The 115,343-nt window shown below is 67.1% G+C and carries 94 protein-coding genes, 3 tRNA genes and 3 pseudogenes (2 of these 100 running past the window's edge); 43 read left to right on the forward strand and 57 right to left on the reverse strand.

The window, feature by feature from the left end; translation table 11 throughout:
* The 5 genes from argE to DFLDMN_RS04665 all read left to right on the forward strand — a co-directional run.
* Positions 1-868: the 3' portion of an acetylornithine deacetylase gene (gene argE / locus DFLDMN_RS04645; RefSeq protein ID WP_423197320.1), read on the forward strand. Its footprint begins 332 nt before the window's first position; 868 of the gene's 1,200 nt are visible here — the last part of the coding sequence; its start codon lies beyond the left edge, outside the window; it ends in the stop codon at positions 866-868.
* An 86-nt stretch (positions 869-954) separates the two neighbouring features.
* The gene (gene serB / locus DFLDMN_RS04650; protein WP_423197321.1) at positions 955-1,809 is read left to right on the forward strand and encodes a phosphoserine phosphatase SerB; all 855 of its coding nucleotides are present in this window, start codon (positions 955-957) and stop codon (positions 1,807-1,809) included.
* 128 nt (positions 1,810-1,937) lie between these two features.
* Positions 1,938-2,369 carry a hypothetical protein gene (locus DFLDMN_RS04655; RefSeq protein ID WP_423197322.1) on the forward strand — a complete coding sequence of 144 codons (432 nt, stop codon included), beginning with the start codon at positions 1,938-1,940 and terminating at the stop codon, positions 2,367-2,369.
* Positions 2,366-2,662 carry a hypothetical protein gene (locus DFLDMN_RS04660; RefSeq protein WP_423197323.1) on the forward strand — a complete coding sequence of 99 codons (297 nt, stop codon included), beginning with the start codon at positions 2,366-2,368 and terminating at the stop codon, positions 2,660-2,662. The genes DFLDMN_RS04655 and DFLDMN_RS04660 overlap by 4 nt, the downstream gene beginning before the upstream one ends.
* A 10-nt stretch (positions 2,663-2,672) precedes the next feature.
* On the forward strand, positions 2,673-4,418 hold the full coding sequence (locus tag DFLDMN_RS04665) for a PepSY-associated TM helix domain-containing protein (RefSeq protein ID WP_423197324.1): 1,746 nt from the start codon (positions 2,673-2,675) through the stop codon (positions 4,416-4,418).
* A 165-nt stretch (positions 4,419-4,583) separates the two neighbouring features.
* On the opposite strand, the gene DFLDMN_RS04670 is transcribed toward DFLDMN_RS04665, so the two are convergent.
* From DFLDMN_RS04670 to phaC, 8 genes are all read right to left on the reverse strand, one after another.
* Positions 4,584-5,759, reverse strand: a complete 1,176-nt coding sequence (locus tag DFLDMN_RS04670) for a cystathionine beta-lyase (RefSeq protein ID WP_423198316.1) — start codon at positions 5,757-5,759, stop codon at positions 4,584-4,586.
* Between the two features lie 244 nt (positions 5,760-6,003).
* A complete protein-coding gene (locus DFLDMN_RS04675) occupies positions 6,004-6,765 on the reverse strand; it encodes a hypothetical protein (protein WP_423197325.1) in 762 nt (253 codons plus the stop codon).
* A gap of 40 nt (positions 6,766-6,805) precedes the next feature.
* The gene (bktB, locus tag DFLDMN_RS04680; protein ID WP_423197326.1) at positions 6,806-7,990 is read right to left on the reverse strand and encodes a beta-ketothiolase BktB; all 1,185 of its coding nucleotides are present in this window, start codon (positions 7,988-7,990) and stop codon (positions 6,806-6,808) included.
* A gap of 143 nt (positions 7,991-8,133) precedes the next feature.
* Entirely contained in the window at positions 8,134-9,504 is a 1,371-nt protein-coding gene (rimO, locus tag DFLDMN_RS04685) for a 30S ribosomal protein S12 methylthiotransferase RimO (RefSeq protein ID WP_423197327.1), read from the reverse strand.
* Positions 9,505-9,821: 317 nt separating this feature from the next.
* Positions 9,822-10,373 (reverse strand): polyhydroxyalkanoate synthesis repressor PhaR, encoded by a 552-nt coding sequence (gene phaR, locus DFLDMN_RS04690; RefSeq protein ID WP_423197328.1) that lies wholly within the window; start codon positions 10,371-10,373, stop codon positions 9,822-9,824.
* A gap of 501 nt (positions 10,374-10,874) precedes the next feature.
* Positions 10,875-11,615, reverse strand: a complete 741-nt coding sequence (locus tag DFLDMN_RS04695; protein WP_423197329.1) for a 3-ketoacyl-ACP reductase — start codon at positions 11,613-11,615, stop codon at positions 10,875-10,877.
* 102 nt (positions 11,616-11,717) lie between these two features.
* Complete coding sequence (locus DFLDMN_RS04700; RefSeq protein WP_423197330.1) at positions 11,718-12,896, reverse strand: acetyl-CoA C-acetyltransferase; 1,179 nt, start codon at positions 12,894-12,896, stop codon at positions 11,718-11,720.
* 82 nt (positions 12,897-12,978) lie between these two features.
* Positions 12,979-14,853 (reverse strand): class I poly(R)-hydroxyalkanoic acid synthase, encoded by a 1,875-nt coding sequence (gene phaC / locus DFLDMN_RS04705; RefSeq protein WP_423197331.1) that lies wholly within the window; start codon positions 14,851-14,853, stop codon positions 12,979-12,981.
* Positions 14,854-15,211: 358 nt separating this feature from the next.
* Between phaC and DFLDMN_RS04710 the strand changes: the two genes are divergently transcribed.
* A complete protein-coding gene (locus DFLDMN_RS04710; protein ID WP_423197332.1) occupies positions 15,212-15,439 on the forward strand; it encodes a hypothetical protein in 228 nt (75 codons plus the stop codon).
* 22 nt (positions 15,440-15,461) lie between these two features.
* On the opposite strand, the gene pgeF is transcribed toward DFLDMN_RS04710, so the two are convergent.
* Entirely contained in the window at positions 15,462-16,301 is an 840-nt protein-coding gene (gene pgeF, locus DFLDMN_RS04715; RefSeq protein WP_423198317.1) for a peptidoglycan editing factor PgeF, read from the reverse strand.
* A gap of 22 nt (positions 16,302-16,323) precedes the next feature.
* Complete coding sequence (locus DFLDMN_RS04720) at positions 16,324-17,529, reverse strand: RluA family pseudouridine synthase (RefSeq protein ID WP_423197333.1); 1,206 nt, start codon at positions 17,527-17,529, stop codon at positions 16,324-16,326.
* Positions 17,530-17,545: 16 nt separating this feature from the next.
* On the opposite strand from DFLDMN_RS04720, the gene DFLDMN_RS04725 reads away from it, so the two are divergent.
* Positions 17,546-18,400: an outer membrane protein assembly factor BamD gene (locus DFLDMN_RS04725; RefSeq protein WP_423197334.1), complete on the forward strand. Its 855-nt coding sequence runs from the start codon at positions 17,546-17,548 to the stop codon at positions 18,398-18,400.
* Between the two features lie 111 nt (positions 18,401-18,511).
* Here the strand turns inward: DFLDMN_RS04725 and DFLDMN_RS04730 are convergent, their stop codons facing one another.
* The 3 genes from DFLDMN_RS04730 to DFLDMN_RS04740 form a co-directional block, all read right to left on the reverse strand.
* Positions 18,512-20,623: an ATP-dependent DNA helicase gene (locus DFLDMN_RS04730; RefSeq protein ID WP_423198318.1), complete on the reverse strand. Its 2,112-nt coding sequence runs from the start codon at positions 20,621-20,623 to the stop codon at positions 18,512-18,514.
* A gap of 162 nt (positions 20,624-20,785) precedes the next feature.
* Entirely contained in the window at positions 20,786-20,989 is a 204-nt protein-coding gene (locus tag DFLDMN_RS04735) for a YdcH family protein (protein WP_423197335.1), read from the reverse strand.
* A gap of 65 nt (positions 20,990-21,054) precedes the next feature.
* On the reverse strand, positions 21,055-21,975 hold the full coding sequence (locus DFLDMN_RS04740) for a hypothetical protein (RefSeq protein ID WP_423197336.1): 921 nt from the start codon (positions 21,973-21,975) through the stop codon (positions 21,055-21,057).
* Positions 21,976-22,222: 247 nt separating this feature from the next.
* Here DFLDMN_RS04740 and DFLDMN_RS04745 point away from each other — a divergent pair, with 247 nt between their 5' ends.
* The gene (locus DFLDMN_RS04745; RefSeq protein ID WP_423197337.1) at positions 22,223-24,586 is read left to right on the forward strand and encodes a Tex family protein; all 2,364 of its coding nucleotides are present in this window, start codon (positions 22,223-22,225) and stop codon (positions 24,584-24,586) included.
* Positions 24,587-24,725: 139 nt separating this feature from the next.
* Here the strand turns inward: DFLDMN_RS04745 and DFLDMN_RS04750 are convergent, their stop codons facing one another.
* The 8 genes and pseudogenes from DFLDMN_RS04750 to DFLDMN_RS04785 all read right to left on the reverse strand — a co-directional run bounded on the left by DFLDMN_RS04750 (position 24,726) and on the right by DFLDMN_RS04785 (position 34,753).
* Positions 24,726-26,624, reverse strand: coding sequence for a potassium transporter Kup (locus DFLDMN_RS04750; protein WP_423197338.1), 1,899 nt, complete (start codon positions 26,622-26,624; stop codon positions 24,726-24,728).
* 439 nt (positions 26,625-27,063) lie between these two features.
* Positions 27,064-27,795, reverse strand: coding sequence for an ABC transporter ATP-binding protein (locus tag DFLDMN_RS04755; RefSeq protein ID WP_423197339.1), 732 nt, complete (start codon positions 27,793-27,795; stop codon positions 27,064-27,066).
* A gap of 167 nt (positions 27,796-27,962) precedes the next feature.
* Positions 27,963-28,748, reverse strand: a pseudogene (locus tag DFLDMN_RS04760) (ABC transporter ATP-binding protein); the annotation flags it as partial.
* Positions 28,745-29,956, reverse strand: coding sequence for a branched-chain amino acid ABC transporter permease (locus tag DFLDMN_RS04765; RefSeq protein ID WP_423198319.1), 1,212 nt, complete (start codon positions 29,954-29,956; stop codon positions 28,745-28,747). The pseudogene DFLDMN_RS04760 and the gene DFLDMN_RS04765, both read right to left, overlap by 4 nt.
* Before the next feature lie 31 nt (positions 29,957-29,987).
* Positions 29,988-30,854 carry a branched-chain amino acid ABC transporter permease gene (locus DFLDMN_RS04770; protein WP_423197340.1) on the reverse strand — a complete coding sequence of 289 codons (867 nt, stop codon included), beginning with the start codon at positions 30,852-30,854 and terminating at the stop codon, positions 29,988-29,990.
* A 17-nt stretch (positions 30,855-30,871) separates the two neighbouring features.
* Positions 30,872-32,098, reverse strand: a complete 1,227-nt coding sequence (locus tag DFLDMN_RS04775) for an ABC transporter substrate-binding protein (protein WP_423197341.1) — start codon at positions 32,096-32,098, stop codon at positions 30,872-30,874.
* A gap of 125 nt (positions 32,099-32,223) precedes the next feature.
* The gene (locus tag DFLDMN_RS04780) at positions 32,224-33,033 is read right to left on the reverse strand and encodes an alpha/beta fold hydrolase (protein WP_423197342.1); all 810 of its coding nucleotides are present in this window, start codon (positions 33,031-33,033) and stop codon (positions 32,224-32,226) included.
* Positions 33,034-33,049: 16 nt separating this feature from the next.
* Positions 33,050-34,753: a benzoate-CoA ligase family protein gene (locus tag DFLDMN_RS04785; protein ID WP_423197343.1), complete on the reverse strand. Its 1,704-nt coding sequence runs from the start codon at positions 34,751-34,753 to the stop codon at positions 33,050-33,052.
* Between the two features lie 298 nt (positions 34,754-35,051).
* Between DFLDMN_RS04785 and DFLDMN_RS04790 the strand changes: the two genes are divergently transcribed.
* From DFLDMN_RS04790 to DFLDMN_RS04850, 13 genes are all read left to right on the forward strand, one after another.
* Complete coding sequence (locus DFLDMN_RS04790) at positions 35,052-36,014, forward strand: helix-turn-helix transcriptional regulator (RefSeq protein ID WP_423197344.1); 963 nt, start codon at positions 35,052-35,054, stop codon at positions 36,012-36,014.
* A 248-nt stretch (positions 36,015-36,262) separates the two neighbouring features.
* Positions 36,263-36,652: an MbcA/ParS/Xre antitoxin family protein gene (locus DFLDMN_RS04795; protein WP_423197345.1), complete on the forward strand. Its 390-nt coding sequence runs from the start codon at positions 36,263-36,265 to the stop codon at positions 36,650-36,652.
* Complete coding sequence (locus DFLDMN_RS04800) at positions 36,612-37,349, forward strand: RES family NAD+ phosphorylase (RefSeq protein ID WP_423197346.1); 738 nt, start codon at positions 36,612-36,614, stop codon at positions 37,347-37,349. The genes DFLDMN_RS04795 and DFLDMN_RS04800 overlap by 41 nt, the downstream gene beginning before the upstream one ends.
* Positions 37,350-37,531: 182 nt before the next feature.
* Positions 37,532-37,608 (forward strand) — tRNA-Met (locus DFLDMN_RS04805).
* 326 nt (positions 37,609-37,934) lie between these two features.
* A complete protein-coding gene (locus DFLDMN_RS04810) occupies positions 37,935-38,375 on the forward strand; it encodes a hypothetical protein (RefSeq protein WP_423197347.1) in 441 nt (146 codons plus the stop codon).
* Positions 38,376-38,477: 102 nt separating this feature from the next.
* The gene (locus DFLDMN_RS04815; protein ID WP_423197348.1) at positions 38,478-39,062 is read left to right on the forward strand and encodes an NUDIX hydrolase; all 585 of its coding nucleotides are present in this window, start codon (positions 38,478-38,480) and stop codon (positions 39,060-39,062) included.
* Positions 39,063-39,066: 4 nt separating this feature from the next.
* Complete coding sequence (gene aat / locus DFLDMN_RS04820; protein WP_423197349.1) at positions 39,067-39,813, forward strand: leucyl/phenylalanyl-tRNA--protein transferase; 747 nt, start codon at positions 39,067-39,069, stop codon at positions 39,811-39,813.
* A 178-nt stretch (positions 39,814-39,991) separates the two neighbouring features.
* Entirely contained in the window at positions 39,992-40,819 is an 828-nt protein-coding gene (locus tag DFLDMN_RS04825) for an arginyltransferase (RefSeq protein WP_423197350.1), read from the forward strand.
* Between the two features lie 175 nt (positions 40,820-40,994).
* Positions 40,995-42,026 (forward strand): quinone-dependent dihydroorotate dehydrogenase, encoded by a 1,032-nt coding sequence (locus DFLDMN_RS04830; protein WP_423198320.1) that lies wholly within the window; start codon positions 40,995-40,997, stop codon positions 42,024-42,026.
* 266 nt (positions 42,027-42,292) lie between these two features.
* On the forward strand, positions 42,293-43,270 hold the full coding sequence (locus DFLDMN_RS04835; protein WP_423197351.1) for an ABC transporter substrate-binding protein: 978 nt from the start codon (positions 42,293-42,295) through the stop codon (positions 43,268-43,270).
* A gap of 178 nt (positions 43,271-43,448) precedes the next feature.
* Entirely contained in the window at positions 43,449-44,345 is an 897-nt protein-coding gene (locus DFLDMN_RS04840; RefSeq protein ID WP_423197352.1) for an ABC transporter permease, read from the forward strand.
* Between the two features lies 1 nt (position 44,346).
* Complete coding sequence (locus DFLDMN_RS04845; protein WP_423197353.1) at positions 44,347-45,141, forward strand: ABC transporter ATP-binding protein; 795 nt, start codon at positions 44,347-44,349, stop codon at positions 45,139-45,141.
* A 120-nt stretch (positions 45,142-45,261) separates the two neighbouring features.
* Positions 45,262-46,146, forward strand: coding sequence for an alpha/beta fold hydrolase (locus DFLDMN_RS04850; protein WP_423197354.1), 885 nt, complete (start codon positions 45,262-45,264; stop codon positions 46,144-46,146).
* 22 nt (positions 46,147-46,168) lie between these two features.
* Here DFLDMN_RS04850 and DFLDMN_RS04855 read toward each other — a convergent pair whose 3' ends face one another.
* From DFLDMN_RS04855 to DFLDMN_RS04865, 3 genes are read right to left on the reverse strand one after another with little or no spacing between them, the layout of a single operon-like run.
* Entirely contained in the window at positions 46,169-46,435 is a 267-nt protein-coding gene (locus tag DFLDMN_RS04855) for a hypothetical protein (protein ID WP_423198321.1), read from the reverse strand.
* An 8-nt stretch (positions 46,436-46,443) separates the two neighbouring features.
* Complete coding sequence (locus tag DFLDMN_RS04860) at positions 46,444-47,856, reverse strand: LutB/LldF family L-lactate oxidation iron-sulfur protein (RefSeq protein ID WP_423197355.1); 1,413 nt, start codon at positions 47,854-47,856, stop codon at positions 46,444-46,446.
* Positions 47,857-47,871: 15 nt separating this feature from the next.
* Positions 47,872-48,597, reverse strand: a complete 726-nt coding sequence (locus tag DFLDMN_RS04865) for a (Fe-S)-binding protein (protein ID WP_423197356.1) — start codon at positions 48,595-48,597, stop codon at positions 47,872-47,874.
* A gap of 213 nt (positions 48,598-48,810) precedes the next feature.
* Here DFLDMN_RS04865 and DFLDMN_RS04870 point away from each other — a divergent pair, with 213 nt between their 5' ends.
* Both DFLDMN_RS04870 and DFLDMN_RS04875 read left to right on the forward strand, forming a co-directional pair.
* On the forward strand, positions 48,811-49,635 hold the full coding sequence (locus DFLDMN_RS04870; RefSeq protein WP_423197357.1) for an IclR family transcriptional regulator: 825 nt from the start codon (positions 48,811-48,813) through the stop codon (positions 49,633-49,635).
* Between the two features lie 123 nt (positions 49,636-49,758).
* Entirely contained in the window at positions 49,759-51,171 is a 1,413-nt protein-coding gene (locus DFLDMN_RS04875) for an FAD-binding oxidoreductase (RefSeq protein WP_423197358.1), read from the forward strand.
* A 91-nt stretch (positions 51,172-51,262) separates the two neighbouring features.
* On the opposite strand, the gene pbpG is transcribed toward DFLDMN_RS04875, so the two are convergent.
* The 5 genes and pseudogenes from pbpG to DFLDMN_RS04900 all read right to left on the reverse strand — a co-directional run.
* Positions 51,263-52,465 (reverse strand): D-alanyl-D-alanine endopeptidase, encoded by a 1,203-nt coding sequence (gene pbpG, locus DFLDMN_RS04880; RefSeq protein WP_423197359.1) that lies wholly within the window; start codon positions 52,463-52,465, stop codon positions 51,263-51,265.
* A 293-nt stretch (positions 52,466-52,758) separates the two neighbouring features.
* On the reverse strand, positions 52,759-53,478 hold the full coding sequence (locus tag DFLDMN_RS04885; protein WP_423197360.1) for a nitroreductase: 720 nt from the start codon (positions 53,476-53,478) through the stop codon (positions 52,759-52,761).
* Between the two features lies 1 nt (position 53,479).
* Positions 53,480-53,935, reverse strand: a complete 456-nt coding sequence (locus DFLDMN_RS04890; RefSeq protein WP_423197361.1) for an acyl-CoA thioesterase — start codon at positions 53,933-53,935, stop codon at positions 53,480-53,482.
* A 12-nt stretch (positions 53,936-53,947) separates the two neighbouring features.
* Complete coding sequence (locus DFLDMN_RS04895) at positions 53,948-54,805, reverse strand: DMT family transporter (RefSeq protein ID WP_423198322.1); 858 nt, start codon at positions 54,803-54,805, stop codon at positions 53,948-53,950.
* A gap of 157 nt (positions 54,806-54,962) precedes the next feature.
* A pseudogene (locus DFLDMN_RS04900) lies at positions 54,963-55,988 on the reverse strand (histone deacetylase); the annotation flags it as partial.
* A gap of 591 nt (positions 55,989-56,579) precedes the next feature.
* Here DFLDMN_RS04900 and phaP1 point away from each other — a divergent pair.
* Positions 56,580-57,161 (forward strand): TIGR01841 family phasin PhaP1, encoded by a 582-nt coding sequence (gene phaP1 / locus DFLDMN_RS04905; protein ID WP_423197362.1) that lies wholly within the window; start codon positions 56,580-56,582, stop codon positions 57,159-57,161.
* Between the two features lie 487 nt (positions 57,162-57,648).
* Here phaP1 and lpdA read toward each other — a convergent pair whose 3' ends face one another.
* The 4 genes from lpdA to aceE all read right to left on the reverse strand — a co-directional run bounded on the left by lpdA (position 57,649) and on the right by aceE (position 64,701).
* Positions 57,649-59,436, reverse strand: a complete 1,788-nt coding sequence (gene lpdA, locus DFLDMN_RS04910; RefSeq protein WP_423197363.1) for a dihydrolipoyl dehydrogenase — start codon at positions 59,434-59,436, stop codon at positions 57,649-57,651.
* 36 nt (positions 59,437-59,472) lie between these two features.
* Positions 59,473-60,072, reverse strand: coding sequence for an MFS transporter (locus DFLDMN_RS04915; protein WP_423197364.1), 600 nt, complete (start codon positions 60,070-60,072; stop codon positions 59,473-59,475).
* Between the two features lie 97 nt (positions 60,073-60,169).
* A complete protein-coding gene (gene aceF, locus DFLDMN_RS04920; protein ID WP_423197365.1) occupies positions 60,170-61,840 on the reverse strand; it encodes a dihydrolipoyllysine-residue acetyltransferase in 1,671 nt (556 codons plus the stop codon).
* Between the two features lie 173 nt (positions 61,841-62,013).
* A complete protein-coding gene (gene aceE / locus DFLDMN_RS04925; protein ID WP_423197366.1) occupies positions 62,014-64,701 on the reverse strand; it encodes a pyruvate dehydrogenase (acetyl-transferring), homodimeric type in 2,688 nt (895 codons plus the stop codon).
* 693 nt (positions 64,702-65,394) lie between these two features.
* Between aceE and DFLDMN_RS04930 the strand changes: the two genes are divergently transcribed.
* Both DFLDMN_RS04930 and DFLDMN_RS04935 read left to right on the forward strand, forming a co-directional pair.
* Entirely contained in the window at positions 65,395-67,968 is a 2,574-nt protein-coding gene (locus DFLDMN_RS04930) for a PAS domain S-box protein (RefSeq protein ID WP_423198323.1), read from the forward strand.
* Between the two features lie 91 nt (positions 67,969-68,059).
* Complete coding sequence (locus tag DFLDMN_RS04935) at positions 68,060-68,692, forward strand: response regulator transcription factor (RefSeq protein ID WP_423197367.1); 633 nt, start codon at positions 68,060-68,062, stop codon at positions 68,690-68,692.
* On the opposite strand, the gene DFLDMN_RS04940 is transcribed toward DFLDMN_RS04935, so the two are convergent.
* The 6 genes from DFLDMN_RS04940 to DFLDMN_RS04965 all read right to left on the reverse strand — a co-directional run bounded on the left by DFLDMN_RS04940 (position 68,693) and on the right by DFLDMN_RS04965 (position 76,889).
* Complete coding sequence (locus tag DFLDMN_RS04940) at positions 68,693-70,129, reverse strand: efflux transporter outer membrane subunit (RefSeq protein ID WP_423197368.1); 1,437 nt, start codon at positions 70,127-70,129, stop codon at positions 68,693-68,695.
* Positions 70,130-70,132: 3 nt separating this feature from the next.
* Positions 70,133-72,265 carry a MacB family efflux pump subunit gene (locus DFLDMN_RS04945; RefSeq protein ID WP_423197369.1) on the reverse strand — a complete coding sequence of 711 codons (2,133 nt, stop codon included), beginning with the start codon at positions 72,263-72,265 and terminating at the stop codon, positions 70,133-70,135.
* The gene (locus DFLDMN_RS04950) at positions 72,262-73,449 is read right to left on the reverse strand and encodes an efflux RND transporter periplasmic adaptor subunit (RefSeq protein ID WP_423197370.1); all 1,188 of its coding nucleotides are present in this window, start codon (positions 73,447-73,449) and stop codon (positions 72,262-72,264) included. Before DFLDMN_RS04950 ends, DFLDMN_RS04945 begins: the two co-directional genes overlap by 4 nt.
* Entirely contained in the window at positions 73,436-75,559 is a 2,124-nt protein-coding gene (locus DFLDMN_RS04955) for an ATP-binding cassette domain-containing protein (protein ID WP_423197371.1), read from the reverse strand. The genes DFLDMN_RS04950 and DFLDMN_RS04955 overlap by 14 nt, the downstream gene beginning before the upstream one ends.
* 2 nt (positions 75,560-75,561) lie before the next feature.
* Positions 75,562-76,554 (reverse strand): hypothetical protein, encoded by a 993-nt coding sequence (locus DFLDMN_RS04960; protein ID WP_423197372.1) that lies wholly within the window; start codon positions 76,552-76,554, stop codon positions 75,562-75,564.
* Between the two features lie 194 nt (positions 76,555-76,748).
* Positions 76,749-76,889: a hypothetical protein gene (locus tag DFLDMN_RS04965; RefSeq protein WP_423197373.1), complete on the reverse strand. Its 141-nt coding sequence runs from the start codon at positions 76,887-76,889 to the stop codon at positions 76,749-76,751.
* Positions 76,890-77,221: 332 nt separating this feature from the next.
* Here DFLDMN_RS04965 and folD point away from each other — a divergent pair, with 332 nt between their 5' ends.
* From folD to DFLDMN_RS04990, 5 genes are all read left to right on the forward strand, one after another.
* Positions 77,222-78,097, forward strand: a complete 876-nt coding sequence (folD, locus tag DFLDMN_RS04970; protein ID WP_423197374.1) for a bifunctional methylenetetrahydrofolate dehydrogenase/methenyltetrahydrofolate cyclohydrolase — start codon at positions 77,222-77,224, stop codon at positions 78,095-78,097.
* 136 nt (positions 78,098-78,233) lie between these two features.
* Positions 78,234-80,333, forward strand: coding sequence for a M3 family metallopeptidase (locus DFLDMN_RS04975; RefSeq protein ID WP_423197375.1), 2,100 nt, complete (start codon positions 78,234-78,236; stop codon positions 80,331-80,333).
* Between the two features lie 18 nt (positions 80,334-80,351).
* The gene (locus DFLDMN_RS04980; RefSeq protein ID WP_423197376.1) at positions 80,352-80,789 is read left to right on the forward strand and encodes a hypothetical protein; all 438 of its coding nucleotides are present in this window, start codon (positions 80,352-80,354) and stop codon (positions 80,787-80,789) included.
* A 75-nt stretch (positions 80,790-80,864) separates the two neighbouring features.
* Positions 80,865-81,662 (forward strand): exodeoxyribonuclease III, encoded by a 798-nt coding sequence (gene xth / locus DFLDMN_RS04985; RefSeq protein WP_423197377.1) that lies wholly within the window; start codon positions 80,865-80,867, stop codon positions 81,660-81,662.
* Positions 81,659-83,530: a SulP family inorganic anion transporter gene (locus DFLDMN_RS04990; protein ID WP_423197378.1), complete on the forward strand. Its 1,872-nt coding sequence runs from the start codon at positions 81,659-81,661 to the stop codon at positions 83,528-83,530. Before xth ends, DFLDMN_RS04990 begins: the two co-directional genes overlap by 4 nt.
* Before the next feature lie 159 nt (positions 83,531-83,689).
* Here the strand turns inward: DFLDMN_RS04990 and DFLDMN_RS04995 are convergent, their stop codons facing one another.
* On the reverse strand, positions 83,690-83,953 hold the full coding sequence (locus DFLDMN_RS04995) for a DUF1488 domain-containing protein (RefSeq protein WP_423198324.1): 264 nt from the start codon (positions 83,951-83,953) through the stop codon (positions 83,690-83,692).
* 268 nt (positions 83,954-84,221) lie between these two features.
* On the opposite strand from DFLDMN_RS04995, the gene DFLDMN_RS05000 reads away from it, so the two are divergent.
* A tRNA-Lys gene (locus DFLDMN_RS05000) sits at positions 84,222-84,297 on the forward strand.
* Positions 84,298-84,509: 212 nt separating this feature from the next.
* Here the strand turns inward: DFLDMN_RS05000 and DFLDMN_RS05005 are convergent.
* Together DFLDMN_RS05005 and DFLDMN_RS05010 are read right to left on the reverse strand one after the other, a co-directional pair.
* Entirely contained in the window at positions 84,510-85,907 is a 1,398-nt protein-coding gene (locus DFLDMN_RS05005; RefSeq protein WP_423197379.1) for an 8-oxoguanine deaminase, read from the reverse strand.
* Positions 85,908-86,092: 185 nt separating this feature from the next.
* On the reverse strand, positions 86,093-87,001 hold the full coding sequence (locus DFLDMN_RS05010; protein ID WP_423197380.1) for a LysR substrate-binding domain-containing protein: 909 nt from the start codon (positions 86,999-87,001) through the stop codon (positions 86,093-86,095).
* A gap of 174 nt (positions 87,002-87,175) precedes the next feature.
* On the opposite strand from DFLDMN_RS05010, the gene DFLDMN_RS05015 reads away from it, so the two are divergent.
* From DFLDMN_RS05015 to DFLDMN_RS05030, 4 genes are all read left to right on the forward strand, one after another.
* A tRNA-Lys gene (locus tag DFLDMN_RS05015) sits at positions 87,176-87,251 on the forward strand.
* Positions 87,252-87,468: 217 nt separating this feature from the next.
* The gene (locus DFLDMN_RS05020; RefSeq protein WP_423197381.1) at positions 87,469-87,840 is read left to right on the forward strand and encodes a hypothetical protein; all 372 of its coding nucleotides are present in this window, start codon (positions 87,469-87,471) and stop codon (positions 87,838-87,840) included.
* A gap of 349 nt (positions 87,841-88,189) precedes the next feature.
* A complete protein-coding gene (locus DFLDMN_RS05025) occupies positions 88,190-88,639 on the forward strand; it encodes a MarR family transcriptional regulator (RefSeq protein ID WP_423197382.1) in 450 nt (149 codons plus the stop codon).
* A gap of 199 nt (positions 88,640-88,838) precedes the next feature.
* Entirely contained in the window at positions 88,839-93,749 is a 4,911-nt protein-coding gene (locus DFLDMN_RS05030) for an NAD-glutamate dehydrogenase (protein ID WP_423197383.1), read from the forward strand.
* 151 nt (positions 93,750-93,900) lie between these two features.
* Here DFLDMN_RS05030 and DFLDMN_RS05035 read toward each other — a convergent pair whose 3' ends face one another.
* From DFLDMN_RS05035 to eno, 4 genes are all read right to left on the reverse strand, one after another.
* A complete protein-coding gene (locus tag DFLDMN_RS05035) occupies positions 93,901-94,284 on the reverse strand; it encodes a hypothetical protein (RefSeq protein WP_423198325.1) in 384 nt (127 codons plus the stop codon).
* Positions 94,285-94,716: 432 nt separating this feature from the next.
* Positions 94,717-94,935 (reverse strand): hypothetical protein, encoded by a 219-nt coding sequence (locus DFLDMN_RS05040; RefSeq protein ID WP_423197384.1) that lies wholly within the window; start codon positions 94,933-94,935, stop codon positions 94,717-94,719.
* A gap of 155 nt (positions 94,936-95,090) precedes the next feature.
* Positions 95,091-95,582 carry a hypothetical protein gene (locus DFLDMN_RS05045; protein WP_423197385.1) on the reverse strand — a complete coding sequence of 164 codons (492 nt, stop codon included), beginning with the start codon at positions 95,580-95,582 and terminating at the stop codon, positions 95,091-95,093.
* A gap of 139 nt (positions 95,583-95,721) precedes the next feature.
* Positions 95,722-97,011 (reverse strand): phosphopyruvate hydratase, encoded by a 1,290-nt coding sequence (gene eno / locus DFLDMN_RS05050; RefSeq protein WP_423197386.1) that lies wholly within the window; start codon positions 97,009-97,011, stop codon positions 95,722-95,724.
* Between the two features lie 108 nt (positions 97,012-97,119).
* Here eno and DFLDMN_RS05055 point away from each other — a divergent pair, with 108 nt between their 5' ends.
* Positions 97,120-97,974, forward strand: a complete 855-nt coding sequence (locus tag DFLDMN_RS05055) for a LysR substrate-binding domain-containing protein (protein WP_423197387.1) — start codon at positions 97,120-97,122, stop codon at positions 97,972-97,974.
* 28 nt (positions 97,975-98,002) lie between these two features.
* Here DFLDMN_RS05055 and DFLDMN_RS05060 read toward each other — a convergent pair whose 3' ends face one another.
* The 3 genes from DFLDMN_RS05060 to DFLDMN_RS05070 are packed head-to-tail and all read right to left on the reverse strand — an operon-like array spanning position 98,003 to position 100,847.
* Positions 98,003-98,431, reverse strand: coding sequence for a TOBE domain-containing protein (locus tag DFLDMN_RS05060; RefSeq protein ID WP_423197388.1), 429 nt, complete (start codon positions 98,429-98,431; stop codon positions 98,003-98,005).
* 26 nt (positions 98,432-98,457) lie between these two features.
* Positions 98,458-100,110 (reverse strand): sensor histidine kinase, encoded by a 1,653-nt coding sequence (locus DFLDMN_RS05065; protein ID WP_423197389.1) that lies wholly within the window; start codon positions 100,108-100,110, stop codon positions 98,458-98,460.
* Entirely contained in the window at positions 100,107-100,847 is a 741-nt protein-coding gene (locus DFLDMN_RS05070; protein WP_423197390.1) for a response regulator transcription factor, read from the reverse strand. Before DFLDMN_RS05070 ends, DFLDMN_RS05065 begins: the two co-directional genes overlap by 4 nt.
* 127 nt (positions 100,848-100,974) lie before the next feature.
* Between DFLDMN_RS05070 and DFLDMN_RS05075 the strand changes: the two are divergent.
* Both DFLDMN_RS05075 and msrA read left to right on the forward strand, forming a co-directional pair.
* Positions 100,975-102,357 (forward strand): annotated as a pseudogene (locus DFLDMN_RS05075) (cytochrome c biogenesis protein DipZ); the annotation flags it as partial.
* An 86-nt stretch (positions 102,358-102,443) separates the two neighbouring features.
* Positions 102,444-103,190 carry a peptide-methionine (S)-S-oxide reductase MsrA gene (gene msrA, locus DFLDMN_RS05080; RefSeq protein ID WP_423197391.1) on the forward strand — a complete coding sequence of 249 codons (747 nt, stop codon included), beginning with the start codon at positions 102,444-102,446 and terminating at the stop codon, positions 103,188-103,190.
* Between the two features lie 107 nt (positions 103,191-103,297).
* Here the strand turns inward: msrA and DFLDMN_RS05085 are convergent, their stop codons facing one another.
* Entirely contained in the window at positions 103,298-104,176 is an 879-nt protein-coding gene (locus DFLDMN_RS05085) for a LysR family transcriptional regulator (protein ID WP_423197392.1), read from the reverse strand.
* Between the two features lie 174 nt (positions 104,177-104,350).
* Between DFLDMN_RS05085 and DFLDMN_RS05090 the strand changes: the two genes are divergently transcribed.
* Together DFLDMN_RS05090 and DFLDMN_RS05095 are read left to right on the forward strand one after the other, a co-directional pair.
* Positions 104,351-105,961: an MFS transporter gene (locus tag DFLDMN_RS05090; protein ID WP_423197393.1), complete on the forward strand. Its 1,611-nt coding sequence runs from the start codon at positions 104,351-104,353 to the stop codon at positions 105,959-105,961.
* A 468-nt stretch (positions 105,962-106,429) separates the two neighbouring features.
* The gene (locus DFLDMN_RS05095; RefSeq protein ID WP_423197394.1) at positions 106,430-106,954 is read left to right on the forward strand and encodes a hypothetical protein; all 525 of its coding nucleotides are present in this window, start codon (positions 106,430-106,432) and stop codon (positions 106,952-106,954) included.
* 70 nt (positions 106,955-107,024) lie between these two features.
* Here the strand turns inward: DFLDMN_RS05095 and DFLDMN_RS05100 are convergent, their stop codons facing one another.
* The 3 genes from DFLDMN_RS05100 to DFLDMN_RS05110 all read right to left on the reverse strand — a co-directional run bounded on the left by DFLDMN_RS05100 (position 107,025) and on the right by DFLDMN_RS05110 (position 109,191).
* On the reverse strand, positions 107,025-107,807 hold the full coding sequence (locus DFLDMN_RS05100; protein ID WP_423197395.1) for a class II aldolase/adducin family protein: 783 nt from the start codon (positions 107,805-107,807) through the stop codon (positions 107,025-107,027).
* 62 nt (positions 107,808-107,869) lie between these two features.
* The gene (locus tag DFLDMN_RS05105) at positions 107,870-108,235 is read right to left on the reverse strand and encodes a RidA family protein (RefSeq protein ID WP_423197396.1); all 366 of its coding nucleotides are present in this window, start codon (positions 108,233-108,235) and stop codon (positions 107,870-107,872) included.
* 8 nt (positions 108,236-108,243) lie between these two features.
* On the reverse strand, positions 108,244-109,191 hold the full coding sequence (locus DFLDMN_RS05110; protein WP_423197397.1) for an NAD(P)-dependent oxidoreductase: 948 nt from the start codon (positions 109,189-109,191) through the stop codon (positions 108,244-108,246).
* 285 nt (positions 109,192-109,476) lie between these two features.
* On the opposite strand from DFLDMN_RS05110, the gene DFLDMN_RS05115 reads away from it, so the two are divergent.
* Together DFLDMN_RS05115 and DFLDMN_RS05120 are read left to right on the forward strand one after the other, a co-directional pair.
* Positions 109,477-110,529, forward strand: a complete 1,053-nt coding sequence (locus DFLDMN_RS05115) for a Bug family tripartite tricarboxylate transporter substrate binding protein (protein ID WP_423197398.1) — start codon at positions 109,477-109,479, stop codon at positions 110,527-110,529.
* 137 nt (positions 110,530-110,666) lie between these two features.
* Complete coding sequence (locus tag DFLDMN_RS05120; RefSeq protein WP_423197399.1) at positions 110,667-111,338, forward strand: GntR family transcriptional regulator; 672 nt, start codon at positions 110,667-110,669, stop codon at positions 111,336-111,338.
* On the opposite strand, the gene DFLDMN_RS05125 is transcribed toward DFLDMN_RS05120, so the two are convergent.
* The 4 genes in view from DFLDMN_RS05125 to DFLDMN_RS05140 are tightly spaced (at most 6 nt apart) and all read right to left on the reverse strand, a layout consistent with a single transcriptional unit that may run on beyond the window.
* On the reverse strand, positions 111,326-113,542 hold the full coding sequence (locus tag DFLDMN_RS05125; protein WP_423197400.1) for an FUSC family protein: 2,217 nt from the start codon (positions 113,540-113,542) through the stop codon (positions 111,326-111,328). The two genes, DFLDMN_RS05120 and DFLDMN_RS05125, sit on opposite strands and share 13 nt — an antisense overlap.
* 5 nt (positions 113,543-113,547) lie before the next feature.
* A complete protein-coding gene (locus DFLDMN_RS05130; protein ID WP_423197401.1) occupies positions 113,548-113,676 on the reverse strand; it encodes a DUF2474 family protein in 129 nt (42 codons plus the stop codon).
* The gene (gene cydB / locus DFLDMN_RS05135) at positions 113,676-114,683 is read right to left on the reverse strand and encodes a cytochrome d ubiquinol oxidase subunit II (protein WP_423197402.1); all 1,008 of its coding nucleotides are present in this window, start codon (positions 114,681-114,683) and stop codon (positions 113,676-113,678) included. The genes DFLDMN_RS05130 and cydB overlap by 1 nt, the downstream gene beginning before the upstream one ends.
* A gap of 6 nt (positions 114,684-114,689) precedes the next feature.
* On the reverse strand, positions 114,690-115,343 hold the final stretch of the coding sequence (locus DFLDMN_RS05140) for a cytochrome ubiquinol oxidase subunit I (RefSeq protein WP_423198326.1). It continues 828 nt past the right edge of the window; the window shows 654 of its 1,482 coding nt (coding positions 829-1,482); the start codon falls outside the window, past its right edge — the gene reads right to left on this strand; the stop codon is at positions 114,690-114,692.

A 115,343-nucleotide genomic window follows, 5' to 3' on the forward strand; every position in this document is an offset into this window, starting at 1 on the left:
CGGACGCGGCACCTGCGACATGAAAGGCTTTATCGGCACCAGCCTGGCGCTGCTGCCCACCGTGCTGGACGCGCGGCTGCGCGAGCCGGTGCACTACGCGCTGTCGTTCGACGAGGAGGTCGGCTGCATGGGCGCGCCCTATATGCTGGCCGAGTTGCGCGAGCGCGGCGTGCGTCCCGCCGGCTGCATCGTCGGCGAGCCGACCAGCATGCGCACCATCGTCGCGCACAAGGGCATCAACGCGTACCGCTGCTGCGTCAAGGGACACGCCGCGCATTCGTCGCTGACCCCGCGCGGCGTCAATGCCATCGAGTACGCGGCGCGGCTGATCTGCTTCATCCGCGATATCGCCGACGAGCTCAAGGCCAACGGCCCGTACGACCAGGCTTTCGACGTGCCGTTCACCACGGCCTCGACCGGCACCATCAACGGCGGCATCGCCATCAACACGATCCCTGCGTTGTGCGAGTTCATGTTCGAATTCCGCAATCTGCCGGGCGTCGATCCCAGGCCGATCATCGCGCGCATCCAGGCCTATGCCGGCGATGTGCTCCTGCCGCGCATGCGCGCCGAGCATGCCGACGCGGACCTCGTGATCACCGAGCTGGCCACCGCGCCCGCGCTCGATGCGGCCGAGCAGGAGGCCATCACGCAACTGGTGCGCGCGCTCACCGCCGACCGCAATATCAACAAGGTGGCCTACGCCACCGAGGCCGGCCTGTTCCAGCGCGCGGGCATTCCCACCGTGGTGTGCGGCCCGGGCGATATCGAGCACGCGCACAAGCCGGACGAGTTTGTCGCACTCGACCAGCTCGAAGCCTGCGAGCGCTTCCTGCACAAGGTGGTGGACAGCCTGCGGATGTCGTGAAGGGCCTGGGCGCCGCGACGATGCGGCGCCCCGCTGCCGCTACAATAGCGCCTTCGATTCGACGCCCCTCCCGCGAAGTCCCCGCCATGCCCCTGATTCTGCAGAGCCTCAGCCCGCTGTCCACCGCCGATCTCGACGCCATTCGCCCGCTTGCCGGCGCCTCCGCGCTGGTGCCGCGCTCGGCCACCGTGGCCGAGGCCGAGACCTGTGCGCCGCTGTCGCCGGCGCTGCACGAAGCACTCGATGCGTACTGCATGCCGCGCGCGATCGACTGGGCCGTGGTGCCGTCCGGACGTCGCCTGTCGGACTTCCGCCTGGTGGCCATGGATATGGACTCGACGCTGATCACGATCGAGTGCATCGACGAGATCGCCGATTTCTGCGGCCTCAAGGCCGAGGTTTCCGCCATTACCGAAGCCGCCATGCGCGGCGAGATCACCGATTTCAACGAAAGCCTGCGCCGGCGCGTGGCGCTGCTCAAGGGCCTCGACGCCTCCGTGCTGGACCGCGTCTATGCCGAGCGCCTGCGCCTCTCGCCGGGCGCCGAGCGCATGCTCGCGGGCGTGCAGGCGCTGGGCCTGCGCACGCTGCTGGTGTCGGGTGGGTTTATCCATTTCACCGAGCAGCTCAAGCCACGCCTGAAGCTCGATTTCACACGCGCCAATACGCTCGAGATCGTCGATGGCAAGCTGACCGGCAACGTGGTCGGCGAGATCGTCAACGCGGACGTCAAGGCACGGACCGTGCAGGAAGCCTGTGCGCGCATCGGCGCCGACCCGGCGCAGGCCATCGTGATGGGCGATGGCTCCAACGACCTCAAGATGATGGCCATCGCGGGCCTGTCGGTCGCGTTCCGCGCCAAGCCGATCGTGCGCGCTCAGGCGAGCGTGGCATTCAACCATGTGGGCCTCGATGGCCTGCTGGAGCTGTTTCCGCACTGAGCCCCGCAAGCGTCGCCCTCGGGGGCGCGCTTTATTACAAATGTGTCGTATTCCATTGATTTTCTTGTGAAATCAAATGCGAATCATTATTATTCGAACTTCCGTTACTGACGAATGACCGGATGTTCATGCAAGGCATTGCCGTCCTGCTTGGCCTCGTCGCTGCCGCCTGCCTGTATCTGGCGGCGCCAAACCAGGTACTGATTCCCCCCGCGCGCCTGCCGCTGGCGCCGCGCGTGCTCGGCTGGCTCGGGCTGGCGCTCACCGTCGCCTCCGCATGGATCATGAGCGTGGCCGAAAGCTGGGGCGTGGCCATTGCCGCCGCGCTCGTCACGCTGACCTGCAGCCTGTCGCTGTGGCCGTTTCTCGGCACCTGGGCGCACCAGCGCCGCGGCGCCCGCCACCCTCGCGGCAGCAGGGGGGCTAGCGACCACAAGAATGTCGCCGACAGCGACGAAGATAGTGCCGGCGATAGTGCCGACGACAGCGCCGAGGACAGCGCCGACAACAGCGCCGACAACCGCGCCGACAACTCCCTCACCCCCCGGAGCTGCACATGATCGGTACCAAATGGCTCGCCGGCGCGCTGCTGGGCCTGCCGCTCGCACTGGCGCTATGCACGCTCGCCATCCTGTGGTTACCGGGCGGCTGGGAACGCGGCCTCGTGGTCGCCATCCTGTTGTGCCTGCCGGTATGGGTGGCCATCATCAGCCTCAGCCTGCTGTTTGGCAGTAGTCGCGCCGCATGGCTCTGGCTGGCCGCCGCCAACCTGGCCTGCTTCGGCATCCTGTGGGCGCTGCGCGCATGGCAGGCAATGCCGCCCGCGCTGGCGCCCGCGTCGCTTGGATCGTGAGGACCGCGTCATGACACCCAATACCCTTCGCCGCTACCAGACGCTGCATACCTGGGTCGGCCTGATGGCCGGCTGGGCGCTGTTCATCGCCTTCTTTGCCGGCGCCATCACGGTGTTCCACCACGAGATCCACGTCTGGCAGAACCCCGATCGCCTCGTCGGCCGCCATGCCGCCGCAGTGGGGATGGCAGACCCCGAGGTGGCGGGCCCCGAGGTGGACGCCTTCGTGCAAAAGCTGGTGGCGGTGCATCCCGATGCCGCCAACAGCGTCTACGTCGGACTGCCGAGCAAGGAAGAGCCGGACTTCAATGCTTATTGGCAGGACGCCGCCGGAGCCTGGCACCATATCAACGGCGCACGTCTCGATGGCGATGCGGCCGCGCAGCAACAAATCTCGCTCGACGGTGTGACCGGCGAGCTATCGGCCTTCCTCAACGCCCTGCACTACTCGCTCGGACTCGATACCGGCGGCATGTACTTCATGGGCGCGATCTCGGTGCTCTACGGCCTGGCCCTGGTCTCGGGCGTGCTGCTGCATCTGCCGCGGCTGCGCAGGGACCTGTTCGCGGTGCGGCCGGGCCGCAACCTCAAGCGCTTCTGGATGGACGCGCACAACGTGATCGGCCTGTTCAGCCTGCCCTTCCATCTGATCTTCGCGGTCACCGGCGCGCTGTTCTGCCTGTCGATGCTGCTGGTAACGGTGCTCAACCTGCTGACCTTCGACGGCAAGCTGATGGAGCGCATTCCGGGCGTGATCGGCGCCGCGCCCGAGGTGATCGCCGCCAACCGGCCGGCACCCACGCTGCCTGCCGCGGAATTGCTGCGCATCGCCCGCGCCCACGGTGGCGCGCATTTCACGCCCGAGGCGATTCGCTACCAGCGCTATGGCGACGCCAACGCGGTGGTGGAAGTACGTGGCGACAGCGCGCGTGCGCTGGGCAACGCCGGCGCCATCGGCATCCATGCCGCCGCCGGCGAACCCGATGCAGGCCAGTTGATCGCCAATCAGACGCCGGGCGCACGCGATGGCAACCATGCGCTCTACAGCGCGCTGTACGCATTGCACTACGGCAGCTATGGCGATCTTGCGGTGCGCCTGGTCTATCTGCTCGCGGGCCTGGCCGGGGCCTTCCTGTTCTACTCGGGCAATCTGCTGTGGATCGAATCGCGCCGCAAGACGCGCCAGGCGGACCAGCCGCGTGTGCACCGCCTGCTGGCGCAGGCCACGGTTGGCGTATGCATCGGCTGCTGCATCGGCGTGGCGCTGTGCTTTCCGGCCGCGCTGTTGTGGCCCGAGCGCGCCGTCAGCCTTGTGTACTGGCCCGTGTTTTTTGCGGCCATCGGCTGGGCGCTGGTGCGGCCGCCGGTCCGCGCCGCGATCGAACTGCTCTATGCGGCCGCGCTTGCCTCGCTTACGGTGCCGCTCTCCAATGCCATCCTGACCGGCGACAACCTGTTTGCCGCCGCGCTCGGCGGCCACTGGGCCGTGGCCGGCTTCGATCTCGGCGCAATCGCGCTGGCGGTGGGATATGTGGCGCTGGCGCGCGCCACGCAACGGCGCGCCCGTGGCGGCCCTGCCGAATCGGTGTGGGCGCTGCGGACGGCGCAGCGCGCATCGGCTGCGGCCAGTGCCACCGCGAGTGCCACCGCCAGTCGCGCAGGCGGTGAGGCGGGCAGCGCCGCCGGCAGCAACGCCGAGGGCGCGTCGCCCGCGATGCACGGCAAAGCGTCCCAGGCGACGTTCGGGACGAACTAGGGACTCCACGGGACGAACCAGGGGCACCGCGGGACGAACTGGCACCCGGCGTTATCCCTGGCGTTACCCCTAGCGCTATCCCTAGCGCTATCCCTGGCGCTATCCCTGGCGCTATCCCTGGCGCTATCCCTGGCGTTATCCCCGGCGCCATTCAAGCCAGCCGTATCAGGCCAGCGTGGCTTCCAGCGCCTGCTTGAGATCGGCGATCAGGTCGCGCGTATCCTCAAGCCCGATATAGAGCCGCACCAGTTCGCCGGCATGCTCCCAGCCCGCGGGCGGCCAGGTGCCCGACGCGCGCATGGTCTGCACGTGATACGGCACGGCAAGGCTATGCGCACCGCCCCACGACCAGCCGATCGCAAACAGCCGCAGCGCCTCGACAAAGGCGTCGACCTGCGCGCGCGAGTAGCGGTCATGCAGGATGATCGAGAATAGTCCGCTCGCGCCGGTGAAGTCGCGCCGCCATTCGGTATGGCCAGGACATTCCGGCAAGGCGGGATGCAGCACGCGCGTGACCTCCGGCCGTTGCATCAGCCATTCGGCGATCTCGCGCGCGGCCCGGTCATGCGCGGCCAGCCGCACCGGCAGGCTCTGCAGCCCACGCAGCACCAGGAAGCAGTCGTCGGCCGATACGCCCCATCCCATCACCATGCGCGTGCGGCGCAGCCGGTCGTGCAGTTCGGCGTCGCGCGTGATGACGGCGCCCATCAGCACGTCGCTGCCGCCCGACTGGTATTTGGTCAAGGCCTGTACCGAAATATCGATGCCCTTGTCGAACGGCTGGAAATACACGCCCGCCGACCACGTATTGTCGATCGCGGTCACCACGCCGCGCGCGCGCGCGGCCGCGACGATGCCCTCCACATCGGGCACCTCCATCGTCACCGAGCCTGGCGCTTCCAGCCAGATCAGTCTGGTGTTGGACTGGATCATCGACGCGATGCCGGCGCCGATCATGGGATGGTAATAACGCACCGAAATGCCATAGTCGCGCGCCAGCCATTCGGCATGGTCGCGGTTGGGGCCGTAGACGTTATCGGGAATCAGCACATCGTCGCCGCTCTTGAGCAGCGCAAAGTCCACCAGTGAAATCGCGCCCATGCCCGACGGCAGCAGCAGCGTCTGCTTGCCGCCCTCGATCAGCGCAAGGTGCTGGCACAGCGCTTCGCTCGTCGGCGTGGCGTGCAGGCCGTAGCGCCAGTAGGTCTTGGTGGGATCGCCATAGGCGCGCAACTCCTCGAGGTTGCGGAACACCACGGTGGAACCCCGATAGGTGGCGTGCGAGAACGAGGCAAAGCCCGGCGCGATATCGAGCGCGGGCTGCACGGCGACGGTCTGCAGATAATGCGGGCGCTGCGCCGGCGCATCCTGCGGAAGCGCGGCCGCGGGCCTGGAAGTGCTATTGCTGTTGGCGTGATCGGACACGGTGATATTCCTTGCAATCGGGCGCAAGTGATCGAACCACTTGCACCGATGACGATAAACGGAAGATCGTCCGAGCTTACCAGCAAATGCCGGGCTGTCCACACTATCCGCGCCCACGCACCCATAGCAATGGGGCTCGCGCCGACGCCGGAACGTGGCTTCAATATCCCGAGATCGAGGACCTCGGCGGCGCCGGCGGCGCGTAGGTGACACCGCTCGAGGGCCGCATGTCGAAGGGAGGTATCACGAGGTAGCCGTAGCCGCCCGGACCGCCATGTCCGCCATGTCCGCCGTGGCCACCATGGCCGCCATGGCCAACGATCGCGGGTCCGCCGCCCACGACCGGCCCGCCACCCACGACGGGACCGCCCGGTCCACCCGGTCCAAACTGAGGCCGGATCATGAACGGGAGCACGATGGCGGGATCGAACGCGTCGGTCCAGGTGCCGCGCACCACCCCCTGGTTGTCGATCTGCCCTTCCCAGTTGCCCGATACGCGCGTGCCGTCGTCGGACTCCTCCATCAGGAAGCTGCCGTTGTCCCACTCGCCGGAAAGCAGGCGCACGCCCTTGGCATCGCCGCGCGTGTATTCGCCCTGCAGGCTGTCGCGCGTATCGGTCTTGCGGCCGATGCGGAGCCTGACCGGCTTGTCGCCGACCGTGCCCACATAGACCGGCAGTTGCGCGTACTCGGGCCGGGGCGCGAGCGGCCCCACCGGGCCGCTCGACAGCGCGCTGCCGCGCCTGGCCTCCCCGGCACGGATCGCTTCGTTGATGCCGAGCGCTCCGCCGTTGCCGGTCGAGAGCGTGGTGCCATCGGCTGCGTGGGCTTGCGGTAACCCGAACGCCCCCAGGGCGGCCAGGGTGGCCAGAGTGGCCATGGCGGCGGCAAGACGCGGCAGGGTCGGAGACAGGCGCAACACGATCAACCTCGCAGAAAAGGAATGCGCCGCCAGTGTACCGTCAGATCCGCTCGAAGATCGCGGCGATACCCTGGCCACCCCCGATGCACATCGTCACCAGCGCATGGCGGCCCTGGATCCGTTGCAGTTCGTGCACGGCCTTGACGGTAATCAGCGCGCCCGTGGCGCCAATCGGATGGCCCAGCGAGATCCCGGACCCGTTCGGATTGACCTTGGCCGGATCGAGGCCAAGCACCTTGGTCACGGCGCACGCCTGCGCGGCAAACGCCTCGTTGGCCTCGATCACGTCCAGATCCCGGACCGACAGGCCGGCCCGCTCGAGCGCCATGCGCGTGGCCGGCACCGGACCGATGCCCATGGTCCTGGGATCGACGCCGGCATGGCCATACGACACCAGGCGCGCCAGCGGCCTGAGCCCGCGGCGCTCCGCCTCGGCACGCTCCATCAGCACCACGGCGGCGGCGGCATCGTTGAGGCCCGACGCATTGCCGGCCGTGACGGTGCCGTTTTCGCGCACGAAGACCGGCTTGAGTCGGGTCATGTCCTCGATGGTCGCATCGTGACGCACGTGCTCGTCGGTATCGAACACCACCTCGCCCTTGCGCGTCTTGAGCGTGACCGGAACGATCTGGTCCTTGAAATAGCCGGCGCGAATGGCAGCCGATGCCCGGCGGTGCGACTCCAGCGCGGTTTCGTCCTGCTGGCCGCGCGAGATATCGTGCTCTTTGGCGACGTTCTCGGCGGTCACGCCCATATGGATATTGTGGAACGGGTCGTGCAGCGCGCCCAGCATCATGTCGAGCAGCTTGGCATCGCCCATGCGCGCCCCCCAGCGCGCCGCCGGCGCCAGGTACGGCGCGCGGCTCATGCTCTCCGCGCCGCCCCCGATGGCGACCTCGGCGTCGCCGAGCAGGATCGACTGCGCCGCGCTGACGATCGCCTGCAGGCCCGAGCCACACAGCCGGTTCAGCGTCAGCGCCGGGGTATGAATCGACACGCCCCCCTCCACCGCCGCCACGCGTGCCAGGTACATATCCTTGGGCTCGGTATGGATCACGTTGCCGAATACCACGTGGCCCACATCGTCGCCGCTTACCTGCGCGCGGGCCAGCGCCTCGCGCACCACCAGCGCGCCGAGCTCGGTCGGCGCCATGTCCTTGAGGCTGCCGCCAAAGGTCCCGATCGCGGTCCGAACGCCGCTTACCACCACCACTTCACGCGTCATGTCTGTCTCCATGATTGATGTTGCGGTGCACAGTATAGTCCCGGCGGGCGGCAGCGAACGACCGTACTTTTACCTAATCGTCCTACAAGTTCGTGGGATTCTTAAGATGGCCGTGCGTGGCGGACGGCCATTCGGGCCAGCGCTTATTGCACCTCGCCCCACAGGTCGTGACCATCGGCGCCGGTGATCTTCACCGACACGAAATCGCCCACGCGGTAGCGCTGGGCAGGCGTGGCGGCGGGGTCGACATAGACCAGCCCATCGATCTCGGGCGCGTCCGCCGACGAGCGGCCGATGCCGCCGTCCTGGTTGACGTCGTCGATCAGCACGCGCAGGGTCTGGCCGACCTTGCGTTGCAGCCGGCGCGCCGACACCTCCTCGGCCACTTCCATGAAGCGCGCGCGGCGCTCCTCGCGCACCTCGTCGGGCAGCGCGCCGGGCAGGTCGTTGGCGGTGGCGCCGTCCACCGGCGAATAGGCGAAGCAGCCCACACGGTCGAGTTCGGCCTCGGCGATAAAGTCGAGCAGCGTCTGGAACTCGGCCTCGGTCTCCCCCGGAAAGCCGGCGATAAACGTGCTGCGGATGGTCAGATCCGGGCACACCTCGCGCCAGGCGCGAATGCGGTCCATGGTCTTCTCTGCGTTGGCCGGCCGCTTCATGCGGCGCAGCACGTCGGGGTGCGCATGCTGCAGCGGCACGTCGAGGTACGGCAGCACATGGCCCTGGTTCATCAGCGGGATGATCTCGTCCACATGCGGGTACGGGTAGACGTAGTGCAGGCGCACCCACGCGCCGTATTGCGCGGCCAGCTCGCCGAGCGCGGCCACCAGCTCGGTCATGCGCGTCTTGAGCGGACGGCCGTTCCAGAACCCGGTGCGGTATTTCACGTCGACGCCATAGGCGCTCGTATCCTGCGAGATCACGAGCAGTTCCTTGACCCCGGCCTTGAACAGGTTCTCGGCCTCGAGCATGACCTCGGCCACCGGACGCGATACCAGGTCGCCGCGCATCGACGGAATGATGCAGAACGAGCAGCGGTGATTGCAGCCTTCGGAAATCTTCAGGTAGGCATAGTGCTTGGGCGTCAGCTTGATGCCCGCCGCCGGCACCAGATCGGTAAACGGGTCGTGCGGCTTGGGCAGGTGCGTGTGCACCGCCTGCATGACCTCGCCCAGCGCATGGGGGCCAGTCACGGCCAGCACCTTGGGATGGACCGACGAGACGATGTCGTGCCCGGCCGCATCCTTCTTGGCGCCCAGGCAGCCCGTCACGATCACCTTGCCGTTCTCGGTCAGCGCTTCGCCGATCGCGTCGAGGCTCTCCTGCACCGCCTCGTCGATAAAGCCGCAGGTATTGACGACCACGAGGTCCGCGCCGTCGTAGGTGCCGCTGATCGCGTAGCCCTCGGCGCGCAGCTGGGTAATGATCTGCTCGGAATCCACAAGGGCCTTGGGACAGCCAAGTGAGACGAAGCCGACTTTCGGCGTGGAGGACAGATTCGATTCAGACGACATGGGGCACCGCGCTATGCGTATTGGGGTATCGGGGGTATCGGGAAAGCGTGCGCGTGTCGGACCGTCCCCGGTGACGCCGCGCTGGGCTTATGGCCTGTCGGCGAGCCTGCCGGGCGCCGTTGCCATGAAAGTGCGCGATTTTACCCCGAAGTCGCGGGTGACTCCCGGCCGCGCAGCGATGTGCCCCGCCAAGGCCCCGCTGGCCCCGGTTCCTACCCATTGGCGCTGGCTGCGAGCCAGCTGCGCCGGTCAGCGCCGGCGGTTGCCCCGGACAGCGCGCGCCCGGCGCGGTCGTCGGCGCAACGCCGGGGCGCGCGTTACTTCTTGTCGGGCTGGTTGAACGGAAAGCTGCCGAACATGTTCTTGGCCTGATTCTGCATCTGCTCCTGCATCTGCACGAACAGGTTCTTGCTCTGCTCGATGTAGTTGCTCATCATGCCCTGCATCATCGGGCCCTGCATGTTCATGAACTGCGACCACATGTCCGGGCTGAACGCCTCGCCCGAATACAGGCCCTTGGAATTCTCGGCCAGCTTGTTCTGGATATCGATGAAGGCCTGGATGTTCTTCTCGAGATAGGTCCCCATCATGCCCTGCATGGCGTGACCGTAGAAACGGATGATCTGCGAGAGCATCGCGCTCGAGAACATCGGCACGCCGCCGGTTTCTTCTTCCAGGATGATCTGCAGCAGGATGCTGCGCGTAAGTTCCTCGCCGGACTTGGCGTCCACCACCTTGAAGTCCTCGGTATCCATGACCAGCTGCTTGACGTCGGCAAGCGTGATGTAGGTGCTGGTCTGCGTATCGTAGAGCCGGCGATTGGGGTACTTCTTGATCAGTCGCTCTGCGCCTTTCTTTGTCGTGGCCATCGGTGCTCTATCCTTTGTCGTCGCTGATGCCGGGTGGCCGGCCATCGCTGATTTCCGCTGCTGCACCGCACTGCATGCGGTGCGCAACGGCGTCCGCCTGGGCGGGCATGCGACCGGCATGACGCAGAGGCATTACGTTGGGATGGACCTTGGACCCGACTGGACTGCGCTCCGCCTTGTTTTGGTGCCGGTTGCGCCGCTGCTCTGATTCTATGCTCAAGAAAGCACTATGGAAAGCCGGCACAGTTAAGGAAAACCCGCAGCAAATCGTGCGAATCCGCACGTTGCGGACGGGCTTCCGGGGCGGCCCGCCCGGAAGACGGGCAAGCGAATGCGTGCCATGCGGTGCTTGTGCACCGCGCTGGCTGCGCCGCCGCAAACGCGGTCGGCCTGTCGGTATCAACCCAGGCATCGACGCAGGCATCAACCCAGGAGGTAACCCCGGGTATCAGCCCGGGGTAGCGCCCGTGGGTATCAGCCGCCCGGGTGTCGGCACGGGCCTCAACCCATGTGCAAACCGCCGTTGAGCGAGAAGTCGGCGCCGGTCGAGAAGCCCGATTCCTCGGACGACAGCCACGCGCAGATCGAGGCGATTTCCTCCGGCAGGCCCAGACGCTTGACCGGAATCGTCGCCACGATCTTGTCGAGCACGTCCTGGCGAATCGCCTTGACCATGTCGGTGGCGATATAGCCCGGCGACACGGTGTTGACGGTCACGCCCTTGGTGGCCATCTCCTGCGCGAGCGCCATGGTAAAGCCATGCAGGCCGGCCTTGGCGGTCGAGTAGTTGGTCTGGCCGAACTGGCCCTTCTGCCCGTTCACCGACGAGATATTGACGATGCGGCCCCAGCCGCGGTCGGCCATGCCGTCGATGACCTGCTTGGTGACGTTGAACAGCGACGTCAGATTGGTGTCGATCACCGCATCCCAGTCGGCGCGCGTCATCTTGCGGAACACCACGTCGCGCGTAATGCCCGCGTTGTTGATCAGCACGTCGACGTCGCCCACCTCGGCCTTTACCTTGTCGAACGCGGCCTTGGTCGAGTCCCAGTCCGCCACGTTGCCCTCCGACGCGATGAACTCGAAGCCGAGCGCGCGTTGCTGTTCGAGCCACTTCTCGCGGCGCGGCGAGTTGGGGCCGCAGCCGGCCACCACCTTGAAGCCATCCCGGGCCAGGCGCTGGCAGATCGCGGTTCCGATGCCGCCCATACCGCCGGTCACATATGCAATGCGCTGAGTCATAGTCGCTCCTAGTTGGCTCTCTTATTGATCGTTATCTGCTTGTTATCGCTGCCCGCGGGCGGCATGCCGCCCGGCCGACGCGGCCATCGCGGGCATTACCCCTCACCGCTCCACTGCGAGCGCAACGCCCATGCCGCCGCCGATGCACAGCGACGCCAGTCCCTTCTTTGCGTCGCGGCGCTTCATTTCATGCAGCAGCGTCACCAGGATGCGGCAGCCCGAGGCCCCGATCGGATGGCCGATCGCGATCGCGCCGCCGTTGACGTTGACCTTCGACTGGTCCCAGCCCATCTGCTGGTGCACGGCCAGCGCCTGCGCGGCAAAGGCCTCGTTGATTTCCATCAGGTCGAGGTCCTCGACGGTCCAGCCCGCACGGGACAGGCAGCGGCGCGAAGCCGGCACCGGGCCCATGCCCATCACGGCCGGATCGACACCCGCATTGGCATACGCCTTGATCGTGGCCAGCGGCGTCAGGCCCAGCTCCCGGGCCTTGGCGGCCGACATCACGACGACCGCGGCCGCGCCGTCGTTGATGCCCGACGCATTGGCGGCCGTGACCGTGCCCGACTTGTCGAAGGCCGGCTTGAGGCCCGCGATGCTGTCGAGCGTGGCGCCCTGGCGCACGAATTCGTCGGTCTTGAACGCGACCGGGTCACCCTTGCGCTGCGGAATCATGACCGGCACGATTTCCTCGTCGAAGCGGCCGGCTTTCTGGGCCGCTTCGGCCTTGTTCTGCGAGCCCACCGCGAACTCGTCCTGCGCCTCACGCGTGATGCCATATTCCTTGGCCACGTTCTCGGCGGTAATCCCCATGTGGTACTGGTTATAGACGTCCCACAGGCCGTCCACGATCATCGAATCGATCAGCTTGGTGTCGCCCATGCGGAAGCCGTCGCGCGAGCCGGGCAGCACGTGCGGCGCGGCGCTCATGTTCTCCTGGCCGCCGGCCACCACGATCTCGGCCTCGCCGGCGATGATGGCGTTGGCGGCCAGCATCACGGCCTTGAGTCCGGAGCCGCACACCTTGTTGATGGTCATGGCCGGCACCATGTCGGGCAGGCCGGCCTTGCGCGAGGCCTGGCGCGCGGGGTTCTGGCCCGAACCCGCCGTCAGCACCTGGCCCATGATCACTTCGCTGACCTGGTCCGGCTTGACGCCGGCGCGTTCCAGCGCGGCCTTGATCACAATGGCGCCGAGTTCCGGTGCGGGAATCCTGGCCAGCGAGCCGCCGAACTTGCCCACGCCGGTACGGGCGGCGGAAACGATGACGATGTCGGTCATTTGAAATCCTCTCGATGAAATATGCAGATCGGTAAGATCGGTTCGAAAAGCGGGCCCGGCCAGCGCCGGGATCCCGCGCAAGTCATGCCTTCGTCTTGACGTAGCGGCCCGGCGCGGGCTCGATCGCCTTGTAATGCGCGTTGCCGTAGGCGGTGGGCGCCGCGCGCTTGGGCCCGGCCTGCTTGCCGAGCCAGTTGTCCCAGTCCGGCCACCAGCTGCCGGCATGTTCCTGCGCGCCCGCCAGCCACTCCTGTGCGGAGCCCGGCAGCGCGTCGTTGGTCCAGTGGCTGCGTTTCTTCTTTGCCGGCGGATTGATCACGCCGGCGATATGGCCCGACGCGCCGAGCACGAAACGCAGCTTGTTGCCGAGCAGCGCGGTGGACGCATACGCCGAAGTCCACGGCACGATATGGTCGTCGCGCGAGCCGTAGATATACGTGGGCACGTCGATCGCGCCGAGATCCACCGGCGCGTTGCAGACGATCAGCTTGCCGGGCGTCTTCAGCTCGTTCTGCAGGTACGTATGGCGCAGGTACCAGCAGTACCACGGTCCCGGCAGGTTGGTCGCGTCGCCGTTCCAGAACAGCAGGTCGAACGGCACCGGCGTCTTGCCCTTGAGGTAGTTGTCGACCACGTAGTTCCACACGAGGTCGTTGGGCCGCAGGAACGAGAACGTATTGGCCAGTTCCACGCCGCGCAGCAGCGCGCACGGTGCGCCAGCCGCGCCGCCGATGGTGGCCTCGCGCAACTGCACATGCGCTTCGTCGACGAACACGTCGAGAATGCCGGTATCGGAAAAATCGAGCAGCGTGGTCAGCAGCGTCAGGCTGGCCGCCGGGCGTTCGCCGCGCGCGGCCAGCACGGCGAGCGCGGTGGCGATGATGGTGCCGCCCACGCAGAAGCCGAGCACGTTGATGCGGTCCTGGCCGCTGATATCGCGTGCCACCTCGATCGCGCGGATGGCCGCATGCTCGATGTAGTCGTCCCAGGTGCGTTCGGCCATGCTCGCATCGGGGTTGCGCCACGACACCAGGAACACCGTATGGCCCTGCTCCACCGCGTGCCGCACCAGCGAGCTCTCGGGCTGCAGGTCGAGGATGTAGTACTTGTTGATGCACGGCGGCACCAGCAGCAGCGGCCGCGCGTAGACCTTGTCGGTCAACGGCTTGAACTGGAGCAGTTGGAAGAATTCGTTCTCGTAGACCACCGCGCCTTCACTGACGGCGACGTTGCGGCCGACTTCGAAAGCGGCCTCGTCGGTCTGCGAGATCTTGCCGCGCGTCAGGTCCTCGAGCATATTGCGCACGCCCACACGCAGCGATTCGCCGCCCGATTCGATCAGGCGCTGCTGGGCATCGGGATTGGTCGCGAGGAAGTTGGCCGGCGACATCGCATCGACCCATTGCGACACCGCGAAGCGGATGCGCTGGCGCGTCTTGGCATCGGCCTCGACCGCATCGGCCAGTTCGGTCATGGCACGCGCGGTCAGCAGGTAGAACGCGGCGGCGTAGCGGTATGGCGCGTTGTTACGCCAGGCGTCGCTGGCAAAACGACGGTCGTTGAGTGGCGTCCCCTCGCCATTGGCGCCCGGTGCGGCGGCCTGCTGGCCCATTTCACGCCAGAGTTCGCTGAAATCCTGCAGGTAGCGTTGCTGGATCTGCGCCAGCTGGGACGGGGCGATCTTGACGCCGCCGGCTGGCGTGCCGTTGCCGAAGGCGCCCTGGAACATCCTGGCGAATGCCTCGCCGCCGGGGAAGGTGCCCGGGAACGAGCCAGGGAACGAACCGGGGAAGGCCGCGCCCGCCTGCATGCCGGGCGGCATCTTGCCGTTCATCTCGGGAGCCCACTGACGGGACCATTCCAGCCAGGCTGCTGGATCGAATGGCCCCGGCATGAATTGAAACGGTTGGGACTTGCCTTCCTGGGTGGAAGCTGCCGCACCTTTGCCGGTCGCCATGATGTATTCGTCTCTCTGCCGTCGCGTTAGAGTTGCTTTACGTCTTGTCTACGGTCGGCGGATACGGGTAACTGTCTCCCGACCCGCCACCCTGATCCGGGTGCGCTGCCTCGTTGCGATGACGATTTCATCGTGTCATCGCGCCACGGGCGCGTGCGCTAAGCTTGCCGGCAACACTGCAGGAAAATCGCCTTGCTGCGCGCGCTTTTCCCGAGAACCTGGACGGTTCCGATACATTGAAGGCATTGTTGCCTTGCAATGGAGACGCTGTCAATGCGGAATTCTGCAGAACGGCGTTACCTGTAAGAGGCGTACCTGACGGAAGCACCACCGTCTATCACATAGAGATTAAATACCAATGTATATCGTTGCGGTCGCCTGGCTGTACGTCGCCTTGATGATGGCGATTACCGAGACGACAGTGGTCGCCGGTGTGCTGACTTTTTTCGCCTATGGGGTGGGACCGGTGGCACTCGTGCTGTATATCCTCGGCACCCGGGGCCGGCGACGCCGGCGCCAGGCGCTGGAAGCCATGGCAGCGCGGGAGAACGATCAGGCGCCGGGCAATGGGCCGCCTGCGCCATGAGCGCAGGCCCCGCCCGCGCCGTTCAGTCCGCCAGCCAGACCAGCGTAGCCATGCGCCCGGTCACGCCGTCCCGGCGATAAGAATAAAACCGTTCGCGATCGGCAACCGTGCAGGCATCGCCGCCATAGACCTGCGTGCAGCCTGCGCGGGCCAGTCGGGTACGCGCAAGCGCATATAGATCGGCCAGATATTTGCCCGGTGCACCCGCGCGAAAGGCGGCCGCGACGGCCTCGCGTTCGCCGGGCCGGGCCGCATCGAGGAAGGCCTCGCGCACCTCCGCGCCGACCTCGAAGGCGTCGGGGCCGATGGCCGGCCCGAGCCAGGCCAGCCACTGTGGCGTGGCACGCGGGTGCCCTGCCACGGGTGCCGCCATGCGTGCCGCCATGCGCGCCAGCGTGGCCTCGATCACACCCGCGCACAGGCCCCGCCAGCCAGCATGGGCAGCGCCCACCACGGTGCCATCCGTATCGCATAGCAGCACGGGCAGGCAGTCGGCGGTCATGATCGCGCAGACGTGTCCCGCGGTAGTGGCAATGCTGGCGTCGGCCCGCGGCGTCGCGGCACCCGGGCCATTCCCGTCGCGATCGCTATCGCCGCCATCGTCGGCGGTGGCCACCGCGCAGCCATGGACCTGATCGAGCCAGCGCGGCATGGCCGGCAACCGCGCCGCCAGCCGGGCGCGGTTGGTCGCCACGGCGGCGGCGTCGTCGCCCACATGCGTGCCGAGGTTGAGGCCGCCCGCGCTGCCGTCGGCGAGCCCATACGGTGCCGCGCTGACGCCGCCATGGCGCGTGGTGGACAGCGCGCGCACGCGCGCCGGCGCCGGCCAGTCGGGCACGATCCAGGCGTCCACGGTGGTCATCGCCGCGCTGGTCCCCATCGCCTCACTCGTCGTCATCGTCATCGCCCTGCCATGGCTTGCTTTCATCCCATGGTTCGTCGTCTTCCCACTCGTCGTCCGCCTGCGCGCCCTCGAAGTCGAGCGCATCGATCAACGCCTGCAGGTCCTCTGGCGGCGGCGCCTGCCAGGACACCGCCTTGCCCGTGACCGGATGCACCAGGCCGAGCTTGTAGGCATGCAGCGCCTGGCGCGCCAGCGGCACCGGCAGCGGCACCCGGATGGCCGGGCGCTGGCCGCGCTGCGTGGCGCGAAAATAGACCGGGTCGCCCACCAGCGGATGTCCGATCGATTCGAAGTGCACGCGGATCTGGTGGGTGCGCCCGGTCTCCAGCTTGCACTCGACCAGCGACACCTTGCCGCGCCCGAGCGGCACCGTACCGAGCGTGCGGAAATGCGTGCGCGACGGCTTGCCGCTGCTGGTATGGACGATCGCCATGCGCGTGCGCTCGCGCGGATCGCGGCCGATCGGTGCGTCGATGGTGCCTTCGTCGGGGGTCTCGCCCCACACCAGCGCGATATAGGTTCGCTTGACGGTACGCGCCTGCAACTGCCGCACCAGATCGGTCTGCGCGGTCAGCGTGCGGGCCACCACCATCAGCCCCGAGGTTTCCTTGTCGAGTCGGTGCACGATGCCCGCGCGCGGCAGCGTGGCCGCCGCCGGATAGCGATGCAGCAGCCCGTTGAGCACGGTCCCGCTCCAGTTGCCGGCGGCCGGATGCACCACCAGCCCGGCGGGCTTGTCGATCACCAGCAGCGTGGCATCCTCGAACACGACGGACAACGGCACGTCCTCCGCGGTGAAGGCCAGCGTCTCGGGCGCGGCGCGCGGCTGCACCTCGATGCGCTGCCCCATCTGCACGGCGTCCTTGGCACGCCGCGGCTCGCCGTCGACGCGCACGGCGCCCTCCTCGATCCATTGCTGGATACGACTGCGGGAAAACTCGCTGAAGTGACGCGCGAGCAATTTATCGAGCCGCTCACCGTGGGCGGCGCTGTCAACTTCGAGGGAAAGTGGAACCAGGTCGTCCTGGGGTGCCGCCGGCGTGGCCGCGTCGGCAAAATCCTCGCCGTCATCGAGGTCTGTCTGCGACAATGCGGCCGGTGCCAGGCGCTCACGTTCACGGGGAACCCCCGCAATGCCGGTTTCGGCCTGGGGGGTTCGGCTATAATGCTTGGCGCTATTTTTCATCCGGGATAGGTTGCCCATGCATTTGCAGAGCACAAGATTGCAGAGCACAAAAAGCACGAAACGCGCCGACTGGCGCGCGAGGGTTGGAGCCATGTTGCTCGCCGGCGGCTGCATGATGCTGTCCGCGTGCGGCCTGCTGGGGGACCAGCCTGACGAGACCGCCGGCTGGTCGGCGAACAAATTATATGCGGAAGCCAAGGACGCCATGGATGGCGGCGACTACACACGCGCCGTCAAGCTCTATGAAAAGCTGGAAGGCCGCTATCCGTTTGGCCGCTATGCCCAGCAGGCACAGATCGACACGGCCTACGCCAACTACCGCGATGGCGAGACCGCCGCGGCGCTGGCGGCCATCGATCGCTTCATCCAGCTGCATCCGAGCCATCCGAACATCGATTACGCCTACTACCTGAAGGGCCTGATCAACTTCAACGACAACCTCGGCTGGCTGGGCCGCTTCTCGGGCCAGGACCTGAGCGAGCGCGACCCGAAGGCGGCCAAGGCGGCCTATGATGCCTTCAACACGCTGATCACGCGTTTCCCGGACAGCAAGTACGCCGAGGACTCGCGCCAGCGCATGCAGTACATCGTGAACTCGCTGGCCTCGCACGAAGTGCACGCCGCGCGCTACTACTACCGTCGCGGGGCCTACCTCGCCGCGGTGAACCGCGCGCAGCAGGCGCTCAAGGACTACGATGGCGCGCCCGCCAACGAGGAAGCGCTGTACATCATGATCCGCTCGTACGATTCGCTCGGCATGAAGGATCTGCGCGACGACGCCGCCCGCGTGATGGAACGCAACTATCCCAACAGCGACTTCATCAAGTACGGCGAGCGCCGCAAGGACAAGCCCTGGTGGGATGTGTTCTGAGGTCTCGCCAGCGACGGCCGACAAAAAAAGCCCGACCTCATCGTGTCGGGCTTTTTGTTGCCTGCGCCCCGGCCTGCCGCCAGCCGGGTTGCGGCACGGCAGGCCCGACGGCTACGCCGCTGCCTCCGGTGGCGCGCGCAGCCCCTCCAGGAAGCGGATGACCGTCTCCTCCTCGCGCGTGCGCGTGAACGGCGGCAGGCTCTGCCAGATCTGCCGCCCATACGGCTTTTCCACCAGTCGCATGTCGCAGATCGCCAGCACGCCGCGGTCGGATTCGGAACGGATCAGGCGCCCGGCGCCCTGCTTGAGCGTGATGACCGCGTGCGGCAGCTGGTGTACCGCAAACGGGCTCAGGCCCTTCTTCTGCAGCACCTCCATGCGCGCGGCCAGCACCGGATCGTCGGGCGGGGCAAACGGCAGCTTGTCGATGATGACGAGCGAGAGCGCCTCGCCGCGAACGTCGACGCCTTCCCAGAAGCTCTGGCTGCCTACCAGCACCGCATTGCCGAGTTCGCGGAAGCGGTCCAGCAATTCGGTGCGGCTGGCCTGCCCCTGCACCAGCAGCGGCAACTGCAGGCCGCGCTCGGCAAACGCGTCGTAGAGCATATCGGAGGCCTTCTGCACCGCGCGCAACGTGGTGCAGAGCAGGAAGGTGCGGCCGCCGGCCGCTTCGATCAGCGGCAACGCGCGCTCGACCACCGCCTCGGTGAACTGTGGCGACTGCGGCTGCGGCATGTCGCGCGGCACGTAGAGCAGACCTTGCGACGCGTAGTCGAACGGACTCGGCAAGGTCAGCGAGCGGTCCTTGTCCAGGCCCAGCTGCGCCGCGTAGTGGGCAAAGTTGCCCTTGACCGACAGCGTGGCCGAGGTAAACACCCACGCGCGCGGCTGGCCCTCGCGCTGGCGCGTGAAAATCGGCGCGATCGACAGCGGCGTACGGTGCAGCTGCACCGATTGCGAGAAGACTTCGACCCAGCGCACGGTATCGGGGCCGAACGAGGCGGCAGCCGGGGCGTCGCCGGCGTCGCCCTCGGCACCGGCGCCTGCCGCACCCGCGCCGCCTGCGCCGCTACCCGTACCGCTGCTGGTAGCGGTGGCCGCGGCCGGCGCCTCGCTGCGCCACGCCGCCAGCCGCTGCGATAGCTCCACGGCGCGGCGGTGGCATTGCTCCAGCGACTCGGCCCGCTCGGCCTGGCTTGCCAGCGCGGTGACAAAATCGTTCAACGCGGTGTCCACCGCATCGAGGGTCTCGAAGAACGGCTCGCGCATGCGCGGATCGGCCTCGATCTGGCCGAGCGCGAGGCGCACGTTGTCCTTGCCAAATGCCAGGCGCAGGTCACGCGCGGCGCGCTCCAGGGGCGCGCCAAGCCGCACCCAGTCCACCGCATCGCGTGCATGGGACAGGCCCTCGGCGACCGTATCGCGCGCGATTTCCAGCAACTGGCTGGTCGAGAGCGTTTCGCCAAAGAACAACGTGGCGGTCTCCGGCAACTGGTGCGCCTCGTCGAAGATGATGGTGTTGGCGGCCGGCAGCAGTTCGGCCATGCCGGTATCGCGCAGCACCACATCGGCAAAGAACAGATGGTGGTTGACCACCACGAGGTCCGCCTGCTGCGCCTCCTTGCGCGCGCGCATGACAAAGCATTCCTTGTAGCTCGGGCATTCGCTGCCCAGGCAGTTGTCACGCGTGGAGGTAACCAGCTGCCACACCGGCGCGTTCTCCGGCACGGCGGCAAGCTCGGCCTTGTCGCCCGACGCGGACGTCTTGGCGAAGTTGCCGATATCGCGCAGCCATACCGCGTCCTGCTTCGAGGCGAGCCGGCCATTTGCCTGCGCGCGTTCGAGGTGGTAGTGGCACACGTAGTTGGCGCGCCCCTTGAGCAGCGCAACCGAGATCGGTACGTTGAGCGCATGCCGCACGGTGGGGATGTCGCGCAGGAACAGCTGGTCCTGCAGGTTCTTGGTGCCCGTGGACAGGATGACCTTGCCGCCCCAGAGCATGGCCGGGACCAGATACGCAAAGGTCTTGCCGGTGCCGGTGCCGGCTTCGACGATGACGGTGTCGTGGCTGGCGATGGCGCCCGCGACCGCTTCGGCCATCTTCTTTTGCGAGGCGCGCGGGCGATAGCCCGGAATGGCGCTGGCCAGCGTACCGGTATCGGCGAAGATCGTGCCGAGCTGCGTGGCCTGGCTGGCGGCCTGACTGGCCGACGCGGGCAACAGCGCCTGCGCGCCGTCGAGCGTCACATCGTCGGCGGCGCCGGCATCGTTGGCGTCGCCCACCTCGACGGCGTGGCGAGAGGCCCTGGCGTCGTTGGCGTCGTTGGGCTCGGAGAGAGTTTCGTTGGAAGTCGCTGACACAATCGGGGTTCGGGGCACCGCCGCTCAGGCGGGCACATCGGGTTCCAGCTGAAGCTGCAGCAGCGTGATCGCATCCTTGAGCTTCAGCCGTCGTTTTTTCAGGCGGCGCAGTTGCAGTTCGTCGTGCGTGGCATCGGCGGACAGGCGGTCGATCAGATAGTCGAGATCGCGGTGCTCGATCTGCAGCTCGATGATCTGCCGCGCGAGCGTATTGAGGTTATCGTCCATATGCGTCCCTTGCTCTCACCGGATGTCCGCGCGCGCCGGTCTTGCCGGCATCGGCACCGTCGCCATCAGAATCCGAACGGGCTCGGGGTGCTCTGCGAATTCTGCTTGTCCTTGGCACGCTGGCGACGCTCGTCCAGGTCCTTCTGGCGCTCCGCCGCCTGGCGTTGCTTCTCCTGGAAGGCCTTGACATTCTCCTGGCGCTGGCGCGCCGCCTCGGCGCCCTTGCGCTGTGCTTCCTGCACGCGCGCGTCGAAGTCGGCCTGCTTCTGCTGGTACGCCTGCGCATTGGCGGCTCGACCGGGCGCGTCGGCGGCACGCTGGGCATCGCGTAACTGCTGCTCCTGCTGCTTGCGCTCGTACGACGCGCGGCTGGCGGCTTCATTGGCCGCGCGGCCGGGCTGGCCGGCCTCGTATTCGGCCTGGCGCAGCGCCTGCTCGCGGTCGCGCACGGCGGCCTTGTAAGCGCGCTCGGCATCGCCGACCTCCAGTTCGCGCTTGCGCAACACCTGCAGTTCTCCGCGCTGGATGTCCTTGGCCTGCTCGATACAGTGGTTGGTGAGGAACTTGCTGTAGCACTCGCGCTCGGCCACGCCGAAACGGTAGTTGGTCCACGCGCGCGAATCGCCGATGGCCCTGCGCTCGCCCTCGAAGTCGCGCGGTGCCGGCGGTTCCGGCGGGATGGCCAGCGCACCCGCGGCGCTCCCGCCAGCGGGCGTGGCTGCAGACGTTGCGGCCGGTGCCGATGCCTGCGCGCGAGCGGCCGCGACCGGCAGCAGCAGCGTGAGCGCGGCGGCGGTCAGCACGGTCGCGAGCACCGTCGCCACGGCGGCACCGCGCACGGCACGTGGCGACGCCGCGGCGGCGGCCGAAGCCGGCGAGCGGAACACAGCGGCCGAAAAATCGAGGGAACCCGAGGAACGAGGTGCCGGCATGATGGACGAGAAGACGGAGGCGACCATGGCGGCCGGGCGGGACAGGACGATCATGCCCGCGATTCTAGCATTTGCCCTGCCCCCGGCCCCGCCGCGCCCCCTCCTTTCGCCCATCCTTTCGCCCATCCTTCGGCCCCTCCTTCGGCCCCTCCTTCGGCCCCTCCTTCCGCCCTTCCTTCGGGTCACCCGGCACGCCCGCGCGTGCGTCGATCGAACAGCATGGCAAAAGGTCGCTTCCCGTCACTGGACCACGCGCCCGCTTGTGGCAAAATGCCCCGCTTTCGACTGACTGTTTTCCCCGATGTCCAACCTGCCTGCTTCCGTCACGCAAAAGATTGTCTCGCTCATCGCGGCCGAACTGTCCGTGCAACCCCGCCAGGTGGCCGCCGCCGTGGAACTGCTCGACGAAGGCGCCACCGTGCCGTTCATCGCGCGCTACCGCAAGGAAGTGACCGGCAATCTCGACGACACCCAGCTGCGTACGCTCGAAGAGCGCCTGCTGTACCTGCGCGACATGGAAGAGCGCCGCGCGACCATCCTGGCGTCCATCGAGGAACAGGGCAAGCTGACCGACGAGCTGCGCACGGCCATCGAGGCCGCCGAGACCAAGCAGGCGCTCGAGGATCTGTACCTGCCCTACAAGCCCAAGCGCCGCACGCGCGCCCAGATCGCGCGCGAATGCGGGCTGGAGCCGCTGGCGCAGGCGCTGCTGGCCGATCCCACGCTCGATCCGCAGGCCGAGGCCAGCAAGTACGTCAACGGCCAGCCCACTGCCGAGGGCGGCGTGCCTGACGTCAAGGCCGCGCTGGACGGCGCGCGCGACATCCTGTCGGAGCAGTTCGGCGAAACCGCGGAACTGCTCGGCAAGCTGCGCGAGCACCTGTGGCAGAACGGCGTGGTCAGCGCCTCCGTGATGGAGGGCAAAGAGACCGCCGAGGAAGAGAAGTTCCGCGACTACTACAACTACAGCGAAACCATTCGCACGGTGCCGTCGCACCGCGCGCTGGCATTGTTCCGCGGCCGCAATGCCGGCGTGCTGATGGTCAAGCTGGGCCTGGGCGAAGAACAGGACGCCATGGTGCCGCATCCGTGCGAAGGCATGATCGCGCGCCATGTGGGCATCCAGAACCTGAACCGCCCGGCCGACAAGTGGCTGGCCGACGTGTGCCGCTGGTGCTGGCGCGTCAAGGTGCAGCCGCACCTGGAAACCGAGCTGCTGACCCAGCTGCGCGAAACCGCCGAAGGCGAGGCCATCAAGGTGTTCGGCCGCAACCTGCATGAACTGCTGCTGGCGGCACCGGCCGGCCCCAAGGCCGTGATGGGCGTCGACCCCGGTATCCGCACGGGTTGCAAGGTGGCGGTGGTGGATGCCACGGGCAAGCTGCTGGAAACCGCGACCATCTATCCGCATGAGCCGCGCCGCGACTGGAACGGCTCGCTCGCGACGCTGGCGCGCATGGCAAAGCAGCATGGCGTGGCACTGGTCTCGATCGGCAACGGGACCGCCAGCCGCGAAACCGACAAGCTGGTGCAGGACCTGATGCGCAACATGCCCGAGCTCAAGCTGACCAAGATCGTGGTGAGCGAAGCCGGTGCCTCGGTGTACTCGGCCTCGGAACTCGCGGCAAAAGAGTTCCCCGATCTGGACGTCTCGCTGCGCGGCGCCGTATCGATCGCGCGACGCCTGCAGGATCCGCTGGCCGAGCTGGTCAAGATCGATCCCAAGTCGATCGGCGTGGGCCAGTACCAGCACGACGTCAATCAGCGCGAACTGGCCCGTACGCTCGATGCCGTGGTGGAAGACTGCGTGAATGCAGTCGGCGTGGACGTCAACACCGCCTCGGCGCCGCTGCTCGCGCGCGTGTCGGGTCTCAATTCGGTGCTGGCGCGCAATATCGTCGAGTTCCGCGATGCCAACGGCGCGTTCCCCAACCGCGATGCCCTGAAGCAGGTGCCGCGGCTGGGCGACAAGACGTTCGAGCAGGCGGCGGGCTTCCTGCGCATCAACAATGGCGACAATCCGCTCGACCGTTCGTCGGTGCACCCGGAAGCCTATCCGGTGGTGCAGCGCATTCTCGACCATATCAAGAAGGGCCTGCCCGATGTGATGGGCAACCGCGACGCGCTGCGCGGCCTGTCCGCACAGCAGTTCACCGACGAAACCTTCGGCCTGCCGACGGTGCGCGACATCCTGTCGGAACTGGAAAAGCCGGGCCGCGACCCGCGTCCCGAGTTCAAGACCGCGACCTTCCAGGACGGCGTGGAGGATATCAAGCACCTGCAGCCGGGCATGGTGCTCGAAGGCGTGGTGACCAACGTGGCGGCATTTGGCGCGTTCGTCGACATCGGCGTGCACCAGGACGGCCTGGTTCACATCTCGGCGCTGTCGAACAAGTTCGTCAAGGACGCGCACGAGGTGGTCAAAGCCGGCCAGATCGTCAAGGTCAAGGTGATGGAAGTCGACGTCAAGCGCAACCGCATCGGCCTGACCATGCGGCTCGACGACGAGCCCGGCCAGGCGGCGCCGCGCGGCGCTGGCGGCAATGACCGTGGGCATGACCGCGGCGGTCAGCGTGCCGGTGGCGGCAAGGGCTTGGGCGGTGGTCGCCGCGAACCGGAACCGGTGGGCGCGATGGCGGCGGCGTTTGCCAAGCTGAAGCGATAAGCGGTAAGCGCGGTAAGCAGTATCCATGCGGTGCGGGGTCAGGCTCACGTGGCCTGACCCCGCACCGCTCTCGCGCCCGTTAGCGGGTCGTCCTCTGCGAGCTCAGCCCGCCTGGGCTCAGCTCACCCCCCACCCCAGCTCAGATCTCTACCTTCGTTCCCAACTCCACCACGCGGTTGGCGGGAATCGAGAAGAAGTCGGACGGCTTGGCGCCGTTCTGATGCATCCAGGCAAACAGGCTCTCGCGCCACATCGACATGCCCGGCAGCTTCGACGGGATTACCGATTCGCGCGCGATGAAGAAAGACGTCTCCATCAGCTCGAAATCCATGTTCAGCTTGCGGTGCGCCAGATCGAGCACGCGCTGCACATCCGGGGTTTCCTTGAAGCCGTATTCCGACTTGAGGATAAACACGCCGCCGCCCAGGTCCTTGCAGGTCAGGCGCTGGTCGTCGTCGACGTACGGCGTATCGCGCGTGACAAAGCTCAGGAACACCACGCGTTCATGCAGCACGCGGTTGTGCTTGAGGTTGTGCAGCAGCGAGACCGGGACCGACTCGGTATTGCCGGTCAGGAACACCGCCGTGCCTTCCACGCGATGCGGCGGGTGCGCCAGCAGGCCGGCGATAAACGGCTCGAGCGGAATACCGTCTTCCAGGCTGCGCGCGCGCAGCAGCTTGCGGCCGCTGTGCCACGTCATCAGCAGGAAAAACGCCGCGCTGCCCATCAGCAGCGGGAACCAGCCGCCTTCGGCCACCTTGAGCAGGTTGGCCGAAAAGAACGTGAGGTCCACCAGCAGAAAGCCCACGCCAAGGATCGTGACGAACACCGGATTCCATTTCCAGACGCTGCGCATGACCACGGCGGCGAGGAAGGTCGTGATCAGCATGGTCGTGGTTACCGCGATACCGTACGCGGCGGCGAGGTTCTCTGACTTCTTGAACGAGATCACCACGGCCACCACCAGCAGCAGCAGGATCCAGTTGATCACCGGCAGGTAGATCTGACCGATCTCGGCCGCCGAGGTATAGCGGATGCGCATGCGCGGCACAAAGCCGAGCTGGATGGCCTGACTGGTCAGCGAGAACGCGCCCGAGATCACCGCCTGCGACGCGATCACCGTGGCACACGTGGCCAGCAGCACCATCGGCAGGATCAGCGGTGCCGGCACCATCAGGTAGAACGGGTTGCTGACCGCTTCCGGGTGCTGCAGCAGCATCGCGCCCTGGCCGAAGTAGTTGAGCATCAGACTCGGCATGACGAGGATAAACCAGCCGATGCGGATGGGACGGGCACCGAAGTGACCCATGTCGATATAGAGTGCCTCGGCACCGGTCAGCACCAGGAACACCGCGCCCAGCACGATAAACGCCTGCAGCGAGTGTTCGATCAGAAAGTGGATGCCGTACCAGGGGTTGATCGCCTTGAAGATTTCCGGCGACTGCATGACGTTGTACACGCCCAGCGCGCCCAGCGTCAGGAACCAGACCACCATGATCGGGCCGAACAGCTTGCCGACGGCGGCCGTGCCATGGCGCTGGATCAGGAACAGCGCGACCAGGATCACCAGCGTGATCGGTATGACGAAGTGCGACAGCTGCGGCGCGGCCACCTCCAGGCCTTCCACGGCGGAGAGCACGGAAATGGCCGGCGTGATCACCGCATCGCCGTAGAACATGCATGCCCCGAAGATGCCGAGCATCATCAGCAGGCGCGCCTTGCGCGAGCGCGGGGTGGCGGTGCGCAGCACCAGCGCCATCAGCGCCAGCACCCCGCCCTCGCCATCGTTGTCGGCGCGCATGACGAACACCACGTACTTGAGCGAGACCACGATGATCATCGCCCAGAACAGCATGGAGATCACACCGAGCACGGCATCCGCGCTGAACGGGATGCCGTGGTCCTGGCTGAAGCACTCCTTGAGCGCGTAAAGGGGGCTGGTGCCGATATCGCCGAACACCACGCCGATCGCCCCCATGACTAGCGCACGTGTGCTGGGGCTTTCGACAAAGTAATGACTGGTTGCGGATTGGGTCATGGTCTGGGTCTGGTGGACCGGCTTGCGCCCTCGGCCAGGCTTGGCGGCCGGCCAGTCGGGCCGGCACCGCAGCGCGCCATCGGGGGTGATACCTGGGTTGATACCTGAGTTGATACCTGAGGTGATATCGCGGTGGATATCGCAGTTTCTCTCACGCAAGCGGTTCCGGTCCGCGTTGGGCTTGTCGCCTTCTCATCTTGCACGGTATTGCGTTGCACAAACGCGCGCCATTCTAGTTGAACTGCCGTCTGGCGACCACTGTGGAAATCGCCCGTGCCCGGCCCCATTGACCTGCAGCGACCCGCCAGGCATGGGGGGCGGGCGCAGCGAGGTCAAGGCCCGCACGCGATGCGCGGGTGCTCTGCCGCACCCATGTGGCGTTGCGATGGCACGACACAGCGTGCTGCATTTATCACATTGCGGAAGCGCAAGCGGGCGTTCAAACACCGAGGTAGCGATCCAGCAAGGCCGGCCGCGCGCGCAGTTCCGCGGCGCCGCCGGCCATCACGACCTGGCCCTTTTCCAGCACCACCACGCGGTCGGCGTGGTCGAGCACGGCCCGGTAGTTGCGGTCGACCACGATCGCGGCAATACCGGACGCGCGCACGGTGGCGATGACCTGCCAGATCTCGTGCACGATCTTCGGCGCCAGGCCCTCGGTCGCTTCGTCGAGCACCAGGCAGTCGGGGTTGGTCATCAGCGCGCGGCCGATCGACAGCATCTGCTGCTCGCCGCCCGAGAGCTGTTGGCCGCCATGCGCGAGCCGCTCGCGCAGGCGCGGAAACAGGTCGAGCACGCGCGCCTCGTCCCAGTCGCGGCGGCCGCCCGCGCCCGGGCGCGCGGCCATGATCAGGTTCTCGCGCACCGACAGGTTGGGAAAGATCCCACGCCCTTCCGGTACATACGCCACGCCGAGCCGCGCCACCTCGTGCGGCTGGCCGTGCGAGAGATCGCGCCCGGCCACACGGATCTGGCCCTCGCGCTGGCGCACATGCCCCAGCAGGGTGCGCAGCAGCGTGCTTTTGCCCATGCCGTTGCGGCCCAGCAGGCCGACGGTCTCGCCCACGCCCACGCGAAAATCGATGCCGCGCAGGACATGGCTCGAGCCGTACCAGGCGTGGATGCCGGTAGCGGCGATGAGGTCGTGCGCGCCGGGGTTCGTCCGCGTCATGGCTGCACTCCCGGCGCCACGCCGGTTGGCGTGGCCCCTGGGGCATGGCTGGCCTGGACGCCGGCCGCCCATGCGGCGCCGGCGGCCCGGCGTGCCGAACCTGGTGTCAAACGTGGTGCCGATCCCGGGTCCGTGCCCCCGCCCTCGGCCTCCCCGTCGCCGCGGCCATCGTCCTCCCCAAGGTACGCCAGCTGTACCTCGCGATTGGACCGGATATCGGCCGGCGTCCCGGTCGCGATCACGCTGCCGTTGACCATGACCGTGATGCGATCGGCCACCGCGAACACGGCTTCCATATCGTGCTCGACCAGCAGGATCGCGTGGCCATCGCGCAGCCCGCGCAGCAGCTCGAGCATGCGCCCCGACTCTTCGGCGCCCATCCCGGCCAGCGGTTCGTCCAGCAACAGCGCCACCGGTTGCGTGGCCAGGCACATCGCCACTTCGAGCTGGCGCTTCTGACCATGCGCCAACTCGCTGGCGAGGCGGTGCGCATGCGCCGACAGGCCGGCGCGCTCCAGCGCCTCGTCCGCCAGCGCGCGGCTGGTGCGGCACGACAGCGCGGGCTCCCACAATCGCCAGGCACGCTGCGCGCGCGATTGCGCCGCCAGCCGGCAGTTCTCGCGCACGGTGAGCGGCAGGAAGATATTGTTGCGCTGGTAGCTGCGGCCCACGCCATGGCGCGCCAGGCGCGGCTGGTCCCAGCCCGTGACGTCCTGGCCCTGCAGGTGCAAGCGCCCCGCCGACGGCGGCAGCTCGCCCGACAGCAGATTGATCAGCGTCGATTTGCCGGCGCCGTTGGTACCGATCACCGCGTGGACCTCGTGCAGCTCGAGCGTGAGGTCCACGTCGTTGACGGCCAGCAGCCCGCCGAACCGGCGCGTCAGCCCGTGTGCCGCCAGCACGGGCGCGGCGGCGTCGGCCGCCGCGAGGGCATCGGCGAGCGTGTCGATCATATGGCCTCCCTGCCCCGGGCCTCGTGTGAACCTGCATGCGGGACGGCATGTACGCCGGTATTGGCGCCGGTATTGGCGCCGGTATTGGCGCCGTCATGTGAGCCTGCCTGCGGGTGGACATGTGGGCCGGCATGGCCGACCGTCCCGCTCTCGCCGCCCTCCGCCGGCGGCACGGCCTGCTGGCGTTCGCGCACGCGGCGCCGGCCGCGCATACCACTGCGCAGCACCGAGGGCAGGCTGACCAGTCCACGCGGCAACAGCGCCACCGCGACGATGATGAAGGTGCCCATCAGCAACTGCCAGTGCTTGGTCAGCGTACTGAACCATTCGGCCAGCAGCACGAACGAAAACGCGCCCAGCACCGCGCCGGCGAGGCTGCCGACGCCGCCGAGAATCACCATCAGCATGGCGTTGCCCGACTGGTGCCACGAGGCGATTTCCGGATTCACAAAGCCGAACTGGATGGCGTACAGATAGCCGGCCAGTCCGGCCAGCATGCCGCCGGCGACAAACGCGCCGAGCTGGTAGCGATAGGTCCCGTAGCCGGCCGCCCGCATGCGCTGCTCGTTGTGGCGAATGCCGACCAGTGCATGGCCAAAGCGCGAGCGCAGCAGCATCGCCAACCCGGCCAGCGAAACCACCAGCGCGCCCAGCACGAACCAGTAGAACGCCACCGGCTCGGCAATCGAAACCGGCCGCTCGCTCAGCAGGCCGAACTCCGGTCGGAAGTAGATATACGTGCCATCGCTGCCGCCCGCGATGCCGGTGTCGTGGAACACGAAGTACACCATCTGCGCAAAGGCGAGCGTGACCATGATGAAGTACACCCCACGGGTGCGCAGCACCAGCGCGCCAACTGCAAGCGCCAGCAGCGCAGACGCCCCCAGCGCGCCGAGCAGCAGCAGCCAGCCGTTGCCGGCCTCGCCCTGCGGCGCCAGCATCGCGGTGGCATAGGCGGCAATGGCGAAGTATGCGGCATGGCCGAGACTTACCAGGCCGGTATAGCCGATCAGCAACTGCAGCGAGAGCGCGAAGATCGCCATGATCATCACCTTGCTGAGCAGCTCGATATAGAACTTGTGGCTGTCGGCGGTCAGCACGAACGGCGCCGCCACCAGCAGCGCCAGCGCGGCCACCCAGCCCAGCGCGGCAAGCCACGCGGGGCGGCGCGGCGGTGCGGCCGGGTCGGACGAGGGAATCGAAGGCATCGATGACATATGTGTCTTCAGGTTCCCGCGCTCAGCCGGCGCGGAACAGCCCCTGGGGCTTCCAGAGCAGGATCACGGCCATGAACAGGTAGATCAGCACGCCCGCGGCGTCCTGCCAGAACACCTTGCCGAAGGTATCGACAAAGCCGAGCAGCAACGAGGCCACGAGCGCTCCCTTTACCGAGCCGATGCCGCCGATCACCACCACCACGAAGCAGACGATCAGCACCTGGCCGCCCATGCCCGGATAGACCGACGATACCGGCGCCGCGATCATCCCGGCCAGCACGGCCAGCGCCACGCCCAGCGCGAATACAAAGCGATAGAGCAGCGTGATGTTGATGCCGAGCGACTGCACCATCTCGCGGTTGGCGGCGCCCGCGCGGATCATCATGCCGAGCCGCGTGCGGCGGATCACGTAATACATCGCGCCCGCCACCAGCAGGCAGACCGCGGAGATAAACAGCCGGTAGACCGGATAGGTCATGTCGTTGCCGATCGGCAGCGCGCCGTCGAGCAGCGCCGGTACCGGCACGCCGTGCACGTCGTCGCCAACCAGAATGCTGCGCAACTCCTCGAACACCAGGATCAGGCCGTAGGTCATGAGTACCTGCTGCAGATGGTCGCGCTGGTAGAGATAGCTGAAGAACAGCCATTCGAGCAGGTAGCCGAACACGATCGCCAGCGCGATGCCGAGCGGCAGCGCCACGAACAGGCTGCCGGTCAGGCCGGCCAGCGTGAAGGCCAGGTAGGCGCCCAGCATGTAGAAGCTGCCATGGGCGAGATTGATCACGCCCATGATGCCGAAGATCAGCGTGAGCCCGCTCGCCACCAGGAACAGCAGCAGTCCGTACTGCACGCTGTTCAGGCACTGGATCAGGAAGGAAACGACGTCCATGCCACCCCTGGGCTCGATTACAGGCGGCAGCCGCGCGCGGGATCCGCGAGCGCGCGCACCGCCACGGCGCTGACCTTGTTTTCGCGGCCCTCGACCTTGCGGAGGTAGAAATCCTGCACCGGGTTATGCGCCTTCGACAACGTAAACGCGCCGCGCGGGCTGTCGACGCGCGCCGCCCCCATCGCCTTGAACAGGTCGGCCTTGCGCGTCATGTCGCCCTTGACCGCGTTGGCGCCGGCGGCCAGCAGTTGCGCGGCATCGTAGCCCTGCACCGCGTACACGTCCGGCTGCAGCTTGTAGGTCCTGGCATAGTCGAGGCGGAACGCCTTGTCGCGCGCGTTGGTGAGGCCGTCGGCATAGTGCAGCGTGGTTTCCAGGCCTTGCGCCGCGCCGCCCTGCGCTTCGAGCGTGCCGTCGGTCAGGAAGCCCGATGCATACAGCGGAATCTTGTCCTTGAGCCCGGCCGCGGCCCAGTCCTTGACGAACTTGACCGCGCCGCCGCCGGCAAAGAACACGAAGACCGCATCCGGCTTGAGCGAGGCGATCTCCGTGATCTGCGCCTGGAATTCGACGTTCGGGAAGGGCAGGCTCAACTCCTTGACGACCTTGCCGCCCTTGGCCTCGAGCGCTTCCTTGAAGCCCTTGACCGACTGCTCGCCGGCCGCGTACTTCCACGTCAGGGTCACCACGCGCTTGAGGCCGCGCTCCGCCACCACCTGGCCCATCGCATAGCCCGGCTGCCAGTTAGAGAACGAGGTGCGGAAGATATTGGCGCCGCACAGCGGGCCGGTGGCCTCGTCGGCACCGGCATTCGGAATGATCAGCAACGTGTTGTTTTCCTTGGCCACCTTGACGATGCCCATCTGTACCCCGGAATGCACCGTGCCCACCACCACATCGACCTGGTCGCGGCGGATCAGCTTGGTGGCGTTCTCGGGTGCCTTGGCCGGATCCGATTCGTCGTCGACCTTGAAGTACTCGACCTCGCGCCCGCCGAGCTTGCCGCCCTGCTCCTGGACATACATGCGAAAGCCGTTCTCGATGGCGGTGCCGAGCGCGGCATAGGTACCCGTGTACGGCAGCATGAAACCCACCTTGATGCGGCTGGCCGGCGTCTGCGCCTGCGCGGCGGGTGCGGCCGGTCCGGCGCCCAGTCCGACGGTCAGCGCGGTAGCGGCCACCACGGCCGGCAGACGCGCGCGCCAATGGCAACGCGACATGAAGCACGACGTGAAACGATGCATGGGTTCTCCTCCTGTTGGTCTGTGGCCGGTGGACCGGCGCGCACCGGCCGGGGTCTTGCCCCGGACCGGTGCGGCGGCCGCATTGTTCTAAGCTCGAAGGTTGTCGTCGGTGCCGTGATACGCGCTCATCTGCCGTGGTGCCGCGCCATGAAGGCGGTGGCCGCCGCGATCAGCGCCTCCGGCTGGTCGCGCTGCGGCGAATGCCCACAGCGCGCGAGTTTAAGCAGCGCCGTCTGCGGGGCATATCGATGGATACCCTCGATCTGCGCCATGGTGCCGTACTCGTCGTCCTCGCCCTGCACCGCCAGCACCGGGCAGCGGATCTGCGGCAGCAACGGCCGCAGGTCCCACGCGCGGAAGGCCGGGTCGAGCCAGATGTCGTTCCAGCCCCAGAACGCGGAGTCGACGTCGGCGTGATGGCGCGCCAGGCGTGCGCGCAGGTCGGTATGCAGATAGGCCTCGCGCGTGGCGGCAATGCTGCGCACCGACAGGTCCTCCACCACGATATGCGGCGCCAGCACGACCAGCCCGGCCACGGCGCGCGGAAAGCTGGCGGCATGGATCAGCGCGATCGAGCCGCCGTCGCTATGGCCGAGCAGCCAGGGTGCGCCATGGCGGCGGCCGGGGCCGATCTGCAGCGCCTCGAATAGCGCCGGCAGCGCCTCGCGCGCCTGCCGGTGCATGAAATCGACGCCCCACTTCTCCGCCGCCGGGCGCGGCGTGGAGGCGCCATAGCCATAGCGCGACAGCACCAGGCCGCGCAGGTCGGCCGCCTCGCACAGGCGCCGCGGAAAATCGCGCCACATGCTGACCGAGCCCAGGCCCTCATGGAGAAATACCACGAGCGGTCGCTCCACGTCCGCCGTGCCCAGCCACTGGATCTCGAGGTCGATCTGCCGGCCGTCGAACGGAATGGTTACCTGGTTGTCCGGCATGCGGGCTCCCGGCTGCTCACGCACGTCCGGCGGCTTCCTCGCGCTGACGCAGGCGGAAGCGCTGGATCTTGCCGGTGGCCGTCTTCGGTAATTCGTCCACGCATTCGATCAGGCGCGGATACTTGTACGGCGCCAGCCGCGCCTTGACGAACGCCTGCAGCTCGGCGGCCATGCCGTCGTGCCATGGCTGGCCGGGCCGCAGCACCACGAATGCCTTGGGCTTGACCAGCCCCTCGGCGTCGCTCACGCCGATCACGGCGGCCTCCAGCACGGCGGGATGCTGCGCCAGCGCTGCCTCCACCTCGAACGGCGAGACATAGATGCCGCCGACCTTGAGCATGTCGTCGCTGCGGCCGGCATAGACGTAGTAGCCGTCCTCGTCGCGAAAGTACTTGTCGCCGCTGCGCGTCCATGCGCCCACGAAGGTATCGCGGCTCTTGTCGCGATTGCACCAGTACATCAGCGCCGCCGACGGCCCCTTGATATAGAGATCGCCGATCTCGCCCGGCGCGCACGGCTCGCCGCGTTCGTCGAGCAGCTTGAGCTCGTAGCCAGGCACGGGTTTGCCCGTCGTGCCGTAGCGGACCTCGCCCGGGCGGTTCGACAGGAAGATATGGAGCATTTCGGTGGAGCCGATGCCGTCGAGGATGTCGCAGCCGAAATGCGCGTGGAAGCGGTCGCCGATATCGCGCGGCAGCGCTTCACCGGCCGAAGTGCAGACGCGCATGGCCACCTCGCGGCGTGGCGGCAGATCGGGCGCCGCCAGCATGCCGGCGAACAGCGTCGGCACACCGCAGAAGACCGTGGGCCGATGCGCGGTCAGGCGGCGGAACACCGCCTGCGGCGTGGGCCGCTCCGCCATCAGCAACGTGGTGGCGCCCACCGCGAGCGGAAAGGTCAGCGCATTGCCGAGGCCATACGCGAAGAACAGCTTGGCGGCCGAGAACACCACGTCGTCGGTACGCAGGCCCAGTACCTGGCGCGCGTATAGATCGGCGGTATGGAACAGGTTGGCGTGCGTGTGGACCGTGCCCTTGGGACGCCCCGTCGAGCCCGACGAGTAGAGCCAGAACGCCATGTCGTCGGGGCCGGTGCTGGCGACTTCGGCGGTGGCCTGGTGCGCGGCCACCATGGCGGCAACGGTGGTGGTGCGGGCTCCCGCATCGCCCTCGCTGCCCTCGCTGCCCTCATCATGCCCGGGCGCAGCCACGATCAGCTGGGCTGCCGCCCCGGCGCGCGCGCGTGCCGCCGTCATGACGGGACGCAGCGGCGCCGAGACTACCACCGCGCGCGCGCCGCTGTGATCGAGCATGTACGCGTAGTCCTCGGCGGTCAGCAGCGTGTTGACCGCGACCGGCACCACGCCGGCAAGCAGGCAGCCGAGGAACGCGGTCGGGAAATCGATGGTATCCAGCGCGCACAGCAGGACGCGCTCCTCGCGCCGAAAACCGGCGTGCCGCAGCGCCGCGGCAAAGCGGCGGCAGCGTTGGTCCAGCGCCGCAAACGTGATCGCACCGGCATCGTCGATATAGGCCACCTTGGCGCCGCGCCCCGCGGCAAGATTGCGCGACAGCAGGTCGTGCGCGGCGTTATAGCGCGGCGGCAGTTCGGTCACCACCGGGGCGGGGGCCATGCCACTGCCATCCGGCGCCGCAGCCGCCGGGTGCATGGCGGCGTGGGCGGCGCCGGCGGGCGCGGTGACGGAAATGGGGGGCATCATGTCTCCACTCCTCTGGGCCGGTCGGTCCATCGGGATGCCGGGCCGGACGTCGGCAGGTTGTCTGATTGTCTCGACAGCCGAGGCGTCACAACCCCATGGCCGCCGCGGTTGATGCATTTTATTTCATATCATCTATTATGCAAGCAAGGGTATGCACTATATGGCACCTTTTGGCCGCGCCCTGGGGCGGGAGGGTCCCGTAGTGGGGGTCCCATGGCAGGATTCATCGCGACGGTAACCGCTCCGTATAATGCGACCCAGCCGGTCACGAGCCGCCGCCCATTTCCACTCAACACGCATGCGCCGCGATCCCGATCCGCAGTCCCATCCCGCATCGATCCCGGAAGAGCGCGCCAGCGCGGCCACCGCCGCCGCGCGCGACCCCTACCTGACCCAACTGGGCGAGCGCATCCGCTCGCTGCGCGCCGCGCGCGGCATGTCGCGCAAGGACCTGGCGCGCGGCGCCGGAGTCTCGGAGCGCTATCTGGCCAACCTCGAAACCGGTACCGGCAACGCCTCGGTACTGCTGCTGCGACAGGTCGCGGGGGCGCTCGATGTGCCGCTGCCCGTCGTGCTCGCCGAAGTCGACGGGCAGGCCGAGAGCGGGGCCGCCACCGGCCAGCGCGCCACCGACTTTTCGCAGCTCGTGCAGTGGCTCGCGCAATTGCCCGCCGCCGACCTCGCGCGCGTACGCGATGCCGCCCGGCAGTCACTGGCGCCCGCCGCCGCACCGTCCGCGCGGCATCGCCGCATCGCGCTGATCGGCTTGCGCGGCGCCGGCAAGTCCACCCTGGGACGGGCCCTGGCGGCGGCGGAAGACCTGCCCTTCGTCGAGCTGAACGCCGCCATCGAGCGCGAGGCCGGCGCCAGCCTGTCCGAGATCCATTCGCTGTATGGCCAGGCCGCTTATCGCCGCTACGAGCTGCGCGCACTGGAACGCGTGCTGCGCGAGCACGACGCCATGGTACTGGCCACCCCGGGCAGTCTCGTGTCCGAGCCAGCCACCTTCAATCTGCTGCTGTCGCACTGCTACACGGTCTGGGTGCGCACCACGCCCGAGGAGCATATGGCGCGCGTGGTGGCGCAGGGCGATATGCGCCCCATGGAGGGCAACCGCGAGGCCATGACCGACCTGCGACGCATCCTGCAGGCGCGCTCCCCGCTCTACGCACGCGCCGACCTCGCCATCGACACCAGCGGGCAGGACGCCAGCACCTCGCTGGCCGCGCTGCGCGCGCAATTGCGCCAGGCTGGCGCCTGAGCGGACGACCGCGCGAGTGGTACCACGCTCCAGTGCCCCCGCCGGGCCTGCAATGGCGCCGACACATCTAATGCACTATATTTCACAACATTAAACGGCGCACTATATTGCACTGCACATCGGACACGGTGGACACGGGCTCATAGGCGGCGCCGACCTCAGAAGCTCCTTCCCTTCTGAAACGGGCTGCCTATAATGTTTCTGAAGAAACAAACGCACAGGCAGGCGCGGAGGCAGGAGCAGAGGCGATGCAACCGAGGCAGATTCCGGAGTCAGATCCCACCGCCGGGCCCGATCCCGGCACCACGTTGACTAAGGCCGTGATGCGCGCGGCCGGCTTTCTCGGCATCAGCCAGGCCGTAGTGGCCAGCGTGCTCGGCATCAGCACCGCCTCGGTGTCGCGCATGGCTTCCGGCGGCTACATCCTCGACGCCCATCGCAAGGAATGGGAGTTCGGCGTGCTGTTCGTGCGCCTGTTCCGCTCGCTCGATGCCATCCTTGGCCATGACGAACAGGCCCGCCTGTGGCTGACTCACGATAACCTCGCGCTGGGCGGCAAGCCGCTCGAACTGATCCGCACCACCGAAGGTCTCGTACGTGTCGTTCACTACCTGGACGCCACCCGCGGTCGCATCTGAGCGCCAGCCGTTCGCGCTCACGCTGTGGCGGGCGGTAGAGGCCCAGCATGTGGTCTCGACCATGCCGCTGGTCGACAGCCTCGACGAGCAGGCCGTGCTCGAGCGCGTGCTCGATGCCGGCAAGCCGCAGGTTCCCGCCGATGCGCGCACCCTGCACTACCTGATCTTTACGCCGTTCCGTTATCCCCCCTCGCCATGGGGCTCGCGCTTTCGCGCCGCGCAGGACCCCGGCGTGTTCTACGGCACCGCCGAGATTCGCACCGCTTGCGCCGAGCTTGGCTACTGGCGCTGGCGCTTTCTGCTCGACAGCCCCGCCCTGCCGCGCATCGATGCCCGCGCGCAGACCCTGTTCCAGGTGAGCGTCCGCACCGAGGGCATCGCACTCGATGCGTCACCATTCGCGCAAGACGCCGCGCAGTGGACCGATCCCGATAACCACGCGCCGTGCCAGGCCTTTGCTCGCGTGGCCCGCGAGGCAGGCCTCGGCATGATCCGCTATACCTCCGTGCGCGACCCCGCGCATGGTCCGGCCGCCGCAGTGCTGACGCCGCGCGCCTTCGATCAGCCCAACCCGCTCGCCACCACCACATGGATGCTGACCGTGCGGCGCGATCGCGTGATCTGGCAACGCGACGATCTGCAGCAGCGCGACAGCTTCGAATTCGAAGCCGCACAGTGGCAACGCACGGCCGCATGAACCTCGCGCGCGCAATGCGATCCAAGCAGAGGTTGAGCAGTGGAACATTGCGTGCGCAGGTCACGCATGGAGCGCCCACCGAGCGCCCACGCACCACCCCGATCTACGCGAGTCTGGCGCGCGCATGGAAAGTCGGTGTTGCAATGCGCAATCGATTGTCATATACTCTCAGCTTCGACGGACGCGGGGTGGAGCAGTCTGGCAGCTCGTCGGGCTCATAACCCGAAGGTCGCAGGTTCAAATCCTGCCCCCGCAACCAATCGCCAACATCGTCGTCGAACCATCAAACCCGCTGCTTCAGCGGGTTTTTTGTTTTGCGCCTTTTTTTGCGATGCCTTTTTTGCGACGCCCTCCTCTCCCTCGGTTTCGCGCGGCGTATTCGCTCCCCCGCTCATTTCTTTTCTCCCGCCTGCTCGCTTCTCCGCGGTCACCCGCTGACTCCCTCCCGCCGCGCAATATCTGCACCCATGCCGGTGCGAGTTGCAACCCCGCTCCGTAAAGTGGCGCACCGCACGTCCCACGCGCGGGAATGAGTCTTGCGCAAGTCATGGCTCCATCACTCACTTGGCAAACGGAGAGACGATCATGACGACACGCAAGACGATGGCAATCTGGATGACCTGCGCCATGCTGGCGAGCGGCACGGCCTGGGCCCAAGGCGGCGGGGGCGGTGGCGGCGCGGGGGGCGCGGGCGGCGGCAGCGCCGGCACGGGCACCGGCATGGGCGGCGCGCCGGGCACCAGCTCCGGCTCGGCCACCGGCACCACGGGCCCCGGCGATACTCCCGCAACCGCCGCCCCTGGCACCCGCTCCGGCAAGCAACCGGGCATGACACGCGACTCGTCGCGCGACATGCGCCGCAACGGCACGCACGACGGGCGCACTAGCGGCAGCAGCGGCACCCGCAGCGGCAGCGGGCAGATGGGCACGGCGCCGGGCACCACCCCCGGCACGACCCCTGGCAGCACCATGCCGGGTACCACACCGGGCGGCACCATGCCGGCCCCAGGCAGCAGCGGCCGCTGATGGCGGCGCCAGCCGATACCGGCGCCTGACGCCGGCTATCGGCACGCGGGGCAACGGTCGGCGCGGTGATACACTTGGCGCCATTCCTCCCGGACGCCCCTCATGAAATTCTGCTCGAACTGTGGTCATGCGGTCGTGTTGCGCGTGCCTGATGGTGATAACCGCCCGCGCAGCGTGTGCGACAACTGCGGCACCATCCATTACGTCAATCCGCGCAATGTCGTAGGCACCATTCCGGTCTGGGAAGACAAGATCCTGATCTGCAAGCGCGCGATCGAGCCGCGCTATGGCTTCTGGACGCTGCCCGCGGGCTTCATGGAAATCGGCGAGACCACCGCCCAGGCCGCGGCGCGCGAAACGCTCGAGGAAGCCGGCGCGCGCGTGCGGATCGGCGAGCTGTTCTCGATGCTCAATGTGCCGCACGTCCACCAGGTCCACCTGTTCTATCTCGCGCAGCTCGAGGACCTCGACATCGCGCCCGGCGAGGAAAGCCTGGAGGTCAAGCTGGTCGAGGAAGCCGATGTGCCGTGGGACGAGCTGGCCTTTCCGACCGTGATCCATACCCTGCGCAGCTTCTTTGCCGACCGCGCCGCCGGCCGGCTGGCCGATGGCAGCTTCCGGCTGCACAGCCTCGACATCGACAAGCCGATGCGGCCGCTGACGAGCCGCGCCACCGTCACCCCCTGACGGCATGATCACCTGGCTGGACCCGCAGGACCCGTTTCCGCCGGTCGAGCGGGCGCTGGGTCCGGACTCGGACGCTCCCGGCCTGCTCGCGGCCAGCCGCGAGCTCACGCCGCAGCGGCTGCTGCTGGCGTACCGCCAGGGCATCTTTCCGTGGTACTCCGAAGGCCAGCCCGTGCTGTGGTGGAGCACCGATCCGCGCATGGTGCTGCCACCCGAGGCGCTGCGCGTGTCCACCACCCTGCGCAAGACCCTGCGGCGCGTGCTGCGCGATCCCGATTGGGAAGTGCGCGTCGACGACGACTTCCTGGCGGTGATGCGCGCCTGCGCGATGACGCCGCGCGACGGCCAGTTCGGCACCTGGATCACCGACGAGATCGTCGCGTCCTATGGCGCGCTGCACCGCAACGGCCTCGCGCACTCGGTCGAGACCTGGTACCGCGGCGAGCGCGTGGGCGGTCTCTATGGCGTGGCGCTGGGGCGCATGTTCTATGGCGAGTCGATGTTCGCGCACCGCACCGACGCCTCGAAGATTGCGCTCGCCGCGCTATGCGCGTTCCTGGTCCGGCACGGCGTGCGCATGATCGATTGCCAGCAGGAAACCGAGCATCTCGCCTCGCTGGGCGCGCGCCCCATCGCGCGCGCCGAGTTTCTTGCGCATGTGCGCGTGGCCACCGCGCAGCAGGACATCGCGCCGTGGAACTTCGACAAGGGCGTGCTCGCGCACTGGGCCTGGGCCACCGCGCCAACCTGACTCCCCCCGGCGCGCGCCGCGCGCCCGAACTGCGCACGTCCGCCCGCGAAAGCCCTCGACCTGAGCCCGGAAGGCTCTGATAGACTCCATCCAGGCACACTTTCCGACCGGGATCTCCCGGTCCATTTCCGGTGGTCCTTTTCTGGCGGTCTTCCCCCGGGGGGCCGCGCCCGATGCCATGAGCAAGCTCAAGGAACTTCCGCTTTCCGCGCTGCAGTTTTATGCAACGGCGCCGTATGCCTGCAGTTACCTCGACGGCCGCATGGCCCGGTCCCAGGTGGCCACTCCCGCGCATCTGATCAACGCCGATGTCTACTCGCGCCTGGTGCGCGCCGGCTTCCGCCGCAGCGGCATCTTCACCTACCGCCCCTATTGCGACGAATGCCATGCCTGCACGCCGTGCCGTGTGCTGGTCGACCAGTTCCGCCCCGACCGCAGCCAGCGCCGCGCCTGGCGGCAGCACGGGCACCTGCAGGCGCTGGTGGCTCCCCTCACCTACGTGGAAGAGCATTACGCGCTCTATCTGCTGTACCAGTCGATGCGTCACGCCGGCGGCGGCATGGACCAGGACAGCCGCGACCAGTACGAGCAGTTCCTGCTGCAGAGCCGCGTGAACTCGCGTCTGGTCGAGTTCCGCGAGCCGCCGGGGTCGCCCGAAGCGGGACGGCTGCGCATGGTCAGCATGATCGATGTGCTCGACGACGGCCTGTCGTCGGTCTACACGTTCTACGACCCGCTCGAGACCGGCGCCAGCTACGGCACCTACAACATCCTCTGGCAGATCAACCAGACGCGCGAGTTGGGCCTGCCGCACCTGTACCTCGGCTACTGGATCGCCGACAGCCGCAAGATGGCCTACAAGGCGCGCTTCCGTCCGCTGCAGGTGCTGACAGGTAACCAGTGGCAGGCATTCGAGCCGCCCGCCGCGGTGCGCGAGACGCCTACCGCGACGGACACGGCCGAGGACCCGCCCGCCCCCCGCGGGATTAGCGCGCACGGGAGCTGAGCGCCCCCCACGCCCGGCCACGGCCCAGCCATGGCCCACACCCATGGCCCACCCATGCGCCGGGCCTCAAGGCCAACGGCGCGGGCCCCATGTCGCGCACGGTGCGCGCATGCCGCCACGTTACAATGCCGCCCTGATTCCGACTCCCAGGCGGCCACGGCCGCGCCCCCCTCACGTGCTCAACGCGCTCTATCCCCTGTTCCGCCCCGCCCTGTTCTCGATGGACGCGGAGGATGCCCACCATTTCACGCTGAACAACCTGCTGCGCGCGCAGCGCATGGGGCTGGCCGGCTGCCTCGGCAACCGCATCGCCGACAACCCGCGCACCGTGATGGGCGTGCGCTTTCCGAACCCGGTCGGCCTGGCCGCCGGCCTCGACAAGGATGGTGCCTATATCGACGGCCTGGCCGCGTTCGGCTTCGGTTTTATCGAAGTAGGCACGGTCACGCCGCGCGCGCAGCCGGGCAATCCGCGCCCGCGCATGTTCCGCCTGCCGCAGGCCGAGGCGCTGATCAACCGCATGGGCTTCAACAACGGCGGCGTCGATGCCTTCGTGGCCAACGTGCGCGCCTCGCGCTGGAAGGCCGAGGGCGGCGTGCTGGGGCTCAATATCGGCAAGAACGCCGATACGCCGATCGAGCGGGCCGCCGACGACTATCTGTACTGCCTGGAGCGCGTCTACCCGCACGCGAGCTACGTCACCGTCAATATCTCGTCGCCCAACACCAAGAACCTGCGCCAGCTGCAAGGTGCCAGCGAGCTCGATGGCCTGCTGTCGACGCTCAAGAGCGCGCAGCAGCGCCTGGCCGACCAGCATCGGCGCTACGTGCCGCTCGCCTTGAAGATCGCCCCGGATCTCGACGACGACCAGGTGCGCAATATCGGTGACGCACTGGTACGCCACGGCATCGACGGCGTGATCGCCACCAACACCACGATCTCGCGCACCGCGGTGCAGGGCCTGCCCCATGCCGACGAAGCCGGCGGCCTGTCGGGACGCCCGGTGTTCGAGGCCTCGACGCGTGTGGTGCGCGCGCTGCGCGCCGTGGTGGGCGAGGCGGTGCCGATCATCGGCGTGGGCGGCGTCTTCAGCGGCGCCGACGCACGCGCCAAGATCGAAGCCGGCGCGCAGCTGGTGCAGGTCTACAGCGGATTGATCTATCGCGGCCCGGCCCTGGTACGCGATTGCGCAAACGCACTGCGCTGAGCAGCGGGCGCCACGGCGCCGTGCCGGATCGATGCCGAAATCGGCAATCCGGCGCAATATACTGCGCCTGGCGCCTCACCCGAGGGCAAGATTCAGCACGATATGCCGCGCCGCCGCATTAAAACGGGGCCCGGCGTGCGCCGAAAATGGTATCCTCGCAGGCTTCCCGTCGTGGCATCCGCCACGGCCGTGCCGCGCCTGTCAGGCTGGTTCACGGCACCCTTCCTGCAATCCTGAGATCCCATCCTTCGGGGGAGAACAATTACATGCTGCGTCTCAAGGCATCTGCCCATTCCCAAACCCTCCTCGGCGGCGCGCTGGCGCTGGCGCTGCTCTACGGCGGCGCCGTGCAGGCCCAGACCGTCAAGGTCCTGTCGATCGTCGACCACCCGGCCCTCGACGCCATCCGTGACGGCGTGCGCGACGAGCTGAAGACCGCCGGCTACGACGCCGACAAGAACCTGAAGTGGGAATACCAGAGCGCGCAGGGCAATACCGGCACCGCCGCGCAGATCGCGCGCAAGTTTGTCGGCGACCAGCCCAACGTGATCGTCGCCATCGCCACGCCCTCGGCCCAGGCCGTGGTGGCCGCCACCAAGAGCGTGCCGGTGGTCTACTCCGGCGTGACCGACCCGGTGGCCGCGCAACTGGTCAAGGGTTGGGGCCCGTCGGGCACCAACGTGACCGGTGTCTCGGACAAGCTGCCGCTGGACAAGCAGGTGGCGCTGATCCGCCGCGTGGTGCCCAAGGCCAAGACCGTGGGCATGGTCTACAACCCGGGTGAAGCCAACTCGGTGGTGGTGGTCAAGGAACTGAAGGACCTGCTGGCCAGGCAGGGCCTGACGCTCAAGGAAGCCGCCGCGCCGCGTACCGTGGATATCGGCCCGGCCGCCAAGAGCCTGGCCGGCAAGGTGGACGTGATCTACACCAACACCGACAACAACGTGGTGTCGGCGTACGAGGCCCTGGTCAAGGTGGCCAACGAATCGAAGATTCCGCTGGTGGCGGCCGATACCGACAGCGTCAAGCGTGGCGCCGTGGCTGCGCTGGGCATCAACTACGGCGACCTCGGCCACCAGACCGGCAAGGTCGTGGTGCGCATCCTGAAGGGCGAAAAGCCGGGCGCGATCGCCTCGCAGACGTCCGATAAGCTGGAACTGTTCGTCAACACCAGCGCGGCCGAGAAGCAGGGCGTGACGCTGGCGCCGGAACTGGTCAAGGAAGCCAAGACCGTCATCAAGTAAGGCTCCGGCCGCCGCCGTCGCGGCCCGGGACCCCGGGAAGCGGCGCCACGGATACGACGGCGGCCACCCGCCTCGCGCGGCCCGCGCCGACACGATCGGCGGGCCGCGTGGACACGGTTCCGGCGTCGCGCCCTACCCCGCGCGACGCGCGTGCCGGACCCCGCAACAGGATTTCCTCATGTCCCTCTTCTCGCTTCTGGGTGCCCTGGAGATCGGCCTGATCTTCAGCCTCGTAGCCCTCGGGGTGCTGATCTCGTTCCGCATCCTCAATTTTCCGGACCTGACCGTCGATGGCAGCTTTCCGCTCGGCGGCGCCGTGGCGGCCACGCTGATCTCGGCCGGACAGGACCCGTTCCTGGCCACCGCCGCGGCCATCGTCGCGGGCGCGCTGGCCGGCTTTGTCACCGGCTGGCTCAATGTGCGGCTCAAGATCATGGATCTGCTCGCCAGTATCCTGATGATGATCGCGCTGTACTCGGTGAACCTGCGCATCATGGGACGTCCCAACGTGCCGCTGATCACCGAGCCGACGCTGTTCACGATCCTGCAGCCGGAATGGATGCCCGACTATGTCCTGCGTCCGCTGCTGCTGCTCGTGGTGGTAGTGGTGGCCAAGGTCGGCCTCGACTGGTTCTTCTCGTCGCAACTCGGCCTGGCCATGCGCGCCACCGGCGCCAACCCGCGCATGGCGCGCGCGCAGGGCATCGCCACCGGCCGTGCCACGCTGGCCGGCATGGCGCTGTCGAACGCGCTGGTCGCGCTCGCGGGCGCACTGTTCGCGCAGACCCAGGGCGGCAGCGATATCTCGATGGGTATCGGTACCATCGTGATCGGGCTGGCCGCGGTGATCATCGGCGAGACCATCCTGCCGGCACGCCGGCTGGTGTGGGTCACGCTCGCGGTGGTGCTCGGCGCCATCCTCTACCGCTTCTTTATCGCGCTGGCGCTGAACAGCGATTTCATTGGCCTCAAGGCCCAGGACCTGAACCTCGTCACGGCCGCGCTGGTGACGCTGGCGCTGGTGCTGCCGGCCACGCGCAAGAAGCTGTTTGCGCGCAAGAACGGAGGTGCCTGACATGCTGCGTGCACAAGACCTCAAGCTCACCTTCAATCCCGGCACGCCGATCGAGACGCGCGCGCTGCGCGGCCTGAGCCTGGAGATCCCGAGCGGCCAGTTCGTTGCCGTGATCGGCTCCAACGGCGCCGGCAAGTCGACCTTTCTCAATGCGATCAGCGGCGACCAGATGGTCGACGCGGGCCGCATCCTGATCGACGAGACCGATGTCACGCGCCAGCCGGCGTGGGACCGTGCGCACCTGGTGGCACGCGTGTTCCAGGACCCGATGGCCGGCACCTGCGAGGCGCTGACGATCGAGGAGAACATGGCGCTGGCGATGGCGCGCGGTTCGCGCCGCGGCTTTCGCGCGGCACTCAACAAGGCCTCGCGCGAACTGTTCCGCGACAAGCTGCGCCTGCTCAATCTCGGCCTGGAGAATCGCCTGACCGATCGCATCGGCCTGCTCTCCGGCGGCCAGCGCCAGGCCGTGAGCCTGCTGATGGCATCGCTGCAGCCATCGCGCATCCTGCTGCTCGACGAACATACCGCCGCGCTCGATCCCAAGACGGCCGCGTTCGTGCTGGAACTGACCGCGCGCATCGTCGAGGAAAGCCGGCTCACCACGATGATGGTCACGCACAGCATGCGCCAGGCGCTGGATTACGGCCAGCGTACCGTCATGCTGCACCAGGGCCAGGTGGTGCTCGATGTTTCGGGCGAGGCGCGCAAGGGGCTGGATGTGCCGGACCTGCTCAAGATGTTCGAGCAGACCCGGCACGAGCAGCTCGACGACGACGCCCTGCTGCTCGGCTGACCCGCGGGACGGGGCGGGCGCCAACGCCTGCCTGCCAACGCCTGCCTGCCAACGCCTGATGGTTCGCGTCGGGCGGTTTTCCTTTGGCAAAGAACCGTTGCGCGGCGAAAGGGGCGCGCCGTGAGTGCCGCTAGCATGGGCCGTGTCCGCTTTATTGGCGAGAAGGCCCGCATGCCCAACCCCTATACGCTCAATACGTCCCACGGCGCCATCGCGGTCGAGGAATCCGGTCGCGGCGACCTGCCCGTCCTGCTGATCCACGGCAACTCGTCGTGCCGAGGCGTGTTCCGGCACCAGATGCACGGCCTGCTGGCCGATCATTACCGCTTTATCGCCTTCGACCTGCCCGGCTGCGGGCAATCGGCCAATGCCATCGATCCCATCCGCACCTATACGCGTCCGGGCTTTGCCGATGCCGCGCTGGAAGTGCTGGCCCGGCTCGGGGTCGACGAGGTGGTGCTGTTCGGCTGGTCGCTCGGCGGGCATATCGCGCTGGAAATGGCCGCGCAGTTCCGCGGTGTGCGCGGCATCATGATCTGCGGCACGCCACCGGTCGGCCGCGACATGTCGGTCGGCTTCCAGCCCGCGCCGCATATGAGGCTGGGCAGCCAGCAACAGTTCACGCCCGAAGATATCGATACGTTCGGGCATGCCATCTTCGGCGACAAATTTGCGCCATTCCTGCGCGAGGCCCTTGCGCGGGCGGACGGGGTTGCGCGCAAGACCATGTTCGAGGCGGCGCGGGCCGGTGCCGGTGTCGATCAGCGCTGGGTGGTCGAGAACCTGCCGGTGCCAGTGGCCGTTGTGAATGGCGCCGACGATCCGTTCCTGCGGCTCGACTACCTCGACAGCCTGGCCTACGCCAATCTGTGGGAAGACCGCTGCATCCGTCTGCCCGGCGCGCGGCACGCGCCGTTCTGGGAAGCGCCGGAGGTTTTCAATCCGGTGCTCGCGCGGTTCCTGCGCGATATCAGCGAGGTGAGGCGCGCCGCCGCCCAGGCTTGATGGCGATGCGGCGGTGGGCATCTCACATCGTTGCCGCCTTGTCGAGCCAGCGCCGCAACTGATCGGTCACCGCGGTACTCGAGAACGAGCAGCTGTCCTGCGCAAACGCCGCCGACATCTCCAGGCGCCGCAACAGCTCCTCCATCGCCTGCCCGAACACGGGCGGCAGCGTCAGCGAGGGTGCCGCCCCCCGCCATGCCGCGATCAATGCCGTGACCGGCTGCGCGCCCGCCACGTGCTGGTCAAGCGCGGCGCGCATGGTCGCCAGCGTTTCCGCATTGCTCCCCATATCGCCGCTCATGCGCGTACCCTCCGCTCCTTGTACAGCTCGCGGAACGTCCGTCCGCTCGGCGCCGGCATATCGCGCGTCTCGGTCCAGCCCTTGCCCGCCATCGGCAGACTCGCGATCAGGCCGCTGCGGCCGCCCAGGCGCGACAGCAGGCGCGCGCCCACGCGCGTGGCGAATGCATAGAGTCCGGGGCGGCGCGCCATATAGCCCCATACCTGCAGCGCCATGCGCTCCTGCCATGGCCGCAGGCCGCGCTCCATCTGCTTCTCGCGCAGCTTGCGCAGCAGGTCGGAGAGCGGGATCGAGGCCGGGCACACGCGGTTGCATTCGCCGCAGAGCGTGGCGGCCTGCGGCAGGTCGACGGCATTGGCCAGGCCGACGTAGCTCGGCGTGAGCACGCTGCCCATCGGGCCGGGGTAGACCCAGCCATAGGCATGGCCGCCGATCTTCTGGTAGACCGGGCAATGGTTCATGCACGCGCCGCAACGGATACAGCGCAGCATCTCCTGGAATTCGCCGCCGATAAGACCGCTGCGGCCGCCGTCGACCAGCACGAAGTACATATGCTCGGGACCATCGCGCTCGCCTTCGGCACGCGGACCGGTCAGCAGCGAGAAATAGTTGGAGATGGCCTGCCCCGTGGCCGAGCGTGGCAGCAGGCGGATCACGGTGGCCAGGTCTTCCAGCGTTGGCAGTACCTTCTCGATGCCGGTCACGGCCACATGCACGCGCGGCATGATGGTGCACATGCCTTCGTTGCCCTCGTTGGTGACCACCGCCACCGAGCCGGTTTCCGCGATCACGAAGTTGCCGCCCGTCACGCCCATGTCCGCCGACAGGAATTCGGGCCGCAGCACGCCACGCGCCTCGCGCGTCATCTCCGACACATCGGTCAGGCGCGGCTTGTTGTGGACGCGTGCAAACAGGTCGGCAATCTCTTCCTTGTCCTTGTGGATCACGGGGGCGATGATGTGCGACGGCGCCTCCGCATCGTTGATCTGCAGGATGTATTCGCCGAGGTCGGTCTCGACGCTCTGCACGCCCATCTCGCCCAGCACCTGGTTCAGGCGCATTTCCTCGGTCACCATCGACTTGCTCTTGATGACCTTGCGCACGCCGTGCTTCTGCGCGATCTCGGCCACCAGCCGGGCCGCGTCGGCGGTGGTTTCCGCATAGAGCACGGTGGCGCCACGCCGGGTGGCGGCCTCCTCGAAGGTGGTCAGCCAGACATCGAGGTTCTCCAGCGCGCGGTCGCGGCGCTCCTTGAGCGCGGCGCGCGTGGCATCGAAGTCGATCGCCTGGATCGCCTCGGCACGCGCCGTCACGAACTTGGTCGAGAGCTTCTTGAGGTTCTGCTGCAGGCGCTGGTCGGCCAGCTTCTGGCCGGCGCGCGCCTTGAATTCCATGCTGTGGACTTGCATCGTGGGCTCGTCTGGTTATGCGTCGCCGGCCAGGACCTGCGCGATATGCAGCACGCGCGTGCGGGTGTCGCCCGAGCGGCGCAGCCGTCCTTCGATATTGAGCATGCAGCCGAGGTCGCCGAGGACCACCGCGTCGGCGCCGCTGGCCTGGATATTGGCGCATTTCTCGTCGACGATGGCCGTCGAGATATTGCCGTACTTGACCGAGAAGGTGCCGCCAAACCCGCAGCACGCCTCGCAGTTGTTCATCTCGGTGAGCGTCACCCCGGGCAGCTTGCCGAGCAGCGCGCGCGGCTGCTGCTTGACGCCGAGCTCGCGCAGGCCGGAACAGGAGTCGTGATAGGTGACGTGGCCGGCAAAACTGGAATCCAGCGTCTCGATCCGGGCAACGTTGACGAGGAAGTCCGTCAGTTCGTATACGCGCTCGCGCAGGCGCTCGTAACGGCCATGCAGTTCGGGATCGTCGCGCAGCAGGTCCTGGTAGTGCTGGCGGATCATGCCGCCGCACGAGCCCGAGGGCACCACCACGTAGTCGAACATCTCGAACTCGCGCAGGAATTTCTCGGCCAGATCACGCGATACCGCGCGCTCGCCCGAGTTGTAGGCCGGCTGGCCGCAGCAGGTCTGCGCCTCCGGCACCATCACGTCGTAGCCGGCATTTTCCAGCAGCTTCAACACGGAGAAGCCGATCTCCGGTCGCATGAGGTCCACCAGGCAGGTGGCGAACAGGCCGACTCGCATCGTTTTCCTTTTCCAGACCCAAAACCTGGCAATTATGCCGCGCCGCCAGCCGCGCGCGGCTCAAGTTGTTCAGCCCGCGGCTCAATCCTGCTCATCCGGGTATCGCCCGCCATATGGACTTCGCACGGATTTGGTACGTTTCACCTATTGAAATTTTCACGATGCGAGATAGAATCGGTCAACCGCTTAATTTGCCGCATGGCAACATTTCCCATGGCAGAAGCAGACAAGTCTCCTGGCAAGACATCGATCCAGGTCATCGAACGCATGATGACACTGCTCGACGCGCTCGCCCAGCATGCCGATCCGGTCAGCCTGAAAGAGTTGTCGCTGGCCACCGGCCTGCACCCCTCCACCGCTCACCGCATTCTCAACGACATGGTGGCGTGCCGCTTCGTGGACCGCTCCGACCCGGGCAGCTATCGCCTCGGCATGCGGCTGCTGGAGCTCGGCAACCTGGTCAAGGCGCGCCTGTCGGTGCGCGATGCGGCGCTCGCGCCGATGCGTGCACTGCACCGCGTGACGGGCCAGACGGTAAACCTGTCGGTACGCCAGGGCGACGAGATCGTCTATATCGAACGCGCCTACAGCGAACGCTCGGGCATGCAGGTGGTGCGCGCCATCGGCGGCCGCGCGCCGCTGCACCTGACCTCGGTGGGCAAGCTGTTCCTCGCCGCCGATGAAGCCGTGCGCGTGCGCAGCTACGCTACCCGCACGGGCCTGGCCGGTCATACGCGGACCTCGATCACCGATCTGCCCAAGCTCGAACGCGAGCTGAACTGGGTGCGCACCAACGGCTATGCGCGCGACAACGAGGAGCTCGAACTCGGCGTGCGTTGTATTGCCGCAGGCATCTACGACGATTCGCGCCGCCTCGTGGCCGGACTGTCGCTGTCGGCACCGGCCGATCGCCTGCAGGACAGTTGGCTGCAGAACCTCAAGGACACCGCGCTGCAGATCTCGCGCGGCATGGGGTATGCGACCGATGGCCCTGGCGCGGGCAGTGGCAATGCCTCCGCGCACCACGCCGCTGGCTGAGCCTGCCCCCATCGCAGGGGCGTCCCTCACCCGGGCGCCCCGTTTGCGTTATCCGTCTTCCTTTCCTGGCGCCTTCCTTTCCTGGCGCCTTCCTTCCTAGCGCCCTCCTTCCCGCGTCCATCCATGTCCAGCTCCGCCTTTGCCACCCGACTGACTGAAGCGCTCGGTCCCGATACCGTCCTCACCGGCGCCGACGATATCGCCCCCTGGCTCGCCGACTGGCGCGGCATGTATCGCGGCCAGGCCCAGGCGGTGGTACGGCCGCGCACGGTGGAGGCGGTGTCGCGCTGTCTGGCGCTATGCCAGGAGGCGCACGTGCCCGTGGTGCCGCGCGGCGGCAATACCGGGCTGTGCGGCGGCGCCACCCCGGACGGCAGCGACGCCAATGTGGTACTGAGCCTTGATCGCATGAACGCGATCCGCTCGCTCGACACCATCGCCAATACCATGGTCGCAGAGGCCGGCTGCATTCTCGGCAACCTGCGCCGCGCCGCCGCGGACGCCAACCGCCTGCTGCCGCTGTCGCTGGCGGCCGAGGACTCGTGCCAGATCGGCGGCAACCTGTCGACCAACGCCGGTGGCGTCAATGTGGTGCGCTACGGCATGACGCGCGAGCTGGTACTCGGCGTGGAGGCGGTGCTGCCCGATGGCGAGGTGTTCCATGGCCTGCGCACCCTGCGCAAGGACAACACCGGCTACGACCTCAAGCAGTTGCTGATCGGTGCGGAAGGCACCCTCGGCGTGATCACCGCCGCGTCGCTGCGGCTGTTTCCGCGCACCGATACGCGCAGCGTGGTGCTCGCGGCAGTCGCGTCGCCGCGGCAGGCGCTGGAACTGTTCGCGTTGCTGTTCGAGCGGTGCGGCGCGCGCGTGCAGGCCTACGAGTTCTTTACGAGTGCCTGCGTGGATCTCGTGCTCGCGCATGCCGAGGGGGTGCAGGAGCCGTTTGCGCAACGCTACCCGGCCTATGTGCTGATGGAACTGGCCGACAGCACCGACGAAGCCGCGCTCAACGGGTTGCTCGAACAGGTCATCGGCGACGCGCTGGAACGCGAGCTCTGCCTCGATGCCGCGGTATCGGCCTCGCTCGCGCAACTGCAGGCGCTATGGAAGCTGCGCGAGGAAATTTCCGAAGCGCAACGTGCGGACGGCCCGCACCTCAAGCACGACATCTCGCTACCGATCGAACAGATCCCCGCCTTCATGACCACGATGGAAGCGCGCCTGCGCGCGCAGAACGCGGACATCCGCCCGTTCATCTTCGGCCATTTCGGCGACGGGAACCTGCACTACAACCTGTCGCGTCCGGCCGGCGCGGCGCGCGACTGGGCCACGCGCCACGGTGAGGCGCTGACCGCCGAGGTACTCGACGAAGTGGTGCGCTATGGCGGCAGCATCAGCGCCGAGCACGGCATCGGCCAGCTCAAGCGCCATGCCTTCCTGGAGACCAAGGACCCGCTCGAGCTGCGCCTGATGCGCGAGATCAAGCGCGCCTTCGACCCGGCCGGGATCATGAACCCGGGCAAGCTGCTGTAAGTCGCGCGCCGGCAAGCGCGCCTGGCTCGCCATAAAAAAACGCGCCGTGGGCATCCAGCCCCGGCGCGTTTCCAATCGGCTGCGGCGATCGTCAGATGCCGCGTGCCTGCTGCGAGACCAGGACTGCGTGCGGCACGCCAGGGCCCTGCGTAAGGTTTGGAGAGCTCGGGAACGCGTGCGGCGCCGGCACCGACGGCGAATGCTCCAGCCAGTCACGCACGCGCGTCGCATCGGCAAAGCGCGACAGCTTGCCCACCGAGTCCAGGAACACCATTACCACGTTGCGGCCATTCACGCGCGCCTGCATCACCAGACACTGACCCGCTTCCGAGATAAAACCGGTTTTCTGCAGGCCGATGTCCCAGTTGCCGCCCCGCACCAGCCGGTTGGTGCTGACGTAGTGCAAGGGACGGCCCAGCACGTTCACTTCATGTTCGGTCTGCGTCGAATACTCGCGGATGGTCGGATTGCGATAAGCCGCGTTGACCAGGCGCACCAGATCCATCGCGCTCGACACATTGCTGCTCGACAGGCCGCTCGAGTCGACGAAGTGGCTGTCGTTCATGCCAAGTTCGCGGGCCTTGCGGTTCATCGCCGACACAAAGGCGGGCAGCCCGCCAGGATAGCTGCGGCCCAGCACCGACGCCGCGCGGTTCTCCGACGACATCAGCGCCAGCAGCAGCAGTTCCTGCCGCGTGAGCTGGGTACCGAAGCGCAGGCGCGAGCTGCTGTGCTTCTCGGTGTCGCGGTCTTCCTCGGTGATCGTCAGCACCTCGTCCATCGGCAGATGCGAGTCCATCACCACCAGCGCGGTCATCAGCTTGGTGATCGACGCAATCGGCAGCACCGCGGTCGGATTCTTCTGGAACAGGACTTCGTTCGAGCTCTGGTCCATCACCAGCGCCACCGACGAGCGCAACGCCAGCGCGTCCTCGGTATCGCGCAGGCCCATCGCCTCGCCCAGTGACGGCTTGGCCGGCACGAACGCGGCACGGACCGGCGCCGCGCGTTGCGCGACCACGTGGCGCTTGCCATGGCGGAGCACGATCACCTTGCGCGTGGACGTGCCCGCCTCTTTCGCGGCAGCCACTTTTTTGGAGGATTTGGAGGCTTTTACGGTCTTCTTCGCGGATTTGCCGCTAACTTGCGAGGATTTCGACTTAGCGGCAGCATCCGCCACCGGCACGGCCAGCAGCGACACGCTCACCAGTGCGGCAGTCGCAAGGCGGGTCAGGGGCGAAGGGCCGAAAGCGGGTCCGAAAAATCGGGAAATAAGGAAATCGGTCCGGAACATGATTCTTCTGTGCAGCGCGGCATCAGGATGGCGCTAGTTTAGGAAAGAAAGAAATTGTTAGCAAGATTAAAGACTTACGGAGGCTCGTTAAAGTTCGATTCACAAACATTTCCGCAATGCGAGAAATGCGCCTGATACTCCATATCGACTTGCCGGCACCTGCGTTGTTGCACGTACCGACCACCCCGGCTGCCCTTCGATGACTATCGATGCACGTGACAGGATGGTTACGCCATGTCTTCATATCGGTTGGCGCGAGCTGAAATTGAATCTCCGGCGAGCGCCCGGAAACGTCAGGAAAGGAAACGCGCGAACCCGCTGACCGGTTCACGCTCCGTGATCAGCTGATTTTCAATCGCTTCCGGATTGGCATAGCCCAGCGCCATGCCGCATACCACCATCTCGTCCTCGGTCAGCCGCAAGTGGTTGCGGATGATGCTGTGGAATTGCGTGAAGGCCGCCTGCGGACAGGTATCGAGCCCCCGTCCGCGCGCAGCTACCATGATGCTCTGCAGGAACATGCCGTAGTCGAGCCAGCTGCCCTGCTCCATGATCCGGTCGATCGTGAAGATCATTCCCACCGGCGCGTCGAAAAACTGGAAGTTGCGCGCATGCTGTTCGTGCATGCGGGCCTTGTCCTCGCGGCTGATCTGCAGCAGGCCATACAGATCCCAGCCGATCTTGCGCCGGCGCGCGAGATAAGGATTGACCCACTCGCGCGGATAGTACGGATACTCCTCGCGATACTTGCTGTCACGCTCGGGGTCGTCGTAGGCCGCCAGCACATCCGCGCACAGCCTCGCCTTGGCATCGCCCGACAGCACATACACGCGCCACGGCTGGGCATTGGTGCCCGATGGCGCCCGGCTCGCCACCGTGAGGATTTCCTCGATGGTTTCGCGCGGCACCGGCGTATCGAGAAAGGCGCGGATCGAGCGGCGCGTGACAATGGCGCGGTCGACGATTCCGGCGTCCGTCTGGCTGTCCTGCGCGGTGGGCATGGCACTCGTCATGCTAGCGGGTCTCCTTGTTGGTGTTGGTCATGACCAGTCGCTCGAGCGCCGTCCGCAGCGCCGGCGGCAACGCCGTCGGACGACGCGTCTCACGGTCGACATAGACGTGCACGAAGTGCCCTTGCGCCGACGCGACGTCCTCGTCGTTGCGGAACAGGCCCACCTCGTAGCGCACGCTCGACGTGCCGATGCGCGCAACCCGCAGCCCCGCGACCACCGTGTCGGGAAAGCTTAGCGACGAAAAATAGTTGCACTGGGTCTCGATCACCAGCCCGATGACCTGGCCCGCGGCAAAATCGAGCACGCCTTCCTCGATCAGGTGCGCGTTGACGACGGTATCGAAATAACTGTAGTAGACAACGTTGTTGACGTGGCCATACACATCGTTATCCATCCAACGCGTGGTGATCGGATGGAAGTGCGCATACGCACCGCGGCGGTCCGGTTCGGCTTTCATCGAGGATGGCATTCAGCGTCGGATCACAAGGGCCACACCCACCGCAGCAAGCGCCATGCCTGCCGCCGCGAGCGGCGAGAAACGCTCGCCGAACAGCAGCCAGGCCATCACCGCGGTGGTAGGCGGGGTCAGATACATCAGGCTCGAAACCTTGGTGGCGGCGCCCTGCCGGATCAGCAGGAACAGCAGCGAGATCGCCCCGATCGACAGCGCGACCACCGACCATGCGAGCGCGCCGACCAGCTCCAGGTCCCAGTGCACCACGCGCGTCTCGAAGGCAAACATGAACGGCAGGCACGCGAGTGCCGCTGCACCGAACTGGATGACCGAGCCCATGCGCAGGTCGAACACCGGGCAGAAATGCTTCTGGTAGAGCGTGCCGATGGTGATGGAGAACAGCGCGGCGACGGACAGCGCGAGACTGGCCGGCGACAACCCGGTGGCATGGAGCTTGTTGGCCACGACCAGGCCCACGCCGACGATGCCCAGCATCAGCCCCGCCCACTGCACCGGATGCACGCGTTCGCCCATGCGCGTGACGATGAGCGCGGTCAGCACCGGCTGCATGCCCACGATCAGCGCGGACAGACCCGCCGGCATGCCGAGCTTGATGGCCGCCCAGACGCCGCCGAGATAACCGGCCTGCAGGAACAGGCCCGCCACCGCGAGATGGCCGACACGGCGCCAGTCGGTGCCGGCGCCATGCGCGCGTTGCGGCAACGGCACGCGCGCCACGATCACGAACGGCACCATCAGCACCAGCACGCCGACAAAACGCAGAAACAGCAGTGTCATCGGCTCGGCATGCGGCATGCCGTACTTGGCGACGATAAAACCGGTGCTCCAGATCAGCACGAACAGCCACGGCATGGCGGCCACCCACAGCCGCCCGCCGGCGGAGGCGCGCGTCTCCACGACCGTGGCACCCGGGGCGGTCACGACGCCGCCTCCGCGCACGCGGCGGGCACCCCCGCCGGGGTGCCGGCAGGTTGCGACGCGCGCCAGGGTGGCGCTGCCGATACAACTGGTGATAGCGGGCCGCCATCGTTACGGTCTGGAGGTGCACGGCCACGGTATTCTCGATCTCGTGGCCATAGCCGCCCGCCATGGCGACGGCGATCGGCAGGTCGCGCGCGAGCCCGGCCTCGAACACCAGCGCATCGCGCCGGGCCAGTCCCTGCATCGTCAGGCGCAACCGGCCCAGGCGATCGCCCTCATGCGGGTCGGCCCCGGCCAGATAGATCAGCAGGTCGGGGGTAAAGCGCGCGAACAGCGTAGCGAGCGCGCCGGAGAGCGCTTCCGCGTAGGTATCGTCGTCGCAACCGTCGGGCAGGCCGACGTCGAGATCGCTCGCTTCCTTGCGGAACGGATAATTCTTCTCGCCATGGAGCGAGAGCGTAAAAATGGTGGGATCGTCGCGCAGGATCGCCGCGGTGCCGTTGCCCTGATGGACATCGAGGTCGATCACCGCGACCCGGCGCACGCGCGCCCGCTCGGGCGCCCCGCCCCGCTCCCGGTCGCCAGCCCCGCCTGCCCCGCCTGCCCCGCCTGCCCGACAGTTGGCCCGATCCTCGGTCCCTGTGCCGGTCCCTGTGCCGGTCCCTGTGCCGGTCCCGTGACCGGCCCCGTCGCGCTGCAGCGTGCGTGCGGCGATGGCTGCGTCGTTGAACACGCAGAAGCCGGCGCCCTTGTCGGCGTAGGCATGATGGGTGCCGCCGGCCAGATTGACGGCGATGCCTTCGGCAAGCGCCACGCGACAGGCGGCGATGGTGGCACCGGCCGACCGGCGCGAACGCTCCACCATCTCCGGCGACCACGGAAACCCGATCTCGCGCTGGCGCGCGGGGTCCAGCGCGCCAGACGATACCGCCGCGATGTAGTCGGCGGTATGCGCAAGGCCGAGCGCCTCGTCATCGGCGCGCGGCGCCTCGCGCAAGGCAATGTCTTCGACTCCGGCCATCACGGCGTCACGCAGCATGCTGTACTTGCGCATCGGAAACCGATGGCCGGGCGGCAGCGGCAGGACAAAGTGATCGGCGTAGAAAGCGAGCATCGGCTGGAGACGGAGGGTAGCGCGTGGGCAGTGCATGCCGGCGCGGCACGGGCGCGGTCCGGCCACGCACAGTGGCCGCACCATGGGACCCCACCCTGGGATGACCGGGCCCCGCGCGGCGGCAGGATAACGTGCGATGGTAGCACCGTCGCCGTGCGCACGCGGAAAGGCATGGAAACACCTTTGCCTTCCCGCACCGCGGCATCACCGATCGGCCGATCTTGATAGGGAGATACCCTGAGGCGAACGCCCTCAGGTGGCGAGCCGTGCCTTTTCAGAGGAGATTTCCGCACGATTTATTGTGCGACGCACAAAAAGCGCTTGACTCCAATGAGACAACCCTTAGAATTGGAATTGTTGCGGCGCACCATGGTTATCCGGAGGTTACCCCGAAGGTCCGAAGGACCGAAGGCAGGCCCCCTTCCAAGGTGCCGACGCAAAGGTTAAATCAATACGCTCGGGCTGGCTGCGAAAAGCCGCAGGTGATACCGCGGACTTCACGGCTCTGACATCTGGGCGACTTAGTTTTCAATTTGCTTGACCTTGAAGTTTGCATCTTCGAGCTCACCACTTCACCACTGGAGACCAGCAATGATTCTCACCCCGGAACAAGTAGCAGCAGCGCAAAAAGCCAACCTGGAGACCCTGTTCGGTCTGACCACCAAGGCCTTCGAAGGCGTTGAAAAGCTTGTTGAACTGAACCTGCAGGTGGTCAAGGCCACGTTTGCCGAGAATGTCGATAACGCCAAGAAGGCGCTGTCGGCCAAGGACGCGCAGGAGCTGCTGGCCATCCAGGCCTCGCTGGTCCAGCCGGTTGCCGAGAAGACCCTGGCCTACACGCGCCACCTGTATGAAATCGCCTCGGAAACCCAGAGCGAGTTCACCAAGGTTGCGGAAGCCCAGCTGGCCGAAGGCTCGAAGAAGGTGCAAGCCCTCGTCGACAACTTCGCCAAGAACGCACCGGCCGGTTCGGAATCGACCGTGGCCATCGTGAAGTCGGCCATCTCGGCCGCCAACAACGCCTACGAGTCGGTCCAGAAGGCCACCAAGCAAGCTGTGGAAATCGCCGAAAGCAATTTCCAGGCTGCCGCGACCGCCGCGAGCAAGGCTGCCCAGCAAGCCAGCGCCACGGCCCGCAGCGCCGCCAAGAAGTCGGCCGGCGCCCCGGTCTGATCGCACGGCATCGCTAGCTGTACCCGCAACCGGCTCCGGCCGGTTGCCCCCAACGACCGGCCTGGCGCCGGTCCGTTGGCAAAGCCCACCGCGCATGACACATCATGCATGACGCATCGCCATGCGGCGCGCTTTGCCAACGGGATTCAAACCTGGGATTCAAACCTGGGATTCAAACCTGGGATTCAAACCTGGGATTCAAACCTGGGATTCAAACCCGGGATTCAAACCTGGGATTCAAACCTGGGATTCAACCCCTGGGAGTCGACACAGAGGCTCGACACAGAGGCTCGACACAGAGGTGTCGACACTGCGGCTGACACTGCGACCCCGTACCCCTGTCTCCTCGGTACCGAATCTGAAGGTATCGTTCAAACCCGGCGTCCCAACGGACCGCCGGGCTTTTTTTTGCTTCTTCGCAGCGTTCCGGCGCTGCTTTCCGCGCGTTCGTCGTCAGCCCCTCGCCACGCGGACGAGGGGTTGACGCTTAGCGCTTGCGCGGCGGGGGAACGTCCGTGCAGACGCCTTCGTAGATCTCGGCCGCCATGCCGATCGACTCGCCGAGCGTCGGGTGCGGATGGATGGTCTTGCCGATATCGACCGCATCTGCGCCCATCTCGATCGCCAGGCAGATCTCGCCGATCAGGTCGCCGGCATGGGTGCCGACGATGCCGCCACCGATGATGCGATGGGTTTCCTCATCGAAGATCAGCTTGGTAAAGCCCTCGTCGCGGCCATTGGCGATGGCGCGGCCGGACGCCACCCACGGGAACACGCCCTTGCCGTACTTGATGCCCTGCGCCTTGCACTGGTCTTCGGTCAGGCCGGCCCAGGCCACCTCCGGATCGGTATAGGCTACCGACGGAATCTGCCGGGCGTCGAAGTACGCCTTCTCGCCATGCGCAGCTTCGGCGGCCACGTGGCCCTCGTGCACGGCCTTGTGCGCCAGCATGGGCTGACCGACGATATCGCCGATCGCATAGATATGCGGCACGTTGGTGCGCATCTGCTTGTCGACCTCGATAAAGCCGCGCTCGGTCACGGCCACGCCAGCCTTCTCGGCGCCGATCTTCTTGCCGTTGGGCGTGCGGCCCACCGACACCAGCACGAGGTCGTAGCGCACCGGGTCCTTCGGCGCGGCGTCGCCCTCGAACTTCACGTAGATGCCATCCGGCTTTGCTTCCACGCCGACGGTCTTGGTCTTCAGCATCACGTTGTCGAAGCGATGCTTGTTCATCTTCTCCCACACCTTGACCAGGTCGCGGTCCGCACCCTGCATCAGGCCGTCGAGCATTTCCACCACGTCGAGACGCGCGCCGAGCGTGCTGTAGACGGTCGCCATTTCCAGCCCGATGATGCCGCCGCCGATGACGAGCATCTTCTTGGGAATCTCGGGCAGGTCCAGCGCACCCGTCGAGTCGAAGATGCGCGGGTCTTCCGGAATGAACGGCAGCTTCACGGCCTGGCTGCCGGCCGCGATGATGGCCTTCTCGAAACGGATGACGGTCTTCTTGCCCGTGGTCGCCGCGCCGTCGCCGTCGGTCTCCTGCACCTCGAGGTGGTGCGGGTCGAGGAAGGTGCCGATGCCGCGCACGACCTGCACCTTGCGCGCCTTGGCCATGCCGGCCAGGCCGCCGGTCAGCTTGCCGACCACGCTGTCCTTGTACTGGCGCAGCTTGGGCAGGTCGATCTGCGCCTCGCCAAACACCACGCCATGCGCCGCCAGCGCCTTGGCTTCGTCGATCACGGCCGCGTTATGAAGCAGCGCCTTCGACGGAATGCAGCCCACGTTCAGGCACACGCCGCCGAGCGTGGCATAGCGCTCCACCAGCACGGTGTTCATGCCCAGGTCGGCCGAGCGGAAGGCCGCCGAATAGCCGCCGGGGCCCGAGCCCAGCACGAGCATCTCGCACTGGATATCGGCGCCACCCGCATGCGTGGCGGCAGCGGGAGCCGCGGTCGGGGCCGGCGCTGCCGCCGCGGGGGCCGGCGCAGGCGCGGGCGCAGCGGCCGGAGCCGGTGCCGCAGCCGCGCCGGCAGCGGCTTCCAGCGTGCAGATCACGGCGCCCTTGGCCACCTTGTCGCCGACTTTGACGCGCACCTCGACCACCTTGCCGGCGGCCGACGACGGCACGTCCATGCTGGCCTTGTCCGACTCGAGGACGATGAGCGACTGCTCTTCTTCCACCGTGTCGCCGGGCTTGACCAGCACCTCGATTACCTCCACCGCGTCGAAATCGCCGATATCCGGCACCTTGACTTCGGTCACACTCATGCTTAGCTCCTCAATGCGCGCCGCCCCGCCACGGGGTCAGGCCGCGCCTTCGTTGTGGGTTGCCGCGTCCTGCAGGCGGACGACATGGACATCGATCGGTCCCGCCGAACTCTTGTCGAACTCCACGCCCGCATCGACGCCGATACGCGCGATCTCGCCGGCGCCAAGGTCGGCACGGTCGTACACCGCGTGCATCGCGCCGAGCGCGTAGTTGCGTCCCGAGCCGATGCCCCAGAAGCGGTCGAACGAAAACACCTCGCGGTACGAGTACACGCCGTAAATGCCGTACGGATTGGCGATCAGGCAGACGATCTGCGACGACTCGTAGGGATCGTCCTCGTCTTCCTTGGTATTGATGAAGTATTCCGACTTGAGCCGCTCATGCACCTTGAGGAAGGTGCGGAACACATCGTCGCGCGAACCGAGCCGGCATTCCTCGCCCATGCCCGCCAGCAGGCTGCGCATGACGGGAAAATGCGCGGTGGTACCCGCCAGCGCGACAAAGCTGTCGCCAATCGGAAATACTTTCTGGTTGCGCTCGTAGGCGCGCGACAGACGGGTATCGCCGAAGGTGACCAGCGCGTCGGCCGCGATCGCCACCTCGGCGCCTTTCCTGACGACAACGCAGGTAGTCATGGCTGGCCTCCGGAATCGGGTATCTGCGCGAATGCGGCGGGCATCGGAACAGGTGGTCCGGCATCAGGCCGGCCCACCCGTCGCGCTGACGTCGCGTTCAGAGAATGATGCGGCGGAAATCCGCCAGCAACTGGCCGAGGAACGCGTTGAAGCGGGCCGCCTCGGCACCGTCGATGACGCGATGGTCATACGACAGCGACAGCGGCAGCATCAGGCGCGGCACGAACTGCTTGCCGTCCCACACCGGCTTCATGTACGACTTGCTGGCGCCCATGATGGCCACTTCCGGCGCATTGATGATCGGCGTGAAGTGCGTGCCGCCAATGCCGCCCAGCGACGAGATCGAGAAGCAGCCGCCCTGCATCTGGTCCGGCTTGAGCTTGCCTTCGCGCGCGGCCTTGGCCAGCTCGCCCATTTCCTGGCTGATTTCGAGCACGCCCTTCTTGTCGGCGTCCTTCAGCACCGGAACGACCAGACCATTCGGGGTATCGGCGGCAAAGCCAATATTGAAGTACTTCTTGAAGACCAGGTTGTCGCCGTCGAGCGAGGTATTGAAGTTCGGGAACTTCCTGAGCGCCGCCACCGTAGCCTTGATCAGGAACGCGAGCATGGTCACCTTGACGCCGGACTTCTCGTTTTCCTTGTTCAACTGCACGCGGAACGCTTCCAGGTCGGTGATATCGGCCTCGTCATTGTTGGTGACGTGCGGAATCATGACCCAGTTGCGATGCAGGTTTGCGCCCGAGATCTTCTTGATGCGCGACAGCGGCTTGCTTTCGAATTCGCCGAAGCGGCTGAAATCGACCTTCGGCCACGGCAGCAGGTTCAGTTCGCCGCCACCGCCGGCGCCAGCGGCAGCCGCCTGCGCGGGCGCCGCGGCCTGGCCGGTCATCACGCCCTTGACGAAGCCCTGCACGTCTTCCTGCGTGATACGGCCCTTGGGACCGGTACCTGGCACGCGCGATACGTCCACGCCGAGCTCGCGCGCGAACTTGCGCACCGACGGGCTCGCATGGGCGGCCTTGCCGGTGGCACCTTGCACCGGTGCGGCAGCAGGCGCCGCCGCGGGTGTGGGAGCGGGTGCCGGTGCCGGTGCGGCCGCCGCGGGAGCGGGAGCGGATGCCGCCGCAGCCGGGGCCGGCGCGGCCGCGGGGGCCGGGGCAGCCGCGCCGCCGGCGCCTTCCAGCACCAGGATCAGCGTGCCTTCGGACACGTTGTCGCCGACCTTGACCTTCACTTCCTTGACCTTGCCGGCCTGCGGCGACGGCACGTCCATGGTCGCCTTGTCCGACTCGAGCGTGACGAGGGCGTCCTCGGCATTGATCGTATCGCCGGCCTTCACATGGACCTCGATCACCGGCACGGCGTCGTAGTCGCCGATATCGGGCACCTTCACTTCGATGGTGCCGCCGCCTGCGGCGGGTGCCGGGGATGGCGCGGGAGCGGGCGCGGCCGGGGCCGGAGCAGCCGCGGCGGGAGCCGGAGCCGGCGCGGCGGCAGGTGCGGCGGCCGGGGCAGCGGCCTGGCCAGCCGGCTCCAGCATCACCAGCACGGAGCCTTCCGCCACGTTGTCGCCCACCTTGATGCGGACTTCCTTGACGGTGCCCGCCTGCGGCGACGGCACGTCCATCGTGGCCTTGTCGGACTCCAGCGTCACCAGCGCATCCTCGGCGTTGATGGTATCGCCGGGCTTGACATGCACTTCGATGACGGGAACGGCGTCATAGTCGCCGATATCCGGCACCTTGATTTCAATCGCTTGACTCATTCAGTGTCTCTCCTGGGCAGCCAGCATGTGCGACAGACGTAGCGCGCGAGATTACTCTCACCGCAAGGATCTGTCATGTCGCCACGCCGCATGGCGCCCGCCGGGGCAGCCGGGGGCGCCCGCGGCACGGCGGGTGCCGCGCTGCGGGGGTTTCTTGCGTCTTGTGCGGGGAATCAGACCGACATCGGGTTCGGCTTGGACGGGTCGAGGTTGTACTTCTTGATGGCCTCGGCCACCTTCTCGCGCGGGATCGCGCCTTCATCGGCCAGCGCCTTCAGCGCGGCCAGCGTGACCCAGTAGCGATCCACCTCGAAGAAGTGGCGCAGCTTCTCGCGCGTATCCGAGCGGCCGAAGCCGTCGGTGCCGAGCACCACGTAGCGGCGCGGCACGAACGGGCGGATCTGCTCGGCGAAGGCACGCACATAGTCGGTCGAGGCGATGACGGGACCGCGCGCACCCTTGAGCTTCTGGGTGACGAACGACTCGCGCGGCGTCTCGGTCGGGTGCAGCAGGTTGTAGCGGTCCACGGCCTGGCCTTCGCGGGCCAGTTCGGTAAAGCCCGGGCAACCCCACAGGTCGGACTCCACGCCCCAGTCCTGCTTGAGCAGGTCGGCGGCGGCGATCACTTCGCGGAAGATCGTGCCCGAGCCCAGCAGTTGCACGCGCGGTGCATTGCTGTTCTCCACGCCCTTGCGGAACTGATACATGCCCTTGATGATGTCCGCTTCCACGCCAGCCGGCATTTCCGGATGCTCGTAGTTCTCGTTCATCACCGTCAGGTAGTAGTACACGTCTTCCTGTTCGGCGTACATGCGGCGCAGGCCGTCCTGCATGATGACCGCGAGTTCGTACTGGAACGTCGGGTCGTACGAGATGCAGTTGGGGATGGCGGCGTGGAACACGTGCGAGTGGCCGTCCTCGTGCTGCAGGCCCTCACCGTTGAGCGTGGTCCGGCCCGAGGTACCGCCCAGCAGGAAGCCGCGCGAACGCATGTCCGCAGCCGCCCAGCACAGGTCGCCGATACGCTGGATGCCGAACATCGAGTAGTAGATGTAGAACGGGATCATCTGCACGCCGTGCGTCGAGTACGCGGTGGCGGCGGCGATCCAGTCGCACATGGCGCCGGCTTCGTTGATGCCTTCCTGCAGGACCTGACCGGTCTGCGATTCCTTGTAGAACATCAGCTGGTCGTGGTCTTCCGGCACGTACTTCTGGCCCTGCTGGTTCCAGATGCCGACCTGGCGGAACAGGCCTTCCATGCCGAACGTGCGCGACTCGTCGGGGATGATGGGCACCACGTGCTTGCCGATCTGCTTGTCCTTGAGCAGCGTATTCAGGATCCGCACGAAGGCCATCGTGGTGGACACTTCGCGGCCTTCGCCGGTAGCCTTGAGCAGCGCCTCGAACGCCGACAGCTCCGGCACCTTGAGCGGCTCGGCCTGGCGGCGGCGGGCCGGCAGGTAGCCACCGAGTTCCATGCGGCGCGCGCGCATGTATTCCAGTTCCTTCGAGCCCTCCTCGAAGGTGAGGTACGGCACCTGCTCGAGCTGGTCGTCCGGCACCGGGATCAGGAACTGGTCGCGGAACTTGCGGATCGACTCGACCGGCATCTTCTTCTGCTGGTGGGCCACGTTCATGGCCTGGCCGGCATCGCCCATGCCGTAGCCCTTGATGGTCTTGGCCAGGATCAGCGTCGGCTGGCCCTTGTGCTCGCTGGCGGCCTTGTAGGCGGCGTAGACCTTGTGCGGATCGTGGCCGCCACGGTTCAGGCGCCAGATGTCGTCGTCGGACCAGTCCGCCACCATCGCCTTCAGTTCCGGCGTGTTGAAGAAATGCTCGCGCACGTAGGCGCCATCCTTGGCCTTGAAGGTCTGGTACTCGCCGTCCACGCATTCCATCATGCGCTTCATCAGCAGGCCCTTGGTGTCGCGTGCCAGCAGGGAGTCCCAGCGGCTGCCCCACACCACCTTGATCACGTTCCAGCCGGCGCCGCGGAATTCCGCTTCCAGTTCCTGGATGATCTTGCCGTTGCCGCGCACCGGACCGTCCAGGCGCTGCAGGTTGCAGTTGATCACGAACACCAGGTTGTCCAGCTTTTCACGGCCGGCCATGCCGATCGCGCCCAGCGATTCAGGCTCGTCGGTCTCGCCGTCGCCGAGGAAGGCCCACACCTTGCGGTCGCCTGCCTTGGCCAGACCGCGGCTGTCCAGGTACTTCATGAAGCGGGCCTGGTAGATCGCCATGATCGGGCCGAGGCCCATCGACACGGTCGGGAACTGCCAGAAGTCCGGCATCAGCCACGGGTGCGGGTACGACGAGATACCCTTGCCGTCCACTTCCTGGCGGAAGTTGTCGAGCTGGTCCGGGGTCAGGCGGCCCAGCAGGAAGGCGCGCGAATACACGCCCGGGGCCGAGTGGCCCTGCACGAAGACGAGATCGCCGCCGTGCGCCTCGGAGGGCGCGCGCCAGAAATGGTTGTAGCCGACGTCGTAGAGCGTCGCGGCCGAAGCGAACGACGAGATATGACCGCCGACATTGGTGTGCTTGTTGGCACGCAGCACCATCGCCATCGCGTTCCAGCGCGTGTACGAGCGGATGGTGTGCTCGATGTCCTGATCACCGGGGATGCGGGCCTGCAGCTCCACCGGGATGGTATTGATGTACTGGGTCTCGGCGTGGAACGGCTGCGTAACGCCGTTCACGCGTGCGTATTCGATCTGCTTGTCGATCAGGAAGGCCGCCCGCTCCGGGCCCTCGGCGGCGATGACACCCTGGAGGGCATCGAGCCATTCATGCGTTTCCTGGGGATCTGCGTCGTTGGCGCTGCTGGCGCCGAGGATCTGCTCTGGTACAGCTGACATGACTGTCTCCTGGGTGAATTCCTGCCCGACCCCGCCGGGTAGGCGGGACGAGTCGGCCGAGAGTCGGCCCGTATGACGATGTGACGTCGCGGCGGCTCCATGGTTGCCACCGGGATCTGCCGCAAGCGCGGCGTGGCCGATGACGGATCCTGTACCGGATCCTCACGCACGGCAGGCGCATGAAGCCCGCCCGCATTATTGGTCGAAGCGATTCTATGGAAGCACAGGAGCGGCTGACAAGCGAAATTTTCAGATTACGGTGTCGTTTCTTATAATGTGAAATAATGCGGCAGTGCATCAGAAACCGCATTGCGCCGCACCATCGGTGCCGCATGCCAGGCGGAAAGTGCCTGACTAGATAGATGCTTTCCCCAAGCGACGCACCGCAATATTCTCGCTAAACTGGCCGGTCAGCCTCAAACCCCCCTTATGCAGTTTCTTCGCCGACTTCTCGCTGGCCTTCGCATGGCCGCCCTCCCTCCGTCCGCAGCAGGCGCCGCCCGCCCCGGTGGAGGCGAGGTCGCGCCTGGCGCGTCCGGGGCCGCCGGCACGGCGGAGATGACACCGGAGGCTGGCGCCAAGCCCGCGCCCCCGGCTGCCGGGGCGCGCGGTAGCGCCCAAGGTCCCGGGCAAGGTCATACCCAAGGTCACCCCCAAGGTCACCCCCAAGACGGCGGCCCGTTCGTGGCGCAGATGGGTCCGCTCGACGCGCTGCATCCGGTCCACCCTGCCGCTGCCGGGCTGCGCGCCCCGCATGGGGACACGCACGGCGCCGCGCACGAGGCCAGTCACGCCGACCACACCGATCCGGGCGATCACGGCGAGCCCGGCGAGGGCCCCTATGCCGCCGCGCCGCGCCGGCTGTGGTGGCTGCGCTGGCGCAACCTCGTGGCCACCAGCTGGTTCATGTTCATCCCACTCGTTGCCATCGTGCTGTTCACGGTGGCGATGGGCGTCATCCTCTGGTCGCTGCACGAAACGGAACGCCAGCAGCAGCGCGACGCGCTCTACCGCGATGCCGCCTGGGCCCAGCAGCGCGTGCGGCTGTCCCTGCTGAGCAACCAGGACCAGATGGCCTCGCTCGCGCGCGACATTGCCGCCGCCCAGCTCGACCAGGGTGCGTACCGCACCGCCGCCCAGGAAATCCTGCGCGAGAACCCCGAGATCGTGTTTATCAACTGGCTCGACGCCACGCGCCGCGGACGCTGGTCGCTGCCGTCGACCTCGGAGTTTGCCGGACGCCTGCGCGAGACTCAGGACCAGCCGCTGGAGCCCGAGGTGCTCGACACCTTCGACGCCGCGCGCGAGACGCAGCGCGTGGTGTATTCACGCCCGCTCATGAACGATCGCGGCGACAGCTTCATGCTGATGGAAGTGCCGATCGTGCGGGACAACGAATTCCTCGGCACGCTTGGCGCGCTGTATTCGATCAACGGCATCCTGACCCACCTGCTGCCGCCCGAGCTGACCGAGCGCTACCGCTTCTCGCTGATCGACAAGAACAACCAGACACGTGCCAGCACGTCGTTACGACCGGTGCCCGGCAATGCGCTGTCGTACGAGGTGCTGCTCGACCCGCCAGGCCATTCGCTGTCGCTACGCGCGGATGCGTATCCGCCGCCGTCGAACCTGCCCAACAACATGCTGTTGTGGCTGGTGGTGGGGCTATCGTGCTTCCTGCTGTGGAGCCTGTGGAGCATGTGGCGGCATACCAGCCGCCGCTCGGAAGCGCAGCGGGCGCTGCTGGCCGAGACCTCGTTCCGGCGCGCGATGGAAAACTCGATGCTGATCGGCCTGCGCGCGCTCGATCTCAATGGCCGCATCACCTATGTCAATCCGGCGTTCTGCCGCATGACGGGCTGGCAGGAGACCGACCTGGTCGGCCGCATGCCGCCTTTCCCTTACTGGCCGCCCAACGACCAGCAGGAAATGCAGAAGCAGATCGACCTCACGCTGCAGGGCAAGTCGCCGGCCACCGGCTACGAGATGCGCGTGATGCGCCGCGACGGCAGCAGCTTTTTCGCGCGCATGTACGTCTCGCCCCTGGTGGACAGCCGCGGCCGCCATACGGGATGGATGAGTTCCATGACCGACATCACCGAGCCCAAGCGCGCGCGCGAGGAGCTGGCCGCCGCGCACGATCGCTTTACCACGGTGCTCGAGAGTCTCGATGCCGCGGTCTCCGTGCTCGCCACCGACAAGGCCGAGCTGCTGTTTGCCAACCGCTACTACCGCCAGCTATTCGGCTGGGAAGCGGAGGGCCATCTCAAGCTCGCCGGCGACGACTTCGACAAGGAGCAGATGTCGAGCGACAACACCGACTATGTCGATGCCTATGCCGGCCTGCCCGCGTCCGAACTGATGCCGTACGCGTCGGACGCGCGCGAGGTCTTCGTGCCGGACATGCAGAAATGGTTCGAGGTGCGCCGCCGCTACATCCAGTGGGTCGACGGCCATCTTGCGCAGATGCAGATCGCGACCGACATCACCGTGCGCAAGGCCGCCGAGGAAATGGCGCGCCAGCACGAGGAACGCCTGCAGTTCACCAGCCGCCTGACCACCATGGGCGAGATGGCGTCGTCGCTCGCGCACGAGCTCAACCAGCCGCTGGCCGCGATCAACAACTACTGCATGGGCGCGGTGGCACGCCTGCACTCGGGCCGCAGCACGCCCGAGGACCTGATTCCGGTGCTGGAGAAGACTTCGGCCCAGGCCGTGCGCGCCGGCACCATCATCAGCCGCATCCGTGGCTTCGTGAAACGCAGCCAGCCCCAGCGCCGCGAGGCCTCGCTGCACGATATCGTGGCCGATGCGGTGGGCCTGGCCGACCTCGAGGCCACGCGCCGACGCGTGACCATCCTCACGCGCCTGCCCGCCCCGCCGCTGCTGCTGTATGTGGACCCGGTGCTGATCGAGCAGGTGCTGGTCAACCTGCTCAAGAACGCCGTGGAAGCCATGGCCGGCCTGCCCGCCCTGCGCGCGGCCGGTGTGGTCAGGCTCCACGCGCGCGTGGAGCCGGTGGAGTTCGGCCACTGCTGCTGCATCGACGTGATCGACCAGGGCCCCGGCGTGGACGAAGCCACCAAGGAACGGCTGTTCGAGCCGTTCTTCAGCACCAAGTCCGATGGCATGGGCATGGGCCTCAATATCTGCCGCTCGATCATCGAGTCGCACCAGGGCCGCCTCTGGGTGGAGAACAACCCCGACGGTATCGGCTGCACCTTCAAGATCACGCTGCCGATCCATACGGCCCCGCCTGAGCAATAATTACGGCATGCGCCTGCCGCATCACGAAGATGCCGCAGGCGCGCCCAGTCCGGTTACACTCGCTGCAAATGAACTTGCCCCAGGAGACTTCATGACCGCAACGCCGAACCCCACGCCTCACCGCGGCGAGACCGTCTTTATCGTCGACGACGACGAAGCGATGCGCGACTCGCTGACCTGGCTGCTCGAGGGCAATGGCTACCAGGTCCGCAGCTTCAATAGCGCCGAGCAATTCCTGGCGGCCTACGACGCCGGTCAGGTCTCGTGCCTGATCCTGGATGTGCGCATGCCCGGCATGAGCGGTCCGGAACTGCAGGAACGGATGATCGCCGAGAACATCAATATTCCGATCGTCTTCATCACGGGCCACGGCGACGTGCCGATGGCGGTTTCCACCATGAAGCGTGGCGCGATCGACTTTATCGAAAAGCCGTTCGACGAATCGGAGTTGCGCGCGCTGGTGGAGCGCATGCTGCAGAAGGCCCGCACCGACCACTCCGCCGCACGCGAGCAGCGCGCGGCCAAGGACCTGCTCGGCAAGCTGACCACGCGCGAACAGCAGGTGCTGGAACGCATCGTGGCCGGCCGCCTCAACAAGCAGATCGCCGACGACCTGGGCATTTCCATCAAGACGGTGGAGGCGCACCGCGCCAACATCATGGAAAAGCTCAATGTGAACACCGTGGCCGACCTGCTGCGTCTCGCGCTGTCGCGCAACAGCTGATCACACGCCCCCGCCCAGCGCCTGGTATAGCGACATGTGCGCGCGCAATCTGCCCAGCCGGTTGCGCGCCACGGCGGCGCGCGCCTCGCGCAGGGCGCGCTGGTCGTCCAGCCAGAAGCGGATATTAGTCTTGCCGGCCCGGTAACGGACCGCGCTGACCGCCTCGACCGCCGCGGCCTGTTGCATCGCCGCGCCGACATGCGTCTCCTCGCGGGCGAGACTATCGCATACGGCCAGCGCTTCATCGACTTCGGCAAAGGCCTGGTACAGCGTCTTGCCGAACGACACCACCGATTCCTCGTACTCGGTGCGTGAAATGCCGACCGCCAGCCGCGTGGCATTCCAGTTGAAGACCGGCAGGAGCAGGCCACCACCGAGGGTACCCAGCGGGTTGGACAGTACCTGGCCGAGATCGCGGCTGCTGCCGCCCACCGATCCGGTCAGCGACAGGGTGGGAAAGAAATTGGCGCGCCGGGCATCGTAGGCCGCGAGATTGGCGCGGATGCGCGCCTCGGCCGCCGCCACATCGGGCCGCCCCGCCAGCACGCTGGCCGGTATGCCGGCGGCGATGGCCGGCACCACGCCGTCCGGCAACACATAGCGGGCGACGACCGCTTCCGGCAGCGTGTCCTGCAGCACGACGACCAGCGCCTTGCGCTGGGCCTCGCGTTGTTGCAGCAACTGCTCGAGCAATGCGCGACGGCTGGCCAGCGTGCGCCGGGCCACGGCGGGCTCGTCATCGGCGGCGGCGCCCGCCGCGTGCCGTGCCGCGGCCATGGTCTCGAGGCGCCGCGCATCGGCGATATCGGCGTGTGCATCGGCAATGCGCGCATTCAGCTCGGCAATCGTCCAGTACAGTACGGCAGTGGTGCCAACCAGCGACAGCATCACGCCCTGTCGATCGAACGCCGTCGCTTCGGCGCGCCAGGCCGCGACGTCGCGCGTACGCGCGAGCTTGCCCCACAGGTCGATTTCGTAGCTGAGGGACAGCGTCAGCCCGTAATTGCGCGTGCTCGGCGCGCCGTCCTTGAGCGTCTTGCGGACCCCGCCGTCGGCGCGCAGCGTCGCATCGGGCGTCAGGTTGGTATCGGCCAGGCCGGCTTCGAGCTGCGCGCGGCGCACACGGATGGCCGCCATCGCCAGATCGGCGTTGCGGGCCAGCGCCCGTGCGAGCAGGCTGTTCAGCTGCGCATCGCCAAAGACCTCCCACCAGCGCCCCGTGTCGCTGCGCTCAACGCCCTGTATGCGCGCAACGCCCTCGACGCGCTCGCTCCGGTCCGACGCGCTCGCGGAGGAGGCAGGCGCCATCTGGCGCGCCGCGTCCCAGCCGTCGGGCAAGGCCACCGTGGGACGTTCGTACGGGGTCTGCAGCCAGCTGCCACAACCACTGCACAGGCATGCGGCGAGTCCCCATCCCGCCATGAAAAACCGTCGCATGAGCTATCCCCTTGCCAGCGCCACGATCGGATCGAGGCGTGCCGCATTCCGCGCCGGAACATAGCCGAAGCCCACCCCGGTCAGGGTGGCCGTGAGGCAAGCGCCCACGACGGCGGACAGTGAAAAATGCATCGCAATGGCATCCTGGAACAGGCCCACCATCGCGCCGATCGACCAGGCCAGGGCCACGCCGAATACACCGCCGATCAGGCAGATCAGTACCGCTTCGATCAGGAACTGCTGCTGGATATCGCGCTGCCGCGCGCCGACCGCCATGCGGATGCCGATCTCGCGCGTACGCTCGCTCACGGACACCAGCATGATGTTCATCACCCCGACGCCGCCCACCACCAGCGAGATCACGGCAATGGCCGAGACCATCAGCGTGAGCGTGGTGGCCGCCTGTTCGACGCTTTTGACGATGTCGTCGTTGGTCGAGACAAAGACGTCGTCGCGGCCATGGCGCTTGCGCACCGTGCGCTCGACGTCCCGGGCCTGGGCCTTGCCCTGACCGGGCTTGAGACGGATCCGGATACTGTCGAAATAATCGCGCGTGCTCAACCGGCTCATCTGTGTCGAATATGGCATCCAGACTCGCCGCACCGGACTGTCGCCGAGCAGCGACCTGCGCGGGGCGATCACGCCGATCACGCGGCAGGGCACCTGCCCCACCAGCACGATCTCGCCTAGCGCATTGGCGTCGACACCGAACAGCCGGTCGCGCAGCACGCGATCGATCACCACAACCTGGGTGAGGCGCACGATGTCCTCGTCGGAAAACGAGGTGCCTGCCGATACTGGCGTACCAGTTACGCGAAAATGGTCGCTGCCCACACCGATCACCTCGACGTTGAGCTTGATATTGCCAAAGCGCAGCATGGCGGAATCGGACACCACCGGGCTGACGCTGTCGACATAAGGCAAGGCCGACAACGCCGGCAGGTCGGCCGCGACGAGCGCGCGGCGCGTCTGCGGACTGTCGTCGCCCCAGTCCTTGCCGGGAAAGACGTCGATGGTATGGGTGCCGATGGTGCGCAGGTCCGCCACCACCCGACGCTTGGCGCCCTCGCCCAGCCCCGTCACCGCGATCACCGAAGCAATGCCGATCACGATGCCCAGCATCGTCAGCGCGGTACGCAGACGGTGGCTGCGCATGGCCGCCCAGGCCATGGCCAGGGCGGTACGGGCGCGATCGAACCGCAAGCGCCGAGGCGTCGCGGTCGCGGACGCCAGCCGCGGCGCACGCCCGCGCGTCTGCGCCGACGCAACCTGGCGGTCCGCGACGATACGGCCGTCGCGAATCTCGATGATGCGATCCGCATGGGCGGCGACGTCGGGGTCGTGCGTGACGATGACGATCGTATGTCCGCGCCGGTTAAGTTCACGCAGATGTCCCAGCACCTCCTGGTGGCTGGCACGGTCCAGCGCGCCGGTCGGTTCGTCGGCGAGGATCACCGTCCCGCCATTGATCAGTGCGCGCGCAATGCTGACGCGCTGCTGCTGCCCACCCGACAACTGGTCGGGCCGGTAATCGAGCCGGTGGGCCAGTCCCAGCCCGGTCAGCAATTCGCAGGCACGCGCATGGCGCACGCTGGCGGCGATCCCGGCGTACAGCGCCGGCATGCTCACGTTCTCGACGGCGGTCAGGTGGGGCAGCAGGTCGTAGCGCTGGAACACAAAGCCGAAATACTCCCGCCGCAGCCCGGCCAGTGCATCGGCATCCATGGCGCGCACGTCCTGGCCCGCGATGCGGTAGCTGCCCGAGGTCGGGCGGTCCAGGCAACCCAGGATATTGAGCAGCGTGGACTTGCCGGACCCGGAATGTCCCATGATCGCCACCAGTTCGCCACGGTAGATGGTCAGGTCCACGTCGTGCAGCACCGTCATGGCGTCGCGGCCGTTCCGGTACACCCGCGACACGCCGCGCAAGGCCAGCAACGCCTCGCCATCGTCGGCGCGGTTGCCGTTATCACCGTCGACGCCGTCGTTGCCGCTGTTGCCGCTGTTGCCGCTGTTGCCGCTGTTGCCGCTGTTGCCGCTGTCGCAGCTGTTGCCGCTGTCGCAGCCATCGCAGCCGTCGCCATCGCCCATGATGCCCCTGCGCATCAGGTCTGCCTGCATGATGCCGGGCTTCATGGTGCCTCCTTTCCGGCCTCGTCGGCGCCGGGCGCTTCGACCACCAGTTCGCCCTCGGCGAGCCCGCTGAGAATCTGCGCCGACACATGGTCGTTGAGACCGACCTCGACCTGGCGCGCCTCCAGCCGCGCGTGCTTGCCTGCGGGACGCACCCGCACGGTATAGCGCCCCGCCCGGTCGGGCCCGACCAGCGCACCCACCGGCACCAGCAGCGTATCGCGCGCCCGGCCGAGCACGATGGAGACCTGCGCGGTCATGGCGGGCTTGAGCATGCCGTCCGTGTTGACCACTTCGAGCAGACCGTTGTAGTAAATGCCCCCGGAGATCCCGCCCGCGGAGCCCGGCTCGGGCGCCGCATCCTGCCGCGCCAGCGGCGGCGACGGCTCCACGCTCTGCAGCGACACCTGGAACTTGCGTTGCGGTGCGCCAAGAATCGAGAACCACGCCTCCTGGCCCGCGTGCACGCGGACCACGTCGGCCTCGGAAATCTTCGCCTTGACCTGCATGCGGTCGACATCGCCGAGCACGAGGATGGTCGGCGCGGTCTGCGCCGACACCACGGTCTGGCCTTCCTGCGTCACGATCGCGATCACCTGTCCGTCCATCGGTGCCACGATGCGCGTATAGGCAAGATTGGCGCGCGCCGTCTCCACCGCCACGCGTGCCTGCTTCAGCTGGGCCTCGGCCGCGGCGACGTCGGCCTGCGACGCTTCCGCCTGGCTTTGCGCGGCTTCGAGATCGGCGGGGGAATTCGCGCCCTGCTCGCGCAAGCGGGTCTCGCGCATCAACGTGAGGCGGTGCTGGCGCAGCAGCGCCGCCTTGGCTTCACGTTGCGCCTGGGCGTGATGCAGCGCCGCCTCGGCGCGACGCAGCTCGTAGCCCGGCAACTGCGGGTCGATCTCGGCGAGCAGTTGCCCTTGCCTGACGCGCTCGCCCAGTGCCACTTTCAGCGAACTGAGCTGGCCGTTGACCTGGGCGCCCACATTGACCTGCCGGATCGGCGCCAGCACGCCGGACGCCAGCACGACCTCCTCGATCTCGCCACGCCGCACCGCCACCGTGCGCCAGTCGGGTGCGGCGGCAGGCATCGCCAGCCATCCTGCCGTGCCAATCCCAAGCAGGCCCAGGGTCACCATCGCCACCAGGCCGCGCCGGTGGCGGAAGCGAATTTCAGGCAGCCTCATGGGCACCTCCGGTATGAGTCGTGCGCGTGACGGGCGTGCGCGTGACGCGCTTCAGCTTGCCGTCGTGCAGCAGATAGATGGTGTCGAACAGGTCGAGGTGCGCGCTATCGTGGGTGACGACGATGGCCGCATCGGCATGCGCGACGATCGCGGCCATGACCTGCCGCGCGCTGGTGCGATCGAGATTGGCGGTCGGCTCGTCGAAGATGCCGACCGCACGTGCCGCGTACAGGACGCGAGCCACCAGCAGTCGCTGGCGCTCGCCGGCCGACAGCGAAGCGGTGGCATCGGAGATTCTGGTGTCGAGCCCGGCCGGCATGGCCGCGATGCGTGGCCCCAGGCCGATGGCCTCGAGCAGCCGCGCACACGTCGCATGGTTCGGCTCGGGTGCGGACATGGCGACGTTGTCGAGTATCGATCCGCTGAACAGCACGTCGTGCGCGGTTTGCAGATAACAGTATCGGCGCAGCGCGTGCCAATCCGGCACCGGCGCGCCATCGATGCGCAAGGCGCCGGCCTGCGGGACATCCATGCCCGCGAGCAATGTCATCAGCGTGGTCTTGCCCGAGCCCGACGGCCCCAGCACCGCGATCTTCTCCCCGCGCCGGATGTCGAGCGCGAGATCGCGCAATATGGCCGCGCCGCTCTCGTGGCGGAACTCGAGACCCGCGATGCTCAGTCCGGCCTGCCACTGCGCGGGCTGCTCGGGGCACGCGTCCCGTTCCTGCTCGAAGATGTCCTGGGCGCGGGCCTCGGCCACGCGGTTGGCGCGCGCCGCGACCCAGGCATCGAACCCGCGCGCGGCGGACGCGATCGCAATCTGGCGCAGGAACGCGAATGCGTAGAAGCCGCCGAACGTCAGCTGGCCACTTGTCATCGCCGCCGCGACCACGCCGAGCATGACCAGCAATTCCAGGTTGTCGAGCAGCGCATAGGTAGTCCGCTTGCGGACATCGAGGTCGGCCACCTCGCGCCAGTTGGCGATGATGGCGGCCACCTGGCCGGCATGCGTCGCCACGCGGCGACGTACCGCCAGGGCCGCCTTCCACGCCGAGACGCCTTGCACGGTTTCCAGCAGGAATTGATGCTGCGCGGCGGCTACCCGCTCCGACTCCAGACGCAGGCTCTGCGCCTCGCTCATATAGCGTTGCGTGATCAGCCCGGAGATGGCGATACCGCCCAGGCTGATGACCGCCAGCCACGGCTGCAGCCAGGCCATGATCCCGGCGCTGACGAGGGCAATCGCCGCCGCGCAAAGCATCGTGTTATCGAGCCGCAGGCGGTCCAGCGCCGCGCGGCCATACGCCATGAACCGCTCGACCAGCTCGCCCGGCGTGCGGCGCGAGAAATAGCGCAACCGGTTGTTGGCCAGCCGGCCGAAACCGCGGCTCATGGCCAGCGCGCCCGCGGCCGCGCAGCGCCGATACAGCATCCGCTCGCTATAGCGCTCGAACCCAAAGGCACCAAGCTGCGCCAGCAGGAAGGCCAGCCCGATCTGCCAGTACGTCGCCATGCCAGTCGGACTCAGCGCGCTGTCGACGGTCATGCCGACAAACAGCGGCGCCAGGAACGACAGCGCCGCGGCGGTTGCCATGAGGGTGGCCAGCTTCGCGCCACCGGCACGCGCGAGCGACATCGTGCGGCGCCGCCGGCGCACGCGCTGGCTCGGCAGCGCCGTCACGGATTCGCCGAGGATCAATGCATAACCGGAGGCCAGGTCGGACAGCACCGCTCCGGGAATCAGGTTGACGCCCATGGCGGGATCGAACACCTGGAACAAATCGCCGGCGGCGCGCATCGCCAGCACGAAATGATTGCCACCGACATGCACGATCGCCGGCAGCGGCAGTTCCGCCAGCGCATCCCCGGCAAAGCGCACCGGATCGGTTGCCACGCCATGGCTCGCCAGAATGCCCGCGAGGTCCTGGAGCGACATCCCGAGCAGGGGCGCGCCGTGATGCGCGCGCAGCTGGGCCAGGCTGACATCGATGCCGAGCGCCTGCAGCAGCATGGTTGCGCAGGCGACACCGCACTCGGAGGTCTCGCCCTGGTAGACGGGCTCGATGTCCCGGAGTCGCGGGAGCGACGAAGATGATCTGAAGCTGAACATGACTACCGGTCCGCGCCGTCGTTAAAATAGAACAGCGACGGGAAGTGCCAGAGAAGCCACTGGTCGCCGTGCTCGCGCAAGGCCTGCTCGATGCAGCGCGCCACGCCGTCGGTGTCGGCGCACGGATCGAACACGCGGATCGCCAGCCGGCCGTCGGCCCAGTGGATGTAAAAGGGAATCACCGTCGCGCCCGCCAGGCGCGCGAGTTCCTCGGCGCCGCAATGCAGCCGGGCCGGGCGCCCGAACAGCGACACCGGCCGGGTCCGCATCTGGCGTCCCAGCAGTCCGGTGGTGAATTGCGGCAGGATGTCGGGGAAGATGACGAGGTTGGCGGTGCCCGCGCGAAGTTCGCGGATCATCGCGCGCTGCTGCGCCGGCGCCTCATCGGGGTGGTGCTGGATCAGTTCCAGGCCGCACGCCTGCAGGCGAATCATCTGGCTGGCCCCGAAGTACCCGTCCGGATAGATCGAGTAGACATGCGTACGGCGTGGCGCGACCATGGCGACCGTCATGGCAGCCACGGCGTCGGCGCAGACATGGAGCGGCGCGAAGATGCACGGTGTCCCGCCCGGCACGCGCTCGTCGCGGGTGCGCGCCAGCGTGGCGGCGCAATCGGCAATCATCGCCATGAGGCCTGGCTCGGTGTGGTAGAGCGCCGAATGCAGGGCAAGCCTGCGGCGTGCCACGCTGGCATAGCGCAGGCGCGCGGGTACGCCGAGGATGCGGCGATGGTTGCCGGCCCACGTCACGGCGCGCGCGCGATCAAGCGCGGCATTGGCGCCAAAGCGCCATGGCAGGCCGCACAGGCGTATCGCCGCGGCGGTTCCCGCGCAGGCCCAGAATGCTGCTTGCAGGCCATCGGCGAGGGATCGCTTCGTATGCGCGAGACGCGCCTTCAGGCGCGCTCCGCCGAGCGCGAGTGCAAGGGAAAACTGCATGATGAGGAAGGACGATGCCACCCGGCCGGCGCCACGCATGGGCGTGGCAATGGGCACGGCATGGGCCGGTCAATCGTGGTGAAAGCGGGCTGATCGCGCGGTGACGACGCGGTGATGGCGTGGTGACAGCGGAGAAGTCAGCGGGGAAGTCAGCGGCATGCGGCCGGCTGCGATGCAGTCCGGCGCGCATGCCGTACCGGCGACGTCGTCAGGCCGGGCGCCGCGGCGCCAGCCCGACGACGTCATGGCAATTACTTACGCTTGGTCTTCTGCGAGAAGACGCGCACGCAGTCACCGACCTTCTGATAGACATAGGTGTACGTCCAGGTCGTACCGCCGATGATCTTGGCGGCTTCGGTCATGGCGACCTTCTGGATCTTGCTGCTTTGCATGTTTTCTTCCTGAATGAATTGAAGTTGAACCAATGGGATACCCGGCCCGGATCCGCGGGCGGATGCTCGCTGACCCTGGCCGTCCGTCATGCATGACGGCAGTGACGATAAGCCGCGGCCCCCCCTTCCGCCCATAGGGCGTGGATTACTTTCCGATCCTCACCGCACCTCGCCAGGGACGTGTGCCCGCGCCAACGCTGATGCATGCGCCGAGGACTTATAATCGCGGCTTGACGCTGGCGCGGCCCCGCGTCGACGTGGCAAGCCGCCCCGGCGCCACCCGCCGCCCGCGCTCGCCCGCCTTTCGATTCCACGGCCATCCTGACATTTCCATGCCTGCTCAACTGATCGACGGCAACGCCCTTGCCAAACATATCCGCACCGAAGCCGCCCAGCGCGCCGCCCGCCTGACCGAACGGGGCCACCAGCCGGGCCTCGCCGTGGTACTCGTGGGCGAGGATCCGGCCAGCCAGGTCTATGTGCGCAACAAGGTCAAGGCGTGCGAGGACAATGGCTTCCATTCGTCGCTGGACCGCTATCCGGCCGACCTGTCCGAAGCCGACCTGCTGGCGCGCATCGACGCGCTCAACCGGGATCCGAAGATCCACGGCATCCTGGTCCAGTTGCCGCTGCCCGGGCACATCGACAGCCACAAGGTGCTGGAAGCGATCGCGCCCGAAAAGGACGTGGACGGCTTTCACGTGGCCAACGCTGGCGCGCTGATGACCGGCGCCCCGCTGTTCCGCCCGTGCACGCCGTATGGCTGCATGAAAATGCTCGAGTCGATCCAGTATCCGCTGCGCGGCGCGCGCGCGGTGGTGGTGGGCGCCTCCAATATCGTCGGCAAGCCGATGGCCATGCTGCTGTTGCAGGCCGGCGCCACCGTCACCATCTGCAACAGCAAGACACGCGACCTGGCCGCGCATACGCGCGAGGCCGACGTGATCGTCGCCGCGGTGGGCCGCCGCAACATCATTACGGCCGACATGGTCAAGCCGGGCGCGGTGGTGATCGACGTCGGCATGAACCGTGACGACGCCGGCAAGCTGTGCGGCGACGTGGATTTTGCGGGCGTGCGCGAGGTGGCCGGCCATATCACGCCGGTGCCGGGCGGCGTGGGGCCGATGACGATTACCATGTTGCTGATCAACACGCTCGAGGCGGCTGAACGGGCCGCTGAACGGGTGGCCGAAGGCGCCGCACACTGAGGCGCCGAAGCGTCATGTCGCCGCCCCTAATGCCGCGATAAAAAACGCGTACTGGAAATTTCGTGGCGCAAGCCTCATCTTGCACATGTGTGCCGATCGAGGCCCGCCTAACACCGAAACGTTGCGAGAACCCGCCATGGACCAAGCCAAGCACGCCCAAGCCAATCCCCTGCTCGATTTCACCGACCTGCCGCGCTTTGCCGAGATCCGGCCCGAGCACATCGGTCCCGCGCTGGATGTCCTGCTGGCCCAGGCCCAGGCTGCCGTGACCCGCACCGAGGACCCGGCCACGCCGTCGACCTGGCGCGATGCGGTGGAAGCGCTGGAAATCGCCACCGAGCCGCTCGGCCGCGCGTGGGGGGTGGTCGGCCACCTCAGCGCCGTGGTCGATACGCCCGAGCTGCGCAAGGCCCACGCCGAGAATCTGCCGCGCATGACCGAATTCTGGTCGTCGCTCGGCCAGAGCCTGGCCCTGTACGAGAAGTACAAGGCAGTGGCGGCCGGCCCCGAGTTTGCCGGCCTGAGCCCGGCCCGCAAGCAATTGCTGGAGAACGAACTGCGCGGCTTCCGCCTGGGCGGCGCCGAACTGCCGGAAGACCAGAAGCCCCGGTTTGCCGAGATCCAGGAGGAACAGGCGCAGTTGTCGAAGGCCTTTTCCGACCGCGTGCTCGATGCGACCAATGCTTACGCGCTGATCGTCGAGGACGAAGCGCGCCTGGCCGGCATTCCCGACGATGCCCGCCAGGCTGCCGCGCTCGCCGCGCAGAAAGACGGCAAGACCGGCTGGAAATTCACGCTGCACTTCCCGTCGTATTTTCCCGTGCTGCAGTACGCGGACGACCGCGCGCTGCGCCAGACCATGTACGAGGCCAGCGTCACGCGCGCCTCGGAGCTCGGTCCGCAATACGGCGGCGGCCAGGCCGACTGGGACAACACCAGCAACATGCGCGACCAGCTCGCGCTGCGCCGCGAAGAGGCGCGCATGCTCGGCTACGACAACTACGGTGAAGTGTCGCTGGTGCCGAAGATGGCGGAGTCGCCGGCCGAGGTGCTCAAGTTCCTCGGCGAACTGGCGGTCAAGGCACGCCCCTACGCGGAGAAGGACTGGGCGGAACTGCGCGCGTTTGCCTCCGCGGAATTGGGGCTTGCCAGACTCGAGCCGTGGGACGTGGCCTATGCCTCCGAGAAACTGCGCCAGCAGCGCTATTCGTTCTCCGAGAACGAGGTCAAGCAATACTTCCCCGAGGGCAAGGTACTGGAAGGCCTGTTCGGCGTGATCGAGAAGCTGTTCACGGTACGCATCCAGCCCGACGACGCGCAGACGTGGCACCCGGACGTGCGCTTCTTCCGCGTGGTCAATCCGCAGGGCGCGTTGCTCGCGCAGTTCTATATCGACCTCTATGCGCGCGAAGGCAAGCGTGGCGGCGCATGGATGGACGACGCGCGCGGGCGCAAGGAGCGCGACAACGGCACCGTGCAGACGCCGGTGGCGTACCTGACCTGCAACTTCTCCGCTCCGGTCGGCGACAAGCCGGCGCTGTTCACGCACGACGAGGTGATCACGCTGTTCCACGAGTTCGGCCATGGCCTGCACCATATGCTGACGCAGGTGGGCGATCTCGGCGTGTCCGGCATCAACGGCGTGGAATGGGACGCGGTGGAACTGCCGTCGCAGTTCATGGAGAACTTCTGCTGGGAATACGAGGTGCTGACCGGCATGACGCGCCACGTCGACACCGGCGAACCCCTGCCGCGCGTGCTGTTCGATCGCATGCTGGCCGCCAGGAACTTCCAGAACGGCATGATGACGCTGCGCCAGATCGTGTTCTCGTCGTTCGACATGCATCTGCATACCGACTTCGACCCCGAGGGGACGAAGTCCGTGCTGGAGCTGTCGCGCGAGATCAACGACCAGGTGCACGTGGTGCCCCAGCACCCACTGTCGCGCTGGCCCAATACCTTCAGCCACATCTTTGCGGGCGGCTATGCGGCCGGCTACTACAGCTACAAGTGGGCCGAGGTGCTGTCCGCCGACGTCTACGCCGCGTTCGAGGAAGCCGCCCAGTTGTCGGGCAGCGTGCTCGACAGCGAGACCGGCAAGCGCTACCACCGCGAGATCCTGTCGGTCGGCGGCAGCCGTCCGGCGATGGAGTCGTTCGTGGCGTTCCGCGGCCGTGCACCGCAGATCGATGCGCTGCTGCGGCATGGCGGCATGGCGGAAGGCGTGCCGGCCTGAGTCGTCGCCGCGCGGCGCATGAACTTCCCCTTCCCGATCCGCAAGGAGTGCCCGCCGGGCGCCTGCGTGTGCAAGCGGGAGCTGCTGCTCGACGATCCGCACGCGGATATCCGCATCCTGCGGCTGACGCGGGAAGAGGAACAACGCCTGATCGGCCGGCTGGAGATGCTCTCCAGCCTGGCCGAACTGCGCAACATGGAAGCGCGCATGCACGCGCAGCTTGGCATCGTACTCACCATCACCCCGAGCGCGCGCGAGGTGCGCACCACGCGCGGCATCCATATCCAGCTTGCCGACCAGCCCGGCCTCTGCCGCAAGACCAGGCAGGCCATCCCGGCCGCCATCCGCCGCAGCATGGAGGCCCATCCGGAAATCGCCTACGCCATCCTCGACGGCTACGACCTGATGGGCCAGGGCGGGCTGGACCTGGCGGGCGACGACGATCCGCCGCCCTGACCGCGCCGGGTGCGGGACCCTGCGCCACATGCAATACAATTTGCGCCATCTCATCTGTTCTGTCCCGCTTACCCCATGCGAATTGCCTCCTGGAATGTCAACTCCCTCAAGGTCCGCCTGCCGCAGGTGCTGCAGTGGCTTGCCGCACAGGACGCGGCGGGAACGCCGATCGATGCCTTGTGCCTGCAGGAGCTGAAGCTTCCCGACGACAAGTACCCGCTGGCCGAGCTTGAGAGCGCTGGCTTTCATAGCGTCTACACGGGCCAGAAGACCTACAACGGCGTGGCGATCGTGGCGCGCGATGCCAGCATGCCGGCCGGGGTCGACGTGGTGCGCAATATTCCGGGCTACGAAGATACGCAGCAGCGCGTGGTGGCCGCAACCTACGGCGATGTCCGGCTGATCAGCGCGTATTTTCCCAACGGCCAGGCGCTCGATTCCGACAAGTTCGTCTACAAGCTCGACTGGCTGCGCGCCATGACGCGGTGGGTCGAGCACGAGATGGCGCGCTATCCGAAGCTGGCGCTGCTGGGCGACTTCAATATCGCGCCCGAGGACCGCGACGTGCACGATCCCGCCAAGTGGGAAGGCCAGAACCTCGTGTCGCCGCAGGAGCGCGATGCATTCAAGGCGCTGGTCGCGCTTGGCCTGGTCGATTCGTTCCGCATGTTCGAGCAACCCGAGAAGATGTTCTCGTGGTGGGACTACCGCATGATGGGGTTCCGCCGCAACGCCGGCCTGCGCATCGACCATATCCTGCTGTCGCCCGAGCTGGCCCGGCGCTGCTCCACCTGCGGCATCGACAAGGAGCCGCGCCGCTGGGAGCAGCCTTCGGACCACACCCCCGTGGTGGCGACGCTCGACCTCGCATGACGCGCGCGGACGGAGTGCACGGGCTGCGCCGTCTGTTTCCCTGGAGCCGGCGCGTTACGCCGGCCGGCCTGCGCGCCGACCTGATCGCGGGCCTGCTCGGCGCGGTGCTGGTGTTGCCGCAAGGTGTGGCCTTTGCCACCCTGGCCGGACTGCCGCCGCAGTACGGCATCTACACGGCCGTGGTGCCCTGCATCGTGGCCGCGCTGTTCGGTTCGAGCTGGCACGTGATGTCGGGCCCGACCAATGCGAATTCGCTGGCGTTGTTCGCCATGCTGAGCCCCGTGGCGTTTGCCGGCAGCCCGGCCTATATCGCGCTCGCGCTTGCCGTGACGATGCTCGTAGGTGTGCTGCAACTGGCGGTGGGGGTGTTGCGGCTCGGCTCGCTGGCCAACTTTATTTCGCCTTCGGTGCTGCTCGGCTTTACCTGCGGCGCCGCCACGCTGATTGCCCTGTATGCGCTCAAGGACCTGTTCGGTCTTGCCGTGCCGACCGGCACCAGCGCCTTTGGCGTGCCACGCTTTCTGCTCGAACATCTGGACACCGTCAACTGGAGCGCAGTGGCGGTCGGCGCCATCACGCTCGCGGTCACGCTGACGTGCCGGCGCATCTCGCGGCGCCTGCCGTTCATGCTGCTCGGCCTGCTGGCGGGCTACGGCACCGCGCTCGCGCTCAACGCGAGCGGCTGGAGCGGTGCCCGTCATGTCGATGTGATCGGGCCGATTCCGTCCGCGTTGCCGCCGTTCCATCTGCCCGATATCCACTGGCGCACGGTGCCGGATCTGCTCGGCATCGCCGCGGCGCTGACCATCGTCGCGCTTGGCCAGTCAATCTCGATTGCCAAGGCCGTGGCGCTGCGCTCGGGCCAGCACATCGATGCCAATCGGGAATTCATCGGGCAGGGTCTGTCGAATATCGCCGGCGGCCTGTTTTCGAGCTACATCTCGTGCGGATCGCTCAACCGCTCGATGCCGAACTTCGAGGCCGGCGCGCGGACGCCGCTGGCAAGCGTGTTTTCGGCGCTGCTGCTGGTAGGACTGGTGGCCGTCAGTGCACCGTTGCTGGCGCAGATTCCACACGCCGCCATCGCGGCGATGCTGCTGCTGGTCGCATGGGGTCTGTTCGACGTGGCGCGCCTGCGCCGCGTCGCCCGGCTCTCGCGTACGGAATTCGCCATCGCCATCGGCACGTTCGTCGCCACGCTGGCGATCCGGCTCGAGATGGCCGTGCTGCTCGGCACGATCCTCTCGCTGGTGGCGTACCTCTACCGCACCTCGCGCCCGGCCGTGCGCAGCCTGGTACCCGATGCCGACGATCCGGGCCGGCGCTTTACGCCGCTCGACGAGCTGCCGCGACCGCAACCCGAATGCCCGCAACTGAAACTGCTGCGCATGGAAGGCGCGATCTATTTCGGCGCCGTGCAGTACGTGACCGATCGTCTCCATTGGTTGCGCACGGTCGACGCCAGCCAGACCCATCTGCTGGCGATGACCAAGAGCATGAACTTCATCGATCTTGCCGGCGCCGAGATGTGGGAAGCCGAACTGGCGGAGCGACGCGCGGCCGGTGGCGATCTCTATTTCCACCGTCCGCGTACGCAGGTACTGGAGACGTGGGAACAGACCGGTTTTACCGCCAAGCTCGGGCGCGATCATATCTTTTCGACCAAGCGGCAAGCGCTGCACACCATTATCGAACGGTTGTCGCCGGACATTTGCGCGCAATGCCAGGTCCGTATTTTCGAGGAATGCGCGCGCCGCCCCGGAGGACCGGATCACGCCTCGCACGGCCTCGGTCCGGACGCACGACAAGACACCGGTATCCAGGCCGAAAGTACGGCTGCGACGAACAACGGTTCTGCCGGTGGGTGATTCGGCGGGACGGTAGTTCGGGTGAGATCCGGGGAGATTCGGGGGGTGGTTCTGGACAGATGCGCGCCGGCAAGCCTGGCGGGAACAGCGAGGCTCAGGACAGATGCCGGCGGCGGAGGGTCGCTGCTGGGTCGCGCGCGGTCTGGATCGCGGTCTGGATCAGACCGGCGCCACGTGGGCACGCTTGACGACGATCGGCTGGGGCACGCCCTGCTCGATCAGCACCACGGCCGCGCGCTCGATGGTCTCGCGACCGGCGCGGAACGCTTCTTCGAGCGACAGCACCTGGTCGGCACTGAAGCCTTCCCACAGCGCTTCGCGCGTCACCACACAAGTTACCTGCTCGCCGTCGACGATCGCATGGAACAGCAGTCCCTCGTTATTGATGTCGTAGCGCTCTTGCTCCTGGAATTTGATTTCCATCATCACAGCCCTCCATATGCAAGTGGAGAAGCATCCTAACATGGCTCGGCCGGACTCGTGTGCGATGACCCGCAACTCGCCATGTGAATGCGATCTATCCAATGACAAATCGGACCGCGTCAAGGTTCCGATGCATGCGATCTTCGCGCATGCATGTGTCAATCGCATGGGAGACGCGTCGGCGGCGCCCGATCGCCGGCGTCATCGCGGCGATGGATCCGCCATGTTTGACAAGCGCGAAATTGATGATAGAATCTCGTTCTTCGTTGGGGCGTTAGCTCAGTTGGTAGAGCAGCGGACTCTTAATCCGTAGGTCGAGTGTTCGAGTCACTCACGCCCCACCAGCGAATTCAGAAAGTCAAAAAAAGGTCGGCACCGCAAGGTTGCCGGCCTTTTTGCATTCCCCCTTCCCCTTTTGCATTCCCCCTCCTTCACTCCCCCTGTTTCATTCCCCTTTTGCATTCCCTTTTTGCATTCGTGCTGCCTCCCTGCCGGGTGCTGCCTGCCGTGCTTGCGGTCAACCTTCCCGGCCGGCGCGTGGACTCGCGCGCCGCGCTCATCGACGAGCGCTGGCGAACAGTCCATGCGCGAGGCGCCGGTGTTCGGCTAGCACACGCGGCAGCTCGACGGTCTGCAGGTGGCCGTCGCGCACGACCACGCGTCCGTGTATGACGCTCATCGCCACCGTGCCCGGCGTACAGAACACGAGCGCGGCGACCGGATCCTCGCCTGCGCCGGCATGGGCCACGCCGGACATGTCGAAGGCGACGATATCCGCCGACATGCCGGGCGCGAGCGCGCCGATATCGTCGCGATTCAGCACGCGCGCGCCACCGAGCGTGGCGATCTCCAGGGCTTCGCGTGCGCGCATCGCCGCCGGACCAAACCCGACCCGCTGCAGCAGCATGGCCTGGCGCGCTTCGCCAAGCATGTGCGCGCCATCGTTGGAGGCACTGCCGTCGACGCCGAGCCCGACCGGCACGCCCGCATCGCGCATGGCACGGACCGGCGCAATGCCGGACGCCAGGCGCATGTTCGAGCACGGGCAGTGCGCCACGCCGGTGCCGGTCCGCGCGAACAGCGCGATGCCGGCGGCATCGAGCTTCACACAGTGGGCGTGCCAGACATCCGGACCGACCCAGCCGAGATCCTCGGCATACTCGGCCGGCGTCATGCCGAAGCGCTCGCGCGAATAGGCGATGTCGCTATCGTTCTCGGCCAGGTGGGTATGGAGCGATACCCCATAGTGACGCGCCATCTGCGCCGACTCGCGCATCAGCTCGCGCGAGACCGAGAACGGCGAGCACGGCGCCAGCACCACGCGCAGCATCGCATGGCGCGCATCGTCGTGATACTGCTCGATCAGGCGCTGGCTGTCGCGCAGGATCGCGGCCTCGCTCTCGACCACCGCATCCGGCGGCAAGCCGCCCTGGCTGCGGCCCACGCTCATCGAGCCGCGCGCGGCATGGAAGCGCATGCCCATGTCGCGCGCCGCCGCGATCGAATCGTCCAGACGCGCGCCGTTCGGAAAGAGATAGAGATGGTCGCTGGTGGTGGTGCAGCCGGACAGCATCAGCTCGGCCATCGCCGTGCGTGTGGACGCCGCGATCATCTCGGGGGTCAGGTGCGCCCAGATCAGGTAGAGGTGGGTCAGCCAGTGGAACAGCTCGGCGTCCTGCGCGGCAGGCACGGCGCGCGTCAGGCTCTGGTACATGTGATGGTGCGTATTGACCAGGCCGGGCAGCACCACGTGGCCGCGCATGTCGATGACTTCGGCGCGGCTGCCGTTGACGGGCGCGCCGTTGGCCATGTCTCGATAAGGCGGCGGCAGGTCGGCGGTGGCTCCCACCCACGCGATGACGGGGCCCTCCGCCACCAGGGCGCCTTGCGCGATCTCGCGGCGGTCGCCGTCCATGGTGACGAGCACGTCGGCATTCTTGAGGATCAGGGTCATGGTGGAATCGGTGAGAGAGACAGGACCCCGCCCAGTGTAGGGCCGTGCCACGGCAGTGCCCAAGCGCAGAATATCGCCCTCGGTGTGCGCAAAAAACGCACACCCGCGGCGCCTCCCGTATTCACGCCTCAAGTATTTGCCCCCGTATTCGCGCCCCCGTATGCCCCCCCCTTTTGGGCCACCCCTCACGCCGGGCGCTCGGCCAGTGACGCCATGGCGGCCGTCATCGCCTCGGCCATCTGCGTCGCCGCCGCACTCATGAGACCCCGTGCGCGCGCCACCAGTTGCAGCGTCTGGCGCGGCAGCCCGGCGTCGCGCAGCGGCACGAACACCACCGCGCCGCGTGCCCGGGCCTCCATCACATCGAGCGGGTTGAGCAACGCCACCCCGCTGCCCGCCGCCGCCAGACGCTGGAGCAACCCGATCGAGGTCGATTCGACGACCGGCGCGATCTCGAGCGCGGCCTGCGCGAACGCGGTATCGATCAGCGCGCGCAATGACAGCGTGGGCGCTGGCAACAGCAATGGATATCCGGCGCACTCGGCCAGCAGTGCCGACGACTGCGCGGCCAACGGATGACCGGGCGCCACCACCGCGCCGATGCGCCAGTCGCTGCCGGCGACGATACGAAAGCCGGCGTTGGCGGGCAGGTCGTACGCCAGGCCGAGGTCGGCGTCGCCCTGCTCCACCGCGCGCGCAATGCCGTCGACCGGCAGGTCCGCCACACGCACCACGATGCCCGGATGCCGCTGGCGGAAGTCGTGCACCAGCGCCGGCATCCACGCGCCCGCCAGGCCCGCGGTCACGGCGACGGTGACCATGCCGCGCCGCGCGTCCTGGAACTCCGCGATACGCGCGCGCAGCGCATCGTGTTCGCGCAGCGTCTGACGCGCATGCGCGACCACCATCTCGCCAAGCGGCGTCAGCACGAGGCGGCGCTGGATCCGTTCGAACATCGGCGCGCCGAGCTCCGCCTCGAGATCGAGAATCTGGCGGTTGATCGCGGTGGCCGCCACATGCAAATGGAGAGCCGCCTGGCGGATCGAGCCACGGCGGACCACTTCGTCGAGATATCGGAGAACACGGGCATGCATGGCGCGCATTGTAATCACGCGCGGGCTTGCGCATCGCCAACGGCGCGGGAGCCGGTCGGGCGCCGACGTCAGCCGCCCTGCGGCCGATCTTCGGCCACGCGCAAGCCGCCGACAAGACTGCACAGCCAGTGCTTGCGTCTTTCTGGATACCTTGCTAGAATCTTGGACTTCGTTGGGGCGTTAGCTCAGTTGGTAGAGCAGCGGACTCTTAATCCGTAGGTCGAGTGTTCGAGTCACTCACGCCCCACCAGCGAATCGTTGAAAAAGCCGGCACCGCAAGGTCGCCGGCTTTTTTTATGCTTCTTCGAGATGTTCTTCGATATTGCCCCTGATCGAATCGCACGTCGTTTTACAAGTTTTACCAGTTACCGACTAGTCGGCGTGCCGCCATCCCGGTAGAGTCAGTGCCGGGCTTTTCCCATCCGGCGATGCCGTGCCCGCATCGTCGCAATCAGAGAGGATAGAAGATGTTCAAGAAGACCGTTCCGACCCTGATCGTTGCCGCTGCCGCGGCCTTCGGTACCGTCCAGTTTGCCCACGCGCAAAACAAGAACTACACCGATGGTGGCGATCTCTACAGCGGCTCGCACACGAAGAAGGCCAGCCCGCATGCCAATGCGGCCAAGTCCGGCAAGTTCGACCCGTACACCGACGGCGCCAACAAGTCGACGCGCTCGAACCTCGCGCCGAACAAGAAGGCCGACCCATACACCGATGGCGCGAAGACCGGCAAGACCGATCCGTATACCGACGGCGCCAAGACCGGCAAGGCTGACCCGTACACCGACGGCGCCAAGACCGGCAAGGCCGATCCGTACACCGACGGCGCCAAGAAGTAAGCACCTCCGCGCCGCACCCGGCCTGCTTGCAGCGCCGCCAAAGAGCCCGCCCGCGCGGGCTCTTTGCTTTTGTGCGCGCGCCTTGCGCCCATGCGCATGACCCGCGCGAGTGCGCCATGGCGCCCGGCGTGGTCGCCATAAAGCGCCCCCTGCTCCGCCTCCGCCAAAAGAATGACTAGGATTTTCCCGAGCCGTCACGCAAATGTCCCTACATTACTGGTAGTGTTCCGGCCATCGGGATCCACACTCGCCGCAGGAGAGAACGGAGAGTGCCCGTGCCGACCGGGCCGGCCTTGCTCCGGCCATAGATGTGCCACGGCGGCAATCAAGATTCGGGAGACCAAAGCCAATGCAGCCCAAAGCACTCGAAACGAACGAACCTGTTGTGCTGGCCCTTGTCGATGCGGTCACCGCATGGCAGATGGCGCTCGAGCAAACCTTGTCCGCATACGGACTGACCTATTCCAAATGGCTGCTGCTGCGTGCGATTCGCCAGGAACACCTGGCGCGGGCACAGCCATTCCAGGGTGCCATCTTCATGGACGGCACCCAGACCGAGCGATTGCTGCGCGAACTGCGCGAGGATGGCTGGCTCGAATTCGACGAGGCCGGCACGCCGTGCATCACGCCCACCGCACGCGCCCGCATCGAGCGCGCCGCACAGGCGGTCAAGGCCCTGCATTCCGTATCGGTGGGCCATCTCAATACCGAAGAACGCGCGGCGCTCGGCGGCCTGCTGCATCGCATGACCGGCACGCTGCACGATCACGCCGAACGGCATAGCCGCCTGGCCGCGTGAAGCCGGGCCCTGCGGGCGGGAACGGCGCCTGAACGCCGCGTGAGCGCGGCCCAGGCACCGTCACGTCAGCGGCACCGTGCGGCAATGCCGCACGGCATTGCCATTGTTGGCGCGCCGCACACCGGTATTTTTGTCACCCCGGCGTCCACAATCTTTCCTAAAGTGTGAGCATGCACCGGCACATCGCCGAGGAGATGCCATGCCCCCGGAAAACGAAGAAAAAGTCGCACTCCTGCTGGAAGAACTGCTGGCGTTGGCGCGCGAGCGCCTGCCGGCACAGACCTTCGGCATCGTCGAGCCGCTGCTGCGGCACTACTATGACCTGGCCGATGCCGAGGACCTGCTCGGACGCGACGTGGCGGATCTCTATGGCGCCGTGATGGCGCACTGGCAGACCGCACAGAAGTTCCAGACCGGCACCGCGCGGCTGCGCGTGTACAACCCCAATCTCGAGGAACACGGCTGGCACTCGGACCATACGATCGTCGAGATCGTCAACAACGATATGCCGTTCCTCGTCGATTCCGTGACGATGGAGATCAACCGGCGCGGCCTCGCCCTGCATTCGGCGATCCATCCGGTCTTTCGCGTATGCCGTCACGCCGGGGGAGACACGGCGAGCAGCCCGACCGGCGGCATTGCCAGTCTCGGACTGGGCGGGCCCGAAGCCAGGGACGCCGGCCCGGGCCAGTGCCAGCTCGAGTCGTTTATCCATTTCGAGGTGGATCGCATTGGCGGCGCCGCCGAACTGGAACAACTGCGCAGCGGCATCGCCAGCATCCTGGTCGACGTGCGCGCGGCGGTCGAGGACTGGCCGGCCATGCAGCGCACCGCGCGCGAGACCATCGACAGCATGGCGCGCGCAGCCGATGCCGCCACGCCGGCCGCTGTCGAGGCGCGCGCGTTCGTGGAGTGGCTGCTCGACGACCATTTTACGTTCCTCGGTCATCGCGACTACGAGCTGATGGCACGCGACGGCAACTTCTACCTGCGGGGCGTCGCGGGATCGGGCGCGGGCATCCTGCGCGAAGCGCTGCGTGTACCCGGCGACGATGACCTGACGCCGCTGCCGGCGGCGGCACGCGGCATCATCGAGGGCGAATCGCCGATCTTCCTGACCAAGGCCAACTCGCGCGCCACCGTGCACCGTCCCGGCTATCTGGACTATATCGGCGTGAAGCTGCTCGACGCCGACGGCAAGCTGTTTGGCGAGCGCCGCTTCGTGGGGCTGTACACCTCGACGGTCTATATGTCGCCGAGCTCGGAAATCCCGGTGGTGCGCCGCAAGTGCGCCAACATCCTGGCGCGCGCGGGCTTTCTCACCAAGGGACACCTGTACAAGTCGCTGGTGACCATCCTCGAACAGTATCCGCGCGACGAGCTGTTCCAGGCCGACGAGGACGAACTGCACGACATCGCGCTCGGCATCCTGCGCCTGCAGGAACACCAGCGCACACGCCTGTTCGTGCGGCGCGACCGCTTCGACCGCTTTGTCTCGTGCCTGGTGTTCGTGCCGCGCGACAAGTACAACACCGACCTGCGTCAGCGCATCCAGAAACTGCTGATGCAGGCGTTCAACGGCAGCGGTTGCGAGTTTACGCCGCTGCTGTCCGAGTCACCGCTGGCCCGCATCCAGCTGACCGTGCGCGGCCAGCCGGGCACGATGCCCGAGGTCGACACGCGCGAACTCGAAGACCGCATCGTGCAGGCCACCCGCCGCTGGCAGGACGACCTCGCCGCCGCGCTGCACGAAAGCCGGGGCGAGGAGCACGGCAACCGGTTGCTGCGCCGCTATGGCGATTCGTTCCCGGCCGGCTATCGCGAGGACTACGCCGCCCGTACGGCGGTGCGCGATATCGAGCTGATGGAGCAGGCGCGCGCGCATCCGAGCGGCCTCGCCATGAACCTGTACCGCCCGATCGAGGCCGCGCCGGGCGCGTTCCGCTTCAAGGTCTTCCGCGCCGGCGAACCGATCGCGCTGTCGCACAGCCTGCCGATGCTCGAGCATCTGGGCGTGCGCGTGGACGAGGAGCGGCCCTACCTGATCGAGCCCGATGCGGGCCTGCCGGTGTGGATCCACGACTTTGGCCTGGAAATTGCCAACGACGCCAGCGGCCATCGGCCCGACGTCGAGATCGAGCGCATCAAGCCGCTGTTCGAGGATGCCTTCGCGCGCGCGTGGAACGGCGAGATCGAGAACGACGATCTCAACCGGCTGGTGCTGCGCGCCGGCCTGGCGGCGCGCGACGTGACCATCCTGCGCGCCTATGCCAAGTACCTGCGCCAGGTCGGCTCGACCTTCAGCAACGCCTATATCGAGGGCGCGCTGACCGCCAACCCGACCATCGCGGCCATGCTGGTGGCGCTGTTCGTGGCGCGCTTCGACCCGGCGGTCGCGTGCGGGCAGCCCGGCACGCCGCCCGATGCGCGCTGCCAGAAGCTGCTCGACGACATCGGTGCCGCGCTCGACCAGGTGCCCAATCTCGACGAGGACCGCATCCTGCGGCTGTTCCTCAATGTGATGACGGCGACCGTGCGTACCAACTACTTCCTGCGCGACGCCGAGGGCGCGGCGCGCCCTTACCTGTCCTTCAAGTTCAATCCGGCCCTGGTCGCCAACCTGCCCGAGCCGCGGCCGATGTTCGAGATCTGGGTCTACTCGCCGCGCGTGGAAGGCGTGCACCTGCGCGGCGGTCGCGTCGCGCGTGGCGGCTTGCGCTGGTCCGACCGCCGCGAGGATTTCCGCACCGAAGTGCTGGGCCTGATGAAAGCGCAAATGGTCAAGAACACGGTGATCGTGCCGGTCGGCTCCAAGGGCGGCTTCGTGGTCAAGCGGCCGCCGCCAGCCACCGACCGCGATGCATTCCTGGCTGAAGGCGTGTCCTGCTACCAGACCTTCCTGCGTGGACTGCTCGACCTGACCGACAACCTCGTGGCCGGCGAGATCGTGCCGCCGCCGCAGGTGGTGCGCCACGACGAATCGGACCCGTACCTCGTGGTCGCGGCCGACAAGGGCACCGCCACTTTTTCGGACTACGCCAATGCGATCTCGGGCGAATATCGCTTCTGGCTCGACGATGCCTTTGCCTCGGGTGGCTCGGTCGGCTACGACCACAAGAAGATGGGCATCACGGCGCGCGGCGCATGGGAAAGCGTCAAGCGGCATTTCCGCGAAATGGGCACCGATATCCAGACCACGCCGTTTACCGTCGTGGGCGTGGGCGACATGTCGGGCGACGTGTTCGGCAACGGCATGCTGCTGTCCCCACAGACCCGCCTGCTGGCCGCGTTCGACCATCGCCATATCTTTCTCGATCCGGACCCCGACCCCGCGCGCAGCCTGGCGGAGCGCGCGCGGATGTTTGCGTTGCCCCGTTCAAGCTGGGCCGACTACGACACCACGCTGATCTCACCCGGCGGCGGCGTCTATCCACGCACCGCCAAGTCGATTGCGTTGACGCCGCAGGTGCGGGCCGCGCTGGGCACCGAGGCCACCTCGCTGTCGCCGGCCGAGCTGATTCACGCGATCCTGATGGCGCCGGTCGACCTGCTCTACAACGGCGGCATCGGCACCTATGTGAAATCGAGCGAGGAGACGCATCAGCAGGTGGGCGACCGCGCCAACGATGCGGTGCGCGTCAACGGCAGCGAGTTGCGCTGCAAGGTGGTGGGCGAAGGCGGCAACCTGGGCTTTACGCAGCTCGGCCGCATCGAATTCGCGCGCAAGGGCGGCCGCATCCATACCGACGCCATCGACAACTCGGCCGGGGTCGACTGTTCGGATCACGAGGTCAATATCAAGATCCTGCTCGGCATTGTCGTGCGCGATGGCGAGATGACCGAGAAACAACGCAACAAGCTGCTGGCCGAGATGACCGACGAGGTCGGCCTGCTGGTGCTGGAGGACAACTATTACCAGACCCAGGCACTCTCGGTGGCCGGGCGCGAGGCGGCCGCGCTGATCGACGCCGAGGCCCGCCTGATCCGCTGGCTGGAGCGGGCCGGTCGCCTCAACCGGCCGCTCGAGTTCCTGCCGTCGGAGGAAGCCATCGCCGAACGCAAGGCGGCCGGCGCCGGACTGACCTCGCCCGAACGCGCGGTGCTGCTCGCGTATAGCAAGATGTGGCTGTACGACGAGCTGCTGGTCTCCGACCTGCCCGACGATCCGCTCGTCGGTGGGCTGCTGGCGGATTACTTTCCGGTGCCGCTGCGCGAGCGCCATGCGGAGGCGATGCAGCGCCATCCGCTGCGCCGCGAGATCCTCGCCACGCATCTGACCAACATGCTGGTCAACCGCATCGGTGCCACCTTTGTCCACCACCTGATGGAGGAGACCGACGCGCGGCCCGCCGATATCGTGCGCGCCTGCATGCTGGCACGCGACGTGTTCGGCCTGACCGCGCTGTGGCAGGCCATCGATGCGCTCGACAACCGCGTGGCCGACGCCGTGCAGGCGCGCATGTTCGGCGCCTTGGGCCGCCTGCTAGAGCGCGCCACCCTGTGGTTCATCCGCTATCTGCGCGGCGGCGGCACCGTCGACGCCGGGGCGACCCGCTTTGTCGAGGCGGCCCGCTGGCTGACCCCGCAGTTGCCGTCGTTGCTGCCGGAAGAGGCGGCCAGCGCGCTCGCGACGCGCCTGCGCGAACTTGGTGAGGCCGGCGTCGACGATGCGCTGGCGATGCCGGTAGCGGCCAGCGATATCGCCGCGGCGGCGCTCGACATTGCCGAAGTCGCGGCCAATTGCGGCCGCAGCCTCGACGCGGTGGCCGGCGTGTACTTTGCGCTCGATACGCATATGAACTTCGGCTGGCTGCGCGAGCGCGCGCTGGCGCTGCCGGCGGACACGCACTGGGACCTGCTGGCCCGCACCACCACGCTGGAAGACCTGGGCCGGCTCAAGCGCGCGCTGACCACCAGCGTGCTGGGCAGCGCGCCTGCCCTCGATAACACCGAGGCCCTGATCGAGACCTGGCGCACCACCCGGCGGACGGCGCTCGACCGCTATGCGCAGATGCTGGCCGACCAGCGTGCGTCCGGCACCTCGGGTGTGGCCGGACTGTCGATGCTGTCGGTGGCGGTGCGCGAGATCGGCCTGCTGGAACGCGGCTGATGGCGCAGGTCAGGCGGGAGACGCGGAGGTCGGACGAGGTGCCGGGGCAGGCGACGGGGCAGGCGGTGAGCAAGACGGTACCGCGCTCGCCGGCGTATGGATTGAAGATGAGCAATGGGTGGCCACGCGGGGCGCGCGCAGCCGACGGCGATCAATCGTCGATCGCGTCCGCGTCGTCGATATCGCGCAGCGGTTCCATGTCGTCGCCGAGCGCGTCATGCATGTCGTCTTGCTCGCCGCGCGCGCGAAACTCGATACCGAGCCGGATGAAAAGATCGAACGCGTCCGCCAGCAGATGCTTCTGCCGCGGCAGCAGGCTCGCATAGGGCATGTCGTAGATCGACTGATGCGTGCCACGCGCGCCCTTGAGGCCGCGGTCGCGTGCGATGTCCGACAGCAAGGCGGCAAAACCGGAGAGGTCCTGCGCGGCGAGCGCGGCATTGAGTACCTTGGCGATGACCTGCGGGGTCGCGCCGGCCCAGCCGATCACCTCGGCGTTCGATGCGGAGTCTTGGGATAGATCGCGAATGTCCATAATGTTCTTAACGGTCCCGCGTCCAGCGTCTTGAGGCAAAACGGCTTCGCAACGCGCGTTCCTGCTTGCGGCCGGGTGCGGCTCAGGGCCGTCGTCGTCCGCGCGTGGGTTGCCCTTCGACGACCGGCGCGTCACGGCGCACCTGCTCGTATCTGACGGTACCGTCGGATCGCTGGCTGACGCGCAGCGCATTGCGCGCCCCACACAGCGGGCAGCGGAACATGGGCCCCTGCCCCTCGTTCTTGATCGTCACCTCCGCGGGCGACCAGCGGGCACCGCAGGGTTGGTTCTGGCAGACAAGCATCATGGACTCCAAAAATACGCGCGCGCATCGTAACACGCGTGTCGGCGCCGTCACATCCTCCCGGCGCGGTAGGCATTCCCTACCTTGGCAGGGGCCGCGCGCGGGCGCGGGCGCCGGCGCGCATGTGCTTACGCGTCGAGCGGTCGCGCGCCCATGCGCCAGGTATTGGGCGGTTCGCCCAGCGCGGTGCTCTGATACATCCACGCGCCACACTCGGTACAGCGCCAGCGGCTGTCCACCTTGCAACGGTTGGACATCGCATTGATGCCTGACGCCATCAGTTTTTCGTGGGGCGGCACACTTGCCGGTTCGCCCACCAGCAAGTGGCAGAGGTCACACGCGTGCATGTTTGCGGTCTCCTGTCATGCAGCCTTCGTGATCGGCGCGAGGGGTTACCCTGGATTGTCGAAAAGGTCGGTCGGCAATCCATGTCGACAAGGCGTCCGGCACGATGGCGCGAATCGTGGACGGGTCAACGGTGGACGAATCAACCATGGACCGGTCAACCATTGTTCTGTACCCAGTGCCGGGCCCATGCGCCCGCCGCCATACGCGCTTCGGCCGCGGTCAGATAGGTCGCCGGCGGACCGCCGGCCTCCTGCACGACGGCGCCGGCCTCCCAGATATCGCACCACGCCTTGTAGCGCGCCGGGCCCAGGGCCTGCCAGAACAGGTGAATCACAAAGCCACGATACTCGAACATGTCGGCGCCGGACGCGAGATCGTCCGCGCCGGTTGACGGGGAAACGCTGGCCGGCGCGGCGGCACCGGCAGCCGTGGCAGCGCGCACGGTGGCGGCCGGCGCGACCGCATCGGCTGCCTCCGGCATGGCGGCATTGTCGGGCGGCGCGGAGGCGGGCCCCAACTCGGGGACCCACGCCGTCTCCGACACCTCGCGCCGGCGGCTGGCCCAGATGACACTTGCCGCCGCCATCAATGCGCCGGTCAGCATTCCCGCCGCAAACCAGCAGCCCCTGCCCTCGACGTGCCTCATCGCGTCTCCCGAAGCCACCTCCTCACCCGTCAGAGACGCGCCGGGCCAGCAGAGGTTCCCGCTTCAGCTTAGTAGCAACGCGTACCGCGCGCGCGGCTTTGCAGCATCGAGTGGCGCGCGCGAGACACCGGCAGCCACGCTAGCGCCGCCAGTGCATGCCGGCATCGTGGGCACCGGCATAGCGCGCGCGGGCGCCCAACGCCCGTTCGATCCGCAGCAACTGGTTGTACTTGGCGGTGCGGTCGGCGCGCGACAGGGAACCGGTCTTGATCTGGCCGCAGCCGGTGGCCACCGCGAGGTCTGCTACCGTGACATCCTCGGTTTCGCCGGAACGGTGCGACATGACGGCCGCGTAGCCGCCCGCACGCGCCACCGCCATGGTGTCGAGCGTTTCGGTCAGCGTGCCGATCTGGTTGGGCTTGATCAGGATGGCATTGGCGAGGCCGGCCTCGATACCGTCGCGCAGCAGACGCGGATGCGTGCAGAACACGTCGTCGCCCACCAGCTGGCAATCGTCGCCAAGGCGCTGGGTCAGTTGCTGCCACCCCGCGGCATCGCGCTCCGCCATGCCGTCCTCGATCGAGCCAAGCGGATAGCGCGCCGCCAGCGTGGCCAGGTAATCGACCTGCTCCGCCATGGTGCGCACCACGCCTTCGCCGCGATAGACATAGCGGCCATCCTCGAACAGCTCGCTTGCGGCCGGATCGATGGCGAGCACGATCTCGCCCCCCGCGCGATAGCCGGCCCGTTCGATGGCGCTGACGATCAGGTCCAGCGCGTCCTCGGCGGTGCGCAGGTCCGGCGCGAAGCCGCCTTCGTCGCCGACATTGGTATGGAAGCCGGCCGCCCGGATCAGGCCGCGCAAGGTATGGAACACCTCAGACCCCATGCGCAGCGCTTCCGCGAAGGTGGGCGCGCCCACCGGCGCGATCATGAACTCCTGGAAGTCGAGCGCATTGTCCGCATGGGCGCCGCCGTTGACGATATTGATCAACGGCACCGGCAGCAGCACGGCGTCCGCCCCACCCACGTGCGCATGCAGCGGCAGCCCTGCCGAGGTCGCCGCCGCCCGCGCGCTTGCAAGCGAGACGCCCAGCAGCGCATTGGCACCCAGCCGTGCCTTGTTCGCGGTGCCATCGGCGGCAATCAGAATCTGGTCGACCTCGCGCTGATCGCGCGCATCGGTTCCGCGCAGGGCCGCGCGCAACTCGGTGTTGACCGCATTCACCGCGCCGAGCACCCCGCGGCCGAGATAGCGCGCGGCATCGCCATCGCGCCGCTCGACCGCTTCGCGCGCGCCGGTGGAAGCGCCGGACGGTACCGTGGCACGACCGCGGCTGCCGTCGGCGAGCGTCACCTCCACCTCGACCGTCGGATTGCCGCGGCTGTCCAGGACCTCGTATCCCATGACCTCTCGGATGCGACTCATCGCTTTTCCTTTCGTGAGAAATTGACAACGACGATCAGCGTATTAGCCTTTCCAGCACGGTGAAATCGAGTTATTTTCCACACTCCGTCAGTTTTTCTCACCAAATCCATGCGTCAGCTCCCTCCGCTCTCCACCTTGCGCGCGTTCGAGGCAACCGCGCGCACAGGCTCGGTCACGCGCGCGGCCGGGGAACTGCATCGCACGCACGGCGCGGTCAGCCGCCAGTTGCGGCAGTTGCAGGAGCACGCGGAGTGCGCGCTGTTTGAGCGCGACGGCACCGGCGTCCGGCTCAATCCGCAGGGACGCGCGCTCTACGAGGTGGTGCGCTCGGTGTTCGAGCAACTGGAGCAGGGATACGGCCGCGTCCTCGACCAGGCGCGCGGGCCGACGCTGCACGTGGCCTGCAGCGCCACGTTTGCGATGCGCTGGCTGGTGCCGGCGCTCGTCGACTTCTATCGGGTCCGACCCGATATCCGCATCCGGCTATCGATGACGTCCGCGCGCGAGATCCGCACGGAAGGCGCCGATGTGGTGATCGCCTGGGACCTGACCTCCTATCCCGCGGGCGACCGGCAACGCGCGATTCCACTGGGGCCGGTGCAGTTCGGGCCGGTGTGCGCGCCGGCCTATCGCCGCTCGGCCAGCAAGGGTATCCGCATCACGCACGACTTCACGTCGAGCGCATGGGATCAGTGGGAAGCCTTGACCGGCAAGCGCATCGCGCCCGCGCCGGGGCCGACCTTTCCGCATACCCATCTGTGCATCCAGGCCGCACTGGCGGGGCTCGGCGTCGCGCTGGTCGAGCGGCGGCTCGTGCGCGACGAGCTCGCCAACGGCCTGCTGCTGGCCCCGTATGGCTTTACTCCGTTTGCGCAGGGCCTGATGGCGGTACCCGCGGCACGCGAATTGCCGCGCGATACCGATGTATTCATCGACTGGCTCAGGGCGCGCCTGCAGACCTGAGCCGCCTTGAGCCTCGCTGAGCCGGCCGTCAGCCGTCGACCCCCACGATCACGCTCGCGGCCTTGAAGATGGCCGTCGCCGGTTTGCCGGCCGCGAGCCCGAGCCGCGCGGCGCTGCTGTTGGTGATCACGGCGGCGATCGCCACCCCACCCGCGGCGGTAATGGTCACGTCCGTATTGACGGCGCCGGTCCGGACCTCGGTGACGGTGCCCGCAATGGCATTGCGCGTGGACAGCATGGCCGGATCGCCATCGACCATCACGATCACCGAGGTCGCCTTGACCATCGCCACGGCTTTCCTGCCCTGGGTCAGACCGAGGCGCCTTGCGCTTTCGCTGGTGACGGTGGCCACGATCTGCTGGCCGGTGGGCAAGCCAATGACAATCTCGTCGTTGACCGCACCGGCATGCGCCGCCACAACCTCGCCGGCGAACTGGTTGCGTGCACTCGTTTGCATGGTGATCCCCTGGCTGGACTGAGCGGTCATATTGCCGCAGATGTCCCGCCCGGGCCAGCCGCACGCGCGGGCAGGCGGACACGCGGTACCGCCACGGGCAGATCGAAACTCAGCGTGGTGCCCTGCGCGCGCTCGATCAGGCGAATCTGGCTGCGATTGAGCTGCAGCATGCGCTGCACGATCAGCAGGCCAAGTCCACCGCCGCGATGCGCGCCGTTGGACGGGAACGGGCGCTGGAACAGCGACTCGCGCAGCGTCGCCGGAATACCTGGCCCGGTATCGCTGACGGTCACGCGTACCCTGCCGTCCTGACTGGCAAGGTCGATCTCCACACAGCCTTCCGAGGGCGTATGGCGAATCGCGTTGTCGAGCAGATTGGTAAGCACGCGTTCGATCATGCCAAGATCGGCCGTGACCGGCGGCAACGCGGGCGGCACGCCGGCGCGCAACTGCAGGCCCTTGGCGCCCGCCGGCAGCGCGAACTTCTCGAGCACGTCCTGCGTCAGGTCGACCATCGAGAAATCCTCGGGCACGGCCTGCACCATGCCGTGCTCCAGCCGCGCAAGCTCGAACAGCGCCTGGGCCAGCCCGCAGACCTTGACGCTCTGCGCCAGCGCGATGGCCAGGTAACGCTGCCGCTCCGCATGCCCAAGCGTATCGGCCTTCAGCGACAACGTTTCCAGATGGCCATGCAGCGACGCCAGCGGCGTGCGCAGGTCGTGCGAGATATTGGCCATCATCTCGCGGCGCTCCTGGTCCTGCTGGCGCAGCGTGCGCCATTGTGCCTCGATGCGGGTGGACATCTGGCGGAAGGCGCTGTCGAGCGCAACGATCTCATCGCGCGGGGGCGTTGCCACGCCGGTGGGGCCGCTCTGGGCTGCCCGTACCGGCTCACTCGATAACCCGCCCGATGAGCCGCCCGATGAGCCGCCCGATAACCCGCCCGATGACCCGCTCAATGACCCGCTCAATGACTCACTCGAGCCCCTGCCCCCCTGCCCACCGACCGGCGCCGCACTGGCGACCACCGGCACCGGCCCCTCCGAATCGAATTGGCGCATCGCCTCGGTCAGGCGCCGCAGCGGTCGCGTGATCAGCGCAAACGCCACCACGCCGGCCACCAGGCCCAGCAACGCCACCAGCCCCATCGACCACAACGTGGTACGCAACACCGAACTGGCGGACGCGCGCGCCACCAGCTGGTCATGCGCCTCGCCCTGCAGCACCACATAGATATAGCCGCCCTGCCGCAACGGCGCCGCGCTGAATACCTTGCGCGCGGTGGCGCTGCGCGGGTCGTCCCCGAGGATCGGCAGCGCACCCCGGTCGAGCAGCCGACGGACCGGCGCAAGGTCGACGCGCTCCCGCACCAGATGGCCGGCAGGCGCGTCGTAGCCGCGGATATTGCCCTCGGCATCGAGCAGGTACACCTCCATGCTCGGATTCACCACCATGAGCTGGCCGAACAGTTCGCGCCAGGCCTCGGCATCGAGCGCGCTCTGGTCGGCCGGCAGTGCATTGCGCGCGATATATTCGGCAAGACCGCGCGAGAGGTCCTGGATGACCTCCATCTCGCGCAGGTGGCTGGCGCGGATCTGCAGCCAGGCGGAGGCGCCGCAGCATGCCAGCAGCAAGCCGGCAAACACCAGCGAGAGCCGTTGGGTCAGGGACAGGTTCACGCCCCGTCTCCCTGCGTGCCGCCGGAGGCGTGCGGATCGGCCACGAAGCGATAACCGCGCCGCCAGATCGTGAGGATGCGCGCGGGCTGCGCCGGATCGGTCTCCACCTTGGTCCGCAGGCGGTTGATATGGGTATTGACGGTGTGCTCGTAACCCTCGTGCTGATAGCCCCACACCGCATTGAGCAGATCCATGCGCGACAGCACCTTGTCGGGATGACGCGCGAAGAAATACAGCAGGTCGAATTCACGCGGGGTCAGCTCCAGCCGGCGGCCGTCGATACTGACCTCGCGCGTGAGCGGATCGATCGCCAGGCCGCCGAGGGAAAGCGTGCCCCCATCGGCGCGCACATCGCGTGAGAGCGCATCCACGCGCCGCAGCAGCGCCTTGACGCGCGCCACCAGTTCCAGCATCGAGAAGGGCTTGGCGAGGTAGTCGTCCGCACCGAGTTCGAGGCCGAGAATGCGATGGACCTCGCTCGAGCGCGCACTCGTGATGATGATTGGCGTATAGCGCGTCATCGCCCGCGCGCGCCGGCAGATTTCCAGGCCGTCGACGCCGGGCAGCATCAGGTCGAGGACGAGCGCATCCCACCCTCCCTGCTCCAGGCGCCTCAAACCCTCGGCGCCGTCGGCGCAGTGGACGACCTCGTAACGCTCGTCGCGCAGGTGCAGGCACATCACGTCGGCAATGCCGACATCGTCCTCCACCACCAGAATTCGCTTGGGATGTTCCATGGCGCTATTGTGCAGAAATCCGCGCCGCGAGTTATCACGGATTGTTTAAGGTTTGGCGAGGACTTGTGGATCCCCCGGGGCCTAGCATGCCATTCACGATCGATGGCATTTTGCCCCGGAGTTTCCCATGCTGCTTTTCATCCTGGCCTATCTCGGTGGTGTGCTGACCATTCTCAGCCCGTGCATCCTGCCGGTGCTGCCCTTCGTCTTTGCGCGTTCGGACCAGCCGTTTGCGCGCAGCGGCCTGCCGCTGCTCGCCGGCATGAGCCTGACCTTTGCCGCCGTGGCCACCCTCGCCGCCGTGGGCGGCGGCTGGGTGGCGCAAGCCAACACGTTTGGCCGCGGCCTGGCCATCGTGCTGCTGGGTGTATTCGGCCTCACCCTGCTGCTGCCACGGTTTGGCGAGCGCCTCATGCACCCGCTGGTCCGCGCCGGCGGCCGCCTGTCGGCGCTGGCGGGCGATCCCCGCGGCGCTCCAGGCCACGACCGCAGCACCCGTACGGGATCCGCCTCGTTCGTACTGGGCATCGCCACCGGGTTGCTGTGGGCGCCGTGCGCGGGCCCGATCCTGGGTCTGGTGCTCACCGGCGCGGCGCTCAACGGGGCCAGCGCGAGTACCACGCTGCTGCTGCTGAGCTATGCCGCCGGTGCCGCCACCTCGCTCGCCGTGGCGCTACTGATCGGCGGGCGCGTATTTGCCGCCATGAAGCGCTCGCTGGGCGCCGGCGAGTGGATCCGCCGCGGTATCGGCGCCGCCATGCTGACAGGCGTGGGGGCCATTGCCCTGGGCCTCGATACCGGCGTGCTGGCCAATCTTTCCACGGTGGCCACGGGCGGCATCGAACAGCATCTGGTCGACCGGCTTGCGCGCCGTCCGGTGGACCGGGGCGCGATGCGGACTGGCACTGCCCATGCCGGCGGCGCGGACGTAATGGAAGGCGCCGCCGCCGCCATGGCCATGCGCGTGAGCGCGCCGCAACTGTCGCTCCCGGTCGAGGGCCAGTTGCCCGAACTCACGGGCGCGGTGCAATGGCTCAATTCGCCGCCGCTTACCGCGCAGGGCTTGCGCGGCAAGGTCGTGCTGATCGACTTCTGGACCTATTCCTGCATCAACTGCCTGCATGCGCTGCCCTACGTCAAGGCATGGTCGCAGAAGTATCGCGACAAGGGGCTGGTGGTGATCGGCGTGCATTCGCCCGAATTCGCGTTCGAGCGCAATGTCGACAACGTGCGGCGCGCCATGAAGGACCTTGGCCTCGACTTCCCCGTGGCCATCGACAACGATTTCAAGATCTGGCGCGCCTTCAACAACGAGTACTGGCCGGCGCATTACTTTGTCGATGCCCAGGGCCGCATCCGCTATCACCATTTTGGCGAAGGCAAGTATGCGGAGTCGGAGGCCGTGATCCGGCAGCTGCTGATCGAGGCCGGCCGCACGGACGTCGCCACGGTGGCCCTGGAGCCCACCCCGGCAGCTACCGGCATTGATGGCACGCGCGACGACGGGGCCCAGCCGCCGCTGGCGCTGAACCCCTGACCGGTCCATGCCCTGCCCGTCTCTTTCCATCCCGTGTTCCACCATGATCAGGAGCGACCATGACTGATTTCGCCACCTTGCAACGCTGGACCCGCCCGAGCGCGGCCAGGATCGCCGGCATCGCCGCCCTGTTCGTTACCGCCGTCACCGCCGTCCTCTGGCAGCGGCCCGCGCTGTCGGCCGAGGATGCGGTGAGGATTCCCGCGCCGATGCAGGACGAGCGACCCGGCAGCGCGAAGACCGCCACGGCGGTGTTTGCGGGCGGCTGCTTCTGGGGTGTACAGGGCGTATTCGAGCATGTACGCGGCGTCACGCGCGTGACCTCGGGCTATGCCGGCGGCAGCGCCGCGAGCGCACAGTACGAGACCGTCAGCGGTGGACGCACGGGCCATGCCGAATCGGTCGAGATCCGGTACGACCCGTCACAGGTCACCTATGGCCGGCTGCTGCAGATCTTCTTTTCGGTGGCCCACAATCCGACCCAACTGAACTATCAGGGCCCCGACCATGGCCCGCAGTACCGTTCGGCGATCTTTCCGCTCACGGCGGGCCAGCGCGACATCGCGCAGGCATATATCGCCCAGCTCGACCGCGCGCATCTGTACCGGGCGCCGATCGTGACGCGCGTGGAAGACTACCAGGGCTTTCATGCCGCCGAGGACTATCACCAGGATTTCCTCAGCAAGAACCCCAACTATCCGTATATCGTGTTCAACGACCTGCCCAAGATCGCCAACCTCAAGCAGGTATTTCCGGACCTCTACCGGCAGGATCCGGTCCTGCTCAAACCGCTGGGCAAGCTGTAACGCATAGCGTGCGGGCGACCGCCTGGCGGTTGTCCGGGGCCGCGTGGGGTCGCCCGTGGTCGCCCGGGGTCGCCTGTGGCTGTTTGCCGGTGGCGGCGCAGGCTACCTTACTGGCCGGCGGCGACCTGCCCCACGTACGCCTTGACGGCGGCGGCCGCTTCGCGCGTGCGATAGGCCAGCGCCACCTCCGACACGATCGGCTTGCCGGCGATGGGCCGGTACTCCACCCCGGGCAGCGACACGCACGCCGCCAGCGTACCCGGCACCACCGCCACGCTGTTGCCGAGCGCCACGCGCGCGAGCACCGCCGCAAGCGTGCCGCCGCGCGGGCCGATGGTGGCAGAGAACTTGCCGCGCCGCGCCACTTCGAGGGTGCCCGCGGCCTGTTCCGGCACCACGAAGGTGGCCTCGCGCAACTGCGCTGGCTGGACTTCGCGTTCGCGCACGAGCGGGGAATCGGATGGCAGCGCCAGCAGGAACGCATCGCGATAGACGGTAAGCGTCTTCACGCTGTCGGGCAGCACCATCGGTGGCCGGCAATAGGCGACATCGATCTCGCCTTCGTCGAGCATCGGGCCGATCCGGTCCATCACCACCTCCTGGATACGGATCTCCACGCGCGGGTGCGCGTCGCGAAAGGCACGGATATTCTGCTGCAGCACGCCCGCATACGCGGCCGAGCCCACATAGGCAATCTCGATGCGGCCGATTTCGCCGCGCTCCGCCAGCGCCGCCACCTCCATGCCGCGCGACAGATGGTCGAGCACCGCATGCGCCTCCGGCAGGAACGCGCGCCCGGCCGCGGTCAGCTCGACCGAGCGGCGCGTGCGGTGGAACAGCCGCGCCCCCAGCAAGCGCTCGGCCTCCTGGATGCGCCGCGTCAGCAACGGCGGTGCCAGGTCGAGCACTTCCGCCGCGCGCGAGAAATGCAGCTGCCGTGCGACTTCCGCGACGGCGCGCAGATGGACGATCTCTAACTGTCTCATGCGCTGCCTCATATATTGACGATCTGGTAAACAATTTCGCCACTTTATAGCAATGACAGGCAATAGGCGCAACGCTACCATCGCGGCCTGTCGATACTGTTTTCGCGACGCGCGTGCCGGGCGCTGCCGCCGGCAGTCCGGTCCCACGCGCCCCGCCCCGTAGCCCGCGCTTCCATGTCCACCTCCAGCCCCGACCATCTCGCCCACCTGGCCCAGCCGGGCCGTCCGCGCACCGACGCACCGGGCCGCGGCACCGACGCACCAGGCCGCGGCACCCGCAACTTCATCCTCGGCACGGCTTCCGCCACCTGCGCGCTGATCGTGCTCGATACCAACGTGGTGGCGGTGTCGCTGCCGGCAATCGCGCGTACGTTCCAGGCCAGCTTCGCCGATGTGGAATGGGTGGTCAGCGCCTACATGGTCGCGTTTGCATCGTGCCTGTTGCCGGCCGGCGGCCTGGCGGACCGCTTTGGCCGCAAGCGCATGATGCTGCTCGGTCTGGCGGTCTTCATCCTGGCCTCGGTTGGCTGCGGGCTGGCTACCACGGCGGGCATCCTCAATATCGCGCGCGCGGTCAAGGGCGTGGGCGCGGCCATGCTGCTGACGGCGGCGCTGGCGATCATCGCCAATACCTTCCACGAAGGTGCCGAGCGCACGCGCGCATGGGCGATCTGGGGCACCTGCATGGGTATCACCACCACCATCGCCCCGCTGGTCGGCGGCGTCATCACGCAATGGGCGGGATGGCGCTGGATCTTCCTGATCAACGTGCCGATCTGTCTGGCGCTGGTAGCGTGCGTACGCCATGCGGTGACGGAGTCGCGCAACCCCGCGAGCGCGCGCATCGACGTGATCGGCAGTACGCTGTTCGGCATCGCATTGATGCTGGCCATCTGGGCGCTGATCGATGTTCCCGCGCATGGCTGGGCCTCCACGACGACATGGTCGCGCTTTGGCGCGGCGGCGCTGCTGCTTGCGCTGTTCGTCCTGCACGAGCGCCGCACCGCGCATGCCATGATCGACCTGTCGCTGTTCCGGCAGCCGCGCTTTGTCGGCGCCGTGCTCGGCATGTTCGGCTATGCGGCATGCGCGCAGGTCATGATGACATTCCTGCCGCTCTACCTGCAGAACGCGTTCGGCATGTCCGCCGTGCGCGCCGGGGTGAGCATGCTGCCGTTTGCGCTGGCGATGATCGTGGGGCCGTTTCTCGGCGCGCGCCTGTCGGCCCGCTTGCACGGCAGCAGCAGCGTGCTGGTGGCGGGGCTGCTGCTGATCGGCACCGGCAACCTGCTGGTCGCCGCCGTGGCGAGCCAGGCGAGTTATCTGCTGGTCGCCATCGGCATGATCGTGACCGGCCTCGGTGCCGGCGTGATGAACGGCGATACGCAAAAGGCGATCATGGCCTGCGTGCCGGTACACCGCACCGGCATGGCGTCGGGTATCAGCACGACCACGCGCTTCTCCGCCATCGTTACCGCGGTAGGCGTGCTCGGCGCGGTGCTGGCCTCGCACACGCAAAGCGCATTCGAGGCCGCGCTGCCGGCAGGCGACGGCTGGCGCCATGTACTGGGACCGGACTTCCTGACCCGGGTACTCGCCGGCGATATCCACCAGGCGCTCGCCCAGCTGGAACCCGCGGCGCGCGGCACCATCGCGACGCTGGCCAGCGGCGCCTTTGCCAGCGGCTTTGCAGCCGCGCTGACGGTCGCGGGCGCGGTCGCCCTGACGCTCGGCGCCACGGTCTGGTCGCTCTATCGCTGGCAGGGCAGGCTCGATCGGCCTTGAGGCACGTGGCGGCACCGATTGGCCTGAAGCGGCGTCGGCACGTGGCAGGGCCGCAGCGCTCGGCAATGCGTTTCAGAATCGTCTCATATACACGGCACGCCAGATCCTCCAGCATGAGTCGGTCATGAAATCCAGCATCGCTGGTGGGAGGACAAATGCACCGACACACAGCCAATCCTATTGAGCCGGCCAATCCTGTTGATCCGGCCAATCCTGTTGATCCGGCCGGTCACATTGAACCGGCCTGCCATATGGAACCGGCCAATCCTGTCGAACCAGCCGCCGCGCTTGACGGGGCCGGCCCCTGCCACGCGCCAGCCGCTCCCGCGCGGGATGGCAGGCCATCGCGCCGGCGGCAAAGGCGACCGGCACAACCGGTGTGCCCCACCACCGAGCACCCGGAAGTCGCGCGACCACATGATGAGGCGCCGCCATCTCCACCACCTGTCAAACGGGAGGGCGATTGAGATGACATGGGATCCGATTGTCTGGGAGCAACGGTATGGCCTGCTGTTCAGGTGCTGGTTGTCGCGTGCCTATCACCAGAAGCGCGAGCGCTTCTATGACCAGTGCGACAACCTGGCCAAGGCGGTCTCCGTGGTCGGCGGTTCGGCCACGGTGGCGCAACTTCTGAACCACGATGCCATGGTCGTTACCGCCGCGCTCATTACGGTCACCGCCACCGGCAGCCTGCTCTTCGGATTTGCGCGCAAAGCACGCTTGCACGCCGATCTGGCGCGCTCGTTTGCCATGCTGGAAGCGCGCATCGTCGGCAGCGGCGTGTTTGACGCCGCGCAAATGGACGCACTGCAGGCGGAGCTGGTGGCCATGGAAGTCAGCGAGCCGAGAGCCCTCGGCGCGCTACTCCGCATCTGCCACAATGAAATCGTCTGCGCCGAGGGCCATCGCGAGCTGGTCCAGCGGGTGGGCCCGTGGCAGCGCGCGCTCGCCCATTTCTACGACTTCGATCTCTACTCGCGGCAGCCGTCGTGACGCGGGGGCCTCGGTAACGACAGCCTCGTCCGAGGCCTTTGCCAACTCAGCTGCCGACCCAGTTGCCAACTTAGCAGCGATAGTCGCCGCCGTCGCGGTCCAGCAGTCGCAATAGCGCCGTCCATTCGCGGTCCAGGTGAACCGTGTCGAGATACGCGTAGTCGTCGTGCTGTTTGGCCGCGTGCTCGCAGACTTCCGGCGACGGGATCGTGACCTTCTGACCCATCGACAACGTCTGCACCTGGATTTCGCAGGCGCGGTTCAGGTAGAACATGCGCGTAAACGCTTCCGCCACCGAGCGGCCCGTGGTCAGCAGCCCGTGGTTGCGCAGGATCAGGTAGTTGGCATCGCGCATCGATGCCACGATGCGCGAGCGCTCGTCGAGGTCGAGCGAAATGCCCTCGTAGTCGTGGTAGTTGACGCGGTTATAGAACTGCATGCTGATCTGGTTCAGCGGCAGCAGCCCGCATTCCAGCGCGGCCACGGCCATGCCGGCGTCCGTATGCAGGTGCACCACGCACTCCACATCGTGGCGACTCTGGTGCAGCGCGCTATGGATGGTAAAGCCGGCGGCGTTGACCTCGAAGCGGTTGTCGCCGATGGGGCGGCCTTCCGTATCGATCTTGACCAGGCACGACGCCGTGATTTCGTCGAAGAACCAGCCATGCGGGTTGATCAGAAACTGATCGGTCGTGCCGGGCACGCGTACCGAGATATGCGTGTAGATCAGGTCGGTCAGCTGGAACTTGGCGGCCAGCCGGTAAGCGGCTGCCAGTTGCACGCGCACGGCCCACTCTTCGTCGCCGATATGGCGCGGCTTGCGGTTGCGGTGCGGATCGGTGGTGGAAATCATGGGCGGAATTCCTGTGGATGGGGTTGGGCAAGTCGGGGCAAATGGAGGCAGGTCCGGAGCCGTTACGGCAGCAGTGCCGAGATCACGATCTCGACGCGGTAGCCGGGGTCGGCAAGCCTGACCTCGCCGCAGCAGCGCGTCGGCGTCTCGCCGGGCGCCACCCATGCGTCCCACACCGCATTGAAGCCGTCGAAGTCAGCCATATCGGCCAACCAGATCTGCGCGGTGAGCGCGCGGCGCCGGTCGGTACCGGCTTCCGCCAGCAAGGCATCCACCTTGGCCAGCGCTTCCCGGGCCTGGCCGGCGATATCGCCGGATTTGTCGTCGGCGACCTGGCCGGCAAGAAAGACCATGCCGTTGGCAATCACGGCCCGGCTGCGCCGATGGTTCTGGTCGAGCCGTACGATCGATGCGGAAGATGGGGTCATGGCAGGCCTCACGCGTTGGACTTGACGATGCGGCGGCAGTGGTCCAGCGCAGCCTCGATTAGGTTCTGGTTGGCTTCCGGCGTGCGAAACGCCGAATGGGCCGACAGCGTGACATTGGGCAACGTGGTCAGAACGTGGCCGGCCGGCATCGGTTCGACCGTGAAGACATCGAGTCCCGCGTGCGCGAGTTTGCCGCGCTGGAGTGCGGCGATCATGGCGTCTTCATCGACCAGTGCGCCGCGCGCCGTATTTATCAGGATCGCGCCATCGCGCATCGACGCGATGCGTTCGGCGCTGATCATGCCGCGGGTCTCGTCGGTCAGCAGCAGGTGCAGCGATACCACGTCGCTTTGCGCGAGCAGCGTGTCCAGGTCGACGAAGGTTACGCCGTCGTGCGTCCTGGGCGTGCGATTCCAGGCCAGGACCCGCATGCCCATGCCACGCGCCAGGCGCGCCAGCTCCTGCGCAATGCCACCAAAGCCGACCAGGCCGATGGTCTTGCCGGTCAGCTGCACCGCATCCGAGCGCAGCCAGTGGCCGGCGCGCATCTCGCGGTCCATACGCGCAAAATTGCGCGCCGCCGCCCACATCAGCGCAAACGCGCACTCCGCCACCGCCGTATCGCCATAGCCCTTGATGGTGTGGACCGTGATACCGAGCTCGGCCAGTTCCTCGGGATTCATATAGCTGCGCGCGCCGGTGCCGAGGAACACCACGTGCCTGAGCCCGTGGCACTGCCGCGCGATCTCGGTGGGCAAATGGGTGTGGTCGATGATCGCGATCGGTGCACCGCCCAGCGCGGCCGGCAGGCCTTCCGGGCGAATGTCGGGCTGGCGGTTGACCTCGAGCGGCAGATCGTCGGCGCGATGCAGACGCAAAGACACTTCCGACAATGTGGGATTGGCGTCGACGAAGACGGCGCGCCATGCACCAGCAGCGCCCGTCCGATTATCCATGGCCGTGCCGGCGGGAGATGAGGAGTTGCTCGAAGTCATTGTTTTTACTCTGCAAAAATGGGATGTAAGCGGAAATCTTGCCGTCGAGGTCTGGGTCAGCCCGGACTGGTTCATTTCGGTGCGAGGGAACCAAAACAGGGAACACAGCCCCTCATGACGGTGAAACGCAGCATAGCGCTTTACAGAATACAGATCAATAATTAAAGTCTGTATACAGGACGGAGTGCAGCAGGACGAAGGCCCTGCGGTACCCGCCATCCCTGAAACCTGCCCATGGAGCGCCCCATGTCGATGCGCCGCGTTGTTTCGCGTCTGGTCTCGCCGTTCGGTACCGTAACGGCTCCGCTGATCGTCTCGCTTTCCGCCAGCCTTCTGGCTTCTACGGTGTTCACGCTGTCCGGCAACGCGATTGCCCAGGACACCCGCGCGTGGCCGGGCAATACGATTGCGATCGTCAGCGGCTTTCCCGGCGGCGCCGCCACCGACCTCTACGCGCGCAAGCTCGGGGCTGAACTGACCCGCGAACTGGGCGTCTCGTTTATTTCCGATAATCGTCCCGGAGCCGGCGGTAATATCGCTTCAAGCCTGGTGGCCCAGGCGAAGCCGGATGGTTATACGTTCCTGCTCGGCACTGCCGGTACGCACGCGATTAATCCTGCCCTATATTCGAAACTGTCATTTGACGTGGTCAACGATTTCTCGCGCATTGCATTATTGGGTACGCTGCCCAATATCCTGCTCGTGAATCCGGAAAAGCACCCCGAGATCAAGACCTGCCAGGATCTGATCAGCGCGGCCAGAAAGGCCCCGGGCAAGCTCAACTACGCGTCCACCGGCAATGGCGCCTCGGGTCATCTGGCCGGCACGCAGTTCGCCACGGCCTCGCAGACCACCTACGTCCATATTCCGTACAAAGGCCAGGGACCGGCCATGACCGCCCTGCTCTCGGGCGAGGTGGATTTCTTCTTCAACCAGAGTTCGCCGAGCCTCGGCGCGATCCAGTCGGGCAAGGTACGCGCACTGGCCGTGACATCGGCCCAGCGCGTCAGCGTGCTGCCCGACGTGCCCACGGTAGCGGAAGCCTGCAACCTGCCCGGCTTCGAGAGCACCACGTGGTATGGCCTGTTTGGCCCTGCCCACTTGCCGGCCGATATCCAAAGCCGCATGTCGAAGGCGGTGCTCAAGGTGATCCAGACCGACAGCTTCCGCCAGTGGCTGGTCAGCCAGGCCATCCAGCCGATCCAGGATGGCGGCCCCGAAGCGTTCAAGCGTACCCAGCTCGCCGATATGAAGACCTGGGCCAAGATCGTCAAGGATTCCGGCGCACACGTGGATTAATGGCCGAGAGCGCGCGGACCACGCGTGCGCCGCCATCCTGTGTATACGCACCAGTGCACAGCATCGAATTCAGGTATATTCCTGCCTTCGCCGCCCCTGGCGAAGGCAGTGATGACTTGAAAACAGGATCGAATACCGTGGCGAACGCAGCAAGCGACAGCATCGTCGAGCAGGTCTACGACAAGCTCAAGCAGATGAGCGTCGGCTATGACTTCAAACCCGGCGAGCGCCTCAACGAGGGCGTGCTCGCGAGCGCGCTCGGCGTCAGCCGCACGCCTCTGCGCGAGGCGCTGACCCGCCTCACCACCGAAGGGCTGCTGCGTTTCTCGCCCGGCAAGGGCTTCTTCTGCCGCGACCTCGACGCGCAGGAAGTGTTCTCGCTGTACGAAATGCGCAAGATCGTCGAAACCGAAGCGCTGCGCCTTTCCATCACGCGGGCCAAGGACGAAGACATCGACGCACTGCTGGATTTTCTGGAGCAGACCGGTCCGGAACCGGGCGACCGTACGGTGGAGGAACTGGTCCGGCTCGACGAGACCTTCCATGAGCGGCTGATGGCGATGTCGGGCAATCTCGAAATGCTGCGCGTGCTCAAGAACATCAACGCGCGCATCCGTTTCGTGCGCTGGATCGACATGGAACGCTGCGACCGTCGGGTCAGCCAGAACGACCATCGCGAAATCCTGCTCGGCCTGAAAGCACGCACCCCCGAACAGTGCATTCCCGTGCTGGCCAGGCATATCGATCGTCGGCACGACCAGATCTCGGCCGCGCTCAAGGAAGGCCTCGCGCAGATCTACATGGGCTGAGCCGGTGCGTCGGGGTAGAGCGTCAGCCGGATCGCGGTAAGCGCACTCAGAACCCGCCGGACACTCTCCGTACTCTCCGTACTCTCCGTACTCTCCGTACTCTCCGTACTCTCCGTACTCTCCACACTCTCCACACTCTCCGCATTCCCCGCGCTCCGCGTCTCGAGTCGCGCCGCGCACCCGACTGCCGCGATGGCGCGATCGATCCGCGCCGCCAGCGCCGGCGACGGCGGCAAGGCACGCCCGACCTGAGCGCGCCGCAGGTAGTGGCATTCAAGCGTCCGCAGCATTCGCACCAGCGCTCCTCGCGTCCGCGCCGGCATCGTCTCCAGATCGCGCTGCAGCACCAGCGTGCCAAACCCGACCTGCAACTCGGCAAAGCCGTCCTGCGATGCGCGGCCGCGCTGGCCGGCCAGTAACGGTACCAGCCGCAGCAGGCGATCGAGCATGCGCCCGCGCAATGGCGGGTGCGCGGCCAGCGCGTCGGGGTCCGCGCCCGTGGCGATATCGCGCCAGCTCGCATGCACCAGCCGGCGCGACACCACGCGTGCGCCGAACGGCCGCACGACCACTACCCACAGCGGTGCAAACGCCATGGCCGCAAACGTCGCCAGCGTGGCATTGAAAAGGGTGCCGAAGTTCGTATCGTAGAGCGCCTGCACATTGGCGAACGAGGCCGCATTGACGGACAGCAGGATCGCAAACAAGTTGAAGCCGGGGCGCGCGATCAGCGCGCCAATCACGAGATAGGGCACCGACAACAGGCCCGCCAGGCTGGTGAAATCGTGTGCATGCGGCAACACCACGAACAGGTAGAACCACGACACCAGCAGGCACACCAGGCTCCAGCGCACAAAGCGCCAGGCGGTGCGGCGCGGTTCGTCGGTGGTCGCGTAGATACAGGCGGTGAGCGCCGCCAGCGCGGTAGGCCCGGCCCCGTCGATCCAGCCCGACGCCATCCACAGCAGCCCCGCGACCAACGTCGCCCCGCCCGCCGTCAACGCATAGACCAGCAACATCGCATGGTCGTGGTAGCGCGCATCCTCCGTGCCGGCATCGGCATGCCGTAGCACCGGCATGCCGCGCTCTGGCTGTCCGCTTGCCGCTCGACCGCTCGCGTCGCCGATTTCCTCGCCCATGCGTTGCTGAAGCGCAAGACAGTCGTGCCATAGATCGACCAGCGTATCCAGATGCTGGCGTGCCGCCGTCACCAGACCCGCATGCCAGGTCTCCGCCGACGGCACGCGCGCGCACGGCATGGACGTGAACGGCATGGGCGCCAATGGCATGGACACCGACGGCATGGACACCGCCTGCAGGGGCGCCAACGCCATCGGCGCGGGCGTGGACATGTTGTCACCGCCGATCCACGCGGCAACCTCGGCCATGCGCGCGGCCAGGACCGGCGGCACACCGTCCGGATGGCGCCGCAGGGCCTGCGCCACGCCGTCGAGCAGGGCCAGTTCCGGCAGCAGCATGGTCATGCGGGCGTGCAGCGCGCGGGCGCAGCGCACCGACAGCGCGGTCTCGGCATCGTAGGCCAGATGCGTGATCAGCGTGTCCAGCGCACGGATATCGGCCGCCAGCCGGTAGCGGCTGTCATCGCGCACGGCATCCGCGGCGCGTCCCGGCACCGGACACAGCATCGCCGTGGCCCAGCGTGCCGCATCGGCCAGCCAGATCCGCGTCTGCGCCTGCATGGCCGTGGCCACCCGCGCCGGCAGCACCACCGAACCCACCACGCTCGCGCACAGGATGCCGATGCAGATTTCCTCCACACGCGCCACGGCCAGGTCGAACACCTGCGTGGGATCGTTGACGGCCGGCAGCGCAACAATGGGCAGCGTATAGGCCGCCAGCAGAAATACATAGCTGCGCGGCGAACGCTCCATCAGCGACAGGTACAGCAACAGGCCGACCCAGCACGCGATGGCGCCCATCAGCAGCGGCGGCCAGTTCACCAGCGCCGGCACCATGGCCACGGCGGCGACCGCGCCGAGCAGCGTGCCGATGACCCGGTAGGCGCCTTTCGAGCGCGTGGCGCCGGCGAGCGGATGGGACACCAGGTAGACCGTGGCCATCGCCCAGTATGGGCGGGGCAGTCCCCCCGCGAGCCCGATATAGAGGGCCAGCATCGCCGCGGCGAAGACCTTCGCCGAGAAGATCCAGTCGCGTCCGCCCGGCCACGAGAATACGGCTGCCATAGCGTTCAGGGCACCAGTCCGCCAAGCCGCATGGCGAGGCGCATCGCGCAGGCCACCACGAATACCGTGCCAACGCCTGCCAGCCACAACAGCAGCAGCCAGCCGAGCCGTACCCCAAGTTTGCGCGAGGCCATCAGTGATAGCCCTCCCCTGCCTTCACCTTGCCGCGGAACACGTAGTACGACCACGACGAGTAGGTCAGGATGATCGGCACGATCAACAGCGTGCCCACCAGCGCAAAGCCCTGGCTCTGCGGCGGCGAGGCGGCCTGCCAGATCGAGACGTCGGGCGGGATGATATGCGGCCACACGCTGATGGCAAGCCCGGTGTAGCCCAGGAACACCATCAGCAGCGCATAGAGGAACGGCGCCACATGCGGACGGTTGCCGAGCACGCGCACGATGCCGAACGCCGCGGCCAGCACCAGCACCGGAACTGGCGCAAACCAGTACACGTTGGGCACGGAGAACCAGCGGTGGGCAATGTCCGGATGGGCAAGTGGCGTCCATACGCTGGTGATGGCGATGCACAGCAGCATCAGCCCGGTCAGCGGCGTCGCCGCGGCGATCATGCGGCCCTGCAGGCGGCCTTCGGTCTTCATGATCAGCCACGTGCAGCCGAGGAACGCGTATGCCACCACCACGCCCACGCCGGTGAACAGCGGAAACGGCGCCAGCCAGTCGAAGGCCCCGCCCGCGAACGCGTTGCCGCGTACCGCGATGCCGTCGATATACGCGCCCAGTGCCACGCCCTGGAAAAAGCCGGTCAGCAACGAGCCACCGATAAACGCCTTGTCCCACAGATGGCGGTTGCGGTCGCTCGCCTTGAAGCGGAATTCGAACGCCACGCCGCGAAAGATCAGCGCGAGCAGCATCAGCATGAGCGGGATATAGAGGGCGCTGAGCACCACCGCATAGGCCAGCGGAAAGGCCCCCAGCAGCGCCGCGCCGCCCAGCACCAGCCAGGTCTCGTTGCCATCCCATACCGGCGCGACCGTGTTCATCATCACATCGCGCTCGACGCGGTCGGGTACGAATGGAAACAGGATGCCGATGCCCAGGTCGAAGCCATCCATGATCACGTACATCATGACGCCGAAGTAGATCAGCGCCACCCAGATAAGCGGAAGATCGATACCCATGATGATTTACCGGTTGGAGAGTCGAGCGGGCGCGGGATACCGCGGCGCGGAAATATGCCCGGGATGGTTGTCCCCCAGCGCGTTGCCATGCGCGTTGCCATGCGCGTTGCCATGCGCGTTGCCATGCGCGTTGCCATGCGCGTCGGCATCATGCTCGTGCAGCGGCTGTGGTCCCTGGTTGACCAGCTTCAGCATGTAGCGGATGCCCGCGCCAAACACAAAGCAGTAGATCACCACAAACGCCGCGAGCGAGGCCGCGATGGGGCCCACGTCGTGCCGCGACACCGCATCGCTGGTGCGTAGCAGGCCGTACACCACCCACGGCTGCCGCCCGATCTCGGTGGTCATCCAGCCGGCGAGCAGCGCGATCAGTCCGGTCGGACCCATCGCCACCGCAAGACGCAGGAACGGCTTGCTGCGAAACAGCGCGCCGCGACGGCGCAGCAGCAAACCCAGCAGCCCGAACGCGATCATCAGCACGCCCAGACCCACCATCGCCCGGAAGGTGAAGAACAGCACCGTGGCATTGGGGCGGTCCGCTTTCGGAAAGTCCTTGAGACCCCGGATCTGGCCGTCGAGCGTATGCGTGAGAATCAGGCTGCCGAGGCGCGGGATCTCGATCGCATAGCGGGTCTCCTCCTTCTCCATATCCGGAATGCC

The sequence above is a fragment of the Cupriavidus sp. H19C3 genome, assembly GCF_049393815.1.
Taxonomy (GTDB): domain Bacteria; phylum Pseudomonadota; class Gammaproteobacteria; order Burkholderiales; family Burkholderiaceae; genus Cupriavidus.

What these genes read in the sequence shown, in the direction of transcription:
- phaC (WP_423197331.1), bottom strand. Translation starts at nt 14,853, where the DNA reads ATGGCGACCGGCAAAGGTGCGGCAGCTTCCACCCAGGAAGGCAAGTCC.
- DFLDMN_RS04710 (WP_423197332.1), top strand. Translation starts at nt 15,212, where the DNA reads ATGTATATCGTTGCGGTCGCCTGGCTGTACGTCGCCTTGATGATGGCG.
- DFLDMN_RS04930 (WP_423198323.1), top strand. Translation starts at nt 65,395, where the DNA reads ATGGGTCCGCTCGACGCGCTGCATCCGGTCCACCCTGCCGCTGCCGGG.
- DFLDMN_RS05110 (WP_423197397.1), bottom strand. Translation starts at nt 109,191, where the DNA reads ATGGATAATCGGACGGGCGCTGCTGGTGCATGGCGCGCCGTCTTCGTC.
- DFLDMN_RS05010 (WP_423197380.1), bottom strand. Translation starts at nt 87,001, where the DNA reads ATGCATGCCCGTGTTCTCCGATATCTCGACGAAGTGGTCCGCCGTGGC.
- DFLDMN_RS04740 (WP_423197336.1), bottom strand. Translation starts at nt 21,975, where the DNA reads ATGATCGTCCTGTCCCGCCCGGCCGCCATGGTCGCCTCCGTCTTCTCG.
- DFLDMN_RS04810 (WP_423197347.1), top strand. Translation starts at nt 37,935, where the DNA reads ATGACGACACGCAAGACGATGGCAATCTGGATGACCTGCGCCATGCTG.
- DFLDMN_RS04865 (WP_423197356.1), bottom strand. Translation starts at nt 48,597, where the DNA reads ATGCGAGTCGGCCTGTTCGCCACCTGCCTGGTGGACCTCATGCGACCG.
- DFLDMN_RS05055 (WP_423197387.1), top strand. Translation starts at nt 97,120, where the DNA reads ATGCGTCAGCTCCCTCCGCTCTCCACCTTGCGCGCGTTCGAGGCAACC.
- DFLDMN_RS04780 (WP_423197342.1), bottom strand. Translation starts at nt 33,033, where the DNA reads ATGCCGGACAACCAGGTAACCATTCCGTTCGACGGCCGGCAGATCGAC.
- DFLDMN_RS05005 (WP_423197379.1), bottom strand. Translation starts at nt 85,907, where the DNA reads ATGACCCTGATCCTCAAGAATGCCGACGTGCTCGTCACCATGGACGGC.
- DFLDMN_RS05060 (WP_423197388.1), bottom strand. Translation starts at nt 98,431, where the DNA reads ATGCAAACGAGTGCACGCAACCAGTTCGCCGGCGAGGTTGTGGCGGCG.
- DFLDMN_RS04745 (WP_423197337.1), top strand. Translation starts at nt 22,223, where the DNA reads ATGTCCAACCTGCCTGCTTCCGTCACGCAAAAGATTGTCTCGCTCATC.
- DFLDMN_RS04835 (WP_423197351.1), top strand. Translation starts at nt 42,293, where the DNA reads ATGCTGCGTCTCAAGGCATCTGCCCATTCCCAAACCCTCCTCGGCGGC.
- DFLDMN_RS05020 (WP_423197381.1), top strand. Translation starts at nt 87,469, where the DNA reads ATGTTCAAGAAGACCGTTCCGACCCTGATCGTTGCCGCTGCCGCGGCC.
- DFLDMN_RS05125 (WP_423197400.1), bottom strand. Translation starts at nt 113,542, where the DNA reads ATGGCAGCCGTATTCTCGTGGCCGGGCGGACGCGACTGGATCTTCTCG.
- DFLDMN_RS04700 (WP_423197330.1), bottom strand. Translation starts at nt 12,896, where the DNA reads ATGACCGACATCGTCATCGTTTCCGCCGCCCGTACCGGCGTGGGCAAG.
- DFLDMN_RS04720 (WP_423197333.1), bottom strand. Translation starts at nt 17,529, where the DNA reads ATGAAAAATAGCGCCAAGCATTATAGCCGAACCCCCCAGGCCGAAACC.
- eno (WP_423197386.1), bottom strand. Translation starts at nt 97,011, where the DNA reads ATGAGTCGCATCCGAGAGGTCATGGGATACGAGGTCCTGGACAGCCGC.
- phaP1 (WP_423197362.1), top strand. Translation starts at nt 56,580, where the DNA reads ATGATTCTCACCCCGGAACAAGTAGCAGCAGCGCAAAAAGCCAACCTG.
- DFLDMN_RS04785 (WP_423197343.1), bottom strand. Translation starts at nt 34,753, where the DNA reads ATGATGCCCCCCATTTCCGTCACCGCGCCCGCCGGCGCCGCCCACGCC.
- pgeF (WP_423198317.1), bottom strand. Translation starts at nt 16,301, where the DNA reads ATGACCACCGTGGACGCCTGGATCGTGCCCGACTGGCCGGCGCCGGCG.
- msrA (WP_423197391.1), top strand. Translation starts at nt 102,444, where the DNA reads ATGACTGATTTCGCCACCTTGCAACGCTGGACCCGCCCGAGCGCGGCC.
- folD (WP_423197374.1), top strand. Translation starts at nt 77,222, where the DNA reads ATGCCTGCTCAACTGATCGACGGCAACGCCCTTGCCAAACATATCCGC.
- aat (WP_423197349.1), top strand. Translation starts at nt 39,067, where the DNA reads ATGATCACCTGGCTGGACCCGCAGGACCCGTTTCCGCCGGTCGAGCGG.
- DFLDMN_RS04815 (WP_423197348.1), top strand. Translation starts at nt 38,478, where the DNA reads ATGAAATTCTGCTCGAACTGTGGTCATGCGGTCGTGTTGCGCGTGCCT.
- DFLDMN_RS04955 (WP_423197371.1), bottom strand. Translation starts at nt 75,559, where the DNA reads ATGTTCAGCTTCAGATCATCTTCGTCGCTCCCGCGACTCCGGGACATC.
- DFLDMN_RS05100 (WP_423197395.1), bottom strand. Translation starts at nt 107,807, where the DNA reads ATGATTTCCACCACCGATCCGCACCGCAACCGCAAGCCGCGCCATATC.
- DFLDMN_RS04665 (WP_423197324.1), top strand. Translation starts at nt 2,673, where the DNA reads ATGACACCCAATACCCTTCGCCGCTACCAGACGCTGCATACCTGGGTC.
- DFLDMN_RS04975 (WP_423197375.1), top strand. Translation starts at nt 78,234, where the DNA reads ATGGACCAAGCCAAGCACGCCCAAGCCAATCCCCTGCTCGATTTCACC.
- DFLDMN_RS04890 (WP_423197361.1), bottom strand. Translation starts at nt 53,935, where the DNA reads ATGAAAGCCGAACCGGACCGCCGCGGTGCGTATGCGCACTTCCATCCG.
- DFLDMN_RS04915 (WP_423197364.1), bottom strand. Translation starts at nt 60,072, where the DNA reads ATGACTACCTGCGTTGTCGTCAGGAAAGGCGCCGAGGTGGCGATCGCG.
- serB (WP_423197321.1), top strand. Translation starts at nt 955, where the DNA reads ATGCCCCTGATTCTGCAGAGCCTCAGCCCGCTGTCCACCGCCGATCTC.
- DFLDMN_RS04660 (WP_423197323.1), top strand. Translation starts at nt 2,366, where the DNA reads ATGATCGGTACCAAATGGCTCGCCGGCGCGCTGCTGGGCCTGCCGCTC.
- DFLDMN_RS04945 (WP_423197369.1), bottom strand. Translation starts at nt 72,265, where the DNA reads ATGAAGCCCGGCATCATGCAGGCAGACCTGATGCGCAGGGGCATCATG.
- DFLDMN_RS04790 (WP_423197344.1), top strand. Translation starts at nt 35,052, where the DNA reads ATGCGCCGCGATCCCGATCCGCAGTCCCATCCCGCATCGATCCCGGAA.
- DFLDMN_RS04755 (WP_423197339.1), bottom strand. Translation starts at nt 27,795, where the DNA reads ATGACGCGGACGAACCCCGGCGCGCACGACCTCATCGCCGCTACCGGC.
- DFLDMN_RS05085 (WP_423197392.1), bottom strand. Translation starts at nt 104,176, where the DNA reads ATGAGACAGTTAGAGATCGTCCATCTGCGCGCCGTCGCGGAAGTCGCA.
- bktB (WP_423197326.1), bottom strand. Translation starts at nt 7,990, where the DNA reads ATGACGCGTGAAGTGGTGGTGGTAAGCGGCGTTCGGACCGCGATCGGG.
- DFLDMN_RS05040 (WP_423197384.1), bottom strand. Translation starts at nt 94,935, where the DNA reads ATGCACGCGTGTGACCTCTGCCACTTGCTGGTGGGCGAACCGGCAAGT.
- DFLDMN_RS04840 (WP_423197352.1), top strand. Translation starts at nt 43,449, where the DNA reads ATGTCCCTCTTCTCGCTTCTGGGTGCCCTGGAGATCGGCCTGATCTTC.
- DFLDMN_RS04750 (WP_423197338.1), bottom strand. Translation starts at nt 26,624, where the DNA reads ATGACCCAATCCGCAACCAGTCATTACTTTGTCGAAAGCCCCAGCACA.
- DFLDMN_RS05070 (WP_423197390.1), bottom strand. Translation starts at nt 100,847, where the DNA reads ATGGAACATCCCAAGCGAATTCTGGTGGTGGAGGACGATGTCGGCATT.
- DFLDMN_RS04950 (WP_423197370.1), bottom strand. Translation starts at nt 73,449, where the DNA reads ATGAGGCTGCCTGAAATTCGCTTCCGCCACCGGCGCGGCCTGGTGGCG.
- DFLDMN_RS05090 (WP_423197393.1), top strand. Translation starts at nt 104,351, where the DNA reads ATGTCCACCTCCAGCCCCGACCATCTCGCCCACCTGGCCCAGCCGGGC.
- DFLDMN_RS04895 (WP_423198322.1), bottom strand. Translation starts at nt 54,805, where the DNA reads ATGCCGTGGCTGTTCGTGCTGATCTGGAGCACCGGTTTTATCGTCGCC.
- DFLDMN_RS04885 (WP_423197360.1), bottom strand. Translation starts at nt 53,478, where the DNA reads ATGACGAGTGCCATGCCCACCGCGCAGGACAGCCAGACGGACGCCGGA.
- DFLDMN_RS04775 (WP_423197341.1), bottom strand. Translation starts at nt 32,098, where the DNA reads ATGCATCGTTTCACGTCGTGCTTCATGTCGCGTTGCCATTGGCGCGCG.
- xth (WP_423197377.1), top strand. Translation starts at nt 80,865, where the DNA reads ATGCGAATTGCCTCCTGGAATGTCAACTCCCTCAAGGTCCGCCTGCCG.
- DFLDMN_RS04935 (WP_423197367.1), top strand. Translation starts at nt 68,060, where the DNA reads ATGACCGCAACGCCGAACCCCACGCCTCACCGCGGCGAGACCGTCTTT.
- DFLDMN_RS04870 (WP_423197357.1), top strand. Translation starts at nt 48,811, where the DNA reads ATGGCAGAAGCAGACAAGTCTCCTGGCAAGACATCGATCCAGGTCATC.
- DFLDMN_RS04995 (WP_423198324.1), bottom strand. Translation starts at nt 83,953, where the DNA reads ATGGAAATCAAATTCCAGGAGCAAGAGCGCTACGACATCAATAACGAG.
- DFLDMN_RS05130 (WP_423197401.1), bottom strand. Translation starts at nt 113,676, where the DNA reads ATGGCCTCGCGCAAACTTGGGGTACGGCTCGGCTGGCTGCTGCTGTTG.
- DFLDMN_RS05115 (WP_423197398.1), top strand. Translation starts at nt 109,477, where the DNA reads ATGTCGATGCGCCGCGTTGTTTCGCGTCTGGTCTCGCCGTTCGGTACC.
- DFLDMN_RS04875 (WP_423197358.1), top strand. Translation starts at nt 49,759, where the DNA reads ATGTCCAGCTCCGCCTTTGCCACCCGACTGACTGAAGCGCTCGGTCCC.
- aceE (WP_423197366.1), bottom strand. Translation starts at nt 64,701, where the DNA reads ATGTCAGCTGTACCAGAGCAGATCCTCGGCGCCAGCAGCGCCAACGAC.
- DFLDMN_RS04845 (WP_423197353.1), top strand. Translation starts at nt 44,347, where the DNA reads ATGCTGCGTGCACAAGACCTCAAGCTCACCTTCAATCCCGGCACGCCG.
- cydB (WP_423197402.1), bottom strand. Translation starts at nt 114,683, where the DNA reads ATGGGTATCGATCTTCCGCTTATCTGGGTGGCGCTGATCTACTTCGGC.
- DFLDMN_RS04860 (WP_423197355.1), bottom strand. Translation starts at nt 47,856, where the DNA reads ATGCAAGTCCACAGCATGGAATTCAAGGCGCGCGCCGGCCAGAAGCTG.
- aceF (WP_423197365.1), bottom strand. Translation starts at nt 61,840, where the DNA reads ATGAGTCAAGCGATTGAAATCAAGGTGCCGGATATCGGCGACTATGAC.
- DFLDMN_RS04725 (WP_423197334.1), top strand. Translation starts at nt 17,546, where the DNA reads ATGCATTTGCAGAGCACAAGATTGCAGAGCACAAAAAGCACGAAACGC.
- DFLDMN_RS04980 (WP_423197376.1), top strand. Translation starts at nt 80,352, where the DNA reads ATGAACTTCCCCTTCCCGATCCGCAAGGAGTGCCCGCCGGGCGCCTGC.
- DFLDMN_RS04990 (WP_423197378.1), top strand. Translation starts at nt 81,659, where the DNA reads ATGACGCGCGCGGACGGAGTGCACGGGCTGCGCCGTCTGTTTCCCTGG.
- DFLDMN_RS04795 (WP_423197345.1), top strand. Translation starts at nt 36,263, where the DNA reads ATGCAACCGAGGCAGATTCCGGAGTCAGATCCCACCGCCGGGCCCGAT.
- DFLDMN_RS04770 (WP_423197340.1), bottom strand. Translation starts at nt 30,854, where the DNA reads ATGGACGTCGTTTCCTTCCTGATCCAGTGCCTGAACAGCGTGCAGTAC.
- lpdA (WP_423197363.1), bottom strand. Translation starts at nt 59,436, where the DNA reads ATGAGTGTGACCGAAGTCAAGGTGCCGGATATCGGCGATTTCGACGCG.
- DFLDMN_RS04965 (WP_423197373.1), bottom strand. Translation starts at nt 76,889, where the DNA reads ATGCAAAGCAGCAAGATCCAGAAGGTCGCCATGACCGAAGCCGCCAAG.
- DFLDMN_RS05045 (WP_423197385.1), bottom strand. Translation starts at nt 95,582, where the DNA reads ATGAGGCACGTCGAGGGCAGGGGCTGCTGGTTTGCGGCGGGAATGCTG.
- DFLDMN_RS05105 (WP_423197396.1), bottom strand. Translation starts at nt 108,235, where the DNA reads ATGACCCCATCTTCCGCATCGATCGTACGGCTCGACCAGAACCATCGG.
- DFLDMN_RS05095 (WP_423197394.1), top strand. Translation starts at nt 106,430, where the DNA reads ATGACATGGGATCCGATTGTCTGGGAGCAACGGTATGGCCTGCTGTTC.
- rimO (WP_423197327.1), bottom strand. Translation starts at nt 9,504, where the DNA reads ATGTCGTCTGAATCGAATCTGTCCTCCACGCCGAAAGTCGGCTTCGTC.
- phaR (WP_423197328.1), bottom strand. Translation starts at nt 10,373, where the DNA reads ATGGCCACGACAAAGAAAGGCGCAGAGCGACTGATCAAGAAGTACCCC.
- DFLDMN_RS05025 (WP_423197382.1), top strand. Translation starts at nt 88,190, where the DNA reads ATGCAGCCCAAAGCACTCGAAACGAACGAACCTGTTGTGCTGGCCCTT.
- DFLDMN_RS05030 (WP_423197383.1), top strand. Translation starts at nt 88,839, where the DNA reads ATGCCCCCGGAAAACGAAGAAAAAGTCGCACTCCTGCTGGAAGAACTG.
- DFLDMN_RS04695 (WP_423197329.1), bottom strand. Translation starts at nt 11,615, where the DNA reads ATGACTCAGCGCATTGCATATGTGACCGGCGGTATGGGCGGCATCGGA.
- DFLDMN_RS04765 (WP_423198319.1), bottom strand. Translation starts at nt 29,956, where the DNA reads ATGCCTTCGATTCCCTCGTCCGACCCGGCCGCACCGCCGCGCCGCCCC.
- DFLDMN_RS04940 (WP_423197368.1), bottom strand. Translation starts at nt 70,129, where the DNA reads ATGCGACGGTTTTTCATGGCGGGATGGGGACTCGCCGCATGCCTGTGC.
- DFLDMN_RS04825 (WP_423197350.1), top strand. Translation starts at nt 39,992, where the DNA reads ATGAGCAAGCTCAAGGAACTTCCGCTTTCCGCGCTGCAGTTTTATGCA.
- DFLDMN_RS04735 (WP_423197335.1), bottom strand. Translation starts at nt 20,989, where the DNA reads ATGGACGATAACCTCAATACGCTCGCGCGGCAGATCATCGAGCTGCAG.
- DFLDMN_RS04855 (WP_423198321.1), bottom strand. Translation starts at nt 46,435, where the DNA reads ATGGGGAGCAATGCGGAAACGCTGGCGACCATGCGCGCCGCGCTTGAC.
- pbpG (WP_423197359.1), bottom strand. Translation starts at nt 52,465, where the DNA reads ATGTTCCGGACCGATTTCCTTATTTCCCGATTTTTCGGACCCGCTTTC.
- DFLDMN_RS04655 (WP_423197322.1), top strand. Translation starts at nt 1,938, where the DNA reads ATGCAAGGCATTGCCGTCCTGCTTGGCCTCGTCGCTGCCGCCTGCCTG.
- DFLDMN_RS05035 (WP_423198325.1), bottom strand. Translation starts at nt 94,284, where the DNA reads ATGGACATTCGCGATCTATCCCAAGACTCCGCATCGAACGCCGAGGTG.